Genomic DNA, 115343 nt, shown 5'->3' on the forward strand with positions numbered 1-115343 from the left:
TCATCCCATTGCGCAGAAACTCGTTGAACTCACCCATGGATCCGAACGAGACGGCAACACACGACCATCTACCTCAACGCCAAGAAGGACGGAATGCCCGGCAACGCCGGCGATACCCATCGATCGAGCGGCAACCACGAGTTTCCATGAACATTGTGCATATCAGTCCGGCATATGCTCCGGTCCTCGGTGGAGCAGAGTGGCACATGAAGGTCCTCTCCGAAGGACTCGCCGCGCGCGGCCATCGCGTGTCCGTATTGACGACCAATGCGCTGAACCCAATGGATCTCCACCTTGGAGTGCATGGTGCGCTTCCGGAGCGGGAGTACATCAACGGCGTCTCGGTCATCCGCTTCGCTCCGGACGGAGGGGCCTTGGGAGCGTGCATGAGACGATGGGAACAACTCCGCGGCGGCTGGCGATCGATGCATGCCCTGTTCGGGCCGGATGGCATGGCACTGCTCCGTTCCAATCCGCAGGTTTGGCAAATCATGGTCTGGCTTCTCCGCACTCGCGCCGACGTGGTGATGGCGATGAATTGGCACTGGTCGCCCGCCTACTATGCGTATCTGGCACGAAGGATGAAGGATTTCATCTTTGTGGGACTCCCGCAATTTCATACCGACGAATCGTGGAGCCGGAGAACGATTTATCGAAGAATGCTCGCTGGCAGCAGTGCCATCCTGGCGAATACCGCACACGAAGAACAATTTGTGCGCGCCCAAGGGGCATGCCGCGTGGAGGTAGCAGGAGTCGGGGTGCACCCGGAATGTTTTGCCGCCCCCGATGGAGGGTCGTTCAGGGGCCGGTACGGTATCGGCAGCGAACCGGTGGTGGGCTTCGTCGGTCGACAGCAGGTCAACAAGGGCATCGTGCACCTTGTTCACGCTATGAAGCTCGTGTGGCGCTGGAATCCCGATGTGCGCCTCGTGCTTGCCGGGCATCTGGAGACCGCGCATCAGGAGCTGGCGGTCAGAAACGCTATTGAACAATTAACAGCTTCGGAGCGCGAGCGTCTCATTGAAATCAGTCGTTTTGAGGATGCCGAAAAGCCCTCGTTGTACTGGGCCTTCGACGTGTTTGTGCTCCCGTCGATATCCGACTCCTTCGGGATTGCGTATCTCGAAGCATGGTTATGCAGGAAGCCGGTCATTGGCGCGAGGTCGGGGTCCACTGCATGCGTGATTGAAGACGGAGTCGACGGTTTGCTTGTCGAGGCGGGCAATGCGGATGATCTTGCCGCACGGATCATCGCCCTGCTTTCGGATCGCAAGACGTGTAAACGGATGGGGGCGGCGGGGTACGCCAAGACCATCGCCCATCACACATGGGAGAAGGTGATCGACCGGGTCGAGGCGGTCTATCGCGATTTAACCGTAGCACGGAAGACGAGCAGTACTGGAGATGCGGGCAAAGTGAGGGCGCAAGAGGCAACGGACTGCCGGCCCGATTCGGAAAAGGCGACCGGATGACGGTGATGAACAGGCAGCGCCGGATCGCCTGGATTCACAACGGTGACGCGGGTGGCTCAAAGCGGTTCGCCTACGAGATGGTGCGCCATCTGGCTGCACGTGGATACCTGATCGATGAGTACATCGTACGCGGTCGCGTCTCCAACGAGCACTATCTCTCTCTTCGTCCTTTTGTCAGAGCCTCGGTCGAAGTCACGATCAGGCGAACGGACGTCTCGTGGCTCAGGCCGTATCTCGTCAGTTCTCTCGCTGCTCTGGCGCTGACGCTTCGGTCGCGCCGGCATATCGATCCTACCTTGACCAGGCTGGCGCAAACGATCAACTCGAAAGACTACGACTACGTTCATATCGATCAGTATCCATTCTGCCTTGCGATCGAAATCCTGCCTCGCCTGACACAACCGGCCGTCCTGTATAGCCACGAGCCGTCCATCTCACGCTATGCCGGATTCTCAGGGGGCGACGAAACGGCCGAGGTCAGACCGATGGTGAGCGGACTCTATCCATCCATCTGCGCCAGGCTGCAGAGGATTTCTTCCCGTCTCCTCGATAGGCAGGACATCGACAGGACCAGACTCGCCCGGCTGATCCTCGTGAATTCCCATTATTCAAGAGAAATATTTTTCCAGCGCTATGGCGCTCATGCGAAGGTGTGTTACTACGGCGTGGACTGTGCAACCTTCGAGCCCCGCCCGGTGCCGATCGAACCGATTATTCTGTCGGCGGGTCGAATTGTTCGAGCCAAGCAGCACCATCTCGTGATCGAGGCGGTGGCTTCGATCAAACGGCCGCACCGGCCTCACATGGTGATTGCGACACCGGAGTGTGACGAACATCTTGCGGATTCCGAGTATCGGGACGAATTGGCCCGATCGGCAAAGAATCTCGATGTCGATCTCCGGATCCGGTATAGGCCCGGGGAGCACGAGCTGTCGCAGTTGTACCGCCAGGCCCTCGCGTTGGTGTTTGTTCCGATCATGGAACCGTTCGGGTTGGTTGCCTTGGAGGCCATGGCCTGCGGCACCCCGGTGATCGGCGTGAAGGAGGCGGGCATCAGAGAGTTCATCATTGACGGCGTCACTGGAATGCTTATCGATCGGGAAGTTCCTCAGATTGCCGCCGCTATTAGAACATTGCAGCACCACGCCCGGCTGCGATCAGAAATGGGTCGTCAGGGGGCCGAAGTGGTTCGCGCCCACTGGACCTGGGAGCGGGCGGCGGATCGTTATGAACAGATGGGACGCCGAGCCTTGGATATCTAGATCGCACCCTTTCCCGGGGATATTGGATCACGCCTCTTCTGGCCGACATTCCAGATCTCTTCGACCAGATTCAACCAAGTGCGCTCACGGGCGGCTATTTCTACCCTCCTGTGTATAAAGTTGCGACACCCATTGACTCGCTTTTGGCCGATGAGGGAGAGTGGAATCAGGCAGGTGTTGCCGATAGGCCGCCGATGCGGGGTCCGCCCCACATACATACAGAAGGAGGGAAAATATGGAAGCACCAAGGCCTCCATTGCCGCCGTTTGATGCGCAAACTGCCGCACAGAAGGTTCGCATGGCCGAGGACGCTTGGAACACGCGGGATCCTCATCGCGTATCCCTGGCCTATACCCCGGATAGCGTGTGGCGCAATCGGGCAGAGTTCTTCAGCGGGAGAGAGGCGGTTGTGCAATTCTTGACGCGAAAATGGAACAAGGAAATGGACTATCGTCTCATCAAGGAACTCTGGGCCTTCCACGATAACCGGATTGCCGTCAGGTTCGCCTATGAATGGCATGACGATTCAGGCCAATGGTTTCGGTCTTACGGCAACGAGAACTGGGAATTCGACGGACGGGGTTTTATGCGACGCCGAATTGCGAGCATCAATGATCTTCCAATCCATGAGAGTGATCGCAAATATCATTGGGTACCGGGACGGCGCCCGGACGATCATCCGGGATTGACCGCGCTCGGTCTGTAGGTTTTTGCATGACTGCCGGCTGGGAGGACCGCAATTGCTGCAGGACGTGTGGTTTCTAGAAGGGCGATGCTCTCGTTATCTCGTTGAACAAGGTGCCGTCGAAGCGGGGGACGGAAGCCGCTAACGCGCCGGCACGTGAGGGACGAACGCCGGGTTATTTGCGGGATACCGCTGGAACATACACGTGCGCTTGGCCGTCGTCTCCAAGGTTCTGTTTGCCCACTGTCGATTTAACCTTCTTCAGGCGACTACGGTGTAGATTGTGGCCGATGGTGGCCACTCCGAGGCATAGAGGAGGAAGATCATGCCGAAGTTTGACCGGATCACACCCTGTTTATGGTTTGACAATGAGGCGGAAGAGGCCGCTACGTTTTATACAGGTATATTCAAGAAGTCCAAAATCACGAACATCTCACGATATGGAGAGGCCGGTTTTGACGTTCACGGTAGGCCTGCAGGCAGTGTGATGACGGTAGCCTTTGAAATCAATGGCCAGCCGTTCACCGCTCTCAATGGGGGACCGGTCTTTAAGTTTAACGAGGCGGTCTCGTTTCAAATCTTTTGCGAGACGCAACAAGAGGTGGATCGATACTGGAAGCAACTTACCGCAGGCGGAGATCCCGAGGCGCAACAGTGTGGCTGGGTCAAGGACAAGTACGGGGTCTCTTGGCAGGTGATTCCAACGGCACTCATCGACATGCTTGGTGATCCTGACACGAAAAAGTCTCAGCGGGCCATGGAGGCCATGCTGAAAATGAAGAAGCTCGACATTGAAAAATTGAAACAGGCCTACTTGGGATAGCGTAGGGTGACGGTCCTATGTTCGCGCAAGCACAGCTCGCTGATCTCGATACTGTATGGGGTGTGATCGAACGATGCAGGGCCGACCTGAAGAAGCGGGGGATCTTCCGATGGGGCCACATCTATCCCACGCGCGATCTCGTCGCACAGGACATTCAAAATGGAAAATTATATGCGATGATTGTTTCCGCTCGGGTCATCGCAGTCGTCACAGTAGATACGGCTGGAGAAGAGCAATACAAGACCGTGGAGTGGAAGACGGCCGAGCCAGCGCTGATTGTACATCGGCTTTGCGTGGAACCAACTCTGCAAGGCCGCGGCTTTGGCAGCAGAATGATGGAGTACGTGGAACGATACGCCGTACGGCATCGATGTCTAGCAGGCTGTTGAAAAATTGTTTTGGACTCCGGAAAACACAGAGCCGGGTATGATCGCTGATCGGGTCGGAAGAGCTCACAGGATGTTCAGAAAGGCTGCTGTTCTCACCCGCCCCACCCTACGCGCCAAGACGCTCCCTTCCACAGGCAAGGCCGCAGCGAGGTCCGCGACGCGAAGAATAATGAGCGTCACGTTTGCGGACGGGCGCGAGTGCGTGAGCGTCCAGTGTCTTGAGGCGAATCGTATCCTTTCGCACCGACTGTGGGAACAGTCGTCTTCCCGGGTCTCACCCGCCCGCCCCGAGCGGCCCAAGCCGCTCTTATCCGGGCCGAACGCTGAGCCTCTGAGGTTCACGCCGTGCCGAATAAGGCACGGCACGTCTGTGAACGCCGCCGAGATGGTGAGGCGGCAGTGTCCCGCGAGAACGCAGCCTGGTGAAGACGTGTCTTGGCACGTCCGGGCGGCGGGTGACATGAGCGACTTTTTCAACATCCTGTTAAGGGTTCGGCTTGACGCCTACTCGGGCAATCCCCAGGCCCTGACCCTCTATCGTAGACGTGGCTATCGCGAAGCCGGCCAGGTAACGTTCCCGCGACGTGCGCTTCCGTTCATCTGCTTTGAATTCGAAGTGCGGCCGAATCATCGTCCGCAGGAGCGTGCCGATGGCATTCGCTAAGACTACCCCGATTCTCAGAATCTTCGACGAGCGCAAGGCCAAGGAATTTTATATCGCCTTCCTGGGTTTCCGGATCGATTGGGAACACCGTTTCGATGACGCGCTGCCTTTATATATGCAGATTTCAATGAGCGGATGCGTGCTTCATTTGTCGGAACATCACGGGGATTGTTGCCCGGGATCTGCGGTGCGGATAGAGACGGACCAGCTCGAGGAGTTTCACCGGCAACTGTCAGGCAAGTGTTATCCTTACGCCAAGCCGGACATTCAGCATATGCCATGGGGAAGTCGCGATCTGACCGTGGTCGATCCATTTGGAAATCGGCTGACGTTTACTGACGCCGTTTCGACTCGGGAGTCCGAGAACTAAAGGCAGCGCTGCGGTTCCTGTAAGAACGCCATGAGAGAGCTATGGGACGCGCATGGAAGTCTACCCCTCGACGGATTCACATCATCGGTGCGCCCGGCAGTGGAAAAAGCCATGCGGCCATCCAACTTTCAAAGCGAGCGGGCATACCAGCCTACGATCTTAATGATCTGTTCTGGGACCGCAGCGTGAAACGGTATGGCGTGCGTGCTCCGGAGATTGAGCGTAATGCTTGGTTTGCCGAGCTCGTAAAGCAAGAATGTTGGATTTTCGAAGGCGTCTACCTTAGCTGGGTTCAAGCAGGATTCGACAAGGCGGATGTGATCGGCGTGCTGACTCCGTCCGCTTTGTTGCGCGATTGGCGGATCATTAAGCGGTTCGTGTATCGCAAATTGGGTATGACGCCGGCAAAGTCGGAACGGATCATCGACCTCTGTCGACTGATTCAATGGAACCATCAATATGAAATCGCCAATTTGAATCCTGCGCTCGAAAGCATGAAAGAGCATCGTTGGAAAACTCTCGTGTGTCTGTCCGCGGACGATCTGATCGAGCATTTGTTCGATGCCGGCGGGGCCATATGGCGGCCGTCGGCCAGGTGAAGCGGTGATTGCCGACCTGTACGACCATCCAGATCTTTACGATGCCCTATTACCGGCAGGCAAGAATCAGGAGTTTTATCTTGATCTGGCCAGACGCCAGGATGGACCGGTATTGGAACTCGCGTGTGGAACGGGTTTGCTATCCGTGCCGATCGCGTCGGCCGGTATGCCGACATCGGGGCTCGATGTGTCCGGTCCAATGCTACAAGCGGCCAAAAGACGGGCGGTAGCCGATGGAGTGGCGATGGAGTTTATGCAGGGAGACATGCGGGACTTCACGTTTCAGCAGCGATTCGACCTTGTCTTTATCGCACGAAGCTCTCTTCAGCACATGCGTACCTCGGAAGATATGTTGTCGACGTTTGCAGCGGCGAAACGGCACCTGTCTCCTCACGGCATGTTCGTGTTCGACGTCTTCAATCCTTCCGTCAGCATATTGTCCAGGGAATCTCATCGGCGCTTCCCGGTCATGGATGTCGCAACTGATCTTCTCGGCAGACTTCGCGTGGAACGTGCTCATCGATATGATGCCGCCACACAGATCAGTCACGGCACCTGGTACATGTCCACCCAAGAGCAACAAGACGAATGGGTCGTGCCTATTACGGTCCGGTGTATCTTCCCACAGGAACTTCCGCTCTTGTTGTCGAGGGCCGGATTGGAGTTGGTCGACCGGTTCGGCGATTTATCGGGTGCAGCATTTACCTCCGAAAGTCCCAAGCAGATCTGCGTCTGCCGGGCGGTGAATTAGCAAGGTGCAGGGCTCAAAACACAATGCGAAGCGAGAAAGTATTTTGCGATGCCAGATATGGTTGAATTGAAAACTCTCGCTCTGTTCATCGTGACTGCAGTTGCCGAGATCGTCGGCTGCTATTTGCCCTACCTATGGCTGAAGAACAATGCTCCTGCATGGTATCTTCTCCCTGCTGGTGTAAGCCTGGCGGTGTTTGCATGGCTGCTTACGCTGCATCCCGCCGCTGCGGGCCGTGTCTACGCAGCATACGGTGGTGTCTATGTCTCGGTGGCCGTACTCTGGCTCTGGCATGTCGATGGCATCCGGCCCACTCCGTGGGATTGGCTGGGAGTAACCGTCTGTCTGTGCGGCATGGCCATTATCATGTTTGCTCCGCATCGATAATGCGACGGCTTCGGCCGGCTATGCGTTACGCCTATGGCGCCTTCTTTGTCGCTTCCGGATTCAATCACTTCATCAACCTGCCGTTTTATGTGAGTATCATGCCGCACTATCTCCCATGGCATGAGGTATTGGTGTATATCAGCGGCGTCGCGGAGATCGTGTTGGGTTCGGGACTGTGGGTCCCAACTTCGATGAATGTTTCCGCATGGGGGCTGATCGCTCTGTTGGTAGGCGTATTCCCGGCGAATGTGCACATGGCCCTTCATCCTGGAGACTATGCCTGGGCTCCGCCCCTTCTCCTTTGGCTGCGTCTTCCACTTCAAGCCCTGTTGATAGCATGGGCGTATCTTTACACCAGACCATCGCTCTTGTCCGGACAGATATCTCGCCCAACTGCGCAGTAGACCGAGTGAATCCGCATGACACCTATCCAATAGATGCACAGTCGTGGAGATCAAGAAATCGGAGGATGGGGGCCGAAAACTATCCGGGAATGGTTGTTGACTGCAGTGGCCGGGCTGATGACCCTCTGTGTGGTGATCCTCGCCTATTGCATGTTGTATCCGGTGAGATGGGATGGCCCAGGCAAACTGGGGGCGATCGCATTATGGTTCCCGCTTCACTTGCTAATGATTACCCTTGTGTCCTGCGTCTTGGCAGTCATTGCTGTCCGATCCCGTGCGCGGCTGGCCCTGTCTCTATTCGTTGCAGTGGCCGTCTTGACCTGCCTCATGTCGTTGGCGCCGGCGATCGCCATGTGGAGACAGGCGCAACGGCTGAACGTCCCGCTCTCGCTAGTCAGCTATCTGGTGCATGCAGCTAGCCTGAATTTGGGATCACCCAAAATCGAACGAACTCGAGTTTATGGCGTCTCTCAAGACGGAATGAATCTCGAACTGGATGTCTGGAGCAGCGGCCATGCGCCGGCCGGTCCCTTGCGGCCTGCCGTGTTGATGATTCATGGAGGAGCCTGGACCCAAGGCAATCGCAGTATGTTGCCCGCATGGAACCACTGGCTCAATTCGCTCGGATATGAAGTGTTCGATGTCGACTATCGCTTAGCGCCTCCTGCGCGCTGGCAAGAGGAGGTCGGCGACATCAAAGCCGCGTTGGCTTGGGTGGCTGCCCATGCCGGCGACTATCATGTCGACTCCAGCCGGATCAGCGTCATGGGCGGGTCTGCAGGCGGAAATTTGGCCATGTTGACCGCGTATAGTTTGAACGATCGGCATCTGCCGCCGACGGGGAATGCTCGTCAGGCACCGGCACGGTGCGTCATCAATCTGTATGGACCGACCGACATGGCGTTGGGGTATCGAATCACCATGAGTCCTGATTACGTCCGGCCGAGGATGCGCTCATACATCGGCGGTACCCCGGACGAAGTTCCCGACCGATACCGGATCCTATCGCCCCTCAGTCACATCGATGCGAGCACTCCGCCTACCATTACAATTATCGGCGGCAGCGATCGCCTCGTCGCTCTGGATCATGTCAGGTTATTGGATCACGCTCTCTCGACCGCTTCCGTGCCGCATGAGACGTATGTGCTCGACGCGAATGACCATGGATTCGACGTCAACTGGGGGGGATTTGGCACGCAGATCGCCCGCGCCAAGATCCGCGAGTTTCTGACCACGTGTGACGGCGGGCCGCCGGTTTCGCTGAACGCCAATTGACAAAAATCATCGGCTCGGAAATGATACGTCCAGAAGTCTTCTTGTATGTGTGACACACTGTTGAAGGATTGCCCGCGCCACCAATGATTCCCATTCATGAAATCATCGGTTTTGTGGCTGGGTTTGGAACGACGTTTGCTGCCATGCCGGACTTGATTGCCATGCTCAGGCGCCGCTCGTGCGCGGGCATGAATCCCACCATGGCCACCATCATGGGCACGTTTCAGATCGTGTGGGTGTATTATGGATATCTGATCGACTCCAAACCGGTCATGGTCTGGAACATCATCGCCGTGGCCATTAACTTTTTGACCCTCGGCGCCTACGTCTACTTTTCCTGCTCGGAAAAGCGGGATCGATCCCTCCGCGCCAACTGACGCCTTGTTCGGACACTCAACGACGACGCGCTATGCGATGAGTTATTGGTCTGAGATTTTGACGTCGCGGAAGGTCGAAGCGATGGGACGATGGGATCCCGTCTGCGTACCGGGTCGGACGATGTGGACGGTCTTCATGCCGGCGGCGGAGGCGGCGTCGAGTTCTGCAATCACGTCGGAGAGATAGAGTACCGTTTCCGGAGGGACCGCCAACTGTTCTGCGATGCGGCTGTAGGATTGTGCATCTGCTTTCGGTCCGACACGCGTGTCAAAAAACCTTGAGAACATATGGGTAAGGTCGCCTTGGCTCGTATGGGCGATGAACAGCCGTTGCGCCTGCTGTGATCCCGAGGAATACAGTGCGAGTTCAAGACCGTTCCCTCGCCAACTCTCGATGGTAGGCAACACGTCATCGTACAAATGTGGAACAAACGCTTTCGTAAGATAGCCCTCCTCCCAGACCATGCCCTGAAGACCCTTCAGGCCCGTATGTTTGCGGTCTTCCTCCATCCACAAGCGCAGGACGTCGGACAGATCGTCATAGCCGGGACGTGCACCCTGTTCTTTCGCGACCGTGTCCTGGCAGAGCGCAGCCCAGTGGCGCACAGCCGGATCTTCCCGCTGCTCGTGAAGAAAGGACGACATCCGGCGCTGCGCGTATGGAAAGAGTACGTCACGTACGAAGCTGATGGGCACGATGGTGCCCTCGATGTCCATGAGCACCCGGCGAATGGTCATGCGGTGTTCCGATACCGTTCTTCGATGCCTGAGCCTGTGTAGTGCGGCACCCACCCGGCTTGGTCCGTAAATATCCGGATTGCCCGCACGGAAGGATTGGAGCCGAGTTCAAACCAGTGTTTGGTATTGGCCGGAACCGAAATAAGGTCGCCTGCCTGACACAGCACGGAGAACACCTCTTCCTTGTCTCGTTCGAGATGGAACCAGAACAAGCCTTCGCCCTGAACGAACATGCGGATCTCATCTTCCGTATGAGTATGTTCGCGAAGGAATTTCTCACGGATTGCCGGCAGATTCGGATTCTCCGGAGTCACGGTGACCATATCGACCGTCCGGTAGCCTCCTGAATCCATAAAGGGTTTGAGTTTTGGCCCATAGACGGCGAGAACGTCGGCATCCGGCAGATCGGCGGAGATGGGTTCGTCGAGCAGCCACCGGTCGTAGAAGATGCCGCGATCCTTTAGAAACCTTCCGATCTCGTGGTCATTCGTGAGGTACGCCTGCTGGTCTGGTATGCGAAGAGTGGCCATGACTTCTTGCCTCCCGCTCACATTGTAAAAGATATTCTAATACCTCCAGATGTCGCTTGGCCGTGCCGACGTCTTTCCCCCATACATACAGTCCGTGGCCCGCCAACAGGAACCCATACGGCGGGGAAGAAGACGTAGTCAGAAGAGGCTCGATCATGGAGGCGAGCGCCGGGATATTCTGCGAATTGGGAAATACCGGCAGGACGACTTCGTGTTCATGCGAGGTGATGCCCTCGAGTCCTTTCAGCAGTTCCCATCCTGACAGCGACACACGACCTTCTTCCCTGGCCGCCTGCGACAGGAGCGTCGCGGCCATCGAATGCGTGTGGAAGACGGCGCCGGCATGGGTTGAGCGGTAGAGCATCAGGTGAAGGGCCGTCTCGGCGGAGGGAGTGAGTGGAGAGCCGCCGACGGCCCGCCCTGTGCTGTCAACGGCGAGGATGTGTTCGGCGCCGAGCCGCTCCTTGTCGATGCCGGAACTCGTGATCGCGCAATAGGCGGGAGCTGCGTCAGCCGGAAGTCTGACGCTGTAATTGGTGCTTGTGCCTGGAGCCCAGCCGCAGCGATAGGTCCAGCGGGCGATCTCGGCGAGTTGATCCGCATACGAGGTTAATTCAAACGGCACCGACATGTCGCGTCACCCCCGGCAATTTCCGAAAATCCTGAGTTCGTCTCCGAGCGCGTGCGGGTGGCGAAGCGGCCGGCGACTCCCAGGGGGAAAACAGAAGACGTTCATGCTACTCCGGCGGCTGCGAAATTTCGACAGCAATCTGGGCGTTCGGTGACTGGTCGAGTGTTACGACATAGACGGCATGATCGATTGCCCCATCAGCGCCGGTCGACGTGCTCGTCTCCTGAATTTGATCGGTGGAAGGACGGGCGAGCATGACCGCCTCCTGCCTGGACATGGGGCCGAAGGGAGTCAGAGATAAACGGATGGTGATCGCGCCGTATGCATCAGGGAGACGTATGGTCTGACGGTGCCCTCCCTGCATTCTCAAAGAAATCCTGCCTGTTTCCTTGTCGGGAAACAGCAGCTGCGGCAGGGATGTACCTTTTAACTGCCACACCTGGATATAGGCGTCCTGATTCACCTCGATGGTTATTCTTTGCCCCGATGATTTGGCAGAAGATACTGCATCGACTTCTGCGTCCTGCCCGTCCGGCCCTTTCGTTAGAAAGCTGTAGCGGAGACCAAGAGCCTTCGCCGACCGCGTGGCCTCCAATGTTTTATTCGAACGTGAAAGATTGTCGGATTTGGGTTCTGTAATGGCGGCGTCGGGAGCCGGCTGAGAAAACGGGCGGGTCGCGCGCGGCTCTTGCCTCGAAGGCGGCGTCCCATAGAACAGCGCTCGGGCGCTTGGAATCATCGCCGGAGAAGATGGGGCAGCTGGCTCGGCAGGTGCCGTCTTTCTCAATTCCTGTTTGGAGGCGACAGCCGGAGACATGGATTCCGCAGCGGGCGTCATATTGAGCAGCGCGTCATTCCGTTGCTCCGTCGGTGCGGCCGAGGTATCTGCCCCTTTGGCGAGCGTACGCTCTTGTTCCTGTTCTGACCGGCCGGTTTCACGGAATCGTTTGCCGTCATCGTCCGGTGACGTTCCAGGAGCGGGCGGAGCAGGCTGTTTCCGTTTCTCCCGAGGACTGGGACGCGGGGGCTGGTCTGTCTGTGTGGGAGACGATGATTTCATCCGTTCTTGGCCGGAACTCTCCGGTTGTAGAGGAACCGGTTTCCGCCGGTCGGTCGTTTCGGTCGATGGGGGTGGCGATACCGTCTGCAAACTATCTTCGAGAATCCTGGTGCCGACCGCTACGGCGAATACGGCCGCTGCCAGGCCTCCCGCAAAGGCAAGTCCGGCCGGCCGGAAGAACCATTCCCGCCACGACGGCCTGCCGGCAGGAGGTGCTACCGGTTGACGCACCGCCTCCAGGAGCCGGCGACGGACGACCGGATCGGCCAGCAGCTCTTTGAGCGCCTGTTCATCGGCCAGTGCGTCGAAGAGCTGCTGGTCCCGAAGTGCCGCGGCAAACAACAAGCGGCGTTCCTCCGGCGTCAGTATATCGGGAGCAAAGCCCCCCAGAAGCTTTTCCAAGTCGTGCTCAGCCATACGTCATTCCCATGTTCCGCCCAGTAGGGCGAGGAGCTGCTTCCGGCACCGAAGATCCCATGTATAGATGGTATTCACCGACTTCTGCCCCATCAACCGTTGGATCTCCGGAAAGCTCTTTCCCTCGAGTTTCCATGCAAAGAGCCCGCGGCAACGCGTTCCCAGGCGGTTCACGGCCGCGAGCAGCCGCTCGATCGTTTGCTTCCGCTCAAGCTGCCGCGCAGGATCGTCCGCGCGGTCTGCCAAGGGGAGGGCTTCCACGGATTCCAGATTATACTCGCCTCGCCGGATGGCCTTGCGATGGGCATCCAGCATCTTGAAGCGCAAGACCTGAAAGGCCAGAGGCACCAGGTCGGTGAGTTCTGTGACCAGGGGATACTTTTCGTGGAGGACCGTGAGGACGTCCTGGGTCAAATCTTCGGCGCGATCTCTCGATATCCGTGATGTCGCGAAGGCAAGAATCCTTTCACGGAGGGCGGCGAGTGTCTGCTCTCGATCCATCTGGAGCAACTACAAGTCGGAACGCCCGATGACGTCGCCGAATGAACGAAACCCTATGCCGAGCCCGCGGCAGACGGCCGCTTGCCGATCGAAACGGTTCTTCGTGCGGATGATCCGGCGCAGCAGTCCGAACGCCACGCGTCCCCAGGCTGCAAGATGAAAGACCGACAGTGGATAGTCCGTTCCGAACAACAGACGTTGGTGGATTCCCGGGTAACGCCGCAACAACAGCAGCATGCGCAGGCGATTGGGAAGCGTCAATGCGGAGATATCGGCATAAAAATTCGGATAGGTATCGATGAACCTGAGAAATGTCGGGAGAAACCGCTCATAGACCATGAGCCCATAACTGCAGGCGTGGGCGGCGATGACCGTCACCCCTTCGTCCAATGGAAGGCGCAGACGGTCCGGGTCGCCGACCGACTGGTCCTTGCCGATCAGGCTGAATTCATACCCAACATGACTCAACAGCGGGAGGCGGCGTTCTGCGAGCGCCCGGTAGAAATGGGTGTAGCGCCGATCGGCCGGATTGAATTGCTGCGCGTTCGGCAGCACTTTGACCAATGCGGCGCCCGCCTCGGCGCAGCGATGGACTTCGTCGACTGCGTCGCGCCGCTGCGGGTTGATCGAGACGCCGGCAAGGGTTTGGTCAGGATGCGCCCTGGCGGTCTCTAAAACGTAGTCGTTGCTGATGAGAAAATCGGTCTGCCCGACGTTCCGGCGCCCCTGCTCGTCATAGACGCCGTCCATCGCCAGCAGCACGGCTTTCCGAACGGTTTGTGATTCCCGCAGCTCCGCGAGCAGGTCGGTCAGATATTTCGCGTTGGCTTCGCGCGGCCTGTCCGGGTTCAGCCCATGCTTCCAGAGCAAAAAACGGAACAGCGGGCTCTTGAGCATTTTGGGGGAGATGTAACAGCCGTTATCATCGATGGGGAGGGCGGCCAAGTGGACGTGACAGTCGATGAGTGTTTTGTGCGGAATCGGCTGGAGCGGGGGTGAATCCGGATGCCGGTCTCCGATCGTCATCGTAGCATCTTAGGGCTGAGCCAGACGTTCCATAGCAATACGCTTGACGGCCCGAAGATCGAGCTTGCCTGTGCCGAGCAGGGGAAGGGCATCGACCTTCACAAATTGACTGCGTGAGGGAATAAAAAGGTTGGGCAACCCCTGTGCGGTGACCTTGTCGAGAATCTCCGCGATACGGGCTTCGTCGAGCGTATGCAGGACCGCGAGGCGCTCTCCCTTCTTCTCATCCGGAATGCCCGTGACCGCGAAGAGCTGAACGTCGCCGGCTGCCGCCTCCTGCAGGACCTCTTCGACGCGGCCGTGTGGAACCATTTCACCGCCGATCTTGGAGAACCGCGACAGCCGGTCCGTGATGGTCAGAAAGCCGTCGTCATCCAGCGTCGCGATGTCGCCGGTGATGTACCATCCGTCGTGCATGACGGATGCGGTCAGGTCATCGCGGCCCAAGTAACCGTTCATGACGTTCGGTCCCTTCACGAGCAGCATTCCAGGATGACCGGGAGTGAGCGGTGTGAACTGCTCGGGATCGACGACTTGGACGGACACGCCGGGAAGCGGCTGCCCGACGGTGCCGCGGCGGGACGCAGGTTGAAAAAAACCGGCGGCACGGAAATCCGGGCAGTTCACGGCGATGACGGGCGAGCATTCCGTCACGCCGTACCCTTCGATCGGACCGATGCCGAATTGATCTTGGAAGGCTTGAGACAGCCGCGCGGGTAATTTCTCCGCTCCGGTCAGGACTACCCGCAATGAACTGAACTGTTCCGGTGTGCAGCGACGTTGATACAGTTGCAAAAACGTCGGGGTCGTCACGAGAAACGTCACGCGATACTTCCGGATCAATTCCCCGATGGCCGTGACGTCGAGCGGCGATGGATGGAAGATGAGTGCGGCATTGTTGTACATGGCAAACCAGAAGACGAGATACCCAAATGAATGGAAGAAGGGAAGAATGCCGAGCACACGCTCTTCCTGAATGACGTGCAGGACCTGCGAGGCACCTTGAGCATTGGCGTCGATGTTGAAGTGCGTCAACATCACGCCTTTTGGATCCCCCGTGCTTCCGCTGCTGAAAATGATGGTGGCCGGGTCATCCATGGTCAACGGCGTCGTCTGTCCGCAGACCCGTTCGATGATTCGGGCCGGCGCGCACAGGGCCAAGATGGCCGCTCCCAGCTTCGCCCCTTTCCCGATCGTCTGGGCCGCGTCTTCGAGCCAGATGATCGAGGGGCCTTCCGGCAGGTCCAGCTTGGCCTTCTCGACGAACGTCCTGCTGGTCACGATCGTGCGTAATCCCGCAAGGCGCACTGCGGCTTCCAGGCCCGCTTTCCCCACCGTATAGTTCAGATTCACGCTTGTTTTCCCGCAGAGCGGGGCGGCCACGTTGAGCAGCGCGGCGGCGACCGTCGGCGGGAGCAAAATTCCCACGCGTTCCTGCCCTTCCCAGATCGGACGAAAGGTCCGGGCCAGCACGATGGATCCTATGAGCGCTTGTAGAGAGGAGACGTGGGGGCGTCTCTGGTCGGCCATGGCCAGGCGGAAGGGATATCGGCGCATGGCACGGATGAATTCTCTATGCAGAGGACGACGGTCCTTCTTGCGGTGGGTCCATGCCTCTTCGCCCAGCTCGCGGATGGTCTGGCGAAGATCGTCCGCCGATGTGTCCGAGGGCAGCGGCGCTCCATACGACACGGTCACGGGATAGGGAAGGCGCTCGGGGATCTTCCACAAAAAGCGGCCATGGTCGAAACTGAAGATGCTGCCCCAGACACGGTCGAGGTGAACCGGAACGATCGGTGCCGTTTTGCCCTTCATGATCCGCTCGAAGCCGCGCCGGAACGGCAGCAGCGTGCCCGTGCGTGTGATCTGGCCTTCTGGAAACACGCACACGAGGTCGCCTCTGTCGATCGCGTGTCCTGCGTCCCGGAGCGCGCGTAAGACGACCCTGAGTCCGGCCTGCGAGGAGATCGGAATGACGCCCAGCACCTTCATAAACGGCTTGTAGAGCGGGTGAGAGGCATAGGCATCGTCGACCACGAAGCGTACGGGACGGTCGAGGCTGGCAATCAACAGGAGGCCGTCGATAAACGACACATGATTGGGAACCAGCAGGGCGCCGCCCTGTGCCGGTACATGGTGATGCCCGACGATCCGTAGCCGGTAGATCGTGTTCGTGAGCACGACCAACAGGACCCGAAGGAGCGCCTCTGGCAGCAGATACAACGCCCAGCCGGTGCCGGCCACGGTGAAAATCGCCGTGGTGAAAAAGATTCCCGTGGTCGAGACCCCTCCGCTGGCGAGCGCTCCGGCCCCGAGCGAACCGATCATGATTCCCGAAAAGACGCAGATGTTTTCGAACGCGATGACCGAACCGCGTCGTTCCGCCGGGGCGCGCCATTGAATCAGCGCGTTGAGCGGCACGAAGATCAATGCGCTTGAAAGTCCCAAGACCACCATCAGTGCGAGTGTGACGGCGAATGCCGGAGCGAAGATGCCGAGCGAAGAAAGGATGAGGGCGACGCCTGTCGCTCCCAGCGGGATCAAACCGTATTCGACACGCGATTGCGAAAGGCGACCGACGAGCCTTGCACCTAACCCGATTCCGATCGACAGCATCATCAACGGGAGGCCGGATTGCCAGTCGGAGACTCCCAGGACGGCCTTGGCATAGACCAGGATGTTTTGAGCGAACAGACTGGCAATCGTCCAAAAGAACACATTGCCCGCCACGGCCAAGCGCAGCATGCGGTCGGCGGCCAACGCCGACCAGGCTCCGTGCAGAGTGTCGAGAAGGCCGCCCGCCGCGCGTGCCGGTGGTACGGACGGAATGGTCCAAGCCGCCGAAAAGCCGATCACCGAGATGCCTGCCAGCACCAGCGGCGCCAGCCATGTCGAATCGCCGGTCAGGGACAGGAGGATTCCCGGAGCGGCGGTGCCGGTCAGGATGGCGAGAAACGTCCACATCTCCAGCCGGCCGTTTCCCGCCGCCAACTTCTCGTGAGGCACGAGTTCGGCAAGAATCCCATATTTTGCCGGACTGAAGAGGGCGCTGTGGATCCCCATTCCGGCCAGTACGACCAAAGGCAGGATTCCGCCGGCCGGATTGATCCATAGGGCCGCTGTCGCGGAGGTCATCAGCAGCATTTCGACGGATTTCATGAGAATGATCACCGTGCGCTTGCTGACACGATCGGCGAATACGCCGGCGAAGATCGAGACGAGTGCGAGCGGCAGCGTGAAGACGACGAACGCCTTGGTCGTCTGTGTTTGCGAAGCGGTTTCGAAGTCGGGCCCGGGCCCCATCGTGGAGGCGAGTTGGCGGATGGCCAACAACGCGACCATCAGTTTCCAGGCATTGTCGTTAAACGCGCCGCAGAATTGTGCGATCAACAGGCCGCGCAATCGTGAACCGTTCATGAATCCGCTCCGTATCCTGGAACCGGCAAGCCTTCGAGCGCCATGATCCTCAGCGCATTGGTGGTCGGGCAGGGACCGGGACGAAGACGGTAATCGAAGGCCAGGGCCCCCGCGGCCACGGTTTCCTGAAAGTGCGCATTCGTCAGCGACGGGATTTCTTTGTCCAGATCGGTGAGCTCGAGATCATGCGTGCTGACCAGACCAAATCCGTTTCCGGTGGAGAGAGACTTGATATAGGCGCGGCTCCCGATCAGGCGTTCCCGATTGTTGGTGCCCTTGAAGATTTCGTCGATGAGGAACAGCACCGGCGAGACGTTCTCCCGGCGGGTTTCATCCAGGATGGCTTTGAGGCGTTTCACTTCAGCGTAAAAGAACGATAATCCCGCATCAAGCGAGTCGTTCACGCGTATGCAGCAGGCCGGACGGCTCCACGACCATATGAACCGGTCGGCGCAGACCGGTGCGCCGGCCTGCGCCAGGCAGAGGTTGATGCCGATCGTTCTGAGAAACGTGCTCTTCCCCGACATATTGGAGCCGGTGATGAGTTGAATCGTTCCCCTTCCCGAGAGTTGCACCTCGTTGGTCACACGAACGCCTGGCGCAATAAGCGGGTGCCCCAGGTGGGACGCGGACAGTCCCGGGCTTTGCGAAGAAACCGGCCAGATATAGGCCGGATGCAAGTAGGCGAACGTGGCGAGCGCAGACGCGGCTTCGATTTCGGCCAGTCGATCCAGCCACACGGGCAGCTGCCGGCGAATGTCGCGCTGGATCTGGTCGAGTTGCCTCGTAAACCACAGATCCCATGGACACAACGCATTGACGGCGAGATGGACGAGAGGGTGCGCTTTGATGCTGATCGCATGTAACGCTCGTGCCGCCCGGCGAACATATTGCGAGGGTCGCGTTCCCGGCTGCAACAGCGAAGCGCAGGCTGCAGCCAGCGCCGATCCTTTCCGGCGGGCATGGCGTTCTATAAAAGCCAGCACCGTGCCGAGCCGTTCCATCTCATGGTGCAGACCGACGGCATGCTCGAGAAGTTCCTCCCCTTGGTCCGTTTGAAAATAGATCAAGGCGTAGAGGGCGAAGGAGAACATCCAGTAACCAGGCAGCCAGTTCAGCAGCGCCGCCACACCAAGAACTGCCGTTGTGAGCGCCAGAACACTTTGCATCGCAATGATCATCGTCAATCGTGGAAACCCGACCGGATGTTCCAGAACCGCAGCCAGGCGTTTCCCATTGATCTCCTGTTCGCCTGCGAGACGGGCTTCGAGAACCAGCCGGTCGCGAAAGAGCGGGCGAGATGCCAGTTCTTTGCAGAGCACTCGGCGGACATCCCAGGCTGCCGAAGATGGCGGCTGGATCAGCAGCCAGGAAATCAGCCGTTCGCGTCCCTGGTCCGACACGGTGCTGTCGATCAGATGCAGAAGAGAATGCCGGCCGGTGAGGTCCAGATCGCCGGCAAAGAGATGGGATGTCGCCTCAACCGGGGGCCGTTCAGGGATGTTCGACCAGTCCAACTCGGTCCGGGCGAGATGCACGCGTTTGATGGATTGCCATAGGCCGAGCCGGTGAATCCGCCGTTCGAGCCTGCTATGATAGGCGGCGACGACGAAAAAAACAGCGGCGAATCCGGCAAGCGAGAGATTGCCCGCATGGTACCAATCCGATTTGTAGAAGGCGATCGTGCACACGAGGCCTGTGAGGAAGAGCCCGAAACGCCATTTCGTGTAGAGGGAGCTGGTCTTGGTTCCGTGCGTGATGAGGCCGTTGATTCTGGTGATGAGACGTTGAAGTTGTTGAGACCGGGTCGGCGAAGCCATTTCTCGTTGGACCATACTTGGAAGGCCGTGATGTCGTCAATGACCGTGTGAGCCGAAAGTGATCGTGCAAGAACATTTCTCGCCGGGTCTATGCTCCCAGTGATATGTTCGCCCGAAGCTCGGGCGGCCACGCGAGGATTGGGTGTGTGAACGTATGTCTTCTGCTTGGATCGACGTGCAAATCAAGTCCGTGGCACAAGCCGACGAGCTGTTGGGATTGCTCGATGATCCCGATGTTCAAGGCGCATGGCAGGATGACGCGGGCATTCATGTGTATTGGCCGTTCGATCGGTGGTCGTCTCGGCATCTGGCGCGTCTTCAGCGGATTCTCAGGCAGATCAGCGGGAACGGAAGTCTGCCTGAAGTGCTGGTTGCTTCTCTGCCTCAGCAGGATTGGAACCGGCAGTGGGCAGAATCCGTCAAACCTCTGAGAATCGGTCGCCGCATTGTTATTCGTCCCAGTTGGGAACGAGTGCCGATCGATCCAGGCATGGTTGAAATCGTTCTCGACCCCAAGCAGGCCTTTGGCACGGGGCATCACCCGACGACGCGTCTGCTTCTGGAGTGGATGGAACAGCTTGCAGTCGGCGGACAATCCGTTTTCGATGTCGGAACCGGCAGCGGTATTCTGGCCATGGTGGCGTTGCGCTTGGGCGCGGCCAGGGCGGTGGCCATCGACAATGACCCGGTCGCGATCGAATGTGCGACTTCATATGGACGCGAGAATGGGTTCGGCGACGAACTGGATTTCGGATGCCGCACGCTGTCCGGCGATTGTACCTACGATCTGGTATTGGCGAATCTGGATCTCCGAACATTGGCTCAGTCGGCGGGCGACTTGGCCGGCTCGACCGGCCACAGGCTGTTGGTATCCGGGATCCTGGCCGACCAGCGGGCGGAGATCATCGATGTATTCTCACGCACCGGATTGTATTTTTCACAACAGCGTGAACTCGATGACTGGCTGGCGATCGAATTTTTACAGGGACAGAGTTGTGAGGGACCAGCATGACCGCGCACGGACAGCCGGGCCGGCCGTCCTATCCGCACGTGCATCAAGTCAACGTCTCGGATGGCGGAATACCCAAATATCCGGTGCCGGAAGCCATGGTCGGTTTCAACGGTCTCTCGGGAGACCAACAACACAACCGAAAGCTCCATGGAGGGCCTGAGCGGGCTGTCTGTATCTATTCCCATGATCTCATCGAGCGGCTCCAGAATGAAGGACATGTCATCGAAGCCGGATCGAGCGGTGAAAACCTCACGCTGAGAGGCCTCGCCTGGGAAAAGTTGTGCCCGGGATCTCGGCTCAGGGTCGGCCCTGAGGTGTATCTTGAGATATCCAGTTATTGCGAGCCCTGTAAATTAAACAGCCGCTGGTTCCACGACGGAGACATTACGAGAATTTTGCAGGAGACCAATCCGGGATGGAGTCGTCTGTATGCGAGGGTATTGGCCGGCGGCGTGGTTCGACCCGGAGACGCGGTCGAGCTTGAGGAGCCGGCTCATGAATCGGTCAGCGAATGCTTCGGAAAGGCCGTTCGATGATGACGCGTGTGCCGGAACCCGAGCTGATGGAAGACGAGGCACAGGTGCTGGCCTATGCCAAGGCGGATTTTGCAGAAGAGAATCAAGGATTCGTCGGGCTCTTCCGTGAGTACTTTCCGGATTTTCAAGCCGGGCATGTCTATGATCTGGGGTGCGGACCAGGAGATATTCCTCTTCGGCTGGCGAAAACATTGACGGCCTGCAGGGTGACGGGCATCGATGCGTCGGCTCCCATGATCAGGCTCGCTGAACAGGCCGCTCAGTCGGAAGGTCTGCAAGACCGGGTCAAGTTCCGGTGCGAACGGTTTGAGCAGTTGGCCGGCGCCAATCTGGCTGATGCCGTCATGTCGAACAGCCTCCTGCACCATCTTCCAAATCCGTTGCAGTTCTGGAACAAGATTCGGCAGTTGGTCAAACCTGGCTCGCCTGTGTTGGTCATGGACCTGCTGAGACCGGAGTCGGAGGAGGAGGCTCGCGCGATTGTCAATCGTTATGCCGCTGGTGAGCCGGAAGTCCTCAGGCGCGATTTCTATAATTCACTGCTTGCTGCGTTTAACGAGGATGAGGTGACGTCGCAACTCGCAAGAATGAATCTGACGAGATTACTCATCGACGTGATCGACGATCGGCACTGGGTCGTCGGAGGCATCATTCACTGAATGTCATGGTACCGACCGTCTGTCGGACGTCCCGCCACAGCTTTTGCCGGTTCCTCCCCGGGCTCACTTGGCTGCATTGGTGCATCCTGTCCATGCTTCCACTGATTTTCATTGACCGGGGAGTCTCCCATGCCCAGCTGGACCGTCTCAGAAAGTCGAGGCCGCCCGACGCGATGCCGGTCCCGGACGTGCCGATGGCCAGTGTCCCGGCCGGTACGTTCCTGATGGGGGCAGACGGCTCGGAGGCGCTGGAAGACGAACGGCCCGCGCACCATGTCTGGCTGGATGGTTTCTCCATAGATCTCTACGAAGTCAGCACAGCGCAGTACTCGGCATTTTTGGCGACGACACAACGCGCTGTTCCGTGGCAATGGGAATCCGTGAATCCGTCACGGCACGGCGACAAACCCGTCATCGGCGTCGATTGGTCGGATGCCGATGCGTATTGCCGGTGGAGAGGGAAAATGTTGCCTACCGAGGCGCAATGGGAAAAGGCAGCGAGAGGACAGGACAACAGGCTCTATCCGTGGGGCAACCAGGTCCCGAACTCGGACCTGGCGAATTTCGCATTAGGTGCCCGATTCAGTTACGATTTGGTGCTTATCGCGGTTGGATCATACGACAGCGGGAAGAGTCCGTACGGTGTCCATCAGATGGCCGGCAACGTGTATGAATGGGTGCAGGATTGGTATGGGGCGAATTATTATGAGTCGTCGCCTGATCGGAACCCCGCAGGGCCGGATCATGGCGAGTTCAAGGTTCTCAGAGGGGGATCGTGGTCCGATCTTCCCAAGTACCTTCTGACGTACGGTCGCTTTAAACTTCCGCCGGAGACCAGGAACAGCTATACGGGGTTCCGGTGCGCCAAAGCCTTGAACGATCCGCAGAGAGGCCCTTAAGGCAGGAGTCAGTAAACGCTCTTGCTCGCTTCCGCTGACAAAGAGCTCATATTGCCCGTATTGTCGTAGGCGGACAGCGCGAAGAAGTAGGTCTGGCCGGCTGGCAGATTGGAGATTGTAAAGGAGTTGACCCGGCCAATCGTAAATGGCGAGCCGGGATAATTGTAACGTCCCGAGGCTGTTCCGACGTATACCAGGTATCCCGAAAGGTCTGATTCGGATCCAAGAGTCCATGACAGGACCGCTTTCCCGGTAGTAGGCTTAGAAGACGAAGACGGAGCATTTGAAGTCGTCTGAGGATTTTTCGAGGATTGATTTCCTGGCGGCGGGGATACAGGAACGACGGACGGGGCAGGTGGCTGCAGGAGCCGTACGAATGCTTGGTTGCTGAACACGTTCATGGCTGATCTCGTACCTTGATACCGGCTTCCAGTATTACTGGCGGCTGCCGCAATCGGCGGGACGGCTGCCGTGGCAAGCGATTTCGCGGCTGAAACGGCTGAGGCCATGGTGAGGCCCGGCTGGGCCGGAAGTGCCGAGGGCATGATCATCCTAGCCGGCGAAGCGGTTTGAGCCATCAGGGTCGTTGATTGTCCCGTCTGAGATGCTGAATAAGCCCCTGTGTTGGCTCCTATAACCGGCGTTTGGGCCACCGACAAAGGGAGTGGATCTATTTCAGGGCGTCTGATCAGCCTTGTCTGCAGGGACGCTGAAGTGACCACAGGCGAACTGGTTGGCAATGGAGCCTGTGGTGTCGATATACCAGACGAGCGCCGGAGTAGAGGGTGCAGTTGGGCGGATTTTCCAGTTGCAGGGTTCGGTCGAGACACCAGACTGTGCCGGCGGCCAGATTCACCGTCCTGGGCTCCGGCAGCTAAGGGGTATAGCAGGTAATTGCAGCCAGCGGCCAACAATCCAATAAATACCGCGGTACGGTAGGGGGCGCTCTGACGTGAGAGGAACATGGGAATCTCTCGGCGGTATTGCGTGCGTCTGTTTACGCCCAATGCGCACAGCAATGACCATGCCTGCACCATTCGACACAGGCGCAGCCAACTTTGGAAAGCTAGGAACTGGAAATAACGGATTTCTTGATTCAAATTGATTGCCTGCCGCGTGAAAACTATGAAGGGCAACTTCTAAACGGACGAGGCGATGGAGGGAACTTCATGCGGGAAGTTCGAACCCGAACGTCGCTCAATCGAGGAGAAGGGCCAGCAGGAAGATGAAGTTCAAGGCGCAGAGAGCCGACAAATACAGTGTTCCACTTCTGTCTCTCAGCCAGGCCGTTTTCCATCCCTCGGGATAGAGCGTTTGCCGATCCGCATAGAGTCCCTCTTCATAGAACCCGAGAGCCTGCTCTAATTGTACGAGCACCTGCTTTGCCAGGCGGTGGCGCTCCTGCTGCTGGAGGATCAGGATGGAAAAAAGCCCGCTCCATACCAAGCTTGCCAATCCAAGGAGAAACGTTTCCGACGAGGTCAGGTGATGCTTTTGGGGACTCAATAGAAGCCCGCAGAGCATCGCGGTCAGCCCCACCGCCCCGAACGCGGTCAACTTCATCATCTGTTCACGGCGCCTGTACACTTCCTGTTTATAGATCGGATACAGGACGGTAAGAATCTGTTGTACACCTTCGATGATCATGGGGCAGCGTCTTTTATTTCGGCCTGTTTCCGTGTAGATGCGTATCGAGCCACGCCGTGATTGATGCCGTCATCGCGTTGAAATCCGCTGCATCTGTGAACCGGTGATTCGCATTCGGTAAGAGGTCCATACGCTTGACTCCACCGAGCGACTCGATCAGCTTTCTGCTTTGATGCAGGGGTATCAGTTCATCACGCTCGCCCTGCACGATCAAGGTCGGCACCTTGATGCCGGTGGCGGCTTTATAGGCATCGTGTTTTAGCGAGTCTTCGTAAAGATCGTACTTTAGCCGTACGCGGTCTCCCCCTCGCGCGAGAGGAGGCACCGTATCGGTGTTTTTCCATCGAACCAGTTCGTCAGGGCCAAATTCTAAGCGAAGCTCTTCCGCGAAGTCCACTACAGGGCATTTGAGGGCGAGGCAGGCCACGTCATCTCGTTGCGAGACGGTGAGGATTCCGACAAGTCCTCCGAAGCTGGAGCCTGCGAGGCCGATGCAACGATGACCCTGCTCGAGCACGTATTCCACGGCCGCCTCCGCCTGGGCTACGGCAAGCGAAACCGTAATGTTTTCCAGTAGTCCCTCGCTTTCTCCTTGTCCAAAAAAGTCGAACCGGCAGGTCGCAATTCCTCGCTCGCCCAGCAGGCGGGTCAGCGTTTTGTTCGTGGTGCTGTTCTTATCGGAAAGAAAGCCGTGGCATAAAATGACGATAGGGCTGCCGTGCTCCGATGGACGGCTGAGAACCCCTTCGATGCGGTGATGCCACCGATCATAGAACGTAACCCTATGTTCCATGACGGTCACTGTGGATGGATGTTGGGCGGCTGCCCGCCACTTGCGCGAGTTTCGCTGCAACGATCGTGAGACCTCCCAATAAAAGTCCCGCAGCCGACCAAGTGGCGATGCCGACCGGCAACGCTCCCAACGGCGTGCTCCATGTGAGCACGGCGGCAGTCGCCAGTGCCATGGTGCCGAAGCTGAGGCCGGCCAGCTGCAGGCCGCGCCACCGGTTCATGACGTGCTCCAGCTGTCCCAGATATGGCAGTCGCTTCTTTCTGTTGGGAACTTGTCCGGCAGCCAGATAAACGGGGAGACCACACGACATGGCCGCGCATGCTACGTTGACCATAAACCCCAGAAAGGCCAGGTGCGCATAGGCTGCGAGGTGCAAGGACCCGATCGGAAGCCATGGTTTCTCCGAAAGAAAATTGACGGCCATGAACAGGCCGGCCATGGACATGAGGAGCAAAAATATTGTTGAGAGGAATAGATGATCCGACGCGGCGGTGGCTGCCGCACTGGAGGCCTGTCGAATCTGAAACTGACTGAACGCATGCACCCCGGCTGCGAGCAAGACGATGCAGCCGCTCGCGAGTTGAACGGTCACGGACGAGGCGGCAAATCCGGCGACGAGGGCCGCCAAGCCGATTGTCATCAGGGCCATCATGACGTGGTTGAGCCGCGGACTCGGCCATCGGGTTTGCAAGATCGACGGTAACGTCGCTTGCGTGACGATGAGGCCGAGCACCGTAAAGAATCCGAACAAGGGTATATGGAGATGGAGGAGACGTATGTGCCCGCGATATTCCGGCATCCACCCAAATGCCATACCCGTTCCAATCAGCATGCCGATGAATAGCGCGCTCAACATGACCGCATGGACCCATGGCGGGCTCGTTATGGTCACGAGGGTTTCACGGATGTGATGCCACGCGGGGTTCACCGAACTCGCGACGATCGCCGTGAGGACGAGTCCGGCGATGCCGGCGAGTTGAAGCTGTCCGGAGGCCAGGCAGACAAGCAGGGCCGTCGTTGCGCCGTTGAAGCCGAAATATAAGAGGGGGTAGGTGAGTGCGTGGTTTGGCCGTTCTTCCGTGTGGGAAATCGACGCCAGGACTCCCCCGAGGGCCAACTGCAGGATCCCGCCGATCAAGACGGCATGGACATGCACGGTTCGCAACCATGAAGGGAGCGGCGTTCCATACACGAGTCCAAGCAGCGTGGCGGTCCCGGCGAGAGCGGCCAACAGCAGCCAGGAAAAACCGGTGAGCAGGAAGGCCAGCGGTGTGCAGCGGCGGCTCACCATCCGGGATCACCCGCAAGGAAATAGAAGTGATTCGTCGGTCCGGTGCCGTGTCCGATCGCCAGGCTATGACGGATAGCCTCCGTAAGGTACGTCTTGGCCGTTTGAACGGCATCGCCGACCGATTTGCCTCTGGCCAGATGTGCAGCGATGGCCGAAGCGAAGGTGCAGCCGGTGCCGTGCGTGTGCGGCGTATCTATGAATTCTCCTTTAAAGATATTGAAGAAGCGCCCGTCGTAGAGCAGGTCAGTCCCACGTTCAGCGATCAGATGGCCCCCTTTGATCAGGACGTGCCTGCAGCCGAATCCGTGAATGATTTTTGCCGCACGCCGCGCATCGGCGAGTGTCTTGATCTCGATGCCGGAAAGTTGCTGAGCTTCACGGATGTTCGGAGTCACGACCAATGCGAGGGGGAACAATTTGGTCTTGACGGCATCGATGGCCTCAGGCTGGAGCAACGTGTGGCCGCTTTTTGAAATCATGACGGGGTCGACCACCAGGTTGGTGACGCCCTGAGGTTGCAGCATTGCCGCGACGGTTTCGACGATGATGGCTGACGACAGCATGCCGGTCTTGACCGCCGAGACCTCAAAATCATCAAAGACGGCGTCGATCTGAGCGGCGACGACCGACGTCGGCAGTTCGAACACATCGGTCACTTCCTCGGTATTCTGGGCGGTAATCGCCGTGATGACCGACATACCGAACACTCCGTTCGCCGACATGGCCTTCAGATCGGCCTGGATTCCGGCGCCGCCGCCTGAATCCGATCCTGCAATCGTCAACACTTGTTTCAACGTCGTGCTCATACGGTCCAGTGCTCCGTCCCGTCAGGGATGCCCGCCCTTTATATACTCAGCTGAAGAATTCTGTCCAGCGATGGAAACGCGACGGATCAGCGGAAGATCAACGCGCCGATCAGGCGGCCCAGGGCATAGCCGAGGGGGATGAAGCCTGTCAGGAGAAGCGGCAGAATCACGAAGGCGAGAGCGCCTTGCGCGTCCGGATACCACAGTGTGGTGACCTGCACCCACGCGCTGATTCCGATCAATCCTAAACCGGTACAGATGACGGCCGTTGCCCGGCGGCGAATGAGCCGGCGATTGTCGGAAGAGGCCAGTCCAAGGTGAAACAGCGCGAAGACGGAAAACAAGACGAATGGGATTGCATTCAGCAGGCCGACCAGGAATAAGTTGTAGCCCGGAGCGAACAGATGAAGTTGAACCTGACGTACCCCCTGGGTCATCGAATGGCCGTGCTTCCACAGATCCACCGCAATCGATGCGAACCAGGGGATGCACAGGCCGAGAAGAATGCCTCCCCAGAATAAGATCGTCACGACGCGCGCCAGCCAGCGGTCCGATTCCTTGCCACGTACGGGCGTCATCGCCGAACCCCCCCGACCGTGTTCAGGGCATGGGCCGCGGCCTCACGCACGATGGGATCAGTATCGTGGCTCGCCTGTTCCAAGCCGGGAAGCGAATCTTTGGCATCGGGACCGATTTCCCCCAATGTCGTGGCTGCAAGATAGCGATGGAGGGGAAGAGGATCCCGCAATATGTCAGCGAGGACACCAACCGCGTCGCTCGCCAGCGGACCCAAACGCGCGAGACGGTGCAATGCGCCGTCTCGTTCATCCAGCGTTCGCAATTGAGCGATGAGAAGCTGGACGTCCGTGCGATCGATTCCCCCGCCTCGGTCCAGGGCGATCCGCGCCTGGGACGCGACCGATCGGTCGGAGTCCTGTTTCAATCTGTTGAGCGGAGCCACCGCACTCGCGGGAATGGGAACCGTGAATGCAAAATGAGAGGCAGCTTGGAACCGGACCATCGGAGCTTTGTCGAACAGCGCCGTCGTCAGCGCCGTGGCCACGTCGACGGACGGCAAACCGATGGCGCCGATCGCCGCGACAGCACGTTCGCGAACGGTGTCGTCCGTATCCCCCAGCATGCCGATCAGCGAGGGAATGGCAGGTTTTGCGAGCAGACCAAGCCTTCCCAGGACGGCACAGGCATTTCTTCGGACTTCTTCTCGGGGGTCGGCCAGAGCGGGCAGATAGCTCTGCATGACGGCTCGCGCCGAGGCCAGGTCTAAAAATCTCAGGGCATTGGCCGCAGCCGCGTTGAGGTTGGCATCGCGATGGTGGAGCGCCTGCTCGACGAGCGCCGGCACGGCGGGTCTGGCATCATCGCCGAGCGTGCCCAGCCAGTGTACCGCGAGGAGCTGCGCCTGCAGGTCGTTTCCGTGAAGATCTTCGATCAGCGCCGGCACCGCTCGGGAACCGGTGTGCTGCCAGTAGATCCATCCCAGGAGCGCCGCCAGGAGACCCAGCCCGCCGAGATTGAGGTAGACGGCTTTGAGAGTCATTTCAGGACGTCCGACTGACGTGAAGCATCGAAGGCGGGCCCAACCAACTCACACCGGCCACTTCTCCTCGTTCCATGCCATCTCCCAGAACATCCATTCATAGCGGGAACTGATGACGAACGATTCTTCCATGCGCCGCCGTTCCGCGAGACCGGCGTTCTTGGCCCATTGATCCACGCGCCGTCGCATCCATCGCTGAACTTCTGCAAACTCCGGTGAAGCATAGAGCATGAGCCAATTGCGATACGGATGCTGCTTGCCCGGAGGGCCATGCTTCAATAGATGCTGCCCCACCACGCAGTAGATCCAGGCGCAGGGAAGGGCGACCACCGTGATTTCTGCCGCAGAGCCCGATTGAGCGATCTGCAGCATATGCCTGGTATAGGCATAGTTCGTTGGAGCCATGGGGACGGTGGACATCTGTTTGGCGGTCATCTTCCAACGGCCCCCGTAACCTTCGTGCAGACTGCGCTCGACCGTAATCGTCTCTTCGGCCAGTTTGGCGAAGCGTAGCGCGGATTCCGAATCGGGCGCGCGCAACGCCGCGGCGGCGAATACACGGGACAAGTCAGCGAGGAAGCGGGCATCCTGCAGGATGTAGTACTTGAATTTCCGTTCCGGCAGCGCGCCGCTTCCCAGTTCCATCACAAATGGGTGGGTCAGTTGCGCGTTCCAGATCGGCGCCGCGAGCTTGCGCAGATGGGCGGTAAACGACATGGATCTCCTTTCCAATGAAGACCGTTTCCCACGATGAGACGGAGCGGGGAAGCGGTCCGGTCAGTTGATCGGTGGCCAGGGGCGCGGCAAGCGGTTGATGCCGTCCAGAGCAGCCACCTTGTAGCATTCGGCCAAGGTAGGGTAATTGAACACCGTGTCCACGAAATAATCGATGGTGCCGTGATAGGCCATCACCGCCTGCCCGATGTGAATCAACTCCGTAGCGCCTTCCCCGATTCCATGGACACCCAGCAGTTCATGCGTGCGGCTGTGGAAGAGCAGTTTCAGCATCCCGTTCTCGTCGCCGATGATCTGCCCGCGGGCTATTTCACGGTACCGCGCAATGCCGACGCCGTAGGGCACCTCGGCCTTGTTCAGGTCCTCTTCATTGCGGCCGACCATGGAAATTTCAGGGATGGCATAGATGCCGTACGGGAGGAGATCGGTGTCGGTCCGATCCGCATGATTGAACGCATGGCAGGACGCGTGCCGGCCCTGTTGCATGGAGGTTGAGGCCAAGGCCGGGAATCCGATGATGTCGCCGACCGCGTAGATGTGTGGGATGGCGGTTTGGAAATGCTCGTTGACGACCAAGCGTCCCCGTGTATCCGCCTTCAAGCCGATGGCTTCGAGATTGAGGCCGGCTGTTGCGCCGACCCGTCCAATGGCATACATCAACGTCGTGGCCTGAATCGGCTGCGCATGGTGCAGGGTGACATGAATACGATGATCCGAGCCTTTCTTGATGCCGACGACTTCTTCTTCGTGAAAGAGGGAAATCCCCATCTCTTTCATCTGGCGCTGCAGCGTGTCGATGATTTCCGCGTCGACGAATTCCAACAGCCTGGGCCGCTTGTCGATGAGTGTCACGGGAATGCCGAGCGCCGCCAGGATGGACGCGTATTCGACCCCGATCACTCCGCCGCCCACGATCATGATGGAGTCCGGAATGCGTTTGAGTGTCAGGAGTCCGTCGGTGTCGATGATCGATTCTTCGTCGAACGGCACATGAGGAGGCCTGGCCGGTTCGGTGCCCACGGCGATGACGATGTAGTCCGCGTCATGTTCGATGACACTGTCTCGCTGCCGGATCTGCAGGCGATGAGGCGTCACAAAACCGGCCTGGCCGTAGATCATGTCGACCCGGTTACGGGCCATTTGATTTTCGACGATCCGGACTTCACGCGTAATGACGTGGTTGGCGCGGAAGGCAAGATCCTCGATCGCGATGGCGTCCTTGACGCGATAACCCGCCCCGTACAGATTCCGTTGGCGGTATCCCGATAGATAGAGCACCGCCTCGCGCAACGACTTGCTGGGGATCGTGCCGGTGTTGATGCAGACGCCGCCGACGACTTCCTTGCGCTCGATGATGCCGACCTGCTTACCGAGTTTGGCCGCCTGGATTGCGGCTTTTTGTCCGGCCGGTCCCGTTCCAATCACAAGCAAGTCGTAATGTGCCATGAGTCCTCGTCTCTGCTACGGCGGCGACGAGCCGCCGAGATTGTTGCCGCCGGGGAATTGGCAGGACGCCGCTCCCCACTGGTTGTGATCAATCGGCTAGCTGGACGTCACCAGCGACCGGGCAGCGGCAAAGGCGGCCTCGAGGTCCGGTAACTGGCCCAGTTCAGGAGTGATCTGCAGATACCGCACGATATTTTGCGGGTCCACCACCATGACGGCGCGAGCGAGCACATGCGGGTCTTTCAACAAAAGGCCGTATGTTTTACCGAAATCCGCGCCGCGATAATCGGACAAAAACGTCACGTTCGCGATCTTGGCTTCTTCGGCAAACCGTTTTTGCGCGAATGGGGTATCGATGCTCACGGTGATCATCTCGACCATCTTGTCGAGCCCCTTGTTTTTTTCGCTGAGGAAATGCGTCTGCTGCTCGCAGACTTTCGTGTCCAGCGATGGCACGACGCTGATGATACGGACCTTGCCCTTGCCCTTGGTCTCCACAATATTGACGAGCGAGAGGTCCGTTTGGGCGACCTTCACGTCGCGGAGAGGGTCTCCGACCTTGATGCCCGTTCCGCTCAACATCACCGGACTGCCTTTGAACAGTACAGTATGGCCTTCACCCGCCGCGGCACTGCCTCCCGCTACGGGAAGGTTCTTATAGGAAAAGATGGATCCGGACCCTGTTCCTCCGCAGGCGGAACCGGCCAGGCAGGCAAGCACGGCGCATGTCGAGATCAGGCGATGCGTGTACGACCTCATGATTCCCTCCAGTGAAACGCTCGAAGACTACGACTTCAGGAACTCTACCATAGCTCGGTTGCTGATATCCGGTTGCTCCCACATCGGAATGTGTCCGGCATCCGGAATGCGCACCAGCGCCGCGCCCTCGATTTGTCGTTGCAAGTGCTCGCCGACGGAAAGCGGAAAGACACGGTCCTCCTCGCCCCAGAGAATCAGCGTCCGATGAGTGATCTGGCCGATGTGCTTGGCGAAGCCCGATTCCCAGAGTGGAAGATTATTGCGCACCGTCATGATGGGAGCAATGATCCCGGGACGTTTCCGGTTCCGGTTGGACCGTTCGATGACGGCGGGGGTCAACAGACCGGGATCGTGGACGATTTCCTTCAGGATCGACTCGGTCATGAATCCACCGAACAGCCGGTTGCCGAGTGAGACGAGCCATGAAGGGGCGCTGGTTTCGAGCGCGCGTTTGATCGAAGGGCTGTTCAGATTGTCCAGCACATGATCCGGAAGTCCGTCGATCAAGATCAGCTTGTCCACGCGGGAGGGATGGGACAGCGCCATTCCCATGGCCAAGCCCGCTCCCATGGAATTGCCGACGAGCGTGGCGCGTGAGAGATGGAGCGCCTCCATGAAGCCTAGGAAAAAGTCCAGCACTTGATCCGGACTGTAGGCAACATCCGGTTTATCAGAAAGGCCCGAGCCGATGAGGTCCGGCGTAATGACGCGTACGTGGCGGGAAAGCGGAATCTGCTGATGTTCCCATTGCCACATGGATCCGCCGAATCCATGGATCAGAATGACCGGATCGCCCGTTCCGGTGTCGAGATAGGCGATGGTCTGCCCGTGCACTTGAACACGGTGAATGGGGAGGCGGATGAAGGCGTCGAGGTGCGTCGGGTTGTGATCCGGCGAAGCGCAAGCGGCCATGATCAGACAACAGAGGCTTGATGCCAGGAACGGGAGACGGAAGCGCCGGGTAAACCAATCGGCGAAGGTGCGGACCGAACGCCTACTCCAGCTGGATGACGGTCTCATCCGTTTTCACATTCTCCCCTTCGATGACGAGAATGCCAGTCACTTTCCCGTCGATCGGAGCCGGGACCCGGCTTTCCATTTTCATCGCTTCGATGATCAACAGGGGATCTCCGCTCTTCACCTGATCGTCTTTGGCGACCAGGATCTTGACCACGCGTCCGGGCATCGGCGGCGCCACGTCCCCGGGTTTCGACGGCCTGGGACGTTTGGGTTTCGGTCCACCACCGGTTTCGGGAGCTTCGGGAACGCCCGCGAGAATTTCCTGAATCGGTTCGAGCGACACTTCTTCCAGTTTATCGTTGACCCGGATGTAATAGGGTTTGCGTCCGTCGGTTTTGCGGCCAGATCCGGAAACCTTGACGTGATACGTTTCTCCATGAACAGTTACGTTGAATTCGACCGGTGCGAGATGCAGTTCGCCGCCGCCGGCGGGACCCTTGGCATCCATCTCTTCCAATGGTTCCGGGACGAGGTCGCCCCGTTCCCGCGCCTCGAAGAAATCTCTCGCAATGGCCGGAAAGAGCGCGAACGAGAGCTGATCTTCCACAGTGTCCGCTGAAGCGGGAAGATCCTTCTTCACCGCCTCCATCTCGGGTTCCAGCCGGTCGGCCGGCCTGCTCTTGATCGGTTCCTCGTCTCCCACCGCCCGGGCCATGATGTCGCGGTCAACCTGACCCGGCGCGCGGCCGTAGAGGCCCAGGAAATAATTCTTCGTTTCATTCGTAATGACTTTGTAGCGTTCGCCGGTCAACACGTTGAGGGTCGCCTGGGTGCCGACGATCTGACTGGTAGGCGTCACGAGCGGCGGATACCCCATGTCTTTTCTGACCCGCGGCACCTCGTCCAGCACTTCCTTCATCCGGTCCAGCGAGTTTTGTTCGGAGAGCTGCGCGGCGAGGTTGGACAGCATCCCTCCAGGAATCTGAGAGGTCAGGATTTCGGCATCGACGCCGGTCACGTCACTTTCGAACTGGCGATACTTCCGACGCACGGTGCGGAAATGGTCTGCGATCGGCTGCAGGGCCCCGAGGTCGAGCTTGGTGTCATACGGCGTCTGTCGCAAGGACGCGACCATCGATTCGGTCGGCGGATGCGATGCCCCTCCGGCCAGCGGGGACATGGCCGTGTCAAGAATATCGAGGCCGGCAAGAATCCCCATGAGCGCCGACATTGTTCCCATTCCGGATGTGTAATGCGAGTGGAGATGGATTGGCACACTGACGGCTCGTTTCAGACTCTTGACGAGCATGTACGCGTCCATGGGAGCCAGCAGTCCTGCCATATCCTTGATGCAGATGGTGTCGGTACCGAGATCCTCGAGGCGTTTCCCCATCTCCACGAAGCCCTCGAGACGATGGACGGGACTGACCGTGTAGGAGATGGCGGCCTCTACGTGCTTGCCGCATGCCTTGACTTCCTGGATGGCGCGTTCGAGATTGCGGATATCATTCAGTGCGTCGAAGATCCGGAAGACATCGATCCCATTCGCGGCCGATCGTTCGATGAACTTATCGAGGACATCGTCGGCATAGTGACGATACCCGACGATGTTCTGGCCCCGCAGCAGCATCTGTAGTTTGGTATTCGGCATGGCGGCCCGCAGCGCGCGCAGCCGTTCCCATGGGTCCTCCTTCAGAAAGCGAAGACAGGTATCGAAGGTCGCGCCGCCCCATACTTCCAGCGACCAGAATCCGACCGCATCCAATTTCTGGGCGATCGGAAGCATGTCCTCCGTGCGCATGCGCGTGGCGAGCAAACATTGATGGCCGTCGCGCAACGCCACTTCAGTGATGAGGACCTGTTTTCCCGCTGCCGGCTGAATCGGCCAATCCTGAGAACGGATCGCCTGGGGCTTTGACGGTTTCTGGGAGCGGGGACGTGCACGCTTCTTTTGCATCGACTTTTTCGTGTGAGATCGCTTGGTGGCCATGATGGTGTCAGTCCTGGGGGCGAAGGCCTGGGAGCGTTATAGCCCCTCGTAGGCGGCAATGGCAGCCGCGAGGGCAAGTACCAAGTCTTCGGGCTGTTTGAACTCATCGTAGGCGTATAAGTCGGGATGAGTGTCCAGATAGGAAGTGTCAAATCGTCCGGCGACAAAATCCTCGTCCTGCATGATGGCTTTCATGAAGGGAATCGTGGTCTTCACCCCACGCAGCACATATTCTTCGAGCGAGCGTCTCATGCGATTTACAGTTTCCTCCCACGTCCGGCCGCGGACCGTCAGTTTGGCCAGCAGGGCATCATAATAGGGAGGAACCGTATAGTCCTTATAGACCGCGCCGTCGATGCGGACACCGATGCCGCCAGGGGACAAGTAATCCGTCACCGTGCCTGTGCAAGGCATGAAGTTATTCTTCGGATCTTCGGCATTGATGCGGCATTGAATGGCATGTCCTTGCAGGATGACGTCTTTCTGCTCGATCTCGAGCGGTTTGCCTGCTGCGATGGAGATCTGATTCCGTACGATGTCGATGGCGGTGATCTGCTCGGTGACCGTATGCTCCACCTGGAGCCGAGGGTTCATCTCGATAAAATAGAATCGGCCTTCCTGGTCGAGAAGAAATTCCACGGTTCCGGCGTTGTCATAATTTACAGCCTGTGCGATCGTCGTGGCGGCTTCTCCCATTTCCGTCCGGAGCTTGGGCGTCAGGATCAAGGAAGGCGCCATCTCGATCAATTTCTGGTGTCGCCGTTGAATGGAACAGTCCCGTTCCCCCAAGTGGATGATGTTGCCATGGCGGTCGGCGAGAATTTGAAACTCGATATGGTGCGGCCGCTCGATAAATTTCTCGAGGAAGACACTCCCGTCGCCGAATGAGGCTTGTGCTTCACGAGAGGCCGCTTCCATGTTTTCGCGCAGTTCGGCATTCGACCGGACCACTCGAAGCCCGCGCCCTCCGCCACCGGCGCTGGCCTTGATCATGACGGGATAGCCCGCTCTGTTGGCGAACGCCAGAGCCTGTTTGACCTCCGTGACTCCGCCGTCGGTTCCCGGGACGATCGGCACTCCGACCTTTTTAGCCAACTCTCGCGCCCGAACCTTGCTGCCCATCACGGTGATGGCCTCGGGCGACGGCCCGATGAATGTGATCCCGGAATCGCCACAGAGCTTGGCGAACTGCGCGTTTTCAGAAAGAAATCCATAACCCGGATGGATGGCGTCGGCGCCGATACGGAGGGCCAAGTCCACGATCTGGCGGCTGTCGAGAAATCCTTTCACGGGACCGGGTCCGACGAGATACGCCTCGTCCGCTTTTTTCACGTAAATACCGGTCGAATCGGCCTCGGAATAGATGGCGGCGGTGGCGATATTGAGCTCGCGGCAGGCGCGGATGATTCGCATTGCGATCTCACCACGATTGGCCACGAGGATTTTCTTGAACATGTCGGGCTGGCTTCCTAATAGACCCACGCGTCGCTCCGATGAAGACCGGCGCAAAGGAACGCGTAAGCTAGCATATGGTCGCGAGCGCTGTCGAGGGAGTTGGCCGGAAACCGAGTGGGAAGCCAGCCCGGAAAGCGAACAGGCTTTCCGGGCGGACGTGTTACTGACCTTTGATCAAAAGGGGCTTCGACTGTGCGCTGCCGCCACCGGCGACGATGATCAAAAACGACATGCCGGCTTTGGCTTCCGGAACCGTCGCCTCAATCGTCGTTTCGTTCACGAATCGGAATGTCACGGGGGCCTTGGGCGCGGCGCTGAATGTCACCGTATGAAAACATTCCTTGGTGCCGAAGTTCTCTCCCGAAATCACAACTTTGTCCCCGGGTTTGACGTCGTCCGGTTCGACCTTCATGATTTTCGGCCGCCGGCTGCGGTCACAGACAGGATCATGTTCCACCTTTTCCGAGTCCACGCCCTTGATCGATTCCATGTCGTACAGCGTAAAGCCGGCACCCTCCACGATGGCACCCTTCTCACTCTGTTCTTCCGCCTGAAGGAACGACACCTGAAACGCGAGACACCCGGCCAGTCCCATCATCATAGACAGCGCGACACGCGATATCGTCATAGGACCCTCCCTCAAAAAAATAAAAAATCTCGTGACGGATTATTTACGCCTAAAAGGAATATACGATTCGCCGACGATCTGTTGTCCTGGCGCCGAAAGCGCAAATTGGATGAATGCATCGATCAGAGGGTTAGGCTCTTTCTTCGACAGCAGCAGGACCGGCCGTCTCAGGGGATAGCGCCCATCCGAAACGGTCGGAATTTCCGGCTCGACCTTGTCAATGGCAAGGAGCCGCACGGCGACGCCTCCCGAGACCACGGACAGCCCCTGGCCTAACGAGATGTACGCGGTGGCGGACAGCGGCGGCAATGTGCCGACGACGGTCTTCACCACTTTGTCATCCTTGGCGATGACTTTGGCGCTGTCGGGAATTTTGCCGACGATATCGAGCTGTTGTTCAAATGCATCCCGAATATTCTGATTTTTCGGCCGGTCGATCAGGAGAATTTTCGTTTCCGGCCCGCCGAGCTCCGACCATTCTTTCACCTTTCCAGAAAACAGGTCGGCCACCTGCTGTTTGGTCACTTCCTTGGTGAAATTCGACAAATGAACCAGGATCACAATGCCGTCCCAGGCAATCTGCGCCGCAGCCAGTCCCTGTTCTTCCGAACCGGTGACGGCCAGTTGCGCATCCCCTGACTTGACCATGTCGACAGGCTTGGAATGATCGTCCCACAGGACATCGACGTACGCGCGCGGGTTTTGTTTCTCAAATGCGCGCGCGAGCGCCTCGATGGTCGTGGTTTCGGGTCCGTTGCCGGCAATCACGAGGTTTCCTGAGACTTCCGCGAGGGAGGGAAGAGCGGTCAGCCACAGCAGCACCGTCAGGCATAAGGCGGACGGTGCGCGGAGGCTCATCCGGGTCCTATGCATTCGCTGGTGTGTCTCCCTGACCATTGACGCGAGTCACTGTTTGGATGGATCCGACGAAGACGAATCCGGGCTGGGTGTGATGTTCGGCGGGGGAGTATTCCGCATGCCGCCGAGCGGAGGCAGTCTCTTAAACTTGTCCATGCGCTCGTTCAGCATGTTGTAGGCTTTCATCTCTGAGAATCCGGGCTTCCGCGTTCCCACGACGTTCGAGGAGACCGCGGAGATGATCCGGGAGGCATCCTGAGCGTTGCAAAACGGGCAAATTGTATCTTCGGCCCTGAAGTGGAGGGACTGGGTGGCTTCGAAGGTTTTCTCGCAACCGCCGCATCGGTATTCGTAAATCGGCATCAGTGTTCCTTCCCCATTCGGTCGGAGGCAGTACCCTTGACCCCTCATTCAGCGATGCCGTATTGTAGCACACCTGCCTGGTTTCAAGACTAGGGGATATTCGAGCGGAGGGAGGAGGTTCGGCGATGGCGGTGTTGATACGGCGGTATAAGGGCCACAACGGCATGATGCAGGAAGAGCGGATCGACGACGATGATCGGATCGAGCGATATTTTCGCCTCTTCGAAAAGGACGACGTCAAGAAACTCGAAACGGGCGTAAAGGTTTTCATCGAGAAGGACGAGTGGCAACTCCTCCCGTAGTCATCCCATGAGGGAGCAGCATCGAGGGTTCGTTCGAACGATTTCCTCCCCTGCTCATTGAGAACTCCGACAACGGCATGTCCTGATTCCATGACCTATTGGATTCACATCGCGCGATCGATCGATCGGGTCACGTTGCACAAGGATCGATGTTCGGAAGTTCCGTCGATCCAGGCCTCCACCGATTACTGGGCGGGAGGGTGGTTCGATTACCCCGATAAGGAGCGGGCCCTCGCTGCCATGGAGCAGGCGGGGACGAACGAGCAGCGTCGATGTCCGCTCTGCAAACCCTGACCGCCCACGACGAACATCGGACGACCATTTGCAATCGGCGTTCCGACGCCCCTTCGGCTTCTAGCGCCTGGTGCAGGTTCGGCTGAAGGCCATGCCACGACTCGCACTCCTGCTGACGACGCTAATTTGGGGCGCCACCTTTCCTGCGACCAAGCTCGCACTGGATCAGGTCCCGCCGCTGTCGTTTCTATTTCTGAGATTCCTTCTGGGCGCGTCGCTGGTCGGAGCATGGTTCGTACTTGCCCGGCGCACGGTTCGCCGCGGGCGGAGCATTCTGGCAGCCAGCGGCGTCGCAACGGTCTTCTTGTTCCTGGGCTATGTCCTGCAAACAGTCGGGCTGCGGTATACGAGCGCATCGAACTCCGCATTTCTGACGGCGCTGTATGTCATCGTCGTGCCGCTGATGCTTCGTCGATTCCACGGGCGCGTGCTGTTGGCGACGGCGGTGGCGACGCTGGGTCTCTGGTTGTTGGTAAAACCCAACGCAACGATGAATATCGGCGATCTGATGACGCTGGGTTGCGCCGTCGCCTTTGCCGGTCATATCGTCTGTCTTGAACGGTTCACACGCGAGTTCGACGCGCCGTCCATGTTGTGGTGGCAGATGGCGGCCATGACGCTGTTGTTTATTCCGGCGATGGGATGGGAACGACCTCCGTCCGATGCGTTTGCGCCGACCGGGGTGTTGCTCCTTGGGTTGGCTGTGACGGGCGGGTTCGCGACCGGAGCGTTTGCCGTACAGATGTGGGCGCAGCAGCATGTGCCCGCTCAGCAGGTGGCGCTGGTGTTTGCCGCGGAACCCGCCTATGCGGCCTGGCTGTCGTGGTATTTTCTCGGAGAAACGCTGGATCTCCAAGGATGGATCGGAAGCGGGTTGATCCTCGCAGCGGTCGTCATCGGCGCGTCCGGTTCCGGCGACCGTGCCGTGCCGACCGCCGTCGCGGAAGTGGCCTAAGGCGAAGGGGACAGCATGGCACAGAAATTTGGAAACGGGCGTTGGGTGAAGGAGGGGTTCCTGGACAATCGGATGGAGGGCATCGTCACGGGCCAAATCGTCTTCGCGGCCGTTGGCTCCATCGATTTTCTCTTAGCGGGGAATTTCAAACCCGACCTTGCCGGGCGGCTCATCCGTTTTCGCAATGCGAAATTCGAAGAGGACGATCTGGCGGCGCAGGTCATCGGGGATATGGAAAATCCTCAACTCGGCAGCGTGAATCTGATCTCCTTCGATCCCCATCCGAATCTCGCGCCGCATCCCTATATCGAATGGTTCTCAGCCGGTAAACAGCATTATCGATTCGAGCTTCTCCCCGGAGAGGCGTGGGTCGTGTCGGAGGGCGATATCGACGAATTGAATCAGGAAAGCTTAAGAATCCGGAGCAGCTATGGCGGCCGCCCTGCGCAACGTCCGCCATCCGAGGATGAACCGGAATGGATGTAGAGGCCGTTCCGGCCGAGGCGTGAGAGCCTCTAGACGGCGATCGCCTCGTGCTTGCTTTTTTGCTCCCTGACGTAGACCGGCACTTCCTTGATATCCCAGACCAATCCCATCCACTCCATGGCCTTGAGACAGTAATAGGTCATGTCGATCTCCCACCAATAAAATCCCTGACTCGTCGAAGCGGGGTAATAGTGGTGGTTATTGTGCCAGCCCTCGCCCATGGTGATCAGCGCGAGGATGAAATTATTCCGGCTGTCGTCGCCGGTCTCGTAACGCTGTGATCCGTAGACGTGCGACAGGGAATTAATCGTGCAGGTCCCGTGAACGAGCGCGACGGTAGAAATGAAAAATCCCCAGATCAGCATCTGCGGGCCGTTCGTGCCGAGTTCAGGCGCATACAGTTCGAGCATCTTCCCGAGTCCGAACATGCCAAAGCCCGTCAATATTGGAATCAGGATGTCGAAACGGTCGATGAATCGAAGCTCCGGATATTTGGCGAAATCCGCGATGCCTTTCAAGCGCGGAGCATAATGCGTCTGTGACGTGAACCAGCCGATGTGCGACCAGAGAAATCCTCCGTGCCGAGGCGAATGGACATCACCGGGCGTATCCGACGCGATATGGTGGTGGCGATGATGGCCGGCCCACCAGAGCGGACCGCGCTGGGCACAGGAACTGCCGAGGACGGCAAAGGCAAATTGGACGGCGCGCGACGTTTTGAACGTGCGATGGGAAAAGTATCGGTGATACCAACCGGTAATGGCGAACATGCGGAGGAAATAGAAGGCGACCGCGACCGCGACGGCAATCCAGCTGACGCCGACCCAAATGACCCCCAGGCACATCAGATGGACGGCGATGATGGGCACGCATCGCAACCAGTCGACTTTGGGGACTCCGTCGGTCTTCATGTGCTCGAGCCCGGCCCAGGAATCGAACCAACGCAGCACGGTGAACCACACATCTTGGGTCTTGGTTGGGCGCAAAGTGCGAACGTCGGACATTCGTTTACCTCCGGTCAGGCCCGGCCAAAAGAGGCCCGGCACACACTACATAATTCTTCAAGATCGATGAAACCGCGGCAGCTGTTGGTGGATCACAGGGCAGGCCGCAGAACGCCCGGCCAGGACATAGACACTATCGCTGCCCGAGAATGGAAGTATATTATACATAATAGTCAACACGATTGGTATAGGCAATTTCCGCGGGCCGGATTGGGCTGTGTGTATTGTACTGGAAGGAGCGGCGCTGTCTATTGAACGCGCAAATCCTGATCGACGGCACAAGGTACAAGCCGGTTGAATTTGACACGTTCGATCGGCCACACCTAGAATGCCGCAGCCATGAATGATCGCTTCCTCAAAGCCTGTCGGCGCGAGCCTGTGGATTGCACCCCTGTATGGTTTATGCGCCAGGCCGGACGATATATGTCTGAATACCGGTCTTTGCGGGCGAAGCATTCCATGCTGGATCTCTGCAAGACTCCCGAACTGGCCGCGCAGGTGACGCTTCAGCCGATCGACCGGTTCCCTCTCGATGCCGCCATCATCTTCGCGGACATTCTTCTTCCTCTCGAGGCCATGGGTTTGGACTTGGAGTTTGCCGAAGGCGAAGGACCCGTCATTCACAATCCTGTCCGTGAACGGGCGGATGTCGAGCGGCTGACGGTCATCGACGGCCATGAATTGGACTATGTCGGCCAGGCTATCCGACAGGCCCGCCGCGCACTGGACGGCAAGGTTCCGTTGATCGGATTTGCCGGCGCTCCCTTCACGCTGGCCAGCTATGCGATCGAGGGTGGTGGGTCCCGCAACTACGTCTTGACCAAGTCCATGATGTATCGCGAGCCGGACAACTGGCACAAACTGATGGACAAATTGGCCCGGGTCGTCACCGGGTATCTTCGCCGTCAAATACAGGCCGGTGCGCAAGCGGTGCAACTCTTCGACAGCTGGGTCGGATGCCTGTCAGCCGGCGACTACGCCGAATACGTGTTGCCGCACGTGCAGATGATCTTTGAAGGCTTGAAGCGGGAAGGCGTGCCGATGATTCATTTCGGGACCGGCACGACTGCCATTCTTCGCCAGATGCGCGAGGCCGGAGGTGATGTCATCGGAGTCGATTGGCGCATCCATCTCGACGAAGCGTGGGCCATGATCGGCTATGACCGGGCTGTGCAAGGCAATCTCGACCCGGTGACGCTGTATGCGCCCTTGCTCGAAATCGAACGGCGGATCGAGGATATCCTGAACCGGGCCGATGGGCGCAACGGGCATATTTTCAACCTGGGCCACGGTATTCTGCCGACCACCCCGATCGATCACGTGGCAGCAGCCATCGACATGATTCACAAGCTGAGTCAGCGCTGACGTCCTGCCGTTGAAAGCCGGGTGCATACCGGCTAACGATGGTTAGTTTCATGCGATGCTTCCGTGATGGATGCCTTCCGCAGATGAGTCCGGCATGCGATTCAAGGCACACTCAAACCTCATGATGCGGCTCCTCCCTCAGGTGTCGCGTCAGCTCGTCCGTCCGTGAAGAATCCTCGTACCGTTGCCATCGTCGGCGGAGGCATCTCCGGTCTTGCGGCCGCGTTTGCATTGGTGGAACGCGCGAAAGAGGAAGGCCTTCCACTCCGGCTCACACTCATCGATGCGGATCGATCATGGGGGGGCAAGATCGTCACGCACCGCATCGGGGATCTCCTGACCGAAGCGGGACCCGACTCCTTTCTGTCTCAAAAGCCGGCCGGTCTGCAACTGGTCCATAAGCTCGGCCTGACCGATCAGCTGATCAATACGAACGAAACCGGGAAGAAGGCATTCGTCTATTGCCGCGGACGTCTGTGCGAATTGCCGGAAGGCTTGGTCGTGCTCAGACCCGGTCAGATCGCGCCGTTTCTACGAAGCGGATTGCTGACTCCGCTGGGACTTGCCCGTATGGGATTGGATTTGGTCATGCCCGCTTCACCGCAGAATGGCGACGAATCGGTGGCTTCATTTTTCCGCCGTCGATTCGGCCGGCAGGTCTTCGAACGCATGATGGAGCCTCTTCTGGCCGGCATCTACGCCGGTGACGCGGAGCACATGAGCCTGCGCGCCACCTTTCCGAGATTCATCGAATTAGAGCGCGAGCACGGGAGTGTAATTCGCGGCATGATGGCTGCACGAACGGCTCATGAACAGCCCGAACCGGGACGAACGCCGCGCACCATGTTCGTCAGCCTGAAACACGGCTTGGCGGATCTTGTGGAAGCCATTGTTCGGCGGCTCACCGAGCAGGGCGTCACGCTCAGATCCGGCACGACGGTCGAATCCCTGCGAGTGCGTTCACATGCGTTGGGGCGTTGGATGTACGACATCATGTTGAGCGACGGATCCGCTCTCTCCGCGGAAAGTCTCGTACTCGCGGCGCCGGCCTACGCCTCGGCCGAATTATTGCGGCCGTTGACCCCGATTGCCGGAGGGCTACTCGACATGATTCCCTATGCCTCGACAGCGACGATTGCCATAGCCTATCCTGCAGCCGTCATCGGTGGTGCGGTGCAGGGATTTGGATTCGTCGTGCCTCGGACGGAACAGAAGGACCTGATTGCCGCCACGTGGACCTCGTTGAAATGGCCGCACCGCGCTCCGGCTGATCAACTGCTGGCGCGCTGCTATGTCGGAGGAGTCGGACGGGAGGATATCCTCCAACTCGACGATCAGGCGTTGGTGCAGAGAATCAAGGGGGAGTTACGGGCGATCTGCGGCATCACCGCTGAACCCACATTTGCGGAAGTCAACCGCTGGGTCAACGCCATGCCGCAATATGTCATAGGGCATCTCGATCGGCTGGCTCAGCTCGAGGCCGCTTTGAGCCGGTACGGAGGACTTGTGTTGACGGGCGCGGCCTATCGCGGAGTGGGCATACCCGATTGCATCAGGGATGGAGCTCTGGCCGCCGAGCGTGTCATGCAACATCTTTCAAGCCAAGGAATGGAACGGAGATAAGGATTCGCCCATGCCCACGGACAATACATTGACAATCCTGCACGTCAGCGGACCATTTCGAGAACCCAGAGAACCGGTGTTCTCCTACGATTATTCATTGCAGCGGCCGATGTGGCCGATGCCGCACGCCGCGCGTGTGAAGATATCGATCACCGATGAATTGGATATCATCAGGGGCAAACTCCTCGGCACAGTGAACGGTACACCCGGGCAACAGCTGCTGATCGGGCAGTTGTTGTCGCGGCGTATCGCGGATGAAAAATTGAAGATCGCGGATCGTGAGGGATTGTTGTCCGACCGGCGGGACGTGATCGTGGCCCCGTTTACCGGCGCACACGCGCATCTTTTTCCCAAGCTGGAGGAGTGGGCGGGTCGCGAACAGGAGCGCCTGCGGGCCGAGGTCAAAACGCGGACCGGTCTCTGAGTCTAGAAAAGTTTGCGATAGTGCTTGGAATGGACGCCGGATTCATCGGCAAACCCGATCGAACCTGCATCCGGCGCGCCCGTGTTATTCATGTCGATGCGGTAATGCCCCCGGATCTCTTCCATGGCGACCTCGAACGGCACGGCGTCCGGGTAGAGGCCTCCCGGCGCATGAGCGCCGCGCGTCAGGGTCTTGATGACCTCGGTTTGCGCATACTTAGGGTCGGATACCACATAAATATCGGCCACCGAGTGATCTCCGAGCGTATGGCCCGGTGTCGTGGCCGGAACCAAGTCCGTCAGCGATCCGGCCAGGCGTTCTTTTTTTAAGCGCTTGAGCAGACCGATCACCTGGCTGTCGGTGGCCTGCGCCGGCACGACGATGCTGACCGCGTTCATCTCGGGAACCGTAGCCTGGACCTTGAAAATCACCGGCGCGGCTTCGGGATCCTCAATCATGGGGACCGTCGGACCCTCGGTGCCGGCCGCCTGCTTGTTCTTCGAACTCGGTACGATCAACGCCACGAACAGCCAGAGGCCTATTAACACGCTGAATACGACGATCAGCGGATGAATGCCCGCGCGCTTGCCCTCTTCGTATTCGTCACTCATGGCCGTGCTCCTTCGGATCCACGACGCTTGGCTTCATCCCATAATCCGTTCATCTCGTCCAGGGAGAGTTCGCCGACAGAACGCCCGGACGCGGAAGCTCGGGTTTCGATATATTGAAACCGTTCGATAAATCGGCTGATGGATTGCCGCAATGCGTCCTCCGGATTGACTTTGATGAAACGCGCGAGATTCACCAACGAAAATAACACATCGCCAAATTCATCCGCGATGTGCCGTTGCCGGCCGTCCGAGTCCGATCCCGTCGCACGAATGGCCATGCGGAGCTCGCGGATCTCCTCTTCAATTTTGCTCAAGACCTGATCGAATCCCGTCTCGTCCTGGGTCCAGTCGAATCCGACGCGGGATGCCCGTGCCTGAATCTGATACGCCCGAAGCAGGGCGGGGAGAGTCTTCGGAACGCCGTCGAGCACAGATTCCGGCCGCCCGGCCGCCCGGCGCTCGGCCTGCTTGATGTCTTCCCAGCGTGCCAACACCTGGTCGGCATTGGCCGGTTTCGGATCGGTCGAACCGTTGGGAAAGACGTGCGGGTGACGTCGGATCAGCTTGTCAGCCAGTTGATCGAGTACGGTGTCGACCGTGAAGTGCCCCGCCTCTGAGGCGATCTGGCTGTGAAAGAGAACTTGGAGGAGCACGTCGCCCAGCTCCTCGGGCAGCTTGGCACGGTCCGCATGGTCGATAGCATCGAGGACTTCATAGGTTTCTTCGATCAGATACGGTTTGAGTGACTCATGAGTTTGTTTGCGATCCCACGGACAACCCTCCGGCGCGCGCAAGGCAGCCATGAGGGCGATCAACTTTTGAAACCGCTCAGACATGATCAAACCCTTCACGAATGTGAGAGGCGCATTATACTCGGTTCGAAGGATGCTTCAACGCGGCGGCTGGATCTTGCGACCCCAGGATGCCTATGGTAGGCTTCCGCGATATCTGGAATTTGCGAGGCATAAGCAGTGGCGGGAGACAAGGAAGAGGGGTTCGTCATTCGAGATCGGCGAGGCTCCGGAGGAGCGGAGAAGGCTCCTGCGCCGCCTCCACCGTCTGCTTCGGCGGCCGAGCATCCGCCGCATGTGCCATCATGGGAAGCGGATGAAAAAGCCGCGCCGCCGGTGACGTTTGCTTCGTTCGTGATTTCGCTGGGAAGCTCTTCGCTCATGTTGATGGGGGAAAAACTGGAACCCCAGCAACCCTCCATGCCAGTCAATCTGCCGCAGGCCAAGGAAATCATCGATCTGCTGTCTGTCCTGGAGGAAAAAACCAAGGGCAACCTCACATCGGACGAACAAGCGGTGTTGCGGGACATGCTCTACGCCTTGCGCATGAAATACGTGAGCCTGACCACCGGATCATAATCCCGCCGCGATTGCGGCCGTGTGAGCCGCAACAACAACTCCGTTATTGTCAGAGATCTGCACCCGTGGCTGAAACCCCCCGACCGGAAGGAACGCGGGACGTGAGTGACCTTCAAAAAGATCATGGGTCACTGGCCTGGGAAGGACCGGATCGCCGTTCCCAACCGGCCTCCACCGCGCCCGGCGGCCGTGTGTCCGCTCTGCCGGGGCTGAACCCCGAACCCGAAAGACGAAAACGCCACCTGCGGCCGGTATGGATCGTCCTGCTCCTGCTCATGTCGTGTCTCGCCCTGACGTTCTACTACACACAAATGGTCGAGCCCGGCGGCGAGGATACGGACTCCTTCATCCTGCCGACCAGTTATGCGCTGGTGCTGCTGCTGATCAACCTCGATCTCATCGGGGTCGTCGTCCTGCTCTTGCTGCTGTCCAGAAATCTCATCAAGGCCTATTTCGAACGCCGGCACCGGATGCTCGGCTCCGGATTCCGCACAAAACTGGTGGCCGCCTTCATCGGATTTTCGCTGATTCCGACGGTGCTGCTGGCTCTGGTCGCGAGCGGGCTGGTGAACAAAGCCGTCGATGTCTGGTTCAGCGATCAGATCGATCGTGTCATGAGGGATTCCTACGAAGTGGCCCGCATGCAGCATGCGGGGCACATCACACTGGCCGTCAACAGCGCAAGGGCGATTAGCCAGGAAATCTATCGTGAGGATCTGCTCTTCCCCGAACAGCGCGATCTGCTGGTCTCGGCGATGGCGCGCAAGCGGGTGGAGTTTGGAGTGGCGGGCATCGAGGTGTTTTCATCCAAGATGGAAACGTTGACCAAATCGTTAGACCCGGAAGTGCCCCCTGGAGTCTTGGATCTACCAATCGGACAGCTCATTCTTCAGGCCATCAACGGAAAGCAGGAGACGAACACCGTCCAGGAAGCGCAGACCGGCCGTCTGGTCAGGGCCGCGGCGCCCATCGCGTTGAGCGGCCGCCGCGGCGAAGTGGGCGGGGTCGTAGTGGTCGATGCGTATGTGCCGGAGTCTCTGCTGGCCAAGATGGAAGGCATCGGCCGCCAGTATGAGGAATACAAACAGATCAAGGCGATGAAAAACCCGATCAAGGCCGGCGCCTATCTTTTCGTCGCCGTCATCACCGTCTTGATTCTTTTCGGAGCGACCTGGTTCGGGTTTTATGTGGCGAGGAGCATTACGGTGCCGATTCAACGGCTGGCCGAGGCCACGGAAGCCATCGCGCAGGGCGATCTGTCCGTCCGCATCGACGCGAAGGCGACCGACGAAATCGGGACGTTGATCGAATCATTCAACCGGATGACGGCGGATCTGCAGGGGAACAAATCGGCGATCGAATCCGCCAACCGGTCATTGCGGCAGAACAACCTGGAACTCGATCGACGCCGCGCCTATATCGAAACGGTCGTCGAAACGATTGCCGCCGGCCTCGTCTCGATCGACCGGAACGGCCAGATCACCAATTTTAATCCGTCCGGAGAGCGCATTCTTGGCCTTTCCGCGGACCGCTTCCACGACCGGTCGGCCAATGACGTGTTCAAGGAGTTCGGGCTCACGCTCTTCCAGACGCTCTACGACCGGATGCTGGTGGACCAGCGCGATGATCTGACGATGGACGGCACGGTCGAGGTCGAGGGAAAATTTCTGACGATCGCGCTGCACGGCTCGCGCATGAAGGATGAGTTGGACCAAGACCTCGGCATCGTGCTGGTGTTCGAGGACCTGACCGAATTGTTGAAAGCCCAGAAGGTCGCGGCCTGGCAGGAGGTCGCGCGGCGTGTTGCCCACGAAATCAAGAATCCGCTCACGCCCATTCAGCTCTCCGCTCAACGGATGCGGAAGAAGTTCTTCGAACGGGCGCCGGATTTCGAACGGGTGTTCGACGAGTCCACCAACGTCATCGTCAACGAAGTGACGAGCTTGAAACACATGGTGGACGAGTTCTCCAAGTTCGCCCGGCTGCCGGCGCCGCAGTTGGCGCAGCAATCGCTGCATGACGTCATCAACGAGGTGATTGCGCTCTACCGCGGGGCGCACAAGGACATTCAATTGCTCGTGACGCTGGACGACGATCTGCCCGCCCTCAAGTTCGACTGGGAGCAGATCAAACGCGTGCTCGTGAATCTCCTCGACAACGCGATTCAGGCGATGAACCAGAAGGGGCGGGTGTGGCTGACGACCCAGTACGACACGAAACGCCGGCGCGCGGTCGTCAGCATCGCGGACGAGGGGACCGGGATCGCCGCCGAGGATCAGGAAAAGCTGTTCGTGCCCTACTTCACCAGAAAGAAGACGGGGACGGGACTGGGGTTGGCGATCGTGCGGCGCATCATTACCGATCATGAGGGGCAGATCAGCGCGGGAAACAATCATCCTCGCGGAGCCTTGTTTACGTTTGAACTCCCGGTGTGATTCCACTGCCGGAGGGTGGCCCGTGATGGGCGGACAAGCCGGTGCAGTCAGTTCTTGGCGGAGGGGAAACGACGCATGTCAGCTTCAATTCTAGTCGTGGATGATGAAGAGGCCATTCTGTCCTCGCTGAGCAGCATTTTGCAGGACGAAGGATACGAGGTCGCCACAGCCAAAACGGGAGGGGAAGCGCTGAAGATCTTCACGATGGATCCCCCGGATCTGATGATCTTGGATATCTGGATGCCCGAAATGGACGGGCTCGAGACGCTCCGGCGGGTGCGGGAGCTGGTTCCCACCGCCCAGGTGATGATGATGTCCGGCCACGGGTCGATCGAGACGGCGGTCAAGGCGATCAAACTCGGCGCCTACGACTATATCGAGAAGCCGCTGTCGCTCGAAAATGTGACGCTGCGCGTGAAGCACGCACTGGAGCAGTATCGGTTGGAAGAGGAAAACCGCTCTCTTCGCACCAAAGTCCAGCGGAAGTTCGAGTTGGTCGGACAATCGGCGGCCATGCAGCAGCTTCGGCAATTGATCGAAACGGCCGGCCCCACCAACAGCCGTGTATTGATCGGCGGGGAAAATGGCACGGGCAAGGAATTGGTGGCGCGGGCCATCCATCTTCAAAGCGCGCGGGGCGACCGGCCGTTTGTCGCGGTGAACTGCGCGGCCATTCCCGAGACGCTGATCGAAAGCGAGTTGTTCGGCCACGAGAAAGGATCGTTCAGCGGCGCGACCTCGATGAAGCGCGGGCAGTTCGAGCAGGCCGACGGCGGCACGCTGTTCCTCGATGAAATCGGCGACATGAGCCTCAGCACCCAAGCCAAAGTCCTTCGCGCGTTGCAGGAACAGCAGTTCACCCGGGTGGGCGGGACGAAGCTGATGAAGGTCGACGTTCGGGTCCTCGCCGCTTCGAACAAGGATCTGTTCAAGGAAATCGATAAAGGCGCATTTCGTGAGGATTTATACTATCGCTTGAACGTCGTCCCGATCGAAGTGCCGCCGCTGCGTGAACGGCGGGAAGACATTCCGTTGCTCATACGGCATTTTTTACGCGTACATGCCGAAGAACAAGGGCTTCGGATGAAAGAAATCACACCGGAAGCCATGCATGTGTTCCAGCAGTACGAATGGCCGGGCAATATCAGGGAGCTCAGAAACCTGATCGAACGGCTCATGATCATGGTGCCGGGGTCCGTGATCGACACGCACCAGGCCGCCATGTCGTTACAAGGCCGCCAGCCGGCGGGAGGGGCAGCCGCTTCGAGCATCCCGGCGTCCATGCCTTCCGCCAATCCGGTGCTCTCCCAGACGTTCGATTCGCTTCGCGATGCAAGAAACGCGTTCGAAAAGGACTATATAGGACGCAAGTTGCGGGAGCATCACTGGAACATTTCACGGACCGCCGAGGATCTCAAGATCGAGCGGAGCCACTTGCATCGCAAGATCAAGCTGCTGGATGTCGAAATGAGGCCTGAGAGCTGAGTCGCTTCAGCTCGATGGCCGGAGTCCTGTTGGTCCGCTGTACGCCTCGCCGTCTCTTCGCTCCGCAACTCGTTGCGCTTGGCGCTCCCGCGCGAGCACAGCTTCGGACAATGCTCGCTACCGGCCTTCGGCCGTCGATCCGGCTCGGCTACATCGGGTGCAACAGGGCTCTGATGCCCGCTGAAAGCGACTCAGCTCCCCCTAGAGTTACTGTTGATGGAAATTTCTGGAATTCCACTCGGGCGCGACGTACGTCGCGTACCCTCGGTCAGTTCCAGCTTTCCTGCTCGGCAACGCCACGTGGGACCCCGCTTCTCCGGCGACGGTCGCGAAGAGCCAGGCAGGCTTTGATGTGTGAATTGGGGGGATGGGTCCGTCTCGGCGATATCAGAGCGTTATCGGGACCCTGCTGCTCGTTCGGCCGCTCAGCTTTCCACGAGGAGATGAAAAGTGTAAGAATCTCCCTTCTGGGCCACAGCCAGATTGTTGTTCTTGAAGGATGAAACGTATGTCCAGTGAACTGATTGCATCGACATCACATTCATCAATGACAGTAGACTATGGTGTGGAAACCTCTTTCTGAAGGAACTCGGGTTCGCCATTGCCATCTGAGCTTTGAAGGATGGATCGATGGACTAACTACCTGTCATGACAATAGCCGGATGAATCCAGACGGTAGGACTGCGTACCGTATTCGTATTCACGGGCAGAACAGGCGAGAACTTGCAGTACATGAAGAGCTTGTGAAATGCGATGACGAAAGTCTAATTTTTCTTTCTACGGAACACTTAATCGGACAAGTAATTGAAAGAAAAAGTGAAAATAAGAAGCAGAATGAGCTTTTGACACGCTGGGGTATGCTAATACCTTTGCCATATACAATTTGGGCGCTAGGAGAATATTGCCCTTCTAATCAAAATGATCCGGTCAAATGGGTTAACGACAGTGTGTGGTTTTCCAGTTTCGTAGGTATAGCAATGGATCGATTCTCTCCGAAATTGATTGAACTTCTGGGAGCTAAAGTGCATGTAGCTATTGTTCCATCACATGAGGCAGGTGAATATAATCCTTCCCTCCTAGCCATAGCGAGAGATCTTCAGGCACACGGGCATATTGACGTGAGTTCAAGCTTGGTGCGCTATAAGAGTGTCGAATCTTCTAGAGCCCGTAGACAGTGCGGGGTTCCAGGTAATGATATTGACACCCACTTAGATAGCATCAGGGTGGTAGATGTAACGAGAATTTCGAGAAAGGTAATTTTATTATTGGATAATGTTGTTACGACCGGAACGTCTTTTATCGCTTGCAGGAAGCTCTTGCTCGATGCAGGTGTTGCCGAAGTTGTCTGTTTGGCTTTAGGGAAAAATGGTGGACGAAAGATGCAAGAACCATCGAACACAGGTAGAAAACATTTAGTTATTCGTCGAAGCAAATGATCTACGAGGCTGCCTATTCTCTTCCTCACTGTTGACCCTCGCTACGGGCTCCCACTAAGATACGCGCACCATGACGACCTACCGCGACGCCGGAGTCGATATCGATGCGGGTGACGAATTCGTCCACCGCATCAAGCCCCTGGTTCGATCCACGTTTCGGCCGGAGGTTCTGACAGATCTCGGCGGATTTGGCGGATTGTTCAGGTTGCAATCCAAACAATATGAAGATCCCGTGTTAGTGTCTGGAACCGACGGTGTCGGAACGAAACTCAAGATCGCCTTCCTCATGGACAAGCATGACACAGTTGGAATCGATCTGGTCGCGATGAGTGTGAACGATATTGCAGTGAGCGGAGCCGAACCCTTATTTTTTCTGGACTATTTCGCGACGGGCAAATTGGCAGTTTCCAAGGCCCAGCAGGTCGTCGGGGGCATTGCCGAAGGATGCCGTCAGGCGGGCTGTGCGTTGATTGGGGGTGAAACGGCAGAAATGCCGTCGTTTTATGCGGATGGAGAATACGATCTGGCGGGTTTTGCCGTCGGTGTGGTCGACAAACCTAAGATCATCGACGGGAAGTCCATCGAGCCCGGCGACGTCCTCATCGGGCTCGCATCGTCGGGACTTCATAGCAATGGATATTCGCTGGTCCGCCGGATCCTGTTCGAGAAGGCGAAGCTGTCGGTTGCGAGCAAAGTCCCGGACCTCGATCGTCCGATCGGGGAGATCCTTTTGACCCCGACGAGGATCTATGCCAAGCAGATTCTTGCTCTCGTGAGCGAGTTTCCCATCAAAGGCATCGTGCACATTACCGGCGGCGGCATTACCGAAAATCTTCCTCGAGTGTTTCCTCCCGGCGTCAGAGCCAGAATTCATCGTAAAGTCTGGACCGTTCCTCCGGTCTTCGGCCTCTTGAGCCGTCTTGGGCAGGTGGATCGCGAAGAAATGTACCGAGTATTCAACATGGGCATTGGTCTGATCCTCGTCGTGCCGGCTCCTTCCTCCGCGGGTGTTCTGAAAAAAGCGGCATCCCTCGGCGATCAGGCATGGATCATCGGAGAAATGGTCCCGGCATCCGATGGAACACCGGACGTCGAATATGCCGACTAAACTCTTGGCTCCCAGGATGGACCAGCCGAGCGTTGACGCGGGTTGCTGACAATCTTCCAGAGTCCATTGAGGGAATCATCAACGTGAATGCTCATCCGATCAAACGTGCCCATCCATTGCGTGTGGCGGTCCTCGCGTCGGGTCGGGGATCGAATCTCCAGGCCATCATCGATGCCATCGAGGTCGGAACGGTGCACGCCACGATCGTTGCAGTTATCAGCAACAAGAAAGACTCTGGGGCGCTGGAGCGGGCGAGAAAACATGGTGTGCGCGATCTGTTCGTCGATCCCAAACCGTTCGCCGGACGTCCGGATAGCCGCGAAGTCTATGACCGGGAATTGCTGGAACAATTGAACAAACACGATGTCGAGCTGGTCCTCTTGGCCGGATACATGAAGATTGTCACGGGGGTGCTGGTCAATGCGTATGCGAACCGGATGATGAACATTCACCCATCGCTGCTGCCGTCATTTCCGGGGTTGGACGTTCAAAAGAAGGCGATCGAGTGGGGATGCAAACTCGCCGGCTGCACCGTTCACTTTGTCACGGAAGGCGTAGACGAGGGGCCGATCATCCTGCAAGCGGCGGTTCCCATTCTAGATGACGATACGCCGGAAATCCTCGCCGCGCGAATTTTGGAACAGGAACACAAAATCTATCCGCGCGCCGTGCAACTGTTCGCCGAAGGCCGGCTGCGGGTCGAAGGGCGCCGTGTCACGATAGACCAGGGAACGCCGGTCGGGCAGTCGATCATCAGCGCGTCATAAGAAGCCGGTGTTACGACACGCGACATCGGGATCGCAAACTCAGCTACCGGTAGCGAGTGAACCGGTGCTTGTGTATAATGCGGCAACCGGGAGATACGGGCATCTACCTCCCCGTTTTTCTACTGCGGTCCACGCCAGCGCACTGATGCGCGACACATCCCGCAGGTTCAGTCGCTCGTATTCTCCGGTATTCCAGGTGGGGGGCTAGCTCAGTTGGGAGAGCACTACGTTCGCAACGTAGGGGTCGGGGGTTCAACTCCCCTGCCCTCCACCAAACCAAGCTCGCTCGTGCCGCGTGCTCTTCAGCGCAGTATCGTGATTGCTGCACGCGGATAAAAACCTCCAGAAGTCTTGTCTTATGCTTGCGCGTGCCGTCCGCTCATTATCGCTTTATGGAATTGTGCGGGCGGATAAAAGCCTCCAGTTTTCTCTCTGGGCCGAACCAAGCCCGCTTGTGCCGCGTGCTCTTCAGCGCATTATCGTGATTGCTGCACGCGGATAAAACCTCCAAGAAGTCTTGTCTTACGCTTATGCGTGCCGGCGACTCATCAGGCGAAGCCTCCCTCCCATCTTTATCGTCGACGGATAACCGATAACATTCACTATCAACGCATCGAATGTCCAAGTAGCAGTGGATAGTCCGTATGCACGAGGATTTTTGCCGATTAAATTTAGCCCGGAATAAAACGCAACGTGCATGAGGAGACTACGATATAGATTCGCACGTTGGATTGATTAGGCTGAGCACAAGGCCTTGAAGTGGCATGTTTATTTTCTCCTCTTGTTTTGATATCTGTTGCAGACCTGCCGGAGGTTGTTATGCCGGACGTTGTCAGAAATGTGCTTGTCGTTGATGATGATCATGAGATGCGGGCGTTGCTTCGGGACGTGCTGGAGCAGCATGGCTATACCGTGAGTCTCGCCTCCAATGGACAGGACGCTCTCGTGACCCTCCGTGAGAAAGAATACCCGGTCGTTCTCACCGATCTGCGGATGAAAGGGATGCAGGGGATCGAACTGCTCACACAGATCAAACAATCGTGGCCCGATACCAACGTGATTCTGATGACCGCGTTCGGCAGCGTGGAAACTGCCATTCAGGCCATGAAACAAGGCGCCTATGATTATCTGATGAAGCCGGTGAAGAATGAGGATCTGTCGCGAGCGACCGAGCGCGCGTTCCGTGAAGCGCTGCTCAGAAGCGAGATTCACCGTCTCCGACGGGAAGTGGATAGGGAATACAGCTTCAGTCAAATTCTCGGAAAGAGCAAGGCGATGCGGGAGGTGTTTGACTTGATCCGCCGCGTTGCGAACAGTCCGACCAACATCCTGATCACAGGGGAAAGCGGAACGGGCAAGGAGCTTGTGGCCAAGGCGCTTCACTACAATAGCGAGCGGAAGGACGCTGCCTTCATTCCCGTCAACTGCGCTGCGATTCCAGAGCATTTGCTGGAAAGTGAATTGTTCGGCCACGTGCGCGGCGCCTTCACGGATGCAAGAACGGACAAGCGCGGCCTGTTTGAAGAGGCGGAACGGGGATCTCTTTTTCTCGATGAGATCAGCGAGTTGCCGCACATGCTGCAGGCCAAGCTTCTTCGCGCCATCCAGGAAAAGGAAATCAGGCGCGTAGGTGCGACCAAGTCAACTGCCGTAGATGTCCGGGTCATTGCGGCGACAAATTTGAATCTGGCGGAGGAAGTCAAAGCGAAACGGTTCAGAGGGGACCTATACTACCGTCTCAATGTGATCGAAGTGAAACTTCCACCGCTGCGGGAACGACGTGAAGATATTCCTCTGCTCGTGGATGCATTTTTGAAAAAGTTCGGGCAGGAGCGGGGCAAGGATGTGAAAGGGATGAACGAAGCCACGTTGGCCATCTTGATGGACTATGCGTGGCCGGGAAACGTTCGGGAACTGGAGAATGTCATTGAGCGAGCGGTCACGCTCAGTCGGACAGACAGGATTCTCCCCGACGATCTCCCCGGGACCATCCAAGGAGCACGCGGTGATCGCCGCGTCATTGACGAGGGTGCGGAGAAGATGGTTTCCCTGCATGAAGTGGAAAAGGAGTACATCAAGAAAATTCTCGAAAAGCTGGGCGGCAATAAGTATCAGGCTGCGCAGGTTCTGGGGATCGACCGCAAGACGCTGTACCGAAAGCTTGCAGAGATCGAGGCTGTCCTCCCGCCGGACGAATGACCACCGGCATCGCCGTGTGCTTATGAAGTTCGTCATGGAAAAGGCATTCCCCCGGGGTCCCTGGACGATCCCGGTGTTGATGATCGTCGTCTTTGCGTGTGATCTGGCGGCTCCGCTCGGAGTGGCCGTCGCCATTCTCTACGTCATCCCCCTTCTCTTGACCGTTCATACACCGCGCCAGCGCGACGCATTGTACTATGGTCTCGGTGCAATAGCGCTGCTCTGGACCGCACTGTTCCTGAAACCTGGCGCGTTGTCGCTGCAGTATGCCGTCTTTAATCGAATGTTGGGAACCTTCGTCCTCTGCCTACTCACATGGGGCCTGCTTCAATTGAAGCGGACCCGAGCGGAATTGCTACAGTCCGAAATCAGCAGGACGAAGACGGTGCAGGATTTGCTATTGGAGCGTGCCGGACGATCTCATGCTGAGGCGCTGATGGAAGCGGCTCAGGAAGCACGAGCGCACGCAGAGACTGCTGTCGCGGGGGCGGTGGCAGGCCGTCAGCGGGCCGAAGAACATTTTCTTGTCAGCCAACTCAGGCTCGAAAGCATCATCGATTCTGCCATGGACGCCATCATCACCGTTGATCATGAGCAGAAGATCGTGGTCTTCAATCATGCAGCCGAGCGCATGTTCAAATGTGCGGCCAAGGAAGCTATTGACCGATCGCTCGACAGGTTTATTCCCGCGCACTTCCGTGACGCCCATCGGTCCCATGTGAACAGGTTCGGGCAGTCTGGCGTGACGACCCGAAAAATGGGCCAGTTGGGCACGGTGACCGGTCTCCGAGCGGACGGAGAAGAGTTTCCTATTGAAGCGGCGATTTCGCACGTCACGGTCCAAGGGAGCAAGTTCTTCACCGTCATCCTTCGCGATATCACCGAACGGACGCGCCTGGAGGAACAGCTGCGACGAACCGAGCGGATTGCCGAACTGGGAACCGTGGCTTCAGGGATGGCGCACGAGATTGGGACGCCCATGAACGTGATCCTGGGACGGGCCGAATACCTCTTGGACCGGGTCACCGATGAGCCGGTGAGGAAGGGCTTGCAAACCATTGTCGCTCAGGTCGAGCGGATTACGCGAGTCATGAATCAACTATTGTCGTTTGCGAGAAGAAAACCGCCTCAGCCGCGCTCCCTTCGGCTGCAGGACGTGATTGAGAGCAGTCTTGAAATGTTCCATGAGCGGCTGTCCAGCAAGCGCGTGCAGGTGGAGTTGCAGGTGGATGCCGCCGCCTCTCCGACCATCTCAGGCGACAGCGATCAGATGAGTCAGGTCATGATCAATCTCATTATGAACGCACTTCACGCCATGCCGGAGGGAGGGAAGCTCCGCATCACGCTCGGATTGGAGAAAGGCATGGTAAAGCTCACGATCTCGGACACCGGACACGGAATCTCACACGACATCGTAAAGCAGATTTTCGATCCGTTCTTTACCACAAAAGAATTTGGCAAGGGGACGGGTCTTGGTTTGACCGTGGTCAAGGGAATCATCGAGGAGCACCAGGGCTCGATCGAAGTAGAGAGTGAACCAGGAATCGGGACGACGTTCACCATCCTCTTGCCGAAAAGCCCATAATCTCTGCCGCTCGCTGGGGCATTGTGGGACAGTGCGGCGCATAGGGGTGTAGTCTTTCTCGCCAGCCTCGCGATTGAAATTCCGCCTGCTGCTCGATTGTCCCAAATAATGAGGCCTTCGGTCATAGATTCTCACGGCATGTCCTTTGCCCCTTTGTCGCGTAGGACAGGATCCTCCGGAGATGCCTACAATGGTGGCACAGAAGAAAGCGGTGGTTCTCGTCGTCGAAGACGATAGAGATATGCTCAATCTGCTCTGTGACGCATTCTGGAGCGCCGGATATCAATTACGTGAGGCAAAGGACGGTGACGAAGCCTTGTTGTCGGTTCTGCAATCCGTGCCGGACGTCATCCTCACCGATCTCCGCATGCCTGCCGGAGGAGCCGATTACATCACCCGGTTGCGGACGGTGGCGCCCCACTGCCCCATCGTGGTCATGACGGCGTTCGGCGAACCCGGCTTGCAAGCACAAGTCCTGCGTGCCGGAGCGACGGCGTATTTCGACAAACCTGTCCGAATTTCTGATCTCAAGCTGAGGATTGACGCCTTGCTGACCGATCACCAGTGACGCTGCGACGAAAGGGATCTGCAATGAACGAATCTTCATCACGGGATGCGTGTTTGCAGCAGGATCCTGTCCTGATGGTTCGCATTGAGACGATCAGCCAGCTGGGCGCGGTCCTCTCCGATCGGATCGCGATCATGGACCGTCAGTTCAACATCACATACATGAACGGCCCTGCCGAAAGCGGGGCATTCGAAGAGTTGAAAGAAGTCAAGCTGGGGAAGTGCTACGAAACGTTTACACGGAGGCTGGAACCTTGCGAATCGTGTCCAGCTGTTAGGATGTTTGATCACCGCGACCCTCGCTCGGGGTGCTGTGACGTCACGCTAGAGCGCGCCGCTTGCGGTTTATACCAGGCCTTTCCGCTCCTCACGGGGCAAGGACAAGTTGGTTCTATGCTGGCTCTGTTCGAGCCTCGATCCGGAAAACCCTCCATCGGCCCGGCATCCAAATCGAGGCCGGTCTCTCCCGGTATGGCGGGGGAGTCTCTGGGAAAGCTCATCGGCCGGAGCGACGTTATGCAGAGGATGTTCGACCTGATCCGTGTGGTCGCAGACACTTCTGCGACCGTCCTGATCGAAGGGGAAAGCGGGACCGGCAAAGAACTGGTGGCCAGGACGATACACGAGTCGAGTCCCAGGGCAGGGAAGCCATTCGTGGTGGTTGACTGCGGATCGCTACCGGAAACCTTGCTGGAGAGCGAGCTGTTCGGCCATGTCAAGGGGGCCTTCACCGGAGCGGTGGCCAACAAGCGGGGCCTATTCGAAGAGGCAGACGGCGGCACTATTTTTCTCGATGAGCTTGCAGACACTTCTCCGGTCTTCCAAGCCAAGCTGCTTCGGGTGCTTCAAGAGGGCGAGATCAAGCCGGTCGGCGGGATGCGCCCAGTTAAGATCGACGTGCGAATCGTCTCAGCGACAAACCGGGACTTGGTCCCCCTCGTCAAAGCCAAACGATTCCGTCAAGATCTCTATTATCGATTGGCGGTTCTGCCGCTGTGCGTTCCGCCACTTCGAGATCGGCGGGAGGACATTCCGTTGCTGGTGAATCATTTTTTGGAAGAATCCTCCAGACGGCACTGGAAGCCGGTAGCGAGGGTGTCGCCGCAGGTATTGCGCATGCTCACTGATGCCGCTTGGCCGGGGAATGTGCGTGAACTTCAACATTATATTGAAAGGGCCGTCGTGACGGCGCCGGACGACCTCCAAGTCTGTTCCAATGCATCCATCACGCTACCGGCTTCGTCGCTGCGTGATCTCCGGTCTAAAACGCGCGAAACCGTGAAGGAGGTTGAGCGGGCATGCATTCTCCAAGCACTCGATAGTACACAAGGGAATCGGACCAAAGCAGCAAAGCTGCTCAAAATCAGTCGGGCCAGCCTCTATAATAAGCTGCGATTTCACTGCATCTCCTAGCAGGCTGTTGACAAAGTCCGCCAGCGGCGTTCTCGCGGGACACAGCCGCCTCACTATCTCGGCGGCGTTCACAGGCGTGCCGTGCCTTATTCGGCACGGCGTGAACCTCAGAGGCTCAACGTACGGGACGGGAACACGACTGTTCCCACAGCAGTGGGCGGGCGGGTGAGACCTGGGTAAGAGCGGCCTTGGCCGCTTGGGGCGGGCGGGTGAGAACGGCTACGCTTCGCCTCCAAGACACTGGGCGCTCATCGACTCGCGCCCGTCCGCAAACGTGGCGCTCATTATTCTTCGCGCCGCGGACCTCGCTGCGGCCTTGAGGGAAACCGACGCGTCTTGGCGCGTCGGGGCGGGTGGGTGAGAAAAGACGCCTTTCTGAACAGCCTGCAGGGCAGGCTAATGACGCCGTGACCTCAGACACGACTCCATTTCCGAGGGCATCACGTAGTTTGTCAACACATTGCTAGTCCACCACTGTCCCGTTCTGCCTCATTGTCTCTGAGACGGTGTCTACGCCGTTGGACACCGAGAAGTCCTCGAATCATGCGGAGTTCCCGTTTCTGGGTCATGTCGCGTTGTCCAAAACATTGGACAATGCTTTTTGCGGTTCGTTTCTGACCCTGCACCACCTTCATCGTAACTCTCATTCGAGCCTGAGGAATTTTGGTTTTGTGCCTGCACGAATGCGCGTGGCCCGCGATTTGCGCTAGCTCGTGGTTGCCGGCGGGGGCACGGGTGATTAGGACCGGCCTCCGAATAACCCGATCCTTCATGAGAAGAACCCCCGCCGGTTCTAAATCGCCTGATGGGATGAGTTGAGCGTACGGCCGGTATTCGCGAGAGCCTAACGGCACAGACATCAGCCAATCCATACAAGTGTCAACAATCCGAACCGCCCTATTCAGGGCATTATGACAGGAGGCCGTACGATGAAGGATGTTCGTGTTCACCATAAGCGAAGACGACGACGCGGATCCGCTCTGCTGTTGCAGAGCATTCTGCTCGTGGGGTGTTTGGTGATTACATCGGGACTACAGGCCGCAGGTCCCGGCGAAGCATCGCACAGCGAACATGCGAGTCCTGTCTCACTGCCAGGCTGGACTCAGCAGTTGAAAGGACAAACAGTCGTCGAGGATACCATCGAGGGCCGTCCTGAGCGTTCAGAAAAAATGGAACTGCAGCATCATCGTCTGATGCGGCGGCTCGAAGAACAAGCTCAAAAAGACGCCCAGGCGCAACAGACATCCGGTGCCTTCAACAATATGTCCATGATGCACCAGTACATGGGACAGGACGGCAGCAGTTTCCTGCTCATGACAGATACGAAGAAGGGCGAGCCGGTTCTCTCGTCCGGGGGGAGATGTCCGTCCAATGCACCGCAGAAGATTTACGACGTCTCGATGATCAATATCGAGATCACGTTGAACCGCTGGCTCGACTATTATCCCGGGTATATGTACGTGTTGACCGAGGACGTCGCCAAGGCACGGGCGGAAGAAACCGCGAACAAGGAGTCACGTGAAAAAGACGGATTTGATCCCGGTGCAGTCAGCACCGGTTTACAGGGCGATGTGATCCAGCCGTTGGTACTCCGTGCCAATCAGGGAGACTGTGTCAAGATGACGCTCCGCAATCAGATGGAGGGCGAGGACGGGAGCCTGTTCATTCAAGCGTCCAGCATGATCGTGAGCGCAACCGGGAAGCCGGCGACGACTACCAATCCCGACTCGATCATATCGCCCGGCAAGGCGCAGGAATTTGAATGGTATATCCATCCGCACATGCAGGAAGGTGTCCGGCAGTTCCACTCTTACAGCCATGACCGCGAGCTGACCGTCATGGGTCTCTTCGGCGCGTTCATCGTCGAACCGAAGGGTTCGATGTACTACGACTCGCTGGGCACCGGGCCCGACAAAGCTGTGCAGACCGGGTGGCAGGTGAATATCGACAACGGGTCCGGGCCGGACTTTCGCGAGTTTGTGCTCTTCTATCATGAGATCGGCGATGAAGCGTTTCGTCCGTTGAACAAGAAGGGCGACTTCCTGCCGCAACGCGATCCTTTGACGGACGCCTACCGACCTGGAGGCCGCGCGATCAATTACCGCAGCGAGCCTTTTGGGATCGATGAAATGCATCTGCAGCACGAATATTTTGGGTTCGAAGACGAGTCCCTGGCCTATAGTTCGTATACTTTCGGCGACACGCCGACCACGATTGCCCGCGGTTATCTGGGAGATCCGGTCAAATGGCGGCTGGTGCACGGAGGATCCGAGGTGTTCCATTCCCACCATCCCCACAGCGGATCGATCCGCTGGCAGCGGAGCCCCGGCACGGAGCCCAACAATATGTGGGCGATGGGGCAGGACGGTCCGGTGAAGTATCCGGTCGTGCGGACGAAGTCCGACCGAGTGGACGTGGAAGTCATCGGCCCGTCGGAAGCGTTGGATCTGGAGCCTGAGTGCGGTGGGGGCGGCTGTCAACATTTGGCCGGCGAATTTCTTTACCATTGCCATGTCGCCCACCATTATGTAGCGGGGATGTGGGGCTACGGACGATTCTATAATACGCTCCAGGTCGGAGCGGCCCACACGGATACGATGCCGGATCTACAAGAGCTGCCGGACCGGAAGGGTCGTATGAAGCAAGGCGTTTCGTCCGACAAGCTCATCGGGACCACCGTCGATTGGTTCGGCAAGACGTTCAAGATCGTCGACAAGAACCAGAAGACCAACTGGAAATCCGATCCGGTCATCGTGAACATCAAGGATTGGGTCGAGATGTTCGTGCCGGCTCAGGGGCAACCGGGCCATACGAACGACGAGAAGGGCCAGATCATGGCCTATGACTCGACAGTGTGGGACTGGAAGTGGGACGGCAACATCGCCCGCGGCGAACGGGAAAGCACCGCGCAGAATCCCAAGTATCGATGGGCGGCCAAGTGGGACGACAGCACCAGACCCGCGATCTTATTCGATCCGACCACGGGCAAGATGGCCTGGCCGCTCTTCAAGCCGCATTTCGGCAAGCGCGTGCCGTTCTCAGCCAACCATAGCGGGGCACCGTGGCTTGAGCCGATCCATCAGGAAGCGAACGGTGAACGAACCTCCGAGCCGGCGAAGCCGGGTGAGCAGGGCCGTTGGAGCCTTTGTCCCGAAAATGCCAATCAGAAGTTCTTTAATATTCACTTTACGCGCATGCCGATCACGCTGGCCAAGAAGCAGGGGAAAGAGCCGGCCATTACGGACAAGGATGGGTTGATCTATGTGCTGCACGAAGAAGAGCGCCTCATACGGGCGAACGATGACCTGAAGCTTCCGGCGGTCATTCGTGCCAACGTGTATGACTGCGTGGACCTCATACTCACGAGCGAGTGGGACGACGATGATTACACCAACTTTCAGTCGTCCAAGATCAATATCCATCCCCACTTCTTCCAGTTCGACACGGGGAATTCGGATGGAGTGATCTCCGGCTTCGAGTATGAGATGTCCGTCCGCCCATTTACGATGTGGGGGAAGGGAAAGAAACACGGGATGCCGGCGCCGATGGTCGCCAAGCTCGTCGGAGGGGCGAAAGCGGGAGCCAAGAGCATCAAGATTCAAATGGCACCGGGCGCCTCGCCGTTCCACGTGAACACCGAGGTCATGGTCGGCATGGATTGTTTGGAGCGGGGTCACGACGCGACTGCCTCATTGCCGCGTGACAAGAGCTGCTCAGAGGTCGCCCGCATCAAGGACATCAAGGGCGATCAGGTGACGTTTTTCAAGCCGTTGAAGCACAATCATCCGGCCAACGATCTTGTGTCGCCGGAGTTCGTCCGTTATCGGTGGTGGGTGGACGTGGACATGGGAACCGTGTTTTGGCATGACCACGCGTTCGGGGCGACGACCTGGCCGCATGGCGGATTCGGCGTGACACTGGTCGAGCCGTTCGGATCCACCTACCACGATCCGAAAAACGGTAAGTTGGTGTACAGCGGCCCTATCGCCGATATTCATAGCAACGAGCCGATTGGGGCCGGGGTCAGCGGCAGTTTCCGTGAATTGATGGTCTCCATCCACGACACGGTGCCGCACACCGTCAATGTCATTGAAGCCGGCAATCCCCCGGGGCAGCCGGTCGAAGTGGCGTTAGAGGCGGGCAAGACGGTGTCGTTCCAGATGCCCGACAAGATTTTAAACGCACCGAACAAGTATCTGAATGGGGGCACGCATACGACCGGCAGCGGGTTCAACTTCCGCGCGGAGCCGTTTGCGCAGCGCCTGTCGAACAATCCGGATACATCGAAGCTGTTCAGCAGCATGGTCCATGGGGATCCCGACACGCCGTTGTTGCGGGCGTATACGGGCGACACCATGGTATTCCGGCTGTTGCATCAGCTGATGAATGAGTCGCACGTGTGGACCATCTCCGGCCATACCTTCCTGACGGAGCGGTACGCGGCGGATGCCAATCGGAAGAACTCGATTCACGTCGGGATCGCCGAACGATACGATCTCGTGACCAAGGCGGGTGGATTCCAGGGCATGCCGGGCGACTACATCCACTTCAACGGCCGGACGTCGCATTTCGCCGAAGGCGGATGGGGTATCGTGCGCGTCCTCGACAAGCCGGTAGCGGATCTTATGCCGCTTCCTCGCGGGACCAATCCACTGGGCATTCCGGCGACGCCGAGTTCCGTGTGTCCGGCCGATGCGCCGATCAAGACCTTCAACGTCGTGGCGTTGGACCGCCCAATGAAACTGAATCCAAAAACGCCGGATGTGATTGAGGTGGACTTCGAGCGAAAGATCGAAATGACTATGCCGGAAGGCAAGATCTTTGCGCTTGAAGAGGAGGCCATGACGGTAGCGAGCGGGGGAACGCCGAGCCCGCTGACGCTACGGGTCAACCTTGGCGACTGCGTCAAGGTCATTCTGAAAAACAAAATGAAGGGCAGCCGGGCGTCTTTCTTTGCCCCTGGATTAGCCTTCGATCCGAAGGACAGTCAGGGCCTGAACGTCGGCAACAATGGTGGCGATCAGACGATCGGTCCCGGTGAGAGCCGCACCTATAGGTACTATGCGCATCCAGCCAACAAGGAGACGACCTCACTGGTGTGGGACGGCGGGAATATCGTCGTGAATCCGCGCAATGGATTGTACGGAGCGGTCATTGTGGGCCCCAAGGGGTCACAATACCGCGATCCCGTAACCGGTGCAGACATTTCACAGAAGAATTCATGGCGGGCGGACGTCATCGTTGACGCCAGCCTGCCGGAGAACGTGGGCAAGCGGAACTATCGCGATGTGGCCCTCTTCTTCCAAGACGAGGATAACATCATCGGGACCTCGTTCATGCCTTATGTACAGAACGTCGCGGGATTGACGAGCGTCAACTACCGCGCCGAACCGTACAAGTTCCGGGAGGAACAAGGCTGCTCCTTGGGGAGAATCTTCCAGCCTTGCGTGGTGGACAAACCGGAAGATCCTTTCACGCCGCTGATCGAAGCGCACGCGGGTGATCCGGTTCGTATCCATGTACTCGGTGCCAATAGCGAGCAGAATGGGATGTTCGGTGTCGAAGGACACGAATGGCCGATCGAACCGTACATGCCGGGCGCCGATATGATCAGCGTCGTCGAATACGCCGGGTCTGAGGTGCTCGACGTATTCATCCGGGGCGGGGCCGGAGGACCCTATCGTCAAGCCGGAGACTTCGTCTGGTCGAATAACCGACTGCCGTATGCGCAATCGGGACAGTGGGGTTACCTCCGTGTATTGCCGACGGACGATACACGGATACAGTCGTTGGGTGCTTCGGGCTCCGCGCTCAAGCGCGCGGGACAGGACCAGCAGCCTCAAGCGAGTCCGACGGCGATGAAGTAATGGGAACGGGAGGTGCGGGATGTGTAGGTCCCGCGCCTCCCGCGACCATTGTGACCGAAAGAGAGGGGAGTCGTCGAATAAACTTCCCAAGGGAAACGCATCGTAATGCAGCGGAGCGCCGAATGGCCTGTGAAAGAGGAGACAGCCGATGTTTTCCCTTGGTCATTGTTGATGGGGAGCGACGGAGTCCCGAAAAACCTGCTGCACGATCCTCTCACTATTGGCAGCTGCCAATAGTGCATGCTGAAAATAGAGAGGTCCCAGAGCCTATGTAGAATGTGCTGGAAGGCGACTTCTCAGACACTGCCACCCTCGCCTCCTATGGTTTCCACCACCAGGAATTTTTACCGGTGTGTTCTGACACTATCAGTATTCAGGATTCGACAGCGCGCCAGTTCATGATTTCAACAGCATGTGGCTCAACCTCTGGAAAGTACTCCGGAGACCGTCGTTCTTTTGTGATCCAGCCGCGCAAGAAAATCAGGCATCAATGTCGCTTTCTGCGACAACCGTGACCTTCTGTTTGAGGCAAGGCTCCCCCCTTCGTTGATGCGTGATTGAGAGCCTTCATCCAAACTCTTTGATTTCCCTTTCGTCGTCCTCTGATCTCCCTCTGAGGTGTCCATCTTGCAACTGATGACGATCATCGTCTTGCTGGCGATCGGTTCCTGGCTTTGGCCGTTGTGACCGGAGCGCAGGAGGAAGATCTGGCAGTGGTGAACGCGGCATTGGCGCCGTGGGCCGAGGTTTGATTATTGCCCGCTACTCGGGGTGCCACAGCCCGGACGTATCGCTCAACAACGATTGTCTCGTGCGCGCTGGGAAGCCACCATCGAGAGGATGATCCACTGGGGGCTGAGGTCTCATCCGAGTAAGGCCGACCTCCCCGTCCGATACCTTTCCGCGAGGTATCATGCCGGAGCGCCCGATCAGCTGGCGCCGCTCGATAGTGAATTGGGAAGGGCAGAACCACTGACTCATGAATCAGCACCAAAGGGGCCAGTGACCGGCGTGGCAGCGAGAGGCGCAGGGTCTGTTTGAACATAATTGCCAGGCTTGCCATGGCGCAGGAGCCGTGGGTGGGATGGGGCCTAAGTTGACGAAGAACCCGATTCTCAAACACGAAGATCGCTTTCGGGAAACAGTGCTGCACGGTCGGAGTCCCATGCCTGCGTGGGATCCGGTGTTGAGTGAACAGGACATTGCCGACGTTCATGCCTGGTTATCGATCAAGTAACTGTCGATGAAGTCACGGCGGACGAAAGGAGCGGTGCTATGGAAATGAAGCGTAGAGTCATGCTCGGAGGAGCGGTCGTCGCCCTGATGGGCTTGATGGCCGTCCCTCGTCTGTTGCTGGGTAGCGAGCAGCAGACGAGGGCGAAGGAATTGATCCAGCAGGCCTGCGTGTCCTGTCACCGGCTGGAGGGACATGCGGAGTCGAGGTTCAATCTCCGGGCGCCGGATCTTATTTGGGCGGGAAGCAAGTATCAACGCCCATGGCTCATCCGATGGCTCACCGGCAAAGAATCGCCGCTGTATGCGAAGGGATATCGATGGGACCTTAGCGAGGGTCCGGTCAAACATCCGGTCGTGACCGAACCTGAGGCGAATGCCATCGCCGACTACTTTGAGAGGAATAACAAAGATCCTCGGGTGAAGGTCGGCACATTCGACCTGTCGAAGGTCAGCAAGTTCGACGTCTCATTCGGCGGTATAGCCTATAAAGGCCATGCCTGCCTCGGCTGCCATACGATCGAAGAAAACGGGAAACTCATCGGCGGTCCGCAGAGCACCGCCCTCCAGAATGCGGGCCAGCGGTACAACATGGACTGGCTCTACCGGTTTGGGCAGAATCCGCAAAACTTTATCACTCATACCGGAGAATTCTTGGCCGATGCGACGGATCCGCAACTGCGGGCGGTGATCGGATACCTCGCGGCGCAGGGCGTCAAGGACTTCAAGTACTACGAGCCCTGGACGAGTCAGGAGTTTACGAACGCGAGCGTCGATCGAGGCACGGCGCTGTACAAAGAGTATTGCGCCCAGTGCCACGGATTCAGCGGCAAGGGCGACGGTCCGGCGGCTTCTGGTCTGGAGCCAAAACCGGCGATTCACGCCAACATGCCGTTTGACAAGCTGCCGATCGAATACGTCTACAACGTCATCAATCACGGCGGTGCGGCGATGGGCAAGTCTCCGAGCATGCCCTATTGGAACCTGACGATCGGCCAGCAGGGTGTGGCCGACGTGATTGCCTATCTCAAGGTCACATTCAAGGGCGCGCCCGAAGCGTCTGCCGCTGTGCCAAGCGGCGGGCCATTGGGCGTTTGTCCTCAGCCCCGCAAGACGGTCAAAGCTCCGGGAGAATTCATTTCGAGGGGAAATCCCTTGCCGCCTTCTGCGGATATGGTCGAGGCAGGGAAGGCGCTCTTTTTACAGAGCGCCCAGCCGGTGGCTTGTGCCTTGTGTCACGGGAATCAAGGCGACGGGCAGGGTGTCATGGGCGCGGCCCTGGTCCCGCAGCCAAGAAATTTCACGTGCGGGTCGATGATGAAGGATCTGCCGGACGGGCAGCTCTTTTGGATCATCAAGAACGGTTCACCCGGCACCGGCATGATGTCCTTCGCCGGACTGCCCGACGACCAGGTCTGGCAGCTCGTCCACTACATCCGAACGTTGGCTCGTTAAGGAGGGTGTCATGAAATCGACGATCCCATCGGTGCTGTTGATTGCGGCCGTGTCGCGCTGACCGCCGGCTGTCCGCCGGAACAGCGATGATGGCAGGATCAACCGATTGTGCGATGGATTGTACGGAGGGCATTGCGGTATTCGAACCCCATCTTCCGGAAGGGATACGGATTAAGCGGTTTAAGGGGCACCACGACATTGACAATACGGACGCGAACAGAATTAAGAAAAGGATATTTGAGTGGCCAACCCCGAAGATAATCGGCATCCTCCTGCCTTAGTCCGCATTCCTGCCCTTCCGATTCTTGGATAACACCGTTTTCTGTGATTGACCGGCAGGCTTTGCCGAAATTGAACGAGAGCGGGTTCCTTGTCCGAATCCAATGCTCGCCAGCGACGAAACTTCTTTGCGGATGTGTTCAATTGGAATTGGAGTCTCCACGAGATTCGGATCGGACAGCCCTAAAAGTTCCCAGCGAATCTTGGGGCGATAGGATCCCCTGACTTTTTTCCGACTAGGATTCCCTGTAGGCCATCCACTGGGAGTGTTCATCTATGTTTCCTCAGTATTCTTCCCATTCCGTAGCAGGTGCACGGTGCTATTACTACCCAGCACAGGCGACGTTGAGGCCTGACGTACGGATGTTTGAAAGGGAGTGACGGAACTCGGAGAGAACGTACACTCTATCACATCAATGATGTGGGGGCAACTGCTCTACTGGTTCACTTCAGCGCCATCCGTGTGCTCCATCAATTATCTGAAAGGAGGGTCTGACTCTTCGCGCTTTCGATCGTCACGAGTGGCAGCACTGTGCAATTGTGCACGGTCGCCATGAATAATCTTCGCTCACATCCAGAGTTTTTCTTCCGAAGTGAGAGGATCCTATTCCATGAGACCATGGGAAGAAAAAACCATGGCAGCCCACGGCGCTTAGCCTATCCACATCCTCAAGGCATTCGTTCTTCGAAGAGAAGCTTTCTGGCGAGTACCTTGCTTTGTGTATGATAATCGAGGTGTCCAGGGTGCTTGATATGGTACCTGATAATCATGTGCACGCTCCGATGCCATCCATCGTCGCTCGTTTGTCACAAGGTCGAGGCCTCGTGATTCAGACCCATCGCCGTTATCACGCTCTGTGCGAAGTTTCGATTGTGCCCAACTGACAGCGTGAGATGAACAGCCTTTGGCAAGCGTGTGCCCAACGTATCAAAGAGGTCGCGCCATGGGAACAAGCCGGCATCCTGCTCTATCTTTCCGATGAAGACGGGTTTTGCATCTCCCGGCTGGACACCAGGACAAAATGAACAGCAGGCTCATCTCTATCAACAAGGAAGGCGGTCGGCAGGGCCGGGCACTTGATGATTCACCGAGCAGTTCGTGGAGGAGACCCGCATGGGCATCGGTCTATGAAGCATGATCCTCAAGCGGAACCCGGCTGAACGACCGGTTGTGAACTGTAGAGGGTAACACCCCTTCTTGACTCTGATAAGGATCCTGCTCGAGTTCAGACACTTGTGTTTTCTTGCAGCAAGGGCACTACGTGCGGGCGCTGAACATGCGGCGTATCTGCGGGCGGATCTCCGTCTCGAACAGATCGGCGACCTGTTACGGACCGATCTCGATGGTCTCTTCACGTCTTCTTCTTCTTCTTGTGTGTCAGAAGAAATCCGATCGCACACCTAGTTTCTTCATGGTAACCCGAGCCGCTTCGTCATAAGTCACGAGTAATGGATCTAATCAGGCGCGTACGGGCGGGGATGCTATGGTCGTGGTATCGCCCACGAGATGGAGCAAGGCGTTTTCGTCACAAGAGGCGGCCTTTGCCGGTCCGGCTAATTGCAGAAGGTCTGTTCTTCCAGCGGATAGTATCCGCCTCCGGCTTCGAATGGGAAACTGGCAAGGCTGCGTCCCTGGTTTTTCCAGAGATGAATGCAGATCGCCTCTAGATACGGTTCAGTTCTCGGCACATCATCGATTGTTAGCCTTTTGGCCCCTTCGGTTTTTCCAATCACGATAAAGGAGTTGCCCGGCTGTATCCAGGCAGCATCAAGAACCTTGTTGAAGTAGATAGTAAACATGGCCGACGCCCTGCCGGTCTTCCTGCCAGGCCCATACCGGGGATGTTGGACAATAGGTGCTCGATCTGCCAGGATCACGACCCCTCCGGATTGTCGCTCCGCTTGCAAAATCATTCCGCCTAATTGAACCTTTTGAGGCGCTTCGGTTGAATACGGTCCCTCATACGCCTTGTCCTTCCAGTCTTGAAAGTCGAAATTGACTACCTCAATATCTCTGGTGATTGCAGGTGGGAACATCGGGGTCGCGCTACAGGCGGCTCCTATCAGACAGATGACACCCAAGGTCAAGGTACGCATAGCTTTCAACTTGATTTCAAGATATTCGGCTGGATGTGTTGAACGTTGGCCTCATGCACGTTGCCCTGACAGTGGGGCCTGGCAACCTGAAAGTCAGATCAGAGCGGCGATTGAAGAGGATCAAACACGAAATCCTCACTTGTTCTTGAAAAACCAGCATCCAACACCGCTTCTTTAGAAGGCTCGATTGTGAAGATTTCCGCCTTCGCTCCTAGAACATTGCCGGAGACCCCGTCAACATACACCTTCACGCGGCGCCCGGCCGCAAAGAGTTTGATTCTCCACACTACACGGTGATCCACTTCTTTCAGCTTCACATCGTAGACACTCCCGCCAATCCGCGACACCGCCACCTGAATGGCCTGATCAATCGTAAGCGAACATGCGCTTATAAGCTTTACGTCTCGCTTCGCCCGCATGAGTCTCTCGTAGTCATAGTTCATAACATGCCCTTCCTTCCCGCTGTGAAGAAATGCCGGCACTTAGAGATGTTGTTTCCTTCCACGAGGCATCGATTTAATTGGAATGAGTGTGTGTTGGGGTGAAGAAGTCTAGTGGGGATGATTAAAAAGTTCCAGTCCCAAAACTGCCACCGCGGATGCCCTCTCGAGGTTTACTAGTCGCCTTCGGTGTCTCTCCTTTTCAGAAGCTACGTTCTTGTAACAGAGGGAGAACCAGGCTGTAACACGCTGCCGTTACAGTATGAGCCTGGAGGAGGCAGATATGGGAAAACATGACACATGGGAGAGCGAATCCGCGCATCGGCGCACATTGTTTCAGGCGGCCTTGTTGGGAGACCAAGAGGCTCAACTGGAGTTGGAACGGGAATATCATGTCCGGATTTCGAGTGGCGCAAGGGAGATATCGCAAGAGTGAGAGGCTTCCCAGCATGCGTGACTATCGGCCGATTCATTTGATCGAACGAACCATTGACCACATTCGGCTAACCCACTGGCCTTTTCGAGGTTCCTGGAGAAGGTCTGCACGGAAGGCACGACGAGGGTTTGAGCAGATGAGGTGGTCGAGAAAAGCCGCCACAGTCTTATTGATTCCAAAGGGTAAGGCCTCCGCCAGGACAATGGACGGACCTCCAGCTGCGTGAAGCAGTTCGACCTCTGCCATCCTTTTCTTTAAAGAATTCTGGAAGACTAGGGGATCACATCAGGTGCTTATTAGACGCCGGCATCGGACTCATTTATTCGGCGGCCGCTGTCTCGAAGAATCCGCATTGCTTCTTTCAGCTTCTCCGGGTCGGAATGTTTGAAGCGCGTATTTCTGACTTTGGGCCAGTCTAGAATGCACCCGAATGTTTCCTCGGACACCGTGACATCTTCAGCCGAGGAACTGCCGGCAGAGCGCCGGCAAGTCCAGCCATCATAAGAGTCCAAATCGAAATTTGACACTAAAGCCTGATGACATTGCGCATGTGGTGTGCTCCTCTCTCAATGAACGGGACCGCCTAACGCCGATGGTTATTGACATCTAGGAGTCTCGGGTTGAGGTGTGTTCTCCACCTGGCCGGGTCTGTAATGCGTTTTCCCTCCATGACCCGCGTGTTCGCCCTTGTGCTCATCATCGAACTCGGCGACGGCTACGTGCTTTAACCAGTAGCCTTCCTCTCCTTTCGCCCCGTGCATCGATGTATCCCCGGTAGCAGGAGTATTGGTCCGATGAAAATGGTTAAACCCCGACTTTCCGCCATCGGGTTGCGATTCGACGCAGAACTACCTTTGATTCCTTGACCGACGAAGAGCAATTTGGCAGTGGGGTCGCTCACGGGGTTTATCGAACATCATGAATTGGACACGACCATGGCCTTCGTCCAGCCACAGATGGTTGGGTGGGTTTGGGCGTACCGGCTCAAACGTATAGGCTTTTACCAAGACTGCGCCGATATTATTGGCCGCCTCTGACGAAGGGGGCGTTCCTTCTCCCGCATAACTATTGTTGACACACACCACCTACCAAACCCATTAGTATGATACCCATGGTTCGGATTCTCTTCTTCATCGCAGACCTCCTCGGACATGCTGTTGAGTTACCTACCGGTCCTACTGAGGTACCCGATGTCACGTTCTTGGAGGTTTCGTTGGAATGATGGGAATAGCTTTCATTCTTCCTTCTCTGACATCGGCGAACCGATGCATGTCGTACCACCGATATCGTGGGTTGCAAACTGTCAAAAGTGACAGAGAAGTCGCTGCCGTTTCTCTACGTCGTCCGGGATACGATAATACCGCCTTAAGTTTGCCCTCTCCTCTTTTCAGAATCGTAACAAACGGACAATCTGTCTGTAACACGCTATTGCTACATTCTTAGCCTCAAGAGAGTCGGATGTATGTTGGGTCATCAAACGCTCGCAACCCCTTCATCGTGATTGGTACGACACGGTATGAAGAGCCTTATCACCCGTCTCACTTTGCCCTGTAGGCGTGTGACCAGGCTTGTCGCGGAGTCAGGGAAAACTCTGGCTCCCCTGGCCAATGCCAAGTTCCAGGCTCATTTGTTTTTGTGCGAACAATGCCGGCTGTATGCAACACAACTCAAGGCCATACGGGAGCGACAGCATCTCGTGTCGGATAAAACTGAACAGACCTCACAGACGCGGGATGTTCACGAGCGCACAAAGCCCAGCCAGCATCAAAGCTCCCAGATCGGTAAAACAGTAAGTCGCTGAATGCGATGGGACGTTGATCGATATACTGTGCCTGGCCTAAGATCCGAAAGGCGTCTTCTTCCGTCGTGAGTTCACCGGTAATCCACAGACAAAATTCATTGCCCCCAACCCAGTTCATAAGTGCCGCTCATCATAAAGAACGCATAGAGCTGCTCTCCCCAGAAAGCGGTACTGACTCCTGGCATCCCCAGGCCTCGCTCTCGTTCGAGCGCGAGGCATTAACAATCGCATCCACTACTCCTCCTTTTTAGAAACATCATTGTTTGCCGGAAAACGCACTCTCCGAGCATACGGATGAGTTCTCCCGGGTCGATTGCGACGACGATGTCAACTCTACGCCAACCACTCAGCGCATCCGGCTCCTGTCGCGTTATGGAGCACGGCAGAGATGAGAGGCGGCACATGCTTATTAACGATCATGTAACAAATCGGCAATTCGGCCGTGATGAAGCCGTTATAAGAGCAACACCGAAACGATACGTCTTCATCCTAGAAGGGGGATACGATGAGATTTATTCGATTGTTGCTCTATTCGGCGCTTGCGATGCCCTGCGCAGTTCCGGCGATCAATGCTTCGACGGCAGAGGCCGCGTCCACTGGTAGGAATCAACAGCCAACTACCTCGCCGGTCTTGGTCGCACAGAAGACCGATGAGGGGGCTTATCCGACCCAGGGTCCCCTCCAGACAAGTGAATTGCCCCCAGGAGGATCATCCGTTGAGGATGTGTTGCTTAAAAAAGGCAGCATCACGATGGACGAATGGATACAGATCCGTGCGGAACAAGAGGCCCGCGGCGCCGATCAATCCCGGCGGATCGATACATTGGAGGAATGGAAAGGGAAAACCGAGGTCTTGCCGATTCTCCGGGACAAGGTGAATTTCGGACTCAATGCCCTGCAATTTCTGTATGGGCATATCGACGCCAAGGTGCCGGAAGGACGCAGTCAGGATAGCTTTTCCATCCGCCGGTCCGAATTGTTATTCTGGGGAAAGATCAGTGAAACGATCCCGCGCTGGCACATTTTGATGGAGTTTCAAAGTATCAACTTGACCAATAACACCCCGACCGTGGGCGCCTCGACGCCGACGTCGGCGACCTTCTTCCGAGAAACCTATATCGACATCCGGCCGATTCAATCGTGGGCGCCCAATCTCAACGTCTTTCGGCTCGGGATCTTCCGGATGCCCTTCGGGATCTTTACCGAGCAATCGGGCGGGTTGCGGGACGTCATCAGTTCGCCGTACCTGACCTCGGTGGGGGGCGGCGGAGGCCCGGGCCAGAATGCCCGAGGGACAGGGGGAGCGATCGAATTTATCCAGGAACGCGATTATTTCGTGGACGTTCGAGGAAAGATCGCCAATCGCCTGGAGTATGTCGCCGGGATCATGAATAACAACAATTATCAGGCGAACAGTCTGGTCAGCACCACCTCCGGCTTGGGCGGAGCCAACCAACCCAAGGCCTTTTACACGCGGGTCCGCCTGTTCGGCAGCGATGTCTCGTTCGTGAGTTTTACGACGATTCAGGGGACCTCCAACAACGCCGGCACGCTCATCAACGGTCGTGGCAAAGGGGCCTTCGACCGGTACGGGGTGGACTTCCGCTACACGTCAAAGATCCTTCCAGGGTTCATGGTGCAGGGAGAATGGTGGCAGGGGCACGATGGGGCGAACGCGACCACGGTGGGGACGGCCGCCAACGGCGCCTGCCAGGTCACGACCCAATGCGGCGGCTCCGGAGCCCCGGGCATGCAGCGGAGAACCTACTATGTGCTCGGGAAGTACCTGATCAGCCAAGGCCCGCTGCAGAACTTCGAACCCACGGTCATGTGGGAGCAATTTGATCCGAATACGAGCATGTCGAACGATCTGTATACGCGGACCATTGTGGGGCTCACCTATTACTTCGAGAATTTTCCCCCCAAGGTTCAGTCGAAGCTCCAATTCAATTATGAATTCCGGCATCACCAGGGGCTCGGCACCGGCCCCGGTACGCCCGCCTATGATGCGAGCACCGATCCCTTCGCCAACAACGCCTTCTTCGTCCAGTTTCAAGTCCGGTTCATGTAAGCAGGGAGGACGCCTGCATCTATAACGAACCGTTCGGAAATTTCTCATTGCATTGGAAACCGATTCGGGAGTAAGGAGGACACTTATGAAGCGCATCGTGGCGGTGGTGGCGCTGATTGGCTGCCTGGGAGTGACCGCGTGTTCGCCGACGACCGTGTTTGCTCCGGACGTGCTGGCCGGCGTCGATCCGAATTTTGATTTTTCCCGCTGGCGCGCCTTGCCTAATCAAACCGTGGACAAGAAAGTGCAGTTGGGGGGGCGGATCCTCCAGGCCGATCGGAGGGACGGCACCGTCACGCTGGTGCTGATGCAATTGCCCATCGTCGAGCACCCCGCCTTCGGGCCCAAGGATACCGGCAAACGCAGCGGCGAATTTGCCGTCACGTTCAACGGGACGATCGAGCGGCCCTTTCTTCAGCCCGGCAACCGCGTGCTGCTCGTGGGGACGACGCAACGCGCCCAAATCGTGTCGGTGGATGACACCCCGCGCAGCTTTCCGACCGTGGCGGCGAAGTGCCTGCATATCTGGAATACGGGGGGGCGGGAAATTTCGGATTTTCCCTCGTATGGAGCGGGCTACGAGACGTTGGAGGAAGACACGTTCTGCGCCGCTCACCAGTAACGGGCTCAAGCCCTGGATTGCTCTCGTGCGCCAAGCTCCGCTGGGAGGGGTTGCGGTCGGCTTGGCGCAGCGTGGGGGGAATCAAATTACATGCGGACGATGCATAACGGTGAAATTGAACGCCGGAGGAACACCAGGTGCGGGCTTCGCTCTTTTACCTGTCTACTGTCCCGTTCCGTCTATGGCTTCCAGGAAATATGATTCAACAGATCAGCTAAGCGCACGGCAGCTTTCGTCAACTGCACAGCCACCACCGGTTCCTGGCTCGTGCTGTACTCCGTTCTCGAGGGGGGACCTTCGATGGTCATGCGGATTGATGCTTCCGACTGGTGGGTATCCTGCAGAACCCCATGACGGCGGACAAACACATATGCCTTCGAGGTGTGCGCGGTCTTGATTGAATCCGTCGCCCAGTGCGCGCCCCAGCTGTAATAGTCACCGGAACTATGATAGCCCGCCGAAGCGGGCAACGTCATTCGGTGGGCAATGAGTTGAGAGAGCTTGCCCACATCTCCGGGTTCTGCAGTCTTTCCACAGGCGCGCATCCCGGCCAAGGCTTTGACGAGGCAGCTGTCCCACAGCGCATGCAGGTTATTGTTCTCCGAGCCATTGAAGAGCAATTCGTTTCCACCACGGTCGCCGAGCACGCCCGGTTGACTGGCCTCGCGCGGGTGTTCGATCAGAACCGGATTGGGCAGGTGTTGATGTGCGGTCTTATAGTATCCGGCCGTCACATGTAACGGCTGATGCACGTCACCGACCAGATGAATAAGCCATCGAAGTGCCTGGGCTTTTGTCCACGGAACTACGTCGCCGGTGGTTTCAAGAATCTTGACGCAAATATTGAGCATCTGAACAATGTCATTGGGATTCGTGAAGGTGGAAAGGAGATCATCGAGCTGCGCGTCATCAGGATAGTGCGCGCTTCCCAAAGGCATGTATACGAAATGCCACTCCGCGTTGTCGGGGAAGGCCTTGTTGAAATCCAGCGCTTCTTTCACTTCAGCGGCTGCGAGCTTTGAGGCGGTCACGCCGAGCCGCTGGAGGTCGCGTACTTGGTCCGGCCAGGTCGAAGCGTTCGCTAAGGCATGCGGGGCGAGGGAGGTCCCTTGTCCAAGAATTTGTGCGATAGCCTTTGCCGCATCAGGGGAGAGATGCGGCTGCGCGGCGTCGGCGATGGCTTCGTGGCCGAGATTCCCCCAGGCAAAGACTTCGTGCGTCCATATGACAAGCGTCAAGAATGCGAGCAGAATCGAAGCCATGGTCGCGCTCCCTTCCTAGTGTGAGTCCGGCCGAAACCAGGCTAGTCTTTCGACCGGAGGGAATCAAGGACGAATGTTCTTTGGCCCCGCTAATATGGAGCCGTCGTATGTGCCGCCGCGCTGTGACAGAGGCGGACACCTCCGCATCATTTGGAACTCAAGCGAGAAGCGTGTTCGGGTGTTGCATTCTTCAAGCGTAAACGAAAGACAGCTCAATCAGTTCGCAGCCGGTACCCGACCCCTAATTCCGTAAGCAGATAACGCGGGTGGGCGGGGTTGGATTCGAGCTTGTTCCGTAGTTGGCGCATGTATACGCGGAGGTAGTGCCCTTCCTCGACATGCAAAGGTCCCCACACGGCCTTAAGCAGTTGGCGATGCGTCAATACTTTGCCCGCGTGCTGGACCAGCGTCGTCAGCAATTTATATTCGAGGGGAGTCAGATGAACTTCCTTGTCCGAAACGAAGACCTGGCGCCGCCCGAGGTCGATGCGCAGGTCACCCAGCGCAAATATCGATTCTCCGGTGCCGTCGGCGATGCGGGCGGTATGGCGCAGGGCCGTTCGCATGCGCGCAAGCAATTCATCGATTCCAAACGGTTTCGTCACATAATCATCGGCACCTAAATCCAGGGCGGCGACTTTCATCCGCTCTTGGTCACGCGCCGATAGGACGAGAATGGGCACGGCACTCCATTCGCGGATCCGGCGAATGACTTCGGTTCCGTCCAGATCCGGCAGTCCCAAGTCGAGCAGGAGAAGATCGGGATTTCTCGAACGTGCTTGGTTCAACCCGTCCTGACCGGTGGAGGATTCGTACAGCCGAAAGCCGTGAGCGGGGAGCGTGGCTCGAAGGAACCGTCGAATCTCCGTTTCATCTTCAATGAGGAGCACCGTGACTTCCTGAGCCGGCACGTGCCTCTCCTCTGCTGAGAACGGGCGATCGGTCATCATGATCCGGCTTCAACCTGCTCGGCTCTGACCGGCGGCTGCTCTTGTGAGATCGGAAGAGTGAATCGGAAAACTGCACCGCCTCCCGGGCGGTTGTCGGCCGAGATCCGGCCTCCGTGAGCATCGATGATGCCACGGCAAATGGTCAGCCCGAGACCGACTCCTCCTTCCCGCGCGGACGTTCCCCGATAGAATTTGTCGAAGATACGGGCTTCTTCGCCTGCCGGAATCCCCGGTCCGTGATCGGCGATCTCAACGATCATCTCTCCGGTCTTGACCGTTGCCGACAGGTCAATCGGGCTTCCCGGCGCACCATATTTGAGGGCGTTTTCGACCAGATTGATGACGACCTGTTCAAGCAAGACGCCGTCGACGAACACAAGAGGCAGATCGGCGGGCAGGACGGCATGGACCGGATGGTTCGACATCCGTCTTTCCAACGTCGCCAACGCGGACCCGACGATCTCATCCAGAGGATGCCAATCTCTATGCAGGTGACCGGCTCCGGCTTCAATGCGCATCATCTCGACCAGGTTCTTGAGAAGCCGGTCCAGGCGGTCTGCTTCGCGATAAATCGATCGGGACAGTTCGGCGCGAACCGTTGAGTCGACGGTCCGCTGTTCGTCCATCAGCGTGCTGGCAGCCCCTGAGATAGTCGCCAGCGGAGTTCTAAGATCATGAGACACCGAACTGAGAATGGCGTTCCGCATCCGTTCCGTTTCCGCGCGCACATGAGCGCGCTGAGCTTCCTCCGACAGCCGGGTTCGTTCGATTGCCAAGGCGACTTGGTTCACCAGCGATTCGAGCAGATGCCATTGATCGGGGTCTAACAGACGGCTTGGGTCGGTCGGCCGGACAGCCACCACCCCGATCGCTCCGGAGGATCCAACCAATGGTATGTAGAGTGCGCTGGCTCCCGGGAGCGTATCCGTTCCCAATCCGGCCGCCTCGGTATGCTCAAACACCCATTGAGCGACACCCGACTCCTTGGGATCGAATTCAAAATACAGTTGTTCCCCCCGCTGCAACTGCACGCGTTTGTCGGCGTCCGCCAGAAAGATCGCCACTTGAGCGTCAAATACCTCTCGCAGATGCTTCGCTGAAAGCTGGCACAACATGCCGGTTCCCCGATGGGTGGCAAGATCGCGGCTCATCGTGTACAGCACGCCGGTCCGTCGCTCCCGATAGCGGGCAAGGTCGGCCTGCTGGCGGATGCGCACGGCCAGATTACTGATGACCAGCGCCACCACGAGCATCACGCCGAACGTAAGGAGATACTGGGCGTCGGACACCGCGAAGGTGAAGTAGGGGGGGACGAAGAAAAAATCGAAGGACGCCACGCTCAAGACCGAGGCCAGCACCGACGGCCCGCGCCCGCAGCGAATCGCAATGACGATGATCGCAATGAGATACATCATGATCAGGTTCGCCTGCGCAAAATACGGAAACATCAGCCAGGCCACAGCCGTCGTGGTTACCACGCCGACCGACGCATAGGCATAGCCTGACATCCGGCTGGTTCGCCTGAGGCTGTGTCGGACGAGCGGCTTGCCTTCGCCAGCCTCTCCCGTAATGACATAGATGTCGATGTCTCCGCTTTGATGAACGAGTTCGGACACGACCGACCCGAACATCCATTCCTTCCAGGGGGATCGCACCGGTTTCCCGACAATGATTTTCGTGGCATTCCGGCTTCGGGCGTAATTCAACAGTTCCTGCGCCACGTTCTCACCAGTCACGGTCACGGTTTCAGCTCCCAACTGTTCCGCCAATCGCAGGGTGTGCACCAGCCGGTCCCGTTCCTCCTGCGGCAATTGGAGGTGTCGGGGAATTTGAACGTACACGGCAATCCATTTGGCATGCAGATCCGCCGCCATCTGCCGCGCGGCCCTGATGAGGCGCGGGCCGCGCGGCTTCATGTTGACGCAGACCATGATGGTCTCGGCCGCAGGCCAGGTTCGCACCACCGCATGATCGCGACGATAGACCTCCATTTGCTGGTCTACCCGCTCGGCGGTGCGGCGCAAGGCCAGCTCACGAAGCGCAATCAAGTTGCCTTTGGTGAAGAAATGCTGAATCGCGTGCTGGATCTGCTCCGGCACGTAGACTTTCCCGTCTTTGAGCCGTTGGAGAAGATCGTCGGGCGGCAGGTCCACAAGCTCCACGTCATCAGCCCGTTCGAGCACCGAATCCGGAACCGTCTCTCGAACGCGTACTCCGGTAATCTGAGCCACTACGTCATTCAAACCTTCGAGGTGCTGCACGTTCACGGTGGTGTACACGTGAATGCCGGATTTGAGCAGTTCCTGTACGTCCTGCCACCGTTTGGCATGGCGCAGCCCCGGCGCGTTCGTATGCGCCAACTCATCCATCAAGATCAGGGAGGGACGGCGGGCAAGGGCTGCGTCGAGATCGAACTCCTGCAGGCGGGCAGTGCGGTATTCCACGGTGCGCCGTGGCAGGATCTCGAGGCCCTGCACCAACGCCTCGGTCTCGGCCCGCCCGTGCGTCTCCACCACGCCGACAATGACGTCTGCACCGTCGCGGCGCTGCTCGTGGGCGGCTTCCAGCATGGCATATGTTTTTCCCACGCCGGGATTGGCGCCGAAAAACACTTTGAGCTTTCCCTCGGACTGACGGGCTTCCTCCGCGTGCACTCGCCTGAGCAAAGCATCGGGATCCGGGCGTTGAGGGTTCATCGCGCTGTGAATTCCCCCGGCTGTTGGAAAACGTCCGATTGAATTCTAGAGGGGCTGGAGCAATCCGTCTACGGAATAGGTCTCGACCGCGTGATTTTTACGCCATATTTACAGCCCGTCTGGCGCTCCTTCCCACACCTTCATCTGTTCAGGGGTATCTTGTTTCCGCTGGAAAGGGAGGAAGCCGACATGGGAAATCTCGATCTGAGAGCGCTGATTGTAGCAGGGATAGCGGGTATCGGACGGATTCAGTTTGGCATGTGGGTCATCCTAACGATCCGGCACCGGGGAGACGATCTTCTGCGCCTTGTACCGGTTGAAGTGACCTCTATCCAACCGAGGAACCCAGGGCGGTTTCTGCAGCGACTGATACCCGGTTTAGCGGGGCAAGGCGTCCAGCGCCAGATTCAACTCCAGGACATTGACCCGCCGTTCTCCCAGCAATCCAAACTGGCGTTTTTCTGTCTGCCGGTTCAACAGCGCGGACACGGTGCCCTCATCCAAGCCTCGCGCTCGGGACACACGCTTCACTTGATAGAGCGCCGCGGCCGGACTGATGTGGGGATCGAGCCCGCTTCCGGATGCCGTTACCAGATCGACCGGGATAGGCGACTCATTGCCTGGATCTGCGGCCCGTAAGGCCGCCACTCTGGCTTTGACGGCGTCGATCAATGCAGGGTTGGTAGGCCCGAGGTTCGATCCGCCGGAGGCGGCGGCATTATAGGGAAACGGCGCAGTGGCCGAAGGACGGCCCCAGAAATATTCCGGCTTGTCGAAAAACTGCCCGATCAGCCTCGACCCGACCACGCGACCATCTCGAACGATCAAGCTCCCGTTCGCCTGCTCGGGAAACAACAGTTGGGCCAGTCCCGTGACCGCCAGCGGATAAATCAGACCGGTGAGAATCGTCAGGACGGCGAGCATCGTCACCGCGGCCAGTACATGCTCTTTCATGGTGTCCTCAGATCAAATGGAGCATGACCAGGATCATATCGATCAACTTGATGCCGGCAAACGGGACCGCCACCCCGCCCAATCCATAGATGAGCAGATGACGCCGCAGCAACGGGCCGGCGCCGATGGGGCGATAGGCGATCCCTCTCAAGGCCAGTGGAATCAGCCCCACGATGACCAGCGCATTGAAGATGACGGCAGAGAGCACGGCGCTCTGCGGAGTCGCCAGCCCCATCACGTTCAGCGCGCTCAAAGCCGGATAGGTCGTGGCAAAGGCTGCAGGTATGATGGCAAAGTACTTCGCAACGTCATTGGCGATGCTGAACGTGGTCAAGGCGCCGCGGGTCATGAGTAACTGCTTCCCGATTTCCACAATCTCGATGAGCTTGGTCGGGTTGGAATCCAGATCGACGAGATTGCCGGCTTCTTTGGCAGCCTGCGTGCCGGTGTTCATCGCCACGGCGACATCGGCTTGCGCCAGCGCCGGGGCATCGTTGGTGCCGTCTCCCGTCATGGCGACGAGCCGGCCGCCTGCCTGCATGTCGCGAATGAGTTTGAGCTTGGCTTCAGGCGTGGCCTGGGCGAGAAAATCGTCGACACCGGCCGCTGCGGCCACCGCCGCCGCAGTCTGAGGATTATCGCCGGTGATCATCACGGTCTTGATGCCCATCCGGCGGAGCTCAATGAACCGCTCGCGAATCCCTCCCTTTACGATGTCCTGCAGAGCGATGATTCCGAGGACTTTTCCGCTTTCCACCACGACCAGGGGTGTGCCCCCTTGCTTGGCAATCGCCTCCACCTGCGCGCGCACGAACTGCGAGAAGTGTCCTTCCCGTGCCGTTACATAGGCTTCGATCGCATCGACAGATCCTTTTCTGATTTCTCGGCCGTTCAAATCGACCCCGCTCATACGTGTCTGCGCGGTAAATGGAATGAAGGTGGCTCCCAGTTCGTGAATGTCCCGGGCGCGGAGTCCATACTTCTCCTTCGCGAGAACGACGATGCTGCGGCCCTCCGGCGTCTCGTCCGCCAACGAGGAGAGTTGTGCCGCATCGGCCAGTGTCCGGTCGCTGATCCCTTCAGCCGGGACGAAGGCGGTCGCCTGGCGGTTGCCCAGCGTAATGGTGCCGGTCTTGTCCAGCAGGAGCACGTCCACATCTCCGGCCGCTTCGACGGCCTTTCCCGACATCGCGATGACGTTCGCTTGCACCATCCGATCCATCCCGGCGATGCCGATAGCGGACAAGAGGGCGCCGATCGTCGTCGGAATCAGGCAGACGAGCAGGGCCACCAGCACGGTGACGGTGACCGGTGCCCCCTGTCCCATGGCTTGGACGCTATAAAGGGAAAAGGGCAGCAACGTGACCGACGCCAGCAGGAAAATGATGGTGAGCGCGGCCAGCAGGATATTGAGCGCGATCTCGTTCGGCGTCTTCTGCCGTGTTGCTCCCTCCACCATCGCGATCATCCGGTCCAGAAAACTTTCGCCCGGGCTCGCCGTCACGCGAATGATCAGCCAGTCCGACAACACCTTCGTGCCTCCGGTGACCGCGCTGCGATCGCCGCCGCTCTCTCGAATGACCGGGGCGCTTTCGCCCGTGATCGCGCTTTCATTCACGGAGGCCACCCCCTCGACCACCTCGCCGTCGGCCGGGATGTAATCGTCGGCCTCGACGAGGATCACGTCTCCTTTCCTGAGCTGATTCGCGGAGACCACGCTGAACGTGTCTCGGCGTTGGAATTGACGGTTCCACACGGCCTGGCGCTCGCTGCCGGGCTCGACCGCGCCGAGTTTTTTGGCGGTGAGCTCCTGGCGGGCGCGTCGGAGCGAATCGGCTTGTGCTTTGCCGCGCCCTTCGGCCATCGCTTCGGCAAAATTGGCAAACAGCACCGTGAACCAGAGCCACAGGGCAACGGACGCAATGAAGCCGGTCGGCGCTTCTCCGGTGCCGACCAGGGCCTGGACGAACAGAAGGGAGGTGACAAGGCTGCCCACCCACACGACAAACATGACCGGATTCTTGACCTGATGGCGGGCGTCTAGCTTGCGGCAGGCATCGAATACGGCCTGCCGGATGATCGCCGGTTCAAACAAGGATCGAGCGGGGTGGTCTTTGGCGAGACTCGTCATGGACACAGCTCCCGAAGCGCTATGAAGCGCCTCTCATCAACAGGTGTTCGACAATCGGACCGAGGGCCAATGCGGGCAGGAACGTGAGGGCCCCGACCATGATCACGACCCCGATCAGGAGAACGACAAAGAGCGGAGTGTGCGTCGCGAGCGTCCCGGGTCCGGCGGGGACGATCTTCTTTCCGGCCAGCGATCCCGCGAGCGCCAGCGTCGGAATCGCCAGCCAAAATCGTGAGATCAGCATCGCGATGCCGCCGGTGAGGTTGTAGAACGGCGTGTTCACGTTCAGACCGGCGAACGCGCTTCCATTGTTGTTGCCTTGCGAGGTGTAGGCGTACAGCATTTCGCTGAACCCATGGGCGCCCGGATTGAGTACCGACGACGTGCCGGACGCAGTGACCACGGCGAGGGCTGTGAATCCCAACACGGTCATCGGCATAATCAGAATCACAAGGGCCGCCATTTTCATCTCGTACGGCTCGATCTTCTTGCCGAGATACTCGGGAGTCCTTCCGACCATCAGGCCCGCGACAAAGACGGCAATGATCGCGAACACGATCATGCCGTAGAGACCCGAACCGGCCCCGCCGAACACCACTTCGCCGAACTGCATGAGGAACAGCGGCACGAGCCCGCCCAGCGGGGTAAAGGAATCATGCATGGCATTCACTGATCCATTTGAAGCGGCGGTCGTCGCAGCAGACCACAGAACGGAGTTCGCAATGCCGAATCGAGCTTCCTTACCCTCCATGTTTCCCCCGGCCTGGTCTTCTCCGGGGCGCTGATCAATATGCATCGCCGTGAACCCTGGATTCCCACTTTGCTCGGCCCACAGTCCCAAGGGAACGAAGGCGATCAGGAGAATAGTCATCGCCGCGAGAACTCCCCAGCCCTGACGCGTATCCCCGACCATGATCCCGAACGTGTAGCAGAGGGCGGCGGGGATCAGGAGAATGGCCAAGACCTCGAGGAAATTGGAGATCGGCGTGGCGTTCTCAAATGGATGGGCGGAATTCACGTTGAAGAATCCGCCGCCGTTGGTGCCGAGTTGTTTGATCGCAATCTGAGAGGCGGCCGGGCCGACCGCCAGGACCTGTTCCGTGGCCGTCGCAGACTCGGTCGTCGGCTGACCCTGTTCATCCAGTACAGGCCGGCCGTTCGCGTCCAGGATGGGCTTGGCGTGCTCGGCCGGCTGCATCAGCGTCGCGGTTTGGTATGGATTGAAGGTCTGGACAACGCCCTGAGACACCAAGAGCAGCGAGAAGAGCAGGGCCAGGGGCATGAGGACGTACAATGTGCTGCGGACGAGGTCTTGCCAGAAATTCCCAATGGTCGTGGCGCTGCGACGAGCCAGTCCCCTGATTAACGCGACCAGAATCGCCATGCCGGTGGCAGCCGACACAAAATTTTGGACGGTGAGGCCCAGCATCTGCGTCAAATAGCTCAGCGTGGTTTCGCCTCCGTAGGCCTGCCAATTGGTATTGGTCGCGAAGCTGGCGGCCGTGTTGAACGCCAGGTCCGGTGCAACCATACCCAGGCCGGCCGGATTGAGGGGCAGCAGGTGCTGCAGCCGCTGCGATCCGTAGAGAAACAGGAGACCGGCCGCATTGAAGAGCAGCAAGACGATGCCATAGACCTTCCAATTCATCTCATCGGCCGGATGAATCCCGCAGAGCCGGTACAGAAGCCGTTCAACGGGGCCGAGAACTCGATCCAAGCCGCAGGGTTGGCCTTCGTAGACGCGCGCCATGTACCACCCCAGCGGCTTGACCAGCGCCAGCAGCACGACAAAATAGAGTCCGATTTGAACGAGTCCATTGATCGTCATCAGAACCACTCCGGCTTGAGCAACGCGACCATCAGATAGCCCACCAATCCAACGGACAGAATGCCACCGAGCACGTACATGACGTTCATCGCGACACTCCTTACAATCGCTCAAGACCCACAATCAGCCAGACAGAGAGGACAAAGAAGCCGGCCACTACGGCAATGAAAATGAAGTCCATCACGAAGGTCCTTTCTTTCTTGATCACCCTACCAAGCGCTTTGTAAAAACGGTGTCAAAATGAAGCATGCCTCCAGGGTTCATGCGGGAGCCGGCTGCCACCTCGTGTGACCATCTCTTGCAGGCGAAGGGCGAATGCTCCCTTTGAATGGACCTTCGAACTCCGGCGAGACGTTGGACAGGGACGGAGCAATCGCCGATCCGTTGGGCAAGCAAAGATGGTTGAACGAACACGCTCAGAACGGCCTCGGTTGCAGCAAGAAGGCCCTGGGACGTACCGTCGAGCAATGTTCGTGTCGTATCGACCATGTGTCCGCCTGCTTTTTGAGAATGGCCGTACATTGACCTTGTGAAACTTCCTGAAGCACGCCGCTCCTTCTGACGGTGTATTCATACTCGTAGGTGGCCCATCCTAACGTCCCTTCGACACCGGGCGTGATGTTCATGAACTTGGATGAAATACCGATGGGTTCGCCAAGCCTCATCCGATCCAACACCTCTGCAAGGTATGTGTGCTTGTCCTTGACCGTTTCGGGTTTGCCGTCCTTGATTCCTGCATAATCTTCCGCGTAGAAACCGAGAATGGAGGCGGGGTCTTTCGTGCTGTACAATTGCGACTCGGCGTTCGCGACTTCGTTCAGGGTCGTGACGATGAGGCCGCCTTCTTGGGTGACTTCCGGCCTTGCGTCTTGTTGGGACGTAGGGCTGTCGCCGTTGCCGGTGCACCCCTGGACCAGAGTCAGGGCGAAGAGAGAGGCAACCATCGCGAGATGGCGGTTCATAAGCTGTGGCGGCGGCCCGCCAGGCCTGGCAACACTCGCCGTGATCTGCGGCAGCGTATGGAACGTCTCACGCATGTCTCGCCCGTGTTGGCAGCCACCTCTATGACAGCAGCCGGCATGAATTCCGCTCAGCCGGTCTTTGCACAAAAGCATGTTCGCATTCATCGTCGGCCATCTCTCATGCAACGGTCTCGTTTACGGCGAGTCGAGCGTCCAGATCAGACCGACAATCAGCAGGTGCTGCGCCGGCGTCAGGCCGATGACCCCCGGGGCGATTTCATTCCCTTTGAAGAATCCACCGCCCGGTCCACGCGATTCGTCATAGCGGTATTCCACACGGGCAATCATGTTGGTCCATTTGTAGGGGAATTTGTATTCGCTCGTGGTCGTGATAGCTTTGATCAGCTGCTCCGAGCCGGTCATCAAGCCGTTCCTGTCCCAGTAGACCTCAGGGCGAAACGCCAGGCTCCAGGGCCCGCCGATATGCCACCTCATGGGAAAGGCAGCGCCCATGTAGAACGTGCGGGGATTGCCGGGGGCCGAGGCGGTTCGTTGCGTGCCGACTTGATACTCGCCCGCAATCGTCACATTCTCCGAGGCCTTCCATTCGACGATGCTGTCGGAAAATGTCCGCCAGAATTCCAATGACGTATCGGATTGATCCGGGCCGTAATAGACTGTTTCTTTGATCGTCCAGGATGCGTTGGGCTTGTACGCGGCTTGTGCCCCGTAACTCGGAAGACTGTTCGCATTTTGGAGGTGAAAGTATTCGTTGACGACGAAAAACGCCGTGCTCCATCGATCATTGAATGCGTACTGGACGTTGGCGCCGAACATCAGATAGGGAGAATAGTCGGCGATCCAGGCCCGCGTGTAATTGAAATTGTCCTTTGCGTAGAGCGATTCGTATCCGATGAAGCTGTTGAATAGGCCCGCTTGTATGGTCAGGCCGGTTCCGATGGGAGCGAGGTACGATACATTGGCTCGTCCAAAATGGCGCAACGCATCGGATCCTTCGACTTTCGGCAGATTGGCGCCGAACCCGAAGTCCTTGGCGTCCTGCCCGCCTTGACCTAAGAGTTCCATCCCCCAACGTGATCGTTCGGTGGCGTCTTTTCTCAGATAGACGGCGCCCATGTTCAGATCGAGTTCATTGACTCTCGGAGTGGTGCTGCGGTTGCGGAACAGATGATTCTCGGGAAAGTTGAAGTCCACGGCATAGCCGAGATCGATGAAGCCGCCGTAGTGCCACTCCGATGGTTGCGGCGTCTGTGCGACAACGGAATCCGTTGATCCGGCGGAGTCATGCCGCTGGTCGGAACCGGCGGTCTGCGCAATCGCCCCCGTAGTCGTCCATATGGCCAGTGCACATCCAAAAAGGATCGAAATGCGGAGTGGGATGCGTTGGGGATTCATGCGACGCTCTGTCCCTTCGTCGAAACTCCGGCCGCTCCTATGCGCCCTCGCGGATCGTCGGTTTTCGGGCGTACGTCGGCTTGAAGGATACTGATGACCAGGAGCCACAGCAATCCGACTTCCCCCGCCAATAGTCCGCAGATGATCACCGCTTCCATGTCGGCACCTCTCTTTCTTCGCGCGTTGTTTGCTAAGGTTGTCATGCTCAAACACGCTGTCGATAAGTGTACCGGTTGCGATGTAAGGACGATGTAAAAGCCGGAGGGAATAAGGTCAAGATGGTATCAGGACAGGACTGACACGAAGGACGATAAGGGCGAGCAAGGTGCTGGAGGATTGTGACTGAATTTGGAACCCCGAAACTTTACATGTGAACCGCGCTGGATTTCCGCATGGCGGAGTCTAGGCGGGGTTATGTAACAGCATGGTCCGGCCCATCAGTCATGTTTCAGGAGACGGGCAATAGGCATATCGGGCTATTGCCGCGCCGCGCGCATGGACGACCGTTCGGGGGCTCGTGATCGAAATGAGTGATTGTTTCTCGTAGTTGGAATCTTCGAGGAGCGAAAGGATCCCCGTTCTCCGGCCTTCCGTGAATTGTGATCGTCGTTGATGCGAAGGCTCTTGTTGGTGGTGAGATATTTCTGTTGCGAGTGCAGGAACGACAATCCGGGCAAGTCAACCTTGGGGCCTTGCCCGGGATGTCGCCTGCCCATCCAGGCGTCTGCCTAGTTATCGCGTTGGAGAGTCGTCGTATGCCCCTGGTCGGTGACATACGCCTTGACCATGTCGCCAACAACAACTTTATCCATTTTCGTGCTCTTATCTACATGGATACGGTTGACCTTGCCGTCGGTGTCCTTGATTGAATAGTACTCGCCGTCTACCTTCATCAAGGTTCCTGTGATCGTATCTTTGGTCAGACGCTCCTTGATCGTCGGAGTCGCTTCCTTGTCCGACATCGGATCCGCCGCCTGCACCATCCCTGAGCCGAAGCCCAGTAATGCCAATCCGAACATGAATACCACAGTGCGTTTCATAGCTCCCTCCTTAAACTGTTTTGATCAACGGGTCGCTCTAGAGCTAAAAAGCAAGGAATGAACCAAATGCGAAACCTGCGTGAAACGAGAGTATTTGTTTTTCGGATCGGACAAGGTGTCCTGGGGACACTATTGATGGACATAATGTGCGTTCGAATCGCTCGCTGGTCAGTCCCCTGGACTCAAGACGCGCAAGGGTCCAATTTTAGTGATTGCGGACAATTGCCTAAGAGCCCTATGATGCCCATGACAGTCTCTCTGGTTCTGGGAGTCGTCCATGCTCCTCACATCCACCAAGGAGGTTCGTTATGGTCTCAGGTGCTAAAGCATTGTGCCTATTGTGTCCTGCATTGGGCATGCTAGCGCTCGCGGCCGGGTGCAGTTCTGGTCCTCCAGCCCCCAAACAACCCCATCGTGTCCACACGGTGAACATCGGCCAGACCGTAGAACCGGGGCAGATCAATGTAGGCAGGGGAGACGAGGTGCGCTGGTTGAATCAGGGGTCGCAGCCCGTCGCGGTCATATTCCCAAAGCCGGATTCGATTCTCGTGACCTGCCGCAGTGGATTTAGAACTCCGAACGCCAAAATGCTCTCGGCCTTAATTGCTCCCAATGCCTCTGCCAGTCTCTGTTTTGCCGAACACGGCAAATATAATTATTCGATTCGTGATAACGAGTCTGCGGGTGCTGCCCAGACAGACAGATCCGGAACGGTCATGATTGTCGCAGGAGCGGACCGGAGTACCGACACCGTGCCGCCGGCGGCGACCTCCACCGGCCAATCCACGGGAGTTCAACCGATGGAAACTCCCAACCCATAACGAAATGCCCGGCGGGTACGAATGGTGAGAGCGGCTGCTCTCGCATGAGTGTCAGCAGCCGCTTTCCTTGTCGAGAGGGTGATCTTAGGGAGACTTTGTTCCCCAGCCGTCGTCACAGGGAATCGAGCAGATCCCGTGAAACGAGACTGCGCCGTTCCTTGTGACTGATCATCAGTACGGCAAGTGAGCGGGCCTCCAGTTCGTACTGCTCTCCCCCCTTGAAAATGATCCTGACGGCACCATTGGTGGCCGTCACCGACGTATCGAGAGTCAACTGCCACCGCACCCCGCGCTTGTGGGCCGGCAGGGTAAATCTCAACGGCTCATGATGCGCATTGAGCAAGATCAGCAGGGTCTCATCGACGATCGTCCTGCCTTTGTCGTCCGTTTCCGTAATAGCATCTCCCGCCAGCCGTAAAGAGAGCGATCGCACGTAACCCGCATTCCAGTCCTCGTCCGTCAATTCCTTGCCGTCGGGCCGGAACCAGGAGAGGTCTTTGACTTCTGATCCGCGTATATGCCGGCCCTGAAAGAACAGACGGCGGCGCAACACCGGATGGCTTTTGCGAAACTCGATGAGTTTCCGTACAAAGGTCAACAACTCCCGTTCGGCTCCGTTCAGCTTCCAATCGAACCAGCTGATTTCGTTGTCCTGACAGTAGGCATTATTATTCCCCCGCTGTGTCCGGCCAAACTCGTCCCCGCCGCAGATCATCGGGACGCCTTGGGAAAAGAGGAGCAGTGCGAAGAAGTTCCGCTTTTGGCGTGCACGCAGCGAGACGATGGCCGGGTCATCGGCCGGACCTTCCGTGCCGCAATTCCAGCTGGCGTTGTCGTCAGTTCCGTCTCGGTTATCTTCACCGTTGGCTTCGTTGTGTTTGTTGTCGTAGGAAACGAGATCATGAAGCGTGAACCCGTCGTGAGCCGTGAAGAAGTTCACGCTTGCATAGGGCCGGCGCCCGCTCGTGCTGTAGAGGTCGCTGCTGCCCGTCAAGCGATAGGCGAGCTCAGCCACTTGGCCTCCGTCGCCCTTGACGTACCGACGGATCACGTCGCGATACTTCCCGTTCCATTCGGCCCAGCCGACGGGGAAATTTCCTACTTGGTATCCGCCCTCGCCGACGTCCCACGGTTCCGCGATCAGCTTGACCTGCGACAGCACCGGATCTTGATGGAGGATGTCGAAGAATGCGCTCAGTCGATCGACAGCATGGAGTTCGCGCGCGAGCGCAGACGCCAGGTCGAACCGGAACCCGTCCACGTGCATGTCCATCACCCAGTACCGGAGACTGTCCATGATCAATTGCAGCGTCCGTGGATGCGTCACGTTCAAGGTATTGCCGCAGCCGGTGTAATCCATATAGTACCGGCGGTCTTCATCGACCAGCTTGTAGTAGGCCGCATTGTCGATGCCGCGAAAGCAGAGCGTCGGGCCCAGATGATTCCCTTCGGCGGTGTGATTGTAGACGACATCGAGGATGACCTCGATGCCGGCGCTGTGAAACGTCTTGACCATCGTCTTGAATTCCCTGACATGGCGGCCACGGACAGGCGACCGTGCATACCGGATGTCGGGGGCGAAAAATCCGATCGAGTTATATCCCCAGTAATTGTTGAGTCCGCGGTCGATCAAATGTTTGTCGCTGACAAAATGATGCACGGGCAGCAGTTCCACCGCCGTGATTCCAAGGTCCAGCAGGTGGTCGATGACGGCCGGTGTCGTCAGTGCGGCATAGCTTCCGCGGGTATCCTGCGGCACATCGGGGTGGCGTGCCGTAAACCCCTTGACATGCATCTCATAAATGATCGTACGGTCCCAGGGGGTGTTGAGCTGACGATCGCCGCCCCAGGTGAATGCCTGGTCGATGACCACGCATTTGGGGATGCTGCCGGCATTGTCTCTCGTGTCGAAAGAAAGATCGCCCGAGGGGGCGCCGATCTGATATCCGAACATGGCGTCGGACCATTTGATCGTTCCGGCGATAGATTTCGCATAGGGGTCGATCAGAAGCTTGTGCGGGTTGAAGCGATGACCTTCCTCGGGCGCGTACGGCCCGTGCACACGATAGCCGTAATGCTGGCCGGGCCAGAGGCCCGGGAGGTAGGCATGCCAGATCTGATCCGTCCGTTCTTCCATGCGCACGCGGAAAGATTCCGTGGTCGAATCAGGACCATCAAACAGGCAAAGGTCTACGGCCGTTGCATTTTCGGAGAAGAGCGCAAAGTTCACACCCTCTCCATTCCATGTGGCGCCCAGTGGATACGGTTTTCCAGGCCAGACTCTCATCATTGGTCGTTTCCGTGTTGAATAGGGTTGCGTACAGGGACACCTACGTATAACCATACCGATAGGCTTGTGCAAGGTCGTGAATGGTGCAGAAAAGTCCATTGAAAGGAACAATCGAATGTCGCAGCGATGGGCACTGGATATTGGAGCGAATCAGGTAGGGGATAACGCGACGCGATTCCGGGTCTGGGCTCCGAAAGCCAATAGGGTCGCGGTCAAGATTGAAGCAGATCATCGGCAGGTCGTTCCCATGACCGCCGACGGACAGGGACATCACGAGGCGCTCGTCCAGGGAGTGACGACCGGCTCGCGGTACCGATATGTTCTCGACGGTTCGCTCGAACGGCCCGATCCCGTATCGCGGTTCCAGCCGGACGGAGTCCATGGCACGTCGATGGTCGTCGATCCTGGAGAGTTTCCCTGGACCGATCGCGAGTGGAGAGGGCTCTCACTCAAAGAACTCATCATGTATGAGCTGCATGTCGGCACGTTCACGAAGGAAGGGACCTTCGACGCCGTCATTCCTCATCTTCCCTACTTGAAAAACACGGTAGGCATCACGGCCATCGAACTCATGCCGGTTGCACAGTTTCCCGGAGGGCGAAACTGGGGGTATGACGGAGCCTTTCCGTTCGCACCGCAATCCACCTATGGAGGACCGGAAGGGCTGAGGCGTCTGGTGAATGCCTGCCATGCGGAGGGAATGGCCGTCATTCTGGACGTGGTCTACAACCATATGGGACCGGAAGGAAATTATCTGGGAGACTTCGGGCCCTATTTTACCGACCGCTATCGGACGCCATGGGGTTCGGCCATCAACTACGACGGACCGGACAGCGACCCCGTCCGGCATTATGTGGTGAGTAACGCCGTCTACTGGGTGACCGAGTATCGAATCGACGGGCTCAGGCTCGATGCCGTGCATGGAATCTATGACTTCAGCGCCAGACATGTCTTGAGAGACATCGCTTCGGCAGTGCATGTTCAAGCCAAGGCGTTGAACCGGCAGATCGTGGTCATCGCTGAAAGCGATTTGAACGATACCCGGGTCATTGATGCGCCGTCGGCCGGTGGTTTCGGACTCGACGGGCAATGGAACGATGATTTCCATCACTCTCTGCGCGTCGTCCTTACGGGTGAACAGAAGGGGTATTACAGCGACTTTCAGGGATTGCATGATCTGTCGACGGCCGTGCAGAACGGATACGTCTATAACGGCAAATATTCCCCGCACCGGCGCCGCCGTCACGGGAATTCATCCACCCATTGCCGGCCGGCGCAATTCGTCGTCTTCGCGCAGAATCACGATCAGATCGGTAACCGTGCCGAAGGCGATCGTTTAAGCGCACGGATCCCGAGCGAGGCATTGAAAGTGTCGCTGGCGCTGACCCTGCTCTCGCCTCAGATTCCGATGCTGTTCATGGGCGAGGAGTACGGGGAAACAGCCCCTTTCCAATACTTCATCGAACACAGTGATCCGGAATTGATCGAAGCAGTCCGGCGGGGACGGCGACGGGAGTTTGCGCTGTTCGGATGGGATCCGGACCAAATTCCAGACCCGCAGGCACCCAGTACGTTCGAACGGTCCCGCGTGAATCGGAGTGGTTTGGACGCCGTCAAGCATGGCCTCTTGCGATGGACGCATGCGCTCATTGAAGCCAGGAAGGCCCATCCGGTCCTTGCCGCCGGTGAATCGGCCACCCCGCTCCATTCAGTGCGCGCCATGGAAGAGGAGAGGGTATTGATCGTGCACCGGTGGGCCGAGTCCGAACGTCATGCCGTGCTGATTTTCGGCTTCAATGCCGCTCCCGTCGCGATCACGATCGACAAGCCCGAGGGACCCTGGCATCTGCTGCTGGATTCCAATTCGAGGGAATTCGGGGCGGACGAGCAAGGCCGCCCTGCGCCGGAGTTGAGCGTCACCTCGGGTGGCACATCACTCACACTTTCCCCCTCTACCGTTCTGGTGTATATCTCGCCTGATCCCCGCATGTGAATGGATTACGAGCGTTCTGCCATGCCCTGTCGACGCCCGTCTGTATCGTTTACCGAGGAGGTTGATCATGTCCCCGATGTATCTCGCGCGGTTCTTTGACCGGTCGTTCGATTGGATTTCGACATCAGGATTGAGGATCCTGCTTATCTCCACTGCCATCGCCGTTTTTCTCGTCATCGTGAAGCGGTTATTGATGCGATTTCGCCGCCTCTATGAGGGAACGCTCTCCGCTCCCGCACAGATCAAACGGGCCGACACGCTGTCGCAAGTGATCCGCGACGTGGCGAGGGTTGTGATCCTTGTCGTCGGAGGCATGATGATTCTGTCGGAAGTCGGCATCGATTTGAAGCCTCTGCTGGCCGCCGCCGGACTCGGCGGGTTGGCGATAGGCTTTGGCGCACAGAGCCTCGTCAAAGACGTCATCTCGGGGTTTTTTATCCTGCTCGAGGATTCGGTTCAAATCGGAGACGCCGTCGAGATCGCCGGTGTCAGCGGAGTCGTAGAGGAAGTCAATCTCAGGACGATCACGTTGCGGGACGGTGCTGGGAGCGTCTACGTGGTTCCGAACGGAAGCATCGACAAGGTCAAGAACATGACCAAATCGTATTGTTACTACCTCCTCGACATCAATGTCTCCTATCGTGAAAATGTCGATGAGGTGATGGCGGTCGTGCGGGCCCTTGGCGAAGAATTGCGCAGCGATCCGGCATTCGGCACAGATATCCTCGAACCGCTGGAGATGTTCGGCGTGGACCAATTCACCGATTCTGCGGTGGTGATCAAATGTCGTATCAAGACCACGCCCACACAGCAGTGGCGGGTCGGTCGCGAAATGAACCGGCGGATCAAGAACACATTCGACGCGCGCGGCATCGAGATGCCGTTCCCGCATCGCACGATTTACTGGGGTGAACCCAAGCACGGGACTCCTCCTCCAGTCTATGTCGCACAGTGGCGGGGAGAGCCGGCGGCGTCGACCTGATCGGCGGCCGGACCGAACGAGCGGCCGATTCCATGAGATGGCGATCACGGGGGAGTGGAACAATCCAACGGCCGGTTGTAGACTCGGCAGAAGGAGGGGCGGTGATCAAATATCTGAGGACGCGGGCAAAGCATCGCCGGCCTCGCTGGTGGGGCGGGTGGCAGACCGAGTTGTCGATTCGTGATTACGTGTGGTGGTGCTGCATCGTCGGATTCGGCCTCTTTACGATTGTCGGCATGTGGTTCATGTTAGCCGGCTAGGATGCGTGACGCGTCCGTTCCTTCTCGCGTGTGGAAAGGATAGTCTTGCAGCGTATCAGCCATCCGCGCATTCCGCTTTCGACCTACCGTCTCCAAATGAACCGTACCTGCACGTTCCGTGACGTGACAGCCCGTGTGGCATACTTGCACGCCCTGGGCATTACGGATCTTTACTGCTCGCCCTATTTTGCATCCGTCCCGGGCAGCATGCACGGCTATGATGTCGTCGATCCAACCATTTTGAATCCGGAGATCGGGACGGAGGAGGACTACCGCGCGTTGGTCGCGGAGTTGCATCAGCGGGAAATGGGACAACTGTTGGACGTCGTCCCCAATCACATGAGCATCGCATTGCAGATCAACCGCTGGTGGCAGGACGTGCTGGAAAACGGTCCCAGTTCCACCTATGCGTCCTTTTTCGACATCGATTGGGTTCCACTCAAGGCGGAACTTCTCGATAAAGTCTTGCTGCCGATTCTGGGCGATCACTATGGCGTGGTGTTGGAGAACCAGCAGCTTCAATTGGGATACGAAGAAGGGCACTTCATACTCCGCTACGCGGATCATCATCTTCCGATCGGTCCGAAATCCGCCGCCATGATCCTGTCGTACCGCCTGGATCCCTTGAAACAGAAAATCGGAGCGGATCATGCGGATCTTCTCGAACTGGAAAGCATCATCACCGCATTGCGTCATTTGCCGTCGCGCCATGAACGCTCACCGGAAACGATCGCCGAGCGCTATCGGGAAAAGGAGATCACCAGAAGGCGGCTGAAGGTGCTGACGGGGCAGAGTGAGGCGATCAAGACCTTCATCGAAGACAACGTCCGCCGGTTCAATGGCATCACCGGCGATCCTCGGAGCTTTGATCTCCTCGATGAACTGCTCAATGCGCAGGCCTACCGGTTGGCCAATTGGCGGGTGGCCTCCGAAGAAATCAACTACCGCCGGTTTTTCGACATCAACGAGCTGGCCGCGATCCGTATGGAGCACCCTGCCGTCTTTGCGGAAACGCATACGCTTCTGCTTCGCCTTGTCAAGGAAGGGGCGGTGACCGGTCTGCGCATCGATCACGTGGATGGACTGTACGATCCTGCCGACTACCTCATCAAGCTGCAGGAATGGGCGAGAAAGGAATTGACGCCGGACAATCCGGTGGCGCAGCCGCTCTATGTGGTCGTGGAGAAGATTCTGGCCGTCAACGAAGAGCTGCCCTCCAATTGGCCTGTCTATGGGACAACCGGCTACGAATTCGTCAACTGGACCAATGCGCTGTTTGTCGATCGAACGGCCGAGCGGGCGTTTGACGCCATGTATGGGCGGGTGATCGGACGGATCGAACCGTTCGAGGAACTGACGTACCGGTGTAAGCAGCTTATCATGCAGGCCTCGCTGTCGAGCGACCTCAACGTGCTCGGGCATCAACTCAACGTATTGTCGGAGCGGGACCGCCGTTCTCGCGATTTCACGCTGAACAGCCTGATCCACGCGATCGAAGAAATCATCGCCTGTTTTCCCGTGTACCGGACGTACATGACCGGTGGCACCGACGGCATTCTCGAACGCGATCGGACATTCGTGTGGCAGGCGGTGGCCAAAGCCAAGCGACGCAACCCGGCGGTCAGCGGGCTGGTCTTCGACTTCGTGCGGGATCTGCTGTTGGGCGCATCGAATTTGACGGAGCTCCACCGCGAGGAATGCCTGAGATTCGTGAAGAAGTTCCAGCAAACGACCAGCCCGGTCACAGCCAAGGGAATCGAGGATACCGCTTTTTATCGATTCCACCGCTTCGTCTCACTGAATGAGGTCGGCGCGGATCCGCAGCAGTTCGGTATCACCCCGAATCTCGTGCACCAACAGTTCAAGGGACGTCAGGCCAGATGGTCGGCCGCGCTGTCGGCCACGTCGACGCACGACACGAAGCGCAGTGAAGACGTCCGTGCCAGGCTCAATGTGCTGTCCGAAGTCCCGAAACGGTGGAATGATCACGTCGTGCGGTGGCGGAAGGCGAACCGGCGGTTCAAAAGCGAGGTGCAGGGCGAAACGGCACCGGGTCAAAATGAGGAATATCTTCTGTACCAGACTCTCCTGGGCGCCTGGCCTCTGGAACGGATGGATGAAGACGCGTACGCGCAATTCGTCGAACGCATTCAGCGCTACATGATCAAAGCCGTGAAAGAAGCCAAGCAGCTCACCAGCTGGGTCAGTCCCGACTCCGAATATGAGGAGGCGTTGGGAACGTTCGTCGGAAAGATTCTGGACCGTTCCGAGTCGAATGCATTCCTCGAGGACTTTCTTCCCTTTCAGGAGGAGATCGCCCAGTTCGGCCTGTATAACTCCTTGTCGCAAGTGCTGCTGAAGATCGCAGCTCCCGGTGTGCCGGATTTCTATCAAGGCACCGAACTGTGGGATTTCAGTCTGGTGGACCCTGACAACCGGCGGCCGGTGGACTATGAGAAGCGAGCCCGTTGGCTGGCGGAGTTGAAAACCGCCTCCGAGTCCACTGCACGCCGAACGCTCATGGGGGAGTTGGTGGAGCACCGACTGGACGGGCGCATCAAGATGTTCGTGACGGCAGAAGGGTTACGATACCGGAAGGAACATGCCCAGCTATTCCAACGCGGCGATTACGTGCCGCTCGAAGGAATCGGCGTCCAGCGCGAGCACATTTTCGCTTTTGCGCGGATATTCGAAGGGGAAGCTTTGGTCGCGGCTGTGCCGCGTCTCGTCACGTCGATCGTGCCGGCTGCCATGACGCCCCCGCTGGGGGAAAAGATTTGGGCAGACACCCACATCGTCATGCCGGCCTGGAAGGACGGAACGATATTCCGAAACCGATTCACCGGTGAAGAATTATCAACGGCGAGTCGTGAAGGCAAGCAGGTCATCCCGGCGGGCGGCTTGTTCAACATCTTCCCCGTCGCCCTGCTCGAAAAACAATTTTAACGGTTGGGATCCCTCTGCCGAATCGGTAATCAGAAATCGTCCAAGGAGAAACGTGGCTGAGGGAGGAGAGAGCCGCCCGCTTGGCGACGGGCGGCTCTGTGTTCGACTACTGTGCTTTGCGGAGATCGACGACGCTGCCTTCTTCGTTCAATTCCACGACGATGTACGATCCTTCCTTGATCGGCTTGGTCTTGACCTCCATGCGCTCAAGCGGGAAAACCTTTTCGCCTTCCGGGGTCTGCAACTTGATTTCCTTTTTGGTCTTCCCGGCATAGATCAATTTCCCGAAGATGAGGCGATGCGCTCCCTGCGTGTGCTTTGCAGTTCCGTGGTGATCGATGACCATATTCTCTTCATTGATCCAGAGCGACACCTCGTCTCCAACTGCGGCGTCTTTGGGAGCCGTCTTCGCGCTGATCGTGTATTGTCCCGCCGGCGTCTTCACGAAAATCAGCCCGGATTGAATCTTCGCTACCGTCCCGTTGACTTGAAGGATGTGGCCGGGCTTGGTGCGGGGATGGGAACCAATGGTCATCTCGACGGTGAAGCGATGCACATCGATGACTTTGCCCGCTTCGTTCAATTCGATCGTGACGGGCGTACCTTCCTGAATCGACGAGAGCTGAGAGCGTCCCGTCTGTACATCGAATGCCTTCTCTCCCTCCGGCGTCCACAGTTTGATCTCCTTCCTGTCTTCGGAGGTATAGGTCAAATTGCCGGAGACGAATCGGTGCGCGTGCGCCTTGTCGCCTTTCCGGTGCACGTCGATCACGGCATTGTTCTCGTTGACCTGCATATCGACCTCTTCCCCCACCGTAAGATTCTTTGGAGTCAGGGTCGACGCAATCGTCATGGTGCCCCACGAAGTCTTGACCGTCGTCTGGCCGGACTTCACTTTGGTAACCACTCCGCTCACTCTCAAGTGTGTCGATTTGTGCGCGGCGCTTCCTCCCTCGTCGGCGAACACTCCCGGAACCGACCAGTTGAGCATCAGAGCGATGGATCCGAGAACCAGTAACTTACGCATCATGCAATCTCCTTTGCGACGAGTGACCATACACTTCTGCATCGGGAAGGAGACATATAGTTAAAACCACAGAGAAAAGCAACCAGGCCGTTTGCGGGAATGCAGGCACCCCGCGCTTCTCAATGGGTGAACCCTCGGCAGGTCCTAGTGACGAGAAAAGAGTCTCTTGTGTAAGGGCAGTTCGGTTGGCATACTCAAATTCATCACACAAATGAAAATTTCGGCAGGATGGGATGATCATCCTGTCGCAACGGGAGGGAGCCCATGAGCTATGGAAAGACCGATGTGAAGGCGACGGGGGAGGCATTTCTCGGCGAGGTGGCGAGCGTCATTGCCGGATTGAGGGCCGCGACGCAGGTCATGCGTGAACGGACACGATATGGGGGCAGAATGCCGGTTATTGAGGAACGAGATACTTCCGCCACGGCACTGGTGGCCCTGTTGAGCGGCGCGGCCGTTGGAGCAGTGGCGGCCTTATTGTTGGCCCCGCAGTCCGGAGAGAGATCCCGCAACCAGCTTCGTCGATACGCCAGGCGGGCGCAAAGAAACATTCGGGACATGGCGGATCGGGCTGGGGACGCATTTGATGAGATGCTGGAAGACGGCAAGCAATACGTTGAGTCCAAGAAAGCCGTCTTGCGCGAAAGTATCGACAGCGGGCTCGAATCCGTGCAGCACGAACGGGGACGGTCTCGTCAGGAATAGGTCATCAGTTCGACATTGCAGAGGCTCAGGGCTTCCCTTTCGATCGCCGGATGCGGTCCGGTGGCAGGTGTCGGAGGATGGTCCCTGTGGAGAGGGGCTCTCCTTGCCGATGACGTCATTGATATGCGATCTCGCGCTCGACCTGTTCCACGTCATCCTCAATCGGCTGTCCGTTCGCATCGACAGGATTCAGGACGCGCCTGATGGTGCGTGTGGTCCAGTTGCCGCGTAAGTCATAGTCGTACGAGATCAGCTCCGTTTTGTTGAGGGAAGGATTCTCAGCGTCTTTCTGCGTGATCTCAGCGGCAAGTCCTCTCTCATCGTACCGAATTCGCATGGTGCGCACTTCACCGCCACTCGGTGGACCTGACCGAACCGTCACGACCCGTCCGGCAGTATCGTACTCATAAGACGATGCGGCGAAGGGAAGCCCATTTCGTTCAGTCATGGTTCGTGCCAGCGTTCCGTCGGCTGCATAAGAAAAATAGCGCCGTAAAAGACGCCGACTTTCAAATCGGGTCTCTTCGACCAGCCGTCCGATCGAGTCATAGGCGTAGAGCACGAGGGAGGAAAACGTGCGGCAGGCATGGTAGGCCGCCTCGGCCGCAGTACGCCCCTCTTTGCTGTATGACAGAAGTCTGATCGGGACCGGTCCGAGATCGGGATCCGTCAGCCACTCTCCCAACAGTCGGCCCGTTCTTTCATACCGATACACATAGCGTTCGGGCGGGTCGTCCGGGGCACCATGGCGATTCCAGACCGACCGGCTCGTCACGGTCCCTGAGTCTGAATAACTCAATGACGCGCGCACATCCGCGGCGGTGATCGTGAGCATCTGTGCGGGTCCTGAGATGCCTTCCACGTTCAAGCCGGGAACCGCGGGAAGAAAATCGGTGGCAGAATTCGCAAAGATCTCCGTTGGGTTGCAGAGCCACCCCAACATGAGCAGGAACATGAGCAAGACGGCAAGGGGTGACCGGTTTTGGAAAAGTTTCATGCTCGGCCGCCGTTCAGACGCTGATTGGAGAAGTGCAGCAATAGGGCGATGGCGATACCAGTCATCGCACCGATGAGATAGCTTAACAGCCGGACAGGAAACCATAGCAAGGCGGCAACCGCCTCCAGGGTGGGAAGTCGTAGCGACTTGAGAAATAAATCCCATCCATTGGCTTGCGCCAGCGGATGAAGCAGCAATGCGGCCAGGCCGGACAGATACCCGAGACCGGTACCCCAGGCGGCCATTGCGAGAAAGGAGCGAGGTCTTTTAAGATACCGTCGTGCAATCCATACGGCGCAGGGTAAGAAAAGTAGGACGAAGAACACTTGGTAGGCAACCACGAACGATCCTCGGAGCCAGAAGCCGGTCCACTCGTGCAACGGTGTGATATATGCGATGGCATGGCTGATTGCCAGTGAAAGACTTCCTGTCACCCACGCTCGTCGAACCTGCCTTGTTTCCATGTCACGCCGATGAGACTGTCTCTTGGTTGTTATAGCAGAATCGAAGGCAATGCATGTCACAGGATGCGACGACGACTGTCGGCCGACCTGACGAGCCATCCATGACGGGGCGAATCGCTCTCGGAGGATTTGTGCTTGTAACGGTGTTCGCGTTCGTATATTTCGACGTCACGACGTACTTGTCGCTGGATGTCATCAAGGCGAATCGAGACCGGCTGCTGGAACTCGCACAGAGTCACTATCTTCTGGCGGTGACGGCCTTCATCGGCCTGTATATCGTTCAAACCGCCTGTTCGCTACCCGGGGCTACCATGATGACACTCCTTGGCGGGTTCCTGTTCGGGGGCTTGCTGGGAACCCTGTTCGTCAATATCGCCGCCACGACCGGCGCAACGCTGGTGTTCCTGGCCGCCCGCTATCTCTTGCAAGACTGGGTGCAGCGAAAATTCGGGCATCGCATGGAGGCGCTGCAGGAGGGATTTAGCAAGAACGCCTTCTCGTACCTGCTGACATTGCGCCTGATCCCGTTGTTTCCGTTCTTTCTTGTGAATCTCTTGTCAGGACTCACGCGCATGTCCACTGCCGCCTACGTTGGGGCGACGGCCCTGGGGATCATTCCCGGAAGTTTCGTCTATGCCTATGCCGGCAGCCAACTCGGCAGTATCAATTCCCTGTCGGAGATTGCATCGCCAAGGGTGATTCTGGCCCTGACGTTTCTGGGGCTGCTGACGTTGAGTTCGATCCTTTACCGCCACCTGACGGACAAACGATAGCCGGCCTTGCACGATTCCACTTCTTCATGAAGCTGGCAGCGAAAATTCTTCCGGCACTGGGCGTGATTGCCGGGCTGGTCTATGTGTATTACACCGAGATCAAGCCGACCGTGATTTTCGGTCTGCGCTCGGACTATGCGCACGCCATCCCGCTTCAGAAGATTCCAGAAGGGTTGACCAGCCTCAAAGCGGAATCATGCGGGCAGTGCCATCGAGCGATCTACGAGGAATGGAAGACCAGCATCCACTCACAGGCCTTTGTGGATCCGTTCTTTCAAGCCTACTGGAACAAGGACAAACATGTATGGGTCTGTTTGAACTGCCATACGCCGTTGGAGAACCAGCAAGCCACCTTGATTAAGGAGATTCCACGCAACCGAGTCGAAAAATCCCATCAGATCCCCAATCCGCACTTCGATGCCGAGTATCAGAAGGAAGGCGTGACCTGCGCAGCCTGTCATGTGCGCGACGGTGCCATTCTCGGACCGTTCGAAGATTCAGTGGCACCGCATCCGACCAAGTTCGATCCGTCCTTCCGTACCACCCAGGTCTGCTACCGCTGCCACAGCGTCGTCGGAGGGCCCGCGCAATTTTACAATGGGGGGCCGTGCGGAACCTATGCCGAATACGAGGGCAAGTTTTTCATGAAGGAGCGGGGATTTATTTGCCAGAGCTGCCACATGCCCGAGATCACCCGTCCAGTTGCGGCTGACGGTCCCATACGGCAGGGACGTCAACATCTCTGGCGCGGAGGGCACGATCCGGACATGGTCAAGCGGGCGGTCGCCGTACAAGTCGTAGCAAATCCCTCACAACCCAAAGGGGGAGACAACATCGAAGTGACGCTGACGGTGGTCAATGCCGGCGCCGGTCACAAACTTCCCACCGGTGATCCCGACCGCCATTTCACGGTCGAGTTCGAACTGTTGGATCGGGACGGCCGGGTCCTCAAACAACAGCAGGACACGATGGGACGGTGGATCATGTGGCAACCGGCCATTGTCGAATTGTACGATAATCGTCTCATGCCGTTGGCCAGCCGGAATTACACGTTCACACACCGCTTGCCGGAGGATCTGTCAGGGCTCACGATCAAGACTCGCGTCCGTTACCATATTCAGTCGGAACGCCAGCATCAGATGCTCATCAACAAATATGGCCTTACGGCGAACGATCCATACAACTTTGTCGTGTACGAGCGGGAGGTGCCGCTTACAGCTGATCTTGCCCAGGTCTTCGAGGACGCTCCGGATCCGCGATTGGGTTGTTCGATCTCACCTGGTGACTCCACGATCGGACGACACCCCGGTTGATCCACCGGAGCCATCGGTATCGGTTCCCACGCACACATCAGTCGCGACCATGACGTTGCATGGCGTCAAGGGTATGACCAGTCGCCGTATCTCTATGGTTCGGCTGTTTCGTCTCCGGGCCGAAAAGTGCGGGCACTGTCTTTCCCGGCAGGTCGCAGCTGCGACAGCTCGGGCAGATAGCGTGACGTAAGAAGGAAGAAACACATTCGGCCTGCTGAGGAGGAATTTCCACCGAGCAGAGGGCTGATATCAGCGGCGGTAGATGACGTCGACCTTCATGAGAAAGTCCTGTAATTTGCCAACTTGGTTCCTGATAACCTGCTGGTCCCCCCGTATCGCAGCCTGCTCGAGAACATCGCCGATTTCACTGATCGCCTCAAAGCCGTAACCGCCTCCGTCACCCTTCATGCGATGTCCCAGGAGGCGAATGGTTTTCATGTCGTTGGTTTGCAGCGCGTCGTACAACGTGTCGATGTCTTTTCTGCGATTGTCGAGGAACCCCGGGACGATCTCTTCGAGATCGGCGTCGATGGTCACAATGACGCGCGCGCCGTCCGGAGTGGAAGATCGGTCGGTCATGATGTTGGACGTCCTTTGCAGGCCTGGAGAACTTCCAGGAGCGTCTGTTTCTTGACCGGTTTCGTCATGTGCGCATTGCAGCCCGCCTCGAGAATCCGTTCGCTCTCTTCTTTCAAGGCCAGTGCGGTCAGGGCGATGATGTTGGTTTGTGGGACGTCATGCTCGAATTCCCATGCGCGGATGGCCTTTGTCGCTTCATACCCGTCCATCACCGGCATCTGCATGTCCATGAGAATCAAATCGTAGTGACCGGTCTTGAACTTTTCGATGGCGACGGCTCCGTGTTCGGCGATATCCAGTTGATACTGCGTCTGCTTGAGATAGGACCGGATAAGGAACTGATTGTCGGGTGAATCTTCCACCAACAGGATATTCAATGGTCTCGTAGGAGCAGGGGTAACAGTCGGTGTTGATCGCGGGGCAGGAGTGCGGGAAAGTCCCTTCGAACGATCGAGCGCAATGCTGATCGTTTGAAGGAGGTCGGAGCGTCGGATCGGCTTGATCAGATATCCGCCAAGTCCGAGGTCGTAGGTCTTGGCGATATCGTCGACCCAGTTCTGAGACGCGAGCATGACGATGGTCATCCCGGCATCGTACTTCTCCTGTCTGATCTGCTCCACGAGGGCGAAGCCTTCCATATCGGCCATACGGCAATCGAGCAGGAGCAGCGAGAACGGCTGTGTCATCTCCGCCGCCCGGCGCAGTTCAGACAGCGCCTTGACGCCGCCGGACGCCGCGACCACCTCGGCACCCCATGCGGTCAACGTTTCGCGGAGAATTTGCCGATTCGTGTGGTGGTCATCGACGACCAAAGCGCGAACCCCGGAAAGATTGATCCCTGCTGTATCGTGTGCCGGGGGTCGATTGAGCTGAATCCCAAGCTTCACGCAGCAATGAAACGTGCTGCCCCCGCCCACGGTGCTATCCACCCAGATGCGCCCTCCCATGAGTTCGGCCAATTGCTTCGAAATCGTCAGGCCGAGCCCCGTCCCGCCGTATTTGCGGGTCGTCGAGGCGTGAGCTTGCGTAAAACTTTCAAAGATCATTGCCAACTTATTGCCGGGGATGCCGATCCCGGTATCTGTGACCGAGAAGCGGACGGCGCCGGCGCTGCGTCGGTCGGGATCGTTGCAAACCTCGACGATGACGGACCCGGCATCGGTGAACTTGATCGCATTGCTGAGCAGGTTGATGAGGATCTGGTGCAGCCGGTTCGGATCACCGATGACGGCGCAAGGGACGTCAGGGTTGACGTGACAAGCCAACTCCAGACCCTTCTCGTTGGCCCGCATCGCCAGGATTTCGATCGCTTTCTCCACCAGATCATTGAGGTCGAATTCGATGGATTCCAATTCGATATGCCCGGCTTCGACTTTCGACAGATCCAGGATGTCGTTGATCAGGGTGAGCAGGTTGCTGCCGGCACGGCGGAAGCTGCGCAGATATTTGCGTTGATCCGACGTCAGCTCCGTTTCCCAGAGCAAGTCCGCCATTCCAATGATCGCGTTCATCGGTGTTCTGATCTCGTGACTGACGCTGGCCAGGAATTCACTCTTTGCGCGGCTGGCGACTTCGGCGGCTTCTTTGGCGAGCCGGAGCGCCGCCTCGGCTTCGCGCCGTTCGGCCGCGACGAGTGCGAGCGTGGTCATCGTCGCAAGCGAACTCGCGACTTGCTCCTCATAGACGGTCCATCGTCTCGGTCCACCGGTGTGTTCGAGGCATAACACCCCTGCCACAAGGCCCTTCTGACGGATCGGAGCATCGAGCATGGCCCCGATATTCAGCGGCGTGAGATAGTTCTTGATGAACTCTCTCGTTCTGGGATCCCGGTGTGCATCGTGAGCCGCGATGGCCCGCTCTTCGCGGGCCAGTGTCTGAAAATAGAAGGGATAGTCGGTCGATTTGAGCGTCAGGCCGGCGCTGTGCTGTTGCGATGCGTGATCATACAGGTCGGCCAGTCCAATGGACATCCGGTCCTCGGCGAACAGCCAGATGCTGGCGCGGTCCACCTGCAAAAGGTTTCTGCAGGCTTCCGTGATGACTTGAAAGGCCTGCAGCAGATCGCCGCTGTTCAGCGCCTCGCTCTGCGCGAGGGACCTCAGCGTTTCCTGATAGCGCTCCATGAGCACCCCGGGATCTTGGAAGGCAGGCTGCGGTTGCTGTTGAGGTTGGGCCGTACGGGAAGTTGGACGGATGGTCAGGAGCGGCCGGCTACGTTTGCCGGTGGAGCCGGAGGCGGTATTCTTCTTACCTTTAGACCTGACCGGACGTGGATGACGTGGCATGGCCTGGCTGATTGAACCCCAAAACGTTTGCAGCGCAATGCGTTAGTCGTCGTGCGAGTGGGGCACGAGGGTGAGGATGCCGGCCTGCCTGGCGCGGTTGCGGCCATCCTGTTTGGCCTGATAGAGAGCCTGATCCGCAGCCTTGATCAAATCAGTTTGTGAGGCGTTTCGGTTGGGAATGGTGCTGGCAAAGCCCACGCTGATGGTCATCAGATCTCCGTCCGAGTGGGTGATGCCGAGCGATTCGATCCGGCGGCGCAACGTCTCGGCGACCTGTGCGGCGCCGTCCGTGGTGGTGCCCGGCAGCACGACGACAAACTCGTCGCCACCATATCGTGCGACGAGGTCTCCGGGGCGGTTCACTGCTCCGGAGATCGCATTGGCCACTTGGCGAAGACACTCGTCACCGGCCGTGTGTCCTTGGTTATCGTTGTAGGTTTTAAAACGATCGATGTCCAGCATGATGAGCGAGAGCGGCGTCGATTCGCGGACTGCGCGGCGCCATTCCTGATCCAGGAAGTCGTCGAACTGCCGCCGGTTCGTGATTCCCGTCAGACCGTCAAGACAGGAGAGACGGAGCAACATTTGGTTGGCTTCCTGAAGTTGGCGCATCACTTCGAGCAACTCCTGCTCGCGCGCGCGCCGCCGTTCGATTTCGTGAACGAGGCGAAGCACCGAACGGACTCTGGTCAGTAATTCAATCTTGTTGATCGGCTTGGCGATATAGTCCAGCGCCCCGGCGGCAAAAGCCAGTTGAAGGTCCACCGGGTCGGTCTTGACCGTCACCATGATGATGGGGGTGTCCCGGTAGCGCTCGACGGCCTTGATTTGTCTGCAGGCCTCGATGCCGTTCATTTCGGGCATGATGATGTCCATCAGGATCAGATCGACGCGGGCGGCCCCGTGCTTGCCACCGTCCATGCCCAAATGCCTGAAGGCAGTGGAGGCGGATTCAGCGACGAGAATGCTGTCATAACCGGCCGCGGAGAGGATGGATTGGAGAAGCGCGCGATCGTCCGGAGAATCGTCAACCAGAAGGATGCTCATGTCCTCGGTGCCTCTGAAATCAGGGGAAATGCTGAAGAAATCCTAACAGCTAATCCGGGTAAACACCAGGATAAAGCTTTTTAATACAAGGGTGGCACAGGCCGTGGCTGAATTCAGCCTCGGAATGTTCCCCCAAATATTCTTCGATCTGTTGCCAGAACCCGCCGTCATTGCGAATCTTTTTGCACGATGCGCAGATTGGAATGAGACCGCGGAGGACCTTGACCTCCTTCAGCGCACGTTGGAGTTCCTCATTGGACCGCTGAAGTTCCTGTTCTCTGGCCTTCCGTGCATCCGTCTCCTGTTTGAGTCGCAGAGCAGAGGATACGCGCGCCAGGAGATCGATGCTCTGGACAGGCTTGTTGATATAGTCGTTGGCGCCGGCGGCGAAGGCTGCTCGCAGATTCTCCAAGTCATTTTTTGCGGTCACCATGATGACGGGGATGTCGCGAAGGTGCGCGCATTGCTTGATCTGTTTGCAGGCCTCCACGCCGTCCTGCTCGGGCATCAGCACGTCCATGAGGATCAAGTCGACGCGCTTCGTGGCTTCGTGCCCACTCGTATTGAGAAAGGCATCCGCCGACTTGGCTGAATCGGCGCTCAGGATATCGGTGTGACCCGCTTTCCCGAGAATGGAACGAAGAAGTGTGTGCTGGTCCGGTGAGTCGTCAACGATCAGGATGCCCATAACAGGATGTCTGCGCTCGTCTGTTCAATCCGGAGAACGAGAGATCGTGAAAAGCGTAGGTTGAGTATAGCAGGGGCGCGACGGGAGGAAAGAGAAACCTGAAGTTTGACGGGCGCCGTTATTGAAGACGGGCGCGTACCAGATCGCTGACCAGTTTGCCGTCGACCGGCGCGCCGGCAAGCTTGGCCATCACGGCCTTCATGACCGTGCCCATCTCCTTGAGCGACGCGGCCTGGGTTTCGCGAACGACGGAATCCACGATCTCGGCCAACTGGTCCTGTGAGAGGGCGCGAGGCAGGTAGGCTTCGATGATCGAAATTTCCTGACGCTCCTTGGCAGCCAACTCCACCCGGTTGCCTTTTTCGTACTGCTCGACCGATTCCTTCCGCTGTTTGATCATGGTCGTCATGATGCGGCTCATCTCTGCATCGTCGAGGTCCTTTTTCACCTCGACTTCCTTGTTCAGCACAGCGGCCTTGATCATCCGGATCACGTCCATGCGCAGTTGGTCGCGGGCTTTCATGGCGAGCTTGAGGTCTTCTGTGAGGCGATCGCGCAATGACATGACATGCTCCAGATTAAGGTTCCAAGCGAGAATAGCGCGCCGAGCCATCTCAGTCAATGACGACTCCATCGAGAGAGACCGTAGTATGAATGAAGGTCGAGGAGTATGATGTCACCCGATACGGCCAAGAGGCGGTGTAACGTCTCGGACCGCTGCTCATCAATATCAGAAGGAGGGTTCGCAATGGGAAAAGGTACACAGGTTGGGATGAAGACGGTCATGATGTCGTGCATGGCGGCTGCGGCGGCCGTCCTCATCGTCGCCTGTTCGAGCGAAAAGCCAAAGCCCATGGCGCAGCCGACACCTGATCAGGTCAGGGGCCATGCTGATAAGGGCTTTGACAATCTCAAGAAGGAAGAATCGGAGCGCGCAGCTCAGCCGCCGTCGGCTCGCTGAATACCGGGTTATTTCTCGGTTCGAGAAGCAGGACCGATCAGGAAATGAGAGATGGTTTTAAGGAACGGAAGCTCCCGTACAAGATGGCGGCGACGGAAGCGTTCCGTGCGGCGGGCTTCGCCGAAGCTGTTCAGAAGACCGGCAGAAACTCCCAATCTAAAAATTCCGGATAACAGAAACACGAGGGGCAGGTTCGAGACCAACTGGAATGAAAACAGCTCGGCCTCCATACGAGCAGGAAGCGTTTCGACCAGCAAGCTTCCTGCGAGCGCTCCCACCATCCAACCCGATGCATTGATCGTGCTGTAGACAGCCACGGCTTTCCCGCGGTCTTCTGACCGCGCGGCGTCGAACACATAGTTCTGCAGGCCAAGGGCGAGGCCTCCCCAGGTCACCCCGCCGAAAAAATTCACCATGCACAAGAACGACGTATCCGTACTGATCAGGTACATCATGGGAAGAAAGGGGACCATGAGACCGGTCACCGAAAGCAGCGCTTTGTTGCCGAAACGGTCTCCGATCCTGCCCCAGGCTTGCAGCGAAACCAGTTGGCCCAGGATGCCGGCTGCCAGCCATGTCCCGTAATTGAAATATGACAAGTGAAGATCCCGAAGCATGTAGACCACGAAGAACGGGCCCGCTACCATGACGGACATGTGCATGAGTCCTGAGAACAACAGGAACCGCCGGTAGTTTGGACTCGTCTCGGCGAGAAAGCTTCGAAAGCCCCGCCGTCCTTCGCCGTGGGGTGTAGGATGCGTACGCGGGATCCTCGAAAGGGCAAAGAGCGATGCGATGCGGGCCGCGCCCGCGACGAGAAAAATAAACACGAATCCGACCCAGGCGGCAGGAATGTGTTGCCACAGACTGAGGAGGCCACCTGCAGCGCAAAGAGCGAGAAAGCTGATGCTGGCAATGATTTGCGCGCGTCTGGCAAAGTACGCCCCGCGCGCATGTTCGTCGAGATGGTCGGCAATGAAGCTGTTCCAGGTAGGTGTCGTGAAGTGGTTGCATGCGAAGTACAGGGAGGCTCCGGCAATCAGCAGCCATCCGCCGATTTCTGGAAAGAGCAACGGCAGCATGACAATAGGAAGCCAGGAGACGGCTTGCCCGATGGTGCCGGCTCGGATCAGCGCTGTGCGGTCTGGAAACCATTGGAGCAATTTGATCGAGGCAATCTGTGCCGCAGTTCCAACCAGTTGCGGTAAGGCGGACAGAATGCTCAATTGAAATGAGCCCGCGTGCAAAAGTAGGGCGAACGCGGAAAGATATTGTTCGCCGCATCCTTGCGTGATGGCCTGGCAGGCTCCGTCGCGGAAACCGTATCGCCGGGTCAGTTGTGCGAGGTCGTGGTGGGCGGGAACGGTCACCGATTCCGGTGTTGCACCGAAGTGGCCGGCCTCACCGGCAGTCTCTTTGATGTCCATAAATTACGAGTGTGATGACAGCCTACCATAGGCCGGCGAAGTTCCCTAATGAGTCCTGGCGAACGGCGTGCGTATTGACCGGCCGACTAACTCCCGATACCATGGTGAAGAGAGGACTTCACGAGTCCCATGCAGATTTTCTCGTCATATGTCCGGTTTGGGGTTGGTTCGCTCCTGACCGTGTTCTCGGTCGTCTTCCACCTCACCACCACAGTACAGCCTGCATCGGGGGCCAGAGATCTGGTCACGCCGAAGGAACAGTCGAATACCGAGATTGATTCCTCGCAGCTTCCCTCGTTCGACGATCAGAGGAAAGGGGTTCCCCAAGCGTTATTCATCTGGATCAAGATGGCGCGGGGATATGACGTAGAGTGGGACAGCTTTGGTCGAAAGGGATGGTACACTCAGGATCCCCGGCTGAAGCCGATCGATCCCGCCTCGACGTTTACTCCGGACCAACAGGCCATCTACATCGTGTTCGAATCGGCTCCACTTGAGGATCCCGCACAGTTCAGCGCTCAATGGTTTCTGGAACGCGGGGACGGGCAATTGTCCGCCACGCCGCTCGGTAAAGACAGTTTGGAAGTCCCTGGCCATGAACGCTATGGATTTCTGGAGCTGAAACGGCCGGCAGAAAAGTGGGAAATCGGGAAATATGTCGTCAAAATTTATATCACGCCGCTGGGGCAGCAACCGTTTCACGCAGTGAATCAAGTCGGTACTATGCGGTTCACCATCGTGGATTCCCTTCCGGCCTCTCCATCCAAATAGTGCTCTGTTTCCACTCTCTTGATTCCCGCCTCCGCAACCGGTAATGCTACATGCCTTCAATCTTTGTACGCATAGGGGTGCGCATGACAGAACGAATCCGTGTGACCGACCCTGAGAAACTTGCACTGCTGTATGAACGGTTCCGCGATGTGTGCCTGGTCGAAAAGGAGGTATGGAAGGAGATCTTCATGCCCAGGGAGGTGACGGGAGGGCCCGTGCGCACGAATGTTCAGGACCGGTATGATGTGGAGATCGATGATGCACAGGTCGAAGACGCGCTGGATGCCAATATACCCCGCGGGGCACCGGCGCTGGGAGCTGCGATCCAGGAATACCGGGACCACATCGCATTCTTCAGGAAAATATGACGGTTACTTTTCCGCCAATACCCGCTCAACCTCTTTGACCACTTCCGGAGAAAGCGGTTTTGTCCGGTGTGCGAAGCGGGCTACGACATTGCCGGACCGGTCGACCAGGTACTTTTGAAAGTTCCACTCGACCTCGCCAGGGAATGCAGTTTGTTCGGTCAGGTACTGATACAGCGGATGCTTGTCGGAGCCCTTCACGCTGATCTTGCCGAAGAGCGGGAAGCTCACGCTGTATTTGGTGAGACAGAACCCTTTGATTTCCGCATTGGTCCCCGGTTCCTGTTGCCCGAAATTATTGGCAGGAAACGCGAGGACTTCAAAACCACGCTCGTGATACTGCTCGTAAATGGTTTCGAGATCGGTGTATTGGGGCGTGTTTCCGCAAAAGCTCGCGGTGTTCACCACCAGAAGCACTTTGCCCTTGTATTGCCCAAGATTGACCGGTTTCCCGTCGATGTCCTCCATCGTGAAATCGTACAGACTCGTGGTCTTGGCTGCCATGAGAAGTCCTTCCTCCGCCGCGTGACCTTCAGGGAGGCCGGTCAGAAGTCCGATGCCTAAAGCGAGCACTGTGACCACCGCCTCGAACCTCATGACGACCTCCCCGTGGTGAATGTGATGCCTTACAGTTGCTCCAGAGCGGCTATCCGCTCTTCAATGGGGGGATGCGTGGCAAACAAATGCATCACCCCTGACGACGTGCCTGAAATTTTCATCGTCGCCAGTGCATCCTGATTCGAATATTCGAATTGAGCGCGTTTCACCCACCGGTCGATGCCCTGCAGCGCACCGATCATCGATTGCTTGCCGTAGACCCTGGCGGAAAACGCGTCCGCAGCATATTCGCGCCGCCGTGAATGCCAACTTACGACGAGCATGGCCAGGAATGACAGCACGATCTGTAAAAAGATATACGTCACGAACGCCAGAATTGGATTTCCGGCTGTATTGCCTTCTTCACGATCCGACGGCTGTCCGACGATATTCGACAGGAAGTTGCTGATGTAATGCACGAACGTGTTCATCAACCCGGCCAGGATGGTCGTAGTGAACATGTCTCCATTGAACACGTGGCCCATTTCGTGGGCCAGCACCGCCTTGACTTCCTCTTCCTTGAGGTTCTGCAACAGACCAGTCGATACCGCGACCATTGAATTGTTCTTACTCGGCCCGGTGGCGAAGGCGTTGGGGTCCGGAGACTGATACACCCAGACCTCCGGCATTGTGATCTGCAGGCGCTCGGAGATTTCCCTCACAGAACCATAGATCACCTGTTCGGCATGCGAGCGCGGCTGCGTGATCTGCTGGCAGTCGAGCATGGCCCTGGCCATCTGTTTGGAGAAGGCCAAGCTGATAAAGGCGCCGCCAAAGCCGATCACGAGAGACCATACGAGGAGCTGCTGATTGAAGACCCCTCGGACGTCAATCCCGAATGCCGGCAGAACCGCATTGATGAGCAGGTTCGCGGTAAATGACAGGGTGATGTAGATGAGAAAGTTCGCGATCAGAAACAGCCCGATACCTTTGATCCACTTCATCGAAAATCCTCCTTGCCCAACCGGCGCGCTCGTGGGTTTACAGACGAGCTGTTGGTGGGACTATTATACAATACCGACAGTCGGCACGTTCTACAAATAATCCCTTCACCCGAAAGGTCAAGCAGGGGCAGGGCTGATTGACCCGGTGGCGGCTTCCTGTTAGAACCTTCTCATCTATGAAGCTCACGAAGTGCCTGGCCGCAGCCTTATTGATGACCGCGCCCTTCGTCATGACGTCGTTGAGTCATGCCACGGAGCCGGTCAAGCTCGGCCCGCCGGTCGTGGTCCCGGCAAGTGCCGACGGCGTTCAACGGATGAAGGTGATCCTGGACAGCTACTCTTATCAACCTGACCACTTGGTCGTGGAAGCAGGGAAGCCAGTAGAGTTAACACTGACGAGCGTCACGACCATCACCCCGCACAATTTTATCATCAAAGACCCGGCCGGAAGTCTATCCGTGGAAAGCGACGTGAGTGCCGGCAAGACAGTGATCGTCACGTTCACGCCGACGAGACCCGGATCATTCGACATCTACTGCGACAAACGACTCTGGCCGTTTCCGAGCCATCGCGACAAGGGCATGGAAGGCAAGCTCGAAGTCAAATAGGTGCGGCCACGAGCACAGAGCCCTCCAAGTCTCACCTGCTTCGCGATCTGCTGAAGCGTGTGTCACGCCTGTTTTATACGACGTTAGCCGTTGTGCCATCGGACGTGCGGGATCAGGTCGGTCTCGCCTATCTGTTCGCTCGCGCAGCCGACACGATCGCGGACACCGATCTCATCGATCGGCCGAGACGGTTGGACTACCTGGCCCGCCTCAGATCGCAATTTACCAGCGATGACATTTCCTGGACGGAAGTACGCGAGATTCAACAAGCCGTCGCGCCCTTGCAACGTGATTCTGCCGAACTCACTCTACTCGAACGGCTGGACGATTGTTTCCGCCTCTTTCTGGACTTTTTCCCGGACGACAGACGTCGAGTGCGGCGTTTGATGGCGACGCTGACCCAGGGCATGGAAATGGATTTGACCGTGTTCCCCGGCCAATCGGTCGGAGAACTCGTTGCGCTGAAGACAGCCGATGAACTCGACCGCTATACCTACTACGTGGCGGGATGCGTCGGAGAATTTTGGACCGATCTCATGTGCGCGCACCGAAAAGCGCTGTCATCGTGGGACATCGCGCAGATGTCGGAAACTGGCGTACGCTTTGGCAAAGGATTGCAGCTCACGAACATCCTGAAGGACATTTCCCATGACCTTCGGAAAGGGCGTTGTTACATACCCGAAACCATGCTCTCTGAAGCCGGTCTGAAGCCGGCAGACTTGCTGGATGCACAGTGCCTACCTGCCCTGCGCCCCGTGCTGCGGAAGCTGGCCCGAACGGCCGTCGAGCATCTTGATCAAGGATGGGCGTATACGATGAGCGTTCCTCGACATGAGATCCGCCTGCGACTTTCCTGTATGTGGCCGATATTGTCGGCCGGTGAATCGCTCAAGCTGATCATGAATGCTCCGGATTTGCTGGACCCGTCGGTCAAGGTCAAGATTCCCCGAAACAAGGTGTATCAAATCATTGCGTTGACAATGTTGACCGGCGCATGTGGGTACGTCGGCACCGCGTATTGGGGACAGTTGCGCAAGTACATCATCTAGAGCTGAAAAAGGAACGGTGCATCCGATGGGTTCGTGGTCGCAGCGGCTCGCCAGGACTCAGGCGATCATGTCGGCGGCATGGCAGATACTCCGGGCTGATCCAGCGTTGCTCATCTTTCCAATCATGTCGTCGGTCTGTTTGCTGCTGCTCGCCGCGCTGTGGGCGTTCCCTGCGCTGATGAATCTCTTGATGGATGGCTCGGCTCGCCAAACGACGCCATCGAACGATGTGCCGTCCTACGTCGGGTTGTTTGTCTTTTATGTGGTGACGTACGGGGCAGGAGTCTTCTTCAATGCTGCGCTCGCGTCCTGCGTGCTGCGCAGGCTTGCGGGTAAGCCGTCCTCGGTCCTGGACGGTTTACGTGATGCACTTTCCTGCACGGTGCAGATTCTCGGGTGGGCCGTGATTGCTGCGACGGTCGGCACGGTGCTGAAGGCCTTGGAGCGGCGGTCCGGGTTTCTCGGTGGCATGGTCGTCAGGATGATCGG

General features: G+C 57.9%; 106 protein-coding genes, 1 tRNA gene and 1 pseudogene (1 of these 108 running past the window's edge). 56 read left to right on the top strand and 52 right to left on the bottom strand.

Annotated features, from left to right (window positions below):
• Positions 1-146 precede the first annotated feature (146 nt).
• The 13 genes from W02_RS16835 to W02_RS16895 all read left to right on the top strand — a co-directional run bounded on the left by W02_RS16835 (position 147) and on the right by W02_RS16895 (position 9458).
• Positions 147-1472, top strand: coding sequence for a glycosyltransferase family 4 protein (locus W02_RS16835; RefSeq protein WP_173049772.1), 1326 nt, complete (start codon positions 147-149; stop codon positions 1470-1472).
• Positions 1469-2734 (top strand): glycosyltransferase family 4 protein, encoded by a 1266-nt coding sequence (locus W02_RS16840; RefSeq protein ID WP_173049774.1) that lies wholly within the window; start codon positions 1469-1471, stop codon positions 2732-2734. Before W02_RS16835 ends, W02_RS16840 begins: the two co-directional genes overlap by 4 nt.
• A 235-nt stretch (positions 2735-2969) precedes the next feature.
• Positions 2970-3440: a nuclear transport factor 2 family protein gene (locus W02_RS16845; RefSeq protein ID WP_173049776.1), complete on the top strand. Its 471-nt coding sequence runs from the start codon at positions 2970-2972 to the stop codon at positions 3438-3440.
• A gap of 304 nt (positions 3441-3744) precedes the next feature.
• Entirely contained in the window at positions 3745-4242 is a 498-nt protein-coding gene (locus W02_RS16850; protein WP_173049778.1) for a VOC family protein, read from the top strand.
• A 17-nt stretch (positions 4243-4259) separates the two neighbouring features.
• Positions 4260-4631 carry a GNAT family N-acetyltransferase gene (locus W02_RS16855; RefSeq protein WP_173049780.1) on the top strand — a complete coding sequence of 124 codons (372 nt, stop codon included), beginning with the start codon at positions 4260-4262 and terminating at the stop codon, positions 4629-4631.
• 460 nt (positions 4632-5091) lie between these two features.
• Entirely contained in the window at positions 5092-5295 is a 204-nt protein-coding gene (locus tag W02_RS16860) for a hypothetical protein (protein ID WP_173049782.1), read from the top strand.
• The gene (locus W02_RS16865; protein ID WP_173049784.1) at positions 5282-5665 is read left to right on the top strand and encodes a glyoxalase superfamily protein; all 384 of its coding nucleotides are present in this window, start codon (positions 5282-5284) and stop codon (positions 5663-5665) included. Before W02_RS16860 ends, W02_RS16865 begins: the two co-directional genes overlap by 14 nt.
• A 41-nt stretch (positions 5666-5706) precedes the next feature.
• Positions 5707-6264 carry a hypothetical protein gene (locus tag W02_RS16870; RefSeq protein ID WP_173049786.1) on the top strand — a complete coding sequence of 186 codons (558 nt, stop codon included), beginning with the start codon at positions 5707-5709 and terminating at the stop codon, positions 6262-6264.
• On the top strand, positions 6227-7015 hold the full coding sequence (locus W02_RS16875; protein ID WP_173049788.1) for a class I SAM-dependent methyltransferase: 789 nt from the start codon (positions 6227-6229) through the stop codon (positions 7013-7015). Before W02_RS16870 ends, W02_RS16875 begins: the two co-directional genes overlap by 38 nt.
• A gap of 57 nt (positions 7016-7072) precedes the next feature.
• Positions 7073-7402: a YnfA family protein gene (locus tag W02_RS16880; RefSeq protein WP_173051531.1), complete on the top strand. Its 330-nt coding sequence runs from the start codon at positions 7073-7075 to the stop codon at positions 7400-7402.
• Positions 7402-7806 carry a DoxX family protein gene (locus W02_RS16885; protein ID WP_173049790.1) on the top strand — a complete coding sequence of 135 codons (405 nt, stop codon included), beginning with the start codon at positions 7402-7404 and terminating at the stop codon, positions 7804-7806. The genes W02_RS16880 and W02_RS16885 overlap by 1 nt, the downstream gene beginning before the upstream one ends.
• Positions 7807-7839: 33 nt before the next feature.
• The gene (locus tag W02_RS16890) at positions 7840-9081 is read left to right on the top strand and encodes an alpha/beta hydrolase (protein WP_173049792.1); all 1242 of its coding nucleotides are present in this window, start codon (positions 7840-7842) and stop codon (positions 9079-9081) included.
• Between the two features lie 83 nt (positions 9082-9164).
• The gene (locus W02_RS16895) at positions 9165-9458 is read left to right on the top strand and encodes a SemiSWEET family sugar transporter (protein ID WP_173049794.1); all 294 of its coding nucleotides are present in this window, start codon (positions 9165-9167) and stop codon (positions 9456-9458) included.
• Between the two features lie 42 nt (positions 9459-9500).
• On the opposite strand, the gene mtnC is transcribed toward W02_RS16895, so the two are convergent.
• The 8 genes from mtnC to W02_RS16935 form a co-directional block, all read right to left on the bottom strand.
• A complete protein-coding gene (mtnC, locus tag W02_RS16900; RefSeq protein WP_173049796.1) occupies positions 9501-10196 on the bottom strand; it encodes an acireductone synthase in 696 nt (231 codons plus the stop codon).
• Entirely contained in the window at positions 10193-10726 is a 534-nt protein-coding gene (locus W02_RS16905; protein ID WP_173049798.1) for an acireductone dioxygenase, read from the bottom strand. Before W02_RS16905 ends, mtnC begins: the two co-directional genes overlap by 4 nt.
• Positions 10680-11357, bottom strand: coding sequence for a methylthioribulose 1-phosphate dehydratase (gene mtnB, locus W02_RS16910; protein WP_173049800.1), 678 nt, complete (start codon positions 11355-11357; stop codon positions 10680-10682). Before mtnB ends, W02_RS16905 begins: the two co-directional genes overlap by 47 nt.
• Positions 11358-11463: 106 nt before the next feature.
• Positions 11464-12834, bottom strand: coding sequence for a hypothetical protein (locus tag W02_RS16915; protein ID WP_173049802.1), 1371 nt, complete (start codon positions 12832-12834; stop codon positions 11464-11466).
• A 3-nt stretch (positions 12835-12837) separates the two neighbouring features.
• Complete coding sequence (locus W02_RS16920; RefSeq protein ID WP_173049804.1) at positions 12838-13335, bottom strand: RNA polymerase sigma factor; 498 nt, start codon at positions 13333-13335, stop codon at positions 12838-12840.
• 9 nt (positions 13336-13344) lie between these two features.
• Complete coding sequence (locus tag W02_RS16925; RefSeq protein ID WP_173049806.1) at positions 13345-14361, bottom strand: amidohydrolase family protein; 1017 nt, start codon at positions 14359-14361, stop codon at positions 13345-13347.
• 9 nt (positions 14362-14370) lie between these two features.
• Entirely contained in the window at positions 14371-17778 is a 3408-nt protein-coding gene (locus tag W02_RS16930; RefSeq protein WP_232068577.1) for an acyl-[ACP]--phospholipid O-acyltransferase, read from the bottom strand.
• Complete coding sequence (locus tag W02_RS16935) at positions 17775-19598, bottom strand: MutS family DNA mismatch repair protein (protein WP_173049808.1); 1824 nt, start codon at positions 19596-19598, stop codon at positions 17775-17777. The genes W02_RS16930 and W02_RS16935 overlap by 4 nt, the downstream gene beginning before the upstream one ends.
• 154 nt (positions 19599-19752) lie before the next feature.
• Between W02_RS16935 and W02_RS16940 the strand changes: the two genes are divergently transcribed.
• The 4 genes from W02_RS16940 (at position 19753) to W02_RS16955 (ending at position 22704) form a co-directional block, all read left to right on the top strand.
• Positions 19753-20610: a 50S ribosomal protein L11 methyltransferase gene (locus W02_RS16940; RefSeq protein WP_173049810.1), complete on the top strand. Its 858-nt coding sequence runs from the start codon at positions 19753-19755 to the stop codon at positions 20608-20610.
• Positions 20607-21146, top strand: coding sequence for an MOSC domain-containing protein (locus tag W02_RS16945; RefSeq protein WP_173049812.1), 540 nt, complete (start codon positions 20607-20609; stop codon positions 21144-21146). Before W02_RS16940 ends, W02_RS16945 begins: the two co-directional genes overlap by 4 nt.
• Entirely contained in the window at positions 21143-21805 is a 663-nt protein-coding gene (locus tag W02_RS16950) for a trans-aconitate 2-methyltransferase (protein ID WP_173049814.1), read from the top strand. Before W02_RS16945 ends, W02_RS16950 begins: the two co-directional genes overlap by 4 nt.
• Before the next feature lie 92 nt (positions 21806-21897).
• Positions 21898-22704: an SUMF1/EgtB/PvdO family nonheme iron enzyme gene (locus tag W02_RS16955; RefSeq protein WP_173049822.1), complete on the top strand. Its 807-nt coding sequence runs from the start codon at positions 21898-21900 to the stop codon at positions 22702-22704.
• Positions 22705-22712: 8 nt separating this feature from the next.
• Here W02_RS16955 and W02_RS16960 read toward each other — a convergent pair whose 3' ends face one another.
• From W02_RS16960 to W02_RS17035, 16 genes are all read right to left on the bottom strand, one after another.
• The gene (locus tag W02_RS16960; protein WP_173049825.1) at positions 22713-23249 is read right to left on the bottom strand and encodes a fibronectin type III domain-containing protein; all 537 of its coding nucleotides are present in this window, start codon (positions 23247-23249) and stop codon (positions 22713-22715) included.
• Between the two features lie 652 nt (positions 23250-23901).
• Entirely contained in the window at positions 23902-24351 is a 450-nt protein-coding gene (locus W02_RS16965; RefSeq protein ID WP_173049827.1) for a hypothetical protein, read from the bottom strand.
• 13 nt (positions 24352-24364) lie between these two features.
• Complete coding sequence (locus W02_RS16970) at positions 24365-25144, bottom strand: S9 family peptidase (protein WP_173049829.1); 780 nt, start codon at positions 25142-25144, stop codon at positions 24365-24367.
• Entirely contained in the window at positions 25134-26435 is a 1302-nt protein-coding gene (locus tag W02_RS16975) for a hypothetical protein (protein ID WP_173049830.1), read from the bottom strand. Before W02_RS16975 ends, W02_RS16970 begins: the two co-directional genes overlap by 11 nt.
• The gene (gene thiD, locus W02_RS16980; RefSeq protein ID WP_173049831.1) at positions 26429-27241 is read right to left on the bottom strand and encodes a bifunctional hydroxymethylpyrimidine kinase/phosphomethylpyrimidine kinase; all 813 of its coding nucleotides are present in this window, start codon (positions 27239-27241) and stop codon (positions 26429-26431) included. Before thiD ends, W02_RS16975 begins: the two co-directional genes overlap by 7 nt.
• Positions 27242-27327: 86 nt before the next feature.
• Positions 27328-27819: a hypothetical protein gene (locus W02_RS16985; RefSeq protein ID WP_173049832.1), complete on the bottom strand. Its 492-nt coding sequence runs from the start codon at positions 27817-27819 to the stop codon at positions 27328-27330.
• Positions 27816-28799: a HEAT repeat domain-containing protein gene (locus W02_RS16990; protein WP_173049833.1), complete on the bottom strand. Its 984-nt coding sequence runs from the start codon at positions 28797-28799 to the stop codon at positions 27816-27818. The genes W02_RS16985 and W02_RS16990 overlap by 4 nt, the downstream gene beginning before the upstream one ends.
• Before the next feature lie 48 nt (positions 28800-28847).
• Complete coding sequence (tenA, locus tag W02_RS16995) at positions 28848-29516, bottom strand: thiaminase II (protein WP_173049834.1); 669 nt, start codon at positions 29514-29516, stop codon at positions 28848-28850.
• Positions 29517-29576: 60 nt separating this feature from the next.
• Positions 29577-30980, bottom strand: a complete 1404-nt coding sequence (sthA, locus tag W02_RS17000) for a Si-specific NAD(P)(+) transhydrogenase (RefSeq protein ID WP_173049835.1) — start codon at positions 30978-30980, stop codon at positions 29577-29579.
• Positions 30981-31076: 96 nt separating this feature from the next.
• Entirely contained in the window at positions 31077-31739 is a 663-nt protein-coding gene (tpx, locus tag W02_RS17005; RefSeq protein ID WP_173049836.1) for a thiol peroxidase, read from the bottom strand.
• 27 nt (positions 31740-31766) lie between these two features.
• The gene (locus W02_RS17010) at positions 31767-32759 is read right to left on the bottom strand and encodes an alpha/beta fold hydrolase (RefSeq protein ID WP_173049837.1); all 993 of its coding nucleotides are present in this window, start codon (positions 32757-32759) and stop codon (positions 31767-31769) included.
• Positions 32734-34689 (bottom strand): sodium-extruding oxaloacetate decarboxylase subunit alpha, encoded by a 1956-nt coding sequence (gene oadA, locus W02_RS17015; protein WP_232068578.1) that lies wholly within the window; start codon positions 34687-34689, stop codon positions 32734-32736. Before oadA ends, W02_RS17010 begins: the two co-directional genes overlap by 26 nt.
• A 36-nt stretch (positions 34690-34725) precedes the next feature.
• Positions 34726-36144: an acetyl-CoA carboxylase biotin carboxylase subunit gene (gene accC, locus W02_RS17020; RefSeq protein ID WP_173051534.1), complete on the bottom strand. Its 1419-nt coding sequence runs from the start codon at positions 36142-36144 to the stop codon at positions 34726-34728.
• A gap of 160 nt (positions 36145-36304) precedes the next feature.
• Complete coding sequence (locus W02_RS17025) at positions 36305-36772, bottom strand: IPT/TIG domain-containing protein (RefSeq protein WP_173049838.1); 468 nt, start codon at positions 36770-36772, stop codon at positions 36305-36307.
• Between the two features lie 39 nt (positions 36773-36811).
• Positions 36812-37630 (bottom strand): substrate-binding domain-containing protein, encoded by an 819-nt coding sequence (locus tag W02_RS17030; RefSeq protein ID WP_173049839.1) that lies wholly within the window; start codon positions 37628-37630, stop codon positions 36812-36814.
• Between the two features lie 48 nt (positions 37631-37678).
• Complete coding sequence (locus W02_RS17035; RefSeq protein ID WP_173049840.1) at positions 37679-37993, bottom strand: zinc ribbon domain-containing protein; 315 nt, start codon at positions 37991-37993, stop codon at positions 37679-37681.
• Between the two features lie 125 nt (positions 37994-38118).
• Between W02_RS17035 and W02_RS17040 the strand changes: the two genes are divergently transcribed.
• The 4 genes from W02_RS17040 (at position 38119) to W02_RS17055 (ending at position 40030) form a co-directional block, all read left to right on the top strand.
• On the top strand, positions 38119-38295 hold the full coding sequence (locus W02_RS17040; protein ID WP_172834268.1) for a hypothetical protein: 177 nt from the start codon (positions 38119-38121) through the stop codon (positions 38293-38295).
• A gap of 90 nt (positions 38296-38385) precedes the next feature.
• Positions 38386-38589 carry a hypothetical protein gene (locus W02_RS17045; RefSeq protein ID WP_173049842.1) on the top strand — a complete coding sequence of 68 codons (204 nt, stop codon included), beginning with the start codon at positions 38386-38388 and terminating at the stop codon, positions 38587-38589.
• Between the two features lie 91 nt (positions 38590-38680).
• Positions 38681-39544, top strand: a complete 864-nt coding sequence (locus tag W02_RS17050) for a DMT family transporter (RefSeq protein WP_173049844.1) — start codon at positions 38681-38683, stop codon at positions 39542-39544.
• Between the two features lie 15 nt (positions 39545-39559).
• Complete coding sequence (locus W02_RS17055) at positions 39560-40030, top strand: hypothetical protein (RefSeq protein WP_173049846.1); 471 nt, start codon at positions 39560-39562, stop codon at positions 40028-40030.
• Positions 40031-40059: 29 nt separating this feature from the next.
• On the opposite strand, the gene W02_RS17060 is transcribed toward W02_RS17055, so the two are convergent.
• On the bottom strand, positions 40060-41034 hold the full coding sequence (locus W02_RS17060) for an acyl-CoA desaturase (RefSeq protein ID WP_173049848.1): 975 nt from the start codon (positions 41032-41034) through the stop codon (positions 40060-40062).
• Positions 41035-41373: 339 nt separating this feature from the next.
• Here W02_RS17060 and hemE point away from each other — a divergent pair, with 339 nt between their 5' ends.
• From hemE to W02_RS17075, 3 genes are all read left to right on the top strand, one after another.
• On the top strand, positions 41374-42399 hold the full coding sequence (hemE, locus tag W02_RS17065) for a uroporphyrinogen decarboxylase (RefSeq protein WP_173049849.1): 1026 nt from the start codon (positions 41374-41376) through the stop codon (positions 42397-42399).
• Positions 42400-42564: 165 nt separating this feature from the next.
• Positions 42565-44022, top strand: coding sequence for a protoporphyrinogen oxidase (gene hemG, locus W02_RS17070; protein WP_173049852.1), 1458 nt, complete (start codon positions 42565-42567; stop codon positions 44020-44022).
• Positions 44023-44032: 10 nt separating this feature from the next.
• Positions 44033-44446, top strand: a complete 414-nt coding sequence (locus tag W02_RS17075; RefSeq protein WP_173049853.1) for a hypothetical protein — start codon at positions 44033-44035, stop codon at positions 44444-44446.
• A gap of 2 nt (positions 44447-44448) precedes the next feature.
• On the opposite strand, the gene W02_RS17080 is transcribed toward W02_RS17075, so the two are convergent.
• Both W02_RS17080 and mazG read right to left on the bottom strand, forming a co-directional pair.
• Positions 44449-45057, bottom strand: a complete 609-nt coding sequence (locus W02_RS17080) for a hypothetical protein (RefSeq protein ID WP_173049855.1) — start codon at positions 45055-45057, stop codon at positions 44449-44451.
• Entirely contained in the window at positions 45054-45893 is an 840-nt protein-coding gene (gene mazG / locus W02_RS17085; RefSeq protein ID WP_197742048.1) for a nucleoside triphosphate pyrophosphohydrolase, read from the bottom strand. Before mazG ends, W02_RS17080 begins: the two co-directional genes overlap by 4 nt.
• 135 nt (positions 45894-46028) lie before the next feature.
• Between mazG and W02_RS21330 the strand changes: the two genes are divergently transcribed.
• The 14 genes and pseudogenes from W02_RS21330 (at position 46029) to W02_RS17155 (ending at position 67977) form a co-directional block, all read left to right on the top strand.
• Positions 46029-46427 carry a DUF1844 domain-containing protein gene (locus W02_RS21330; protein WP_197742049.1) on the top strand — a complete coding sequence of 133 codons (399 nt, stop codon included), beginning with the start codon at positions 46029-46031 and terminating at the stop codon, positions 46425-46427.
• A gap of 101 nt (positions 46428-46528) precedes the next feature.
• Positions 46529-48862 carry a PAS domain-containing sensor histidine kinase gene (locus tag W02_RS17095; protein WP_173049856.1) on the top strand — a complete coding sequence of 778 codons (2334 nt, stop codon included), beginning with the start codon at positions 46529-46531 and terminating at the stop codon, positions 48860-48862.
• Positions 48863-48937: 75 nt separating this feature from the next.
• Positions 48938-50347, top strand: a complete 1410-nt coding sequence (locus tag W02_RS17100) for a sigma-54 dependent transcriptional regulator (protein WP_173049858.1) — start codon at positions 48938-48940, stop codon at positions 50345-50347.
• A 560-nt stretch (positions 50348-50907) separates the two neighbouring features.
• A complete protein-coding gene (locus W02_RS17105) occupies positions 50908-51783 on the top strand; it encodes a ComF family protein (protein ID WP_173049860.1) in 876 nt (291 codons plus the stop codon).
• A 70-nt stretch (positions 51784-51853) separates the two neighbouring features.
• Positions 51854-52891 carry a phosphoribosylformylglycinamidine cyclo-ligase gene (purM, locus tag W02_RS17110; protein ID WP_173049862.1) on the top strand — a complete coding sequence of 346 codons (1038 nt, stop codon included), beginning with the start codon at positions 51854-51856 and terminating at the stop codon, positions 52889-52891.
• Positions 52892-53007: 116 nt separating this feature from the next.
• Positions 53008-53658, top strand: coding sequence for a phosphoribosylglycinamide formyltransferase (purN, locus tag W02_RS17115; RefSeq protein ID WP_197742244.1), 651 nt, complete (start codon positions 53008-53010; stop codon positions 53656-53658).
• A 198-nt stretch (positions 53659-53856) separates the two neighbouring features.
• Positions 53857-53932, top strand: a tRNA-Ala gene (locus tag W02_RS17120).
• A gap of 545 nt (positions 53933-54477) precedes the next feature.
• Entirely contained in the window at positions 54478-55857 is a 1380-nt protein-coding gene (locus W02_RS17125; RefSeq protein ID WP_173049866.1) for a sigma-54 dependent transcriptional regulator, read from the top strand.
• Between the two features lie 34 nt (positions 55858-55891).
• Positions 55892-57442 (top strand): nitrogen regulation protein NR(II), encoded by a 1551-nt coding sequence (locus tag W02_RS17130; RefSeq protein WP_173049868.1) that lies wholly within the window; start codon positions 55892-55894, stop codon positions 57440-57442.
• A 181-nt stretch (positions 57443-57623) separates the two neighbouring features.
• Entirely contained in the window at positions 57624-58010 is a 387-nt protein-coding gene (locus W02_RS17135) for a response regulator (protein ID WP_173049870.1), read from the top strand.
• A gap of 23 nt (positions 58011-58033) precedes the next feature.
• Positions 58034-59422 (top strand): sigma-54-dependent Fis family transcriptional regulator, encoded by a 1389-nt coding sequence (locus W02_RS17140; RefSeq protein WP_173049872.1) that lies wholly within the window; start codon positions 58034-58036, stop codon positions 59420-59422.
• Positions 59423-60351: 929 nt separating this feature from the next.
• Positions 60352-65289 carry a multicopper oxidase domain-containing protein gene (locus W02_RS17145; RefSeq protein WP_173049874.1) on the top strand — a complete coding sequence of 1646 codons (4938 nt, stop codon included), beginning with the start codon at positions 60352-60354 and terminating at the stop codon, positions 65287-65289.
• A gap of 1030 nt (positions 65290-66319) precedes the next feature.
• Positions 66320-66526, top strand: a pseudogene (locus tag W02_RS17150) (cytochrome c); the annotation flags it as partial.
• A gap of 38 nt (positions 66527-66564) precedes the next feature.
• The gene (locus W02_RS17155; protein WP_173049876.1) at positions 66565-67977 is read left to right on the top strand and encodes a c-type cytochrome; all 1413 of its coding nucleotides are present in this window, start codon (positions 66565-66567) and stop codon (positions 67975-67977) included.
• A 1833-nt stretch (positions 67978-69810) separates the two neighbouring features.
• On the opposite strand, the gene W02_RS17160 is transcribed toward W02_RS17155, so the two are convergent.
• A complete protein-coding gene (locus W02_RS17160) occupies positions 69811-70353 on the bottom strand; it encodes a Slp family lipoprotein (protein ID WP_173049878.1) in 543 nt (180 codons plus the stop codon).
• Positions 70354-70451: 98 nt separating this feature from the next.
• The gene (locus tag W02_RS17165; protein ID WP_173049880.1) at positions 70452-70796 is read right to left on the bottom strand and encodes a PepSY domain-containing protein; all 345 of its coding nucleotides are present in this window, start codon (positions 70794-70796) and stop codon (positions 70452-70454) included.
• Between the two features lie 280 nt (positions 70797-71076).
• On the opposite strand from W02_RS17165, the gene W02_RS17170 reads away from it, so the two are divergent.
• The 4 genes from W02_RS17170 to W02_RS17185 all read left to right on the top strand — a co-directional run bounded on the left by W02_RS17170 (position 71077) and on the right by W02_RS17185 (position 75723).
• Positions 71077-71229 (top strand): hypothetical protein, encoded by a 153-nt coding sequence (locus tag W02_RS17170; protein WP_173049883.1) that lies wholly within the window; start codon positions 71077-71079, stop codon positions 71227-71229.
• 1516 nt (positions 71230-72745) lie between these two features.
• Complete coding sequence (locus tag W02_RS17175) at positions 72746-73030, top strand: hypothetical protein (protein ID WP_173049885.1); 285 nt, start codon at positions 72746-72748, stop codon at positions 73028-73030.
• 505 nt (positions 73031-73535) lie between these two features.
• A complete protein-coding gene (locus W02_RS17180) occupies positions 73536-75101 on the top strand; it encodes a hypothetical protein (protein WP_173049887.1) in 1566 nt (521 codons plus the stop codon).
• An 85-nt stretch (positions 75102-75186) separates the two neighbouring features.
• On the top strand, positions 75187-75723 hold the full coding sequence (locus W02_RS17185) for a Slp family lipoprotein (protein WP_173043629.1): 537 nt from the start codon (positions 75187-75189) through the stop codon (positions 75721-75723).
• A 179-nt stretch (positions 75724-75902) separates the two neighbouring features.
• Here W02_RS17185 and W02_RS17190 read toward each other — a convergent pair whose 3' ends face one another.
• The 11 genes from W02_RS17190 to W02_RS17240 all read right to left on the bottom strand — a co-directional run bounded on the left by W02_RS17190 (position 75903) and on the right by W02_RS17240 (position 88962).
• Positions 75903-76985 (bottom strand): S1/P1 nuclease, encoded by a 1083-nt coding sequence (locus W02_RS17190; protein ID WP_173049889.1) that lies wholly within the window; start codon positions 76983-76985, stop codon positions 75903-75905.
• 212 nt (positions 76986-77197) lie between these two features.
• Complete coding sequence (locus tag W02_RS17195; protein ID WP_232068582.1) at positions 77198-77896, bottom strand: response regulator; 699 nt, start codon at positions 77894-77896, stop codon at positions 77198-77200.
• A 35-nt stretch (positions 77897-77931) separates the two neighbouring features.
• Positions 77932-80631, bottom strand: a complete 2700-nt coding sequence (locus W02_RS17200; protein WP_173049891.1) for a sensor histidine kinase KdpD — start codon at positions 80629-80631, stop codon at positions 77932-77934.
• A 378-nt stretch (positions 80632-81009) separates the two neighbouring features.
• The gene (gene kdpC / locus W02_RS17205; RefSeq protein ID WP_173049893.1) at positions 81010-81585 is read right to left on the bottom strand and encodes a potassium-transporting ATPase subunit KdpC; all 576 of its coding nucleotides are present in this window, start codon (positions 81583-81585) and stop codon (positions 81010-81012) included.
• Positions 81586-81592: 7 nt separating this feature from the next.
• On the bottom strand, positions 81593-83716 hold the full coding sequence (kdpB, locus tag W02_RS17210) for a potassium-transporting ATPase subunit KdpB (protein WP_173049895.1): 2124 nt from the start codon (positions 83714-83716) through the stop codon (positions 81593-81595).
• Positions 83717-83735: 19 nt separating this feature from the next.
• Positions 83736-85544, bottom strand: coding sequence for a potassium-transporting ATPase subunit KdpA (gene kdpA, locus W02_RS17215; protein ID WP_173049897.1), 1809 nt, complete (start codon positions 85542-85544; stop codon positions 83736-83738).
• Complete coding sequence (gene kdpF, locus W02_RS17220) at positions 85544-85633, bottom strand: K(+)-transporting ATPase subunit F (protein WP_173049900.1); 90 nt, start codon at positions 85631-85633, stop codon at positions 85544-85546. The genes kdpA and kdpF overlap by 1 nt, the downstream gene beginning before the upstream one ends.
• A 327-nt stretch (positions 85634-85960) precedes the next feature.
• Positions 85961-86581 (bottom strand): nuclear transport factor 2 family protein, encoded by a 621-nt coding sequence (locus tag W02_RS17225; protein WP_173049902.1) that lies wholly within the window; start codon positions 86579-86581, stop codon positions 85961-85963.
• Positions 86582-86701: 120 nt separating this feature from the next.
• Positions 86702-87922: an outer membrane beta-barrel protein gene (locus W02_RS17230; protein WP_173049903.1), complete on the bottom strand. Its 1221-nt coding sequence runs from the start codon at positions 87920-87922 to the stop codon at positions 86702-86704.
• Positions 87919-88080: a hypothetical protein gene (locus tag W02_RS17235; protein WP_173049905.1), complete on the bottom strand. Its 162-nt coding sequence runs from the start codon at positions 88078-88080 to the stop codon at positions 87919-87921. Before W02_RS17235 ends, W02_RS17230 begins: the two co-directional genes overlap by 4 nt.
• A 570-nt stretch (positions 88081-88650) precedes the next feature.
• A complete protein-coding gene (locus W02_RS17240) occupies positions 88651-88962 on the bottom strand; it encodes a hypothetical protein (protein WP_173049907.1) in 312 nt (103 codons plus the stop codon).
• 308 nt (positions 88963-89270) lie between these two features.
• Between W02_RS17240 and W02_RS17245 the strand changes: the two genes are divergently transcribed.
• A complete protein-coding gene (locus W02_RS17245) occupies positions 89271-89783 on the top strand; it encodes a hypothetical protein (RefSeq protein WP_173049909.1) in 513 nt (170 codons plus the stop codon).
• A gap of 112 nt (positions 89784-89895) precedes the next feature.
• On the opposite strand, the gene glgX is transcribed toward W02_RS17245, so the two are convergent.
• Complete coding sequence (gene glgX / locus W02_RS17250) at positions 89896-92070, bottom strand: glycogen debranching protein GlgX (protein WP_173051539.1); 2175 nt, start codon at positions 92068-92070, stop codon at positions 89896-89898.
• A 118-nt stretch (positions 92071-92188) separates the two neighbouring features.
• Here glgX and treZ point away from each other — a divergent pair, with 118 nt between their 5' ends.
• From treZ to treY, 4 genes are all read left to right on the top strand, one after another.
• The gene (gene treZ, locus W02_RS17255; RefSeq protein WP_173049911.1) at positions 92189-94066 is read left to right on the top strand and encodes a malto-oligosyltrehalose trehalohydrolase; all 1878 of its coding nucleotides are present in this window, start codon (positions 92189-92191) and stop codon (positions 94064-94066) included.
• Between the two features lie 67 nt (positions 94067-94133).
• Positions 94134-95048, top strand: coding sequence for a mechanosensitive ion channel family protein (locus tag W02_RS17260; RefSeq protein ID WP_173049913.1), 915 nt, complete (start codon positions 94134-94136; stop codon positions 95046-95048).
• 101 nt (positions 95049-95149) lie between these two features.
• Positions 95150-95308 carry a hypothetical protein gene (locus W02_RS17265; RefSeq protein WP_173049915.1) on the top strand — a complete coding sequence of 53 codons (159 nt, stop codon included), beginning with the start codon at positions 95150-95152 and terminating at the stop codon, positions 95306-95308.
• Positions 95309-95353: 45 nt separating this feature from the next.
• Complete coding sequence (gene treY, locus W02_RS17270; RefSeq protein WP_197742051.1) at positions 95354-98254, top strand: malto-oligosyltrehalose synthase; 2901 nt, start codon at positions 95354-95356, stop codon at positions 98252-98254.
• 106 nt (positions 98255-98360) lie between these two features.
• On the opposite strand, the gene W02_RS17275 is transcribed toward treY, so the two are convergent.
• A complete protein-coding gene (locus W02_RS17275; protein ID WP_173049917.1) occupies positions 98361-99284 on the bottom strand; it encodes a hypothetical protein in 924 nt (307 codons plus the stop codon).
• 261 nt (positions 99285-99545) lie between these two features.
• Between W02_RS17275 and W02_RS17280 the strand changes: the two genes are divergently transcribed.
• On the top strand, positions 99546-99986 hold the full coding sequence (locus tag W02_RS17280) for a YtxH domain-containing protein (protein WP_173049920.1): 441 nt from the start codon (positions 99546-99548) through the stop codon (positions 99984-99986).
• Between the two features lie 115 nt (positions 99987-100101).
• Here the strand turns inward: W02_RS17280 and W02_RS17285 are convergent, their stop codons facing one another.
• Positions 100102-100983, bottom strand: a complete 882-nt coding sequence (locus tag W02_RS17285) for a hypothetical protein (RefSeq protein WP_173049922.1) — start codon at positions 100981-100983, stop codon at positions 100102-100104.
• Positions 100980-101447 (bottom strand): hypothetical protein, encoded by a 468-nt coding sequence (locus W02_RS17290; RefSeq protein WP_173049924.1) that lies wholly within the window; start codon positions 101445-101447, stop codon positions 100980-100982. Before W02_RS17290 ends, W02_RS17285 begins: the two co-directional genes overlap by 4 nt.
• A 101-nt stretch (positions 101448-101548) precedes the next feature.
• Between W02_RS17290 and W02_RS17295 the strand changes: the two genes are divergently transcribed.
• Entirely contained in the window at positions 101549-102220 is a 672-nt protein-coding gene (locus W02_RS17295) for a TVP38/TMEM64 family protein (protein WP_232068583.1), read from the top strand.
• Between the two features lie 26 nt (positions 102221-102246).
• Entirely contained in the window at positions 102247-103533 is a 1287-nt protein-coding gene (locus W02_RS17300) for a hypothetical protein (RefSeq protein WP_173049928.1), read from the top strand.
• 249 nt (positions 103534-103782) lie between these two features.
• On the opposite strand, the gene W02_RS17305 is transcribed toward W02_RS17300, so the two are convergent.
• The 5 genes from W02_RS17305 to W02_RS17325 all read right to left on the bottom strand — a co-directional run bounded on the left by W02_RS17305 (position 103783) and on the right by W02_RS17325 (position 108697).
• The gene (locus tag W02_RS17305) at positions 103783-104112 is read right to left on the bottom strand and encodes an Hpt domain-containing protein (protein ID WP_173049930.1); all 330 of its coding nucleotides are present in this window, start codon (positions 104110-104112) and stop codon (positions 103783-103785) included.
• Positions 104109-106397: a response regulator gene (locus W02_RS17310; RefSeq protein WP_173049932.1), complete on the bottom strand. Its 2289-nt coding sequence runs from the start codon at positions 106395-106397 to the stop codon at positions 104109-104111. The genes W02_RS17305 and W02_RS17310 overlap by 4 nt, the downstream gene beginning before the upstream one ends.
• A gap of 42 nt (positions 106398-106439) precedes the next feature.
• Positions 106440-107444, bottom strand: a complete 1005-nt coding sequence (locus W02_RS17315; RefSeq protein WP_173049940.1) for a diguanylate cyclase domain-containing protein — start codon at positions 107442-107444, stop codon at positions 106440-106442.
• Between the two features lie 49 nt (positions 107445-107493).
• On the bottom strand, positions 107494-108132 hold the full coding sequence (locus W02_RS17320; protein ID WP_173049942.1) for a PleD family two-component system response regulator: 639 nt from the start codon (positions 108130-108132) through the stop codon (positions 107494-107496).
• 118 nt (positions 108133-108250) lie between these two features.
• The gene (locus tag W02_RS17325; RefSeq protein ID WP_173049944.1) at positions 108251-108697 is read right to left on the bottom strand and encodes a GatB/YqeY domain-containing protein; all 447 of its coding nucleotides are present in this window, start codon (positions 108695-108697) and stop codon (positions 108251-108253) included.
• Between the two features lie 183 nt (positions 108698-108880).
• Between W02_RS17325 and W02_RS17330 the strand changes: the two genes are divergently transcribed.
• A complete protein-coding gene (locus W02_RS17330; RefSeq protein ID WP_173049946.1) occupies positions 108881-109093 on the top strand; it encodes a hypothetical protein in 213 nt (70 codons plus the stop codon).
• A gap of 8 nt (positions 109094-109101) precedes the next feature.
• On the opposite strand, the gene W02_RS17335 is transcribed toward W02_RS17330, so the two are convergent.
• On the bottom strand, positions 109102-110520 hold the full coding sequence (locus tag W02_RS17335; RefSeq protein ID WP_173049948.1) for an MFS transporter: 1419 nt from the start codon (positions 110518-110520) through the stop codon (positions 109102-109104).
• A 129-nt stretch (positions 110521-110649) separates the two neighbouring features.
• Here W02_RS17335 and W02_RS17340 point away from each other — a divergent pair, with 129 nt between their 5' ends.
• On the top strand, positions 110650-111291 hold the full coding sequence (locus W02_RS17340) for a hypothetical protein (protein ID WP_173049950.1): 642 nt from the start codon (positions 110650-110652) through the stop codon (positions 111289-111291).
• An 83-nt stretch (positions 111292-111374) separates the two neighbouring features.
• Positions 111375-111659, top strand: a complete 285-nt coding sequence (locus tag W02_RS17345) for a hypothetical protein (RefSeq protein WP_173049952.1) — start codon at positions 111375-111377, stop codon at positions 111657-111659.
• 3 nt (positions 111660-111662) lie between these two features.
• On the opposite strand, the gene W02_RS17350 is transcribed toward W02_RS17345, so the two are convergent.
• Together W02_RS17350 and htpX are read right to left on the bottom strand one after the other, a co-directional pair.
• Positions 111663-112253, bottom strand: a complete 591-nt coding sequence (locus tag W02_RS17350) for a glutathione peroxidase (protein ID WP_173049954.1) — start codon at positions 112251-112253, stop codon at positions 111663-111665.
• A 29-nt stretch (positions 112254-112282) separates the two neighbouring features.
• The gene (gene htpX / locus W02_RS17355) at positions 112283-113197 is read right to left on the bottom strand and encodes a protease HtpX (protein WP_173049956.1); all 915 of its coding nucleotides are present in this window, start codon (positions 113195-113197) and stop codon (positions 112283-112285) included.
• A 176-nt stretch (positions 113198-113373) separates the two neighbouring features.
• On the opposite strand from htpX, the gene W02_RS17360 reads away from it, so the two are divergent.
• The 3 genes in view from W02_RS17360 to W02_RS17370 are tightly spaced (at most 59 nt apart) and all read left to right on the top strand, a layout consistent with a single transcriptional unit that may run on beyond the window.
• Complete coding sequence (locus W02_RS17360; RefSeq protein ID WP_173049958.1) at positions 113374-113805, top strand: cupredoxin domain-containing protein; 432 nt, start codon at positions 113374-113376, stop codon at positions 113803-113805.
• 59 nt (positions 113806-113864) lie between these two features.
• Positions 113865-114854, top strand: a complete 990-nt coding sequence (locus W02_RS17365; protein WP_197742052.1) for a phytoene/squalene synthase family protein — start codon at positions 113865-113867, stop codon at positions 114852-114854.
• A 25-nt stretch (positions 114855-114879) separates the two neighbouring features.
• Positions 114880-115343 carry the 5' portion of a DUF6159 family protein gene (locus W02_RS17370; RefSeq protein ID WP_173049961.1) on the top strand. It continues 397 nt past the right edge of the window, so 464 of the gene's 861 nt are visible here — the first part of the coding sequence; it begins with the start codon at positions 114880-114882; its stop codon lies off the right edge, out of view.

Source organism: Nitrospira sp. KM1 (assembly GCF_011405515.1).
In the GTDB taxonomy this organism is placed as follows: Bacteria; Nitrospirota; Nitrospiria; order Nitrospirales; family Nitrospiraceae; genus Nitrospira_C.

Excerpts from the sequence above, each read along its gene's own strand:
- treZ (WP_173049911.1), top strand. The coding sequence starts at position 92,189 with ATGTCGCAGCGATGGGCACTGGATATTGGAGCGAATCAGGTAGGGGAT.
- W02_RS17160 (WP_173049878.1), bottom strand. The coding sequence starts at position 70,353 with ATGCGTACCTTGACCTTGGGTGTCATCTGTCTGATAGGAGCCGCCTGT.
- tpx (WP_173049836.1), bottom strand. The coding sequence starts at position 31,739 with ATGAGGTCGTACACGCATCGCCTGATCTCGACATGCGCCGTGCTTGCC.
- W02_RS17330 (WP_173049946.1), top strand. The coding sequence starts at position 108,881 with ATGGGAAAAGGTACACAGGTTGGGATGAAGACGGTCATGATGTCGTGC.
- W02_RS17300 (WP_173049928.1), top strand. The coding sequence starts at position 102,247 with ATGAAGCTGGCAGCGAAAATTCTTCCGGCACTGGGCGTGATTGCCGGG.
- W02_RS16975 (WP_173049830.1), bottom strand. The coding sequence starts at position 26,435 with ATGGTGAGCCGCCGCTGCACACCGCTGGCCTTCCTGCTCACCGGTTTT.
- W02_RS16960 (WP_173049825.1), bottom strand. The coding sequence starts at position 23,249 with ATGCCCTCGGCACTTCCGGCCCAGCCGGGCCTCACCATGGCCTCAGCC.
- W02_RS17140 (WP_173049872.1), top strand. The coding sequence starts at position 58,034 with ATGAACGAATCTTCATCACGGGATGCGTGTTTGCAGCAGGATCCTGTC.
- W02_RS17045 (WP_173049842.1), top strand. The coding sequence starts at position 38,386 with ATGACCTATTGGATTCACATCGCGCGATCGATCGATCGGGTCACGTTG.
- W02_RS17245 (WP_173049909.1), top strand. The coding sequence starts at position 89,271 with ATGGTCTCAGGTGCTAAAGCATTGTGCCTATTGTGTCCTGCATTGGGC.
- W02_RS17240 (WP_173049907.1), bottom strand. The coding sequence starts at position 88,962 with ATGAAACGCACTGTGGTATTCATGTTCGGATTGGCATTACTGGGCTTC.
- tenA (WP_173049834.1), bottom strand. The coding sequence starts at position 29,516 with ATGTCGTTTACCGCCCATCTGCGCAAGCTCGCGGCGCCGATCTGGAAC.
- W02_RS17055 (WP_173049846.1), top strand. The coding sequence starts at position 39,560 with ATGGCACAGAAATTTGGAAACGGGCGTTGGGTGAAGGAGGGGTTCCTG.
- W02_RS16920 (WP_173049804.1), bottom strand. The coding sequence starts at position 13,335 with ATGGATCGAGAGCAGACACTCGCCGCCCTCCGTGAAAGGATTCTTGCC.
- W02_RS16915 (WP_173049802.1), bottom strand. The coding sequence starts at position 12,834 with ATGGCTGAGCACGACTTGGAAAAGCTTCTGGGGGGCTTTGCTCCCGAT.
- hemE (WP_173049849.1), top strand. The coding sequence starts at position 41,374 with ATGAATGATCGCTTCCTCAAAGCCTGTCGGCGCGAGCCTGTGGATTGC.
- W02_RS16890 (WP_173049792.1), top strand. The coding sequence starts at position 7,840 with ATGCACAGTCGTGGAGATCAAGAAATCGGAGGATGGGGGCCGAAAACT.
- W02_RS17180 (WP_173049887.1), top strand. The coding sequence starts at position 73,536 with ATGAGATTTATTCGATTGTTGCTCTATTCGGCGCTTGCGATGCCCTGC.
- W02_RS17050 (WP_173049844.1), top strand. The coding sequence starts at position 38,681 with ATGCCACGACTCGCACTCCTGCTGACGACGCTAATTTGGGGCGCCACC.
- W02_RS16965 (WP_173049827.1), bottom strand. The coding sequence starts at position 24,351 with ATGATCATCGAAGGTGTACAACAGATTCTTACCGTCCTGTATCCGATC.
- W02_RS17025 (WP_173049838.1), bottom strand. The coding sequence starts at position 36,772 with ATGACGATATCGCGTGTCGCGCTGTCTATGATGATGGGACTGGCCGGG.
- W02_RS17175 (WP_173049885.1), top strand. The coding sequence starts at position 72,746 with ATGAAGAGCCTTATCACCCGTCTCACTTTGCCCTGTAGGCGTGTGACC.
- mtnC (WP_173049796.1), bottom strand. The coding sequence starts at position 10,196 with ATGACCATTCGCCGGGTGCTCATGGACATCGAGGGCACCATCGTGCCC.
- W02_RS16935 (WP_173049808.1), bottom strand. The coding sequence starts at position 19,598 with ATGGCTTCGCCGACCCGGTCTCAACAACTTCAACGTCTCATCACCAGA.
- W02_RS17230 (WP_173049903.1), bottom strand. The coding sequence starts at position 87,922 with ATGAATCCCCAACGCATCCCACTCCGCATTTCGATCCTTTTTGGATGT.
- thiD (WP_173049831.1), bottom strand. The coding sequence starts at position 27,241 with ATGAGCACGACGTTGAAACAAGTGTTGACGATTGCAGGATCGGATTCA.
- W02_RS16855 (WP_173049780.1), top strand. The coding sequence starts at position 4,260 with ATGTTCGCGCAAGCACAGCTCGCTGATCTCGATACTGTATGGGGTGTG.
- kdpF (WP_173049900.1), bottom strand. The coding sequence starts at position 85,633 with ATGAACGTCATGTACGTGCTCGGTGGCATTCTGTCCGTTGGATTGGTG.
- W02_RS17185 (WP_173043629.1), top strand. The coding sequence starts at position 75,187 with ATGAAGCGCATCGTGGCGGTGGTGGCGCTGATTGGCTGCCTGGGAGTG.
- W02_RS17360 (WP_173049958.1), top strand. The coding sequence starts at position 113,374 with ATGAAGCTCACGAAGTGCCTGGCCGCAGCCTTATTGATGACCGCGCCC.
- W02_RS17200 (WP_173049891.1), bottom strand. The coding sequence starts at position 80,631 with ATGAACCCTCAACGCCCGGATCCCGATGCTTTGCTCAGGCGAGTGCAC.
- W02_RS17345 (WP_173049952.1), top strand. The coding sequence starts at position 111,375 with ATGACAGAACGAATCCGTGTGACCGACCCTGAGAAACTTGCACTGCTG.
- W02_RS16875 (WP_173049788.1), top strand. The coding sequence starts at position 6,227 with ATGCCGGCGGGGCCATATGGCGGCCGTCGGCCAGGTGAAGCGGTGATT.
- W02_RS16840 (WP_173049774.1), top strand. The coding sequence starts at position 1,469 with ATGACGGTGATGAACAGGCAGCGCCGGATCGCCTGGATTCACAACGGT.
- W02_RS16845 (WP_173049776.1), top strand. The coding sequence starts at position 2,970 with ATGGAAGCACCAAGGCCTCCATTGCCGCCGTTTGATGCGCAAACTGCC.
- mazG (WP_197742048.1), bottom strand. The coding sequence starts at position 45,893 with ATGTCTGAGCGGTTTCAAAAGTTGATCGCCCTCATGGCTGCCTTGCGC.
- W02_RS17320 (WP_173049942.1), bottom strand. The coding sequence starts at position 108,132 with ATGGGCATCCTGATCGTTGACGACTCACCGGACCAGCACACACTTCTT.
- W02_RS17135 (WP_173049870.1), top strand. The coding sequence starts at position 57,624 with ATGCCTACAATGGTGGCACAGAAGAAAGCGGTGGTTCTCGTCGTCGAA.
- oadA (WP_232068578.1), bottom strand. The coding sequence starts at position 34,689 with ATGGCCACCAAGCGATCTCACACGAAAAAGTCGATGCAAAAGAAGCGT.
- W02_RS16925 (WP_173049806.1), bottom strand. The coding sequence starts at position 14,361 with ATGACGATCGGAGACCGGCATCCGGATTCACCCCCGCTCCAGCCGATT.
- W02_RS16865 (WP_173049784.1), top strand. The coding sequence starts at position 5,282 with ATGGCATTCGCTAAGACTACCCCGATTCTCAGAATCTTCGACGAGCGC.
- kdpB (WP_173049895.1), bottom strand. The coding sequence starts at position 83,716 with ATGACGAGTCTCGCCAAAGACCACCCCGCTCGATCCTTGTTTGAACCG.
- W02_RS16940 (WP_173049810.1), top strand. The coding sequence starts at position 19,753 with ATGTCTTCTGCTTGGATCGACGTGCAAATCAAGTCCGTGGCACAAGCC.
- W02_RS17030 (WP_173049839.1), bottom strand. The coding sequence starts at position 37,630 with ATGAGCCTCCGCGCACCGTCCGCCTTATGCCTGACGGTGCTGCTGTGG.
- accC (WP_173051534.1), bottom strand. The coding sequence starts at position 36,144 with ATGTTCAAGAAAATCCTCGTGGCCAATCGTGGTGAGATCGCAATGCGA.
- glgX (WP_173051539.1), bottom strand. The coding sequence starts at position 92,070 with ATGAGAGTCTGGCCTGGAAAACCGTATCCACTGGGCGCCACATGGAAT.
- W02_RS17295 (WP_232068583.1), top strand. The coding sequence starts at position 101,549 with ATGACGGGGCGAATCGCTCTCGGAGGATTTGTGCTTGTAACGGTGTTC.
- W02_RS17145 (WP_173049874.1), top strand. The coding sequence starts at position 60,352 with ATGAAGGATGTTCGTGTTCACCATAAGCGAAGACGACGACGCGGATCC.
- W02_RS17100 (WP_173049858.1), top strand. The coding sequence starts at position 48,938 with ATGTCAGCTTCAATTCTAGTCGTGGATGATGAAGAGGCCATTCTGTCC.
- W02_RS17165 (WP_173049880.1), bottom strand. The coding sequence starts at position 70,796 with ATGAACTATGACTACGAGAGACTCATGCGGGCGAAGCGAGACGTAAAG.
- W02_RS17260 (WP_173049913.1), top strand. The coding sequence starts at position 94,134 with ATGTCCCCGATGTATCTCGCGCGGTTCTTTGACCGGTCGTTCGATTGG.
- W02_RS16955 (WP_173049822.1), top strand. The coding sequence starts at position 21,898 with ATGCTTCCACTGATTTTCATTGACCGGGGAGTCTCCCATGCCCAGCTG.
- W02_RS16885 (WP_173049790.1), top strand. The coding sequence starts at position 7,402 with ATGCGACGGCTTCGGCCGGCTATGCGTTACGCCTATGGCGCCTTCTTT.
- W02_RS17350 (WP_173049954.1), bottom strand. The coding sequence starts at position 112,253 with ATGAGGTTCGAGGCGGTGGTCACAGTGCTCGCTTTAGGCATCGGACTT.
- sthA (WP_173049835.1), bottom strand. The coding sequence starts at position 30,980 with ATGGCACATTACGACTTGCTTGTGATTGGAACGGGACCGGCCGGACAA.
- W02_RS17155 (WP_173049876.1), top strand. The coding sequence starts at position 66,565 with ATGGAAATGAAGCGTAGAGTCATGCTCGGAGGAGCGGTCGTCGCCCTG.
- W02_RS17035 (WP_173049840.1), bottom strand. The coding sequence starts at position 37,993 with ATGCCGATTTACGAATACCGATGCGGCGGTTGCGAGAAAACCTTCGAA.
- W02_RS17290 (WP_173049924.1), bottom strand. The coding sequence starts at position 101,447 with ATGGAAACAAGGCAGGTTCGACGAGCGTGGGTGACAGGAAGTCTTTCA.
- mtnB (WP_173049800.1), bottom strand. The coding sequence starts at position 11,357 with ATGTCGGTGCCGTTTGAATTAACCTCGTATGCGGATCAACTCGCCGAG.
- W02_RS17010 (WP_173049837.1), bottom strand. The coding sequence starts at position 32,759 with ATGAGACCGTCATCCAGCTGGAGTAGGCGTTCGGTCCGCACCTTCGCC.
- W02_RS17060 (WP_173049848.1), bottom strand. The coding sequence starts at position 41,034 with ATGTCCGACGTTCGCACTTTGCGCCCAACCAAGACCCAAGATGTGTGG.
- W02_RS17335 (WP_173049948.1), bottom strand. The coding sequence starts at position 110,520 with ATGGACATCAAAGAGACTGCCGGTGAGGCCGGCCACTTCGGTGCAACA.
- W02_RS16905 (WP_173049798.1), bottom strand. The coding sequence starts at position 10,726 with ATGGCCACTCTTCGCATACCAGACCAGCAGGCGTACCTCACGAATGAC.
- W02_RS17340 (WP_173049950.1), top strand. The coding sequence starts at position 110,650 with ATGCAGATTTTCTCGTCATATGTCCGGTTTGGGGTTGGTTCGCTCCTG.
- W02_RS17285 (WP_173049922.1), bottom strand. The coding sequence starts at position 100,983 with ATGAAACTTTTCCAAAACCGGTCACCCCTTGCCGTCTTGCTCATGTTC.
- W02_RS16895 (WP_173049794.1), top strand. The coding sequence starts at position 9,165 with ATGATTCCCATTCATGAAATCATCGGTTTTGTGGCTGGGTTTGGAACG.
- W02_RS16970 (WP_173049829.1), bottom strand. The coding sequence starts at position 25,144 with ATGGAACATAGGGTTACGTTCTATGATCGGTGGCATCACCGCATCGAA.
- W02_RS16860 (WP_173049782.1), top strand. The coding sequence starts at position 5,092 with ATGAGCGACTTTTTCAACATCCTGTTAAGGGTTCGGCTTGACGCCTAC.
- W02_RS16945 (WP_173049812.1), top strand. The coding sequence starts at position 20,607 with ATGACCGCGCACGGACAGCCGGGCCGGCCGTCCTATCCGCACGTGCAT.
- htpX (WP_173049956.1), bottom strand. The coding sequence starts at position 113,197 with ATGAAGTGGATCAAAGGTATCGGGCTGTTTCTGATCGCGAACTTTCTC.
- W02_RS17190 (WP_173049889.1), bottom strand. The coding sequence starts at position 76,985 with ATGGCTTCGATTCTGCTCGCATTCTTGACGCTTGTCATATGGACGCAC.
- W02_RS16985 (WP_173049832.1), bottom strand. The coding sequence starts at position 27,819 with ATGACGCCCGTACGTGGCAAGGAATCGGACCGCTGGCTGGCGCGCGTC.
- W02_RS17305 (WP_173049930.1), bottom strand. The coding sequence starts at position 104,112 with ATGACCGACCGATCTTCCACTCCGGACGGCGCGCGCGTCATTGTGACC.
- W02_RS17075 (WP_173049853.1), top strand. The coding sequence starts at position 44,033 with ATGCCCACGGACAATACATTGACAATCCTGCACGTCAGCGGACCATTT.
- kdpA (WP_173049897.1), bottom strand. The coding sequence starts at position 85,544 with ATGACGATCAATGGACTCGTTCAAATCGGACTCTATTTTGTCGTGCTG.
- W02_RS17235 (WP_173049905.1), bottom strand. The coding sequence starts at position 88,080 with ATGGAAGCGGTGATCATCTGCGGACTATTGGCGGGGGAAGTCGGATTG.
- W02_RS17080 (WP_173049855.1), bottom strand. The coding sequence starts at position 45,057 with ATGAGTGACGAATACGAAGAGGGCAAGCGCGCGGGCATTCATCCGCTG.
- W02_RS17040 (WP_172834268.1), top strand. The coding sequence starts at position 38,119 with ATGGCGGTGTTGATACGGCGGTATAAGGGCCACAACGGCATGATGCAG.
- W02_RS16850 (WP_173049778.1), top strand. The coding sequence starts at position 3,745 with ATGCCGAAGTTTGACCGGATCACACCCTGTTTATGGTTTGACAATGAG.
- W02_RS16930 (WP_232068577.1), bottom strand. The coding sequence starts at position 17,778 with ATGAACGGTTCACGATTGCGCGGCCTGTTGATCGCACAATTCTGCGGC.
- W02_RS17315 (WP_173049940.1), bottom strand. The coding sequence starts at position 107,444 with ATGAGCATCCTTCTGGTTGACGATTCTCCGGACGATCGCGCGCTTCTC.
- kdpC (WP_173049893.1), bottom strand. The coding sequence starts at position 81,585 with ATGAAAGAGCATGTACTGGCCGCGGTGACGATGCTCGCCGTCCTGACG.
- W02_RS17225 (WP_173049902.1), bottom strand. The coding sequence starts at position 86,581 with ATGCGTGAGACGTTCCATACGCTGCCGCAGATCACGGCGAGTGTTGCC.
- W02_RS16990 (WP_173049833.1), bottom strand. The coding sequence starts at position 28,799 with ATGACTCTCAAAGCCGTCTACCTCAATCTCGGCGGGCTGGGTCTCCTG.
- W02_RS17170 (WP_173049883.1), top strand. The coding sequence starts at position 71,077 with ATGGGAAAACATGACACATGGGAGAGCGAATCCGCGCATCGGCGCACA.
- W02_RS17280 (WP_173049920.1), top strand. The coding sequence starts at position 99,546 with ATGAGCTATGGAAAGACCGATGTGAAGGCGACGGGGGAGGCATTTCTC.
- W02_RS17105 (WP_173049860.1), top strand. The coding sequence starts at position 50,908 with ATGGTGTGGAAACCTCTTTCTGAAGGAACTCGGGTTCGCCATTGCCAT.
- W02_RS16950 (WP_173049814.1), top strand. The coding sequence starts at position 21,143 with ATGATGACGCGTGTGCCGGAACCCGAGCTGATGGAAGACGAGGCACAG.
- W02_RS17130 (WP_173049868.1), top strand. The coding sequence starts at position 55,892 with ATGGAAAAGGCATTCCCCCGGGGTCCCTGGACGATCCCGGTGTTGATG.
- W02_RS16880 (WP_173051531.1), top strand. The coding sequence starts at position 7,073 with ATGGTTGAATTGAAAACTCTCGCTCTGTTCATCGTGACTGCAGTTGCC.
- purM (WP_173049862.1), top strand. The coding sequence starts at position 51,854 with ATGACGACCTACCGCGACGCCGGAGTCGATATCGATGCGGGTGACGAA.
- W02_RS17325 (WP_173049944.1), bottom strand. The coding sequence starts at position 108,697 with ATGTCATTGCGCGATCGCCTCACAGAAGACCTCAAGCTCGCCATGAAA.
- W02_RS16870 (WP_173049786.1), top strand. The coding sequence starts at position 5,707 with ATGGGACGCGCATGGAAGTCTACCCCTCGACGGATTCACATCATCGGT.
- W02_RS16835 (WP_173049772.1), top strand. The coding sequence starts at position 147 with ATGAACATTGTGCATATCAGTCCGGCATATGCTCCGGTCCTCGGTGGA.
- W02_RS17310 (WP_173049932.1), bottom strand. The coding sequence starts at position 106,397 with ATGCCACGTCATCCACGTCCGGTCAGGTCTAAAGGTAAGAAGAATACC.
- W02_RS17275 (WP_173049917.1), bottom strand. The coding sequence starts at position 99,284 with ATGATGCGTAAGTTACTGGTTCTCGGATCCATCGCTCTGATGCTCAAC.
- W02_RS17125 (WP_173049866.1), top strand. The coding sequence starts at position 54,478 with ATGCCGGACGTTGTCAGAAATGTGCTTGTCGTTGATGATGATCATGAG.